Below are 115,343 nucleotides of genomic sequence, written 5' to 3' on the forward strand. Positions count from 1 at the left end.
TGACCGGAATGGCCGGGCTGACCGGACAGGCCGGGCTTCATGCGCAGCTGCATCCGCCTGATCGTCAACGGCATTGCGCAGGGGCCCGCGCAAGGCGATTGATCGTCTTCTGCGGATCGTCAGGTCATCCTGCGAACCACCCAGAGAGACCGGCCCGCATGGGCTATACCCGAGACGAGCCGCAGGCGAGGGTCGTCCTTGAGCCGCTCGGCCTCGGCCGCATCGAGAAGCAGCGCCTGCCGATCGGTCTCGTTAGCGTTCGGCGTAATCCAGCAGCGCCGTTCCTCGCAGCAGAGGCCTGCTTCCGGATGCTCCTGCAGGTATTCGATCGCGTATCCGGCCTCGACTTTTTGCAGTTCCGCGTCGATCGACATCGTCCTTCCTCCCGACCTGAAATCGCTCGGGATTATACCTGATTGTGGCGGCCCAGGGAGCGGCGGCCTCGGCATCGGGGTCCGCACTGTGTGGAGGCATCGCCGAAATGTTGGTAGGCAGCACTGGCCTTGACCAGTCATGATCAACGAATTAAGGAAGCCAGCGACGGTTCCCCCACGATGAAGCGAAGGGGATTAATAGGGAACACGGTGCGGACGACCCAACAGGGACCAAGACCGTGGCTGCCCCCGCAACTGTAAGCGGATTGCCGCCCATCCTCGTGACGCGAGAAGCGTCATGCCACTGCGAAATTGTCGCGGGAAGGCAGGTGGACGGCAGATATCCGCAAGCCAGGAGACCTGCCGTCATGCGTTCACTCCAATCACGGGCGGGGATGCCCGGAACAGGACACAGCATGACCTCTCCTTGCGCCGACCCGCGCCTTGCCTCTGGTCTTTCCCGTTCCGCGACGCCGCCGAACTGTCGGCAGGCGGGCTGACTCCGTCCGTTCGCGCCGCGACCGGCCGCATCCTTTCGGCCGTTTCATCGAATCCGGGAAATAGACTTATGAAAATCCTGTTTGCGAAATCGAAACACGGCATCCTGTGCGCAGCCGCCGGTCTTATGGCTATCGGCATGGAGGCGAAAGCCGCCGAAACCAGCTATCCGCTGATGCTCACCAATTGCGGCCGTCAGGTCACCTTTCAGAAGGCTCCCGAACGGGCCGTCTCGATCGGCCAGAGCAGCACCGAAATCCTTTACCTGCTCGGCCTCCAGGATCGGATGGTCGGCACCGCCGTTTGGATCGGGCCGGTCATCAAGGGCTACGAGGAGGTGAATGCCAAGGTCGAACGGCTCGCCGACAACGATCCGAGCTTCGAAAGCGTCGTCGCCAAGAAGCCGGATCTCGTGACCGCTCAGTTCCAGTGGCATGTCGGCCCGGAGGGCATCGTCGCCAAGCCGGAGCAGTTCGAGGAGCTCGGAATACCGGTCTATACGTCGCCGGCCGATTGCGTTGGCAAGGACAATACCGGCGGCGGCGACGGCGTTCGCCATTCGGTGTTCACGATGGACCTGATCTATCAGGAAATCACCGAACTCGCGCAGATCTTCAACGTCCAGGAGCGCGGCGAGACGCTGGTTGCCGAACTGAAGACGCGTGAGGAAGCGGCGAAGAAGAAGATCGCTTCGGCGGACGGCAAGCTTTCCGCAGTGTTCTGGTTCTCGAGCGCCGAGCTCGACATCGATCCCTATGTCGCCGGCAAGAACGGCGCGCCGGGTTACATCATGCGCTCGCTCGGCATCAGGAATGTCATCGACAGCGAAGAGGAATGGCCGACGGTGGGGTGGGAAACCATCGCCAAGTCCGGCCCGACGCTGATCGTCGCGGGCAGGATGGAGCGCCGTCGTTTCCCCGCCGACGACGTCGCCGTCAAGCACAAGTTCCTCGAGTCCGATCCGGTCACGAGCCTGATGCCTGCGGTGAAGGACGGCCATGTGGTCGAGATGGACGCCCAGGCGATGAACCCGACGATCCGGACCATCGAGGGCATCGAGGTGCTTGCCGATGCCGTCGAGAAATCCGGCCTGAACAAGTGATCGGCAGCGCACCATCCCTGTCCCGGACGAGCGCCAGCCTGCTGGCGCTCGTCGTGCTGTTCGTCGCGCTCTGGCTGGGTGCGGCGATCGGCGAGACGGCCATACCCATGAGCGTGGTGGCCAAGACGGTCGCCAACCGCCTGTGGGATGCCGGCTACGGCGTCGATGCGCTCGACGAGGGCATCATCTGGAATTACCGGGTGAGCCGCGCCATCGCTGCTGCCAGCTGCGGTGCGGCGCTGGCGCTTTCCGGCGTCGTGCTGCAATCGCTGCTGCGCAATCCGCTGGCCGACCCCTATATCCTCGGCATCTCCGCGGGCGCATCGACGGGCGCGGTCGGCGTCGCCGTTCTCGGCATCGGCGCCGGGCTTTTGACGCTGCCGGCCGGCGCCTTCGCCGGGGCGCTGCTGGCCTTCGGGCTCGTCAGCCTGCTGGCGATGCGGGCGGGCAGGGGCCATGGCGCGATCATTCTGGCCGGCGTCGCCGGCTCGCAGCTCTTCAACGCGCTCACTTCCTTGATCGTCACCAAGGCGGCGAATGCGGAACAGGCGCGGGCAATCATGTTCTGGCTGCTCGGCAATCTCTCCGGCGTCCGCTGGCCGGATGTCTGGCTCGCAGTGCCTGTTGCCCTGGTCGGCCTCATTGTCTGTCTCTGGCATGCCCGCGCCCTCGACGCATTCACCTTCGGCTCCGAATCCGCCGCCTCGCTCGGCATCCCGGTGCGCCGGGTCTATGCCGTGCTGATCGGCGTATCGGCGATGATGACGGCGACCATGGTCAGCATGGTCGGGTCGATCGGCTTCGTCGGCCTCGTCATCCCGCATGTCGCCCGTATGCTCGTCGGCGTCCGGCACGGATTGCTGCTGCCGGTCTCTGCCTTGGTGGGAGCGGTGTTCATGATCGCCGCCGACATCGTGTCGCGCATCATCATTCCGGGGCAGGTGCTGCCGATCGGCGTCGTCACCGCGCTGGTCGGCGCGCCCGCCTTCGCCGCCATTCTCAGCCAGCGCAGGACGGTTCGATGACGCTTTCGGCTTGCAGTGTCTCATGGTCGGCCGGCGGGGTCTCGATCCTCGAGGGCGTCTCGCTCGACGTCGCCGCCGGTGAGTTTCTCGGCATCGTCGGTCCGAACGGTTCCGGCAAGACCAGCCTGATGTCGCTGCTTGCCGGCCTGCGGCGGCCGCGGTCCGGTCACGTTCTGCTCGACGGAGAGAGCGTCGACAGGCTGAGCCGGAAGCAGATCGCCAAGCGCATCGCGCTGGTCGAGCAGCAGGCCGAAACCGGCGAGCGCATCTCGGCGCGCCAGGCGGTGGAACTCGGCCGCACGCCGCATCTCGGGCCGCTCACGCCGTGGTCGGCCCTGGATGAGGCCATCGTCGACGAGGCAATCCACCATGTCGGCATGGCGCAGCTCGCCGCGCGGATGTGGCACACGCTGTCGGGCGGCGAGCGGCAGCGCCTGCACATCGCCCGGGCGCTGGCACAGCAGCCGCAAATCCTCCTCCTCGACGAGCCGACCAACCATCTCGACGTCGGCCATCAGATCGGTCTCCTGCACCTGGTGCGCCAGCAGCAGCTGACGGCGGTCGCGGCACTGCACGATCTCAACCATGCCGCCACGTTCTGCGACCGGATCGCGCTGATGAGCGGCGGCCGCATCGCCGCCTTGGGACGCCCGTACGAGGTCCTCACCGAAGAGCGGATCCGCACCGTCTTCGGTGTCGACGTCGACGTCGAGCACCAAAGCGAGGGCCGCTGTCATATTCGTTACCGCGCGCCCGGGTTACCGGCTACCGGAAAGCCGATGCTGAAGAGGATTTCATGATCAATCTTACCAGGCGCCTGCTCTTCGCCCTGATCGTGATCTCGATGCCGGCCATGGCCAGCGCCGAGACCGGCGAGGTCAAGATGCTGAACCGCGGCGAAAAGGTTTCGATGGTCTTCGAACCGGATTTCCTGGCGCTGCAGCCCGCCGACAGCGTCAAGTACATCGCCGCCAACAAAAGCCACAATGCCGCGACGATCGACGGCATGCTCCCGGACGGCCATCCGGGCTTCAAGGGCAAGATCAACGAGGAGATCGTCGTCACCTTCGATCGGCCGGGATTCTACGGCATCAAATGCTCGCCGCACTACGGCATGGGCATGGTGATGCTGATCAAGGTCGGAGACGTCGAGCTTCCGCAGAATTATCGTGCGATCGAGGTTCCTGCCCGGGCGATGCCGCGCTTCGAGGCGCTCTTCGCCCAGGCCGAGGCAGAGCTGGCGGGGAAATAGCGGTCGGGGCAACCCGTCGCTGGAACAGGATCGAATTGACTGACGACGGCACCCCCTCTGCCCTGCCGGGCATCTCCCCCACAAGGAGGGAGATTGGACAGAAGCGAAGCCCCGCCCCAATCAAAGCTTGCGAATTCCGAAAACACCGAGTGTCGAGAAAGGCGCCGCCGCTTCCCGATCTCCCCCTTGCGGGGAGATGCTCGGCAGGGCAGAGGGGGCGGCACTCCGATCGGCTTTTAGTTCAACCTGAAGCCATTGCCTTGCGGAATGCCATTGCGCTCACACCGGGCGGGGCCAGATCGCACAATGGCGAGACGCGAAGGCGGCGCGGTACTCCTGGAAAAACCGGCCGAGATGCACGAAGCCCAGCGTTGTGCGATTTCGGCGACCGTCGCCGATGGCTCCGCTCGATGATTTTGCGGCGGGTGCCCTCGTGCCTACCTGGCGCAGATAGCTAATCGGCGTCGTGTTGAGGAAACGGCGGAAATTCACGTATCGCCCGGGCACTGACGCCTGCGGCGGCTGTCGCGATTCAACTTTATACTCGCCATTGAAATCGATTACATTTTCTGGCTTCATAACGCTCGCACGATTTGGGAGGATCTCATGAGGAAGTTCATTGCTTTTGCGCTCGGCACGGTTGCATCCCTCGTTGTCTCCGCATCGGCGGTCAATGCGGAAACCTTCAAGATCGGTCTTTCGAACGGCTGGGTCGGCAGCGAGTGGCGCACCCAGATGATCGACGAGGCCAAGGAAGCCGCGGCGAAATGGAAGGACAAGGGGGTCGACGTCGAGGTTTCGGTGCAGAGCGCCAATGTCGACGTGCCCGGGCAGATCGCCCATATTCGCAACTTCATCGCCGAAGGCGTCAATGCCATCATCGTCAATCCGAACAGCCCGACGGCCTTCGATCCGATCTTCGCGCAGGCGAAGGAGGCCGGCATCCTGGTGATCGCGACGGACGCGGAAGTCTCCTCGCCCGATGCGATCTATGTCGGCATCGACCAAACCGCCTGGGGTGCCGCCGGCGCCAAGTGGCTCGCCGAGACGCTCGACGGCAAGGGCAAGGTGGTGGCAATCAACGGCGTTGCCGGGCATCCCGCCAACGAGATGCGCGTCGCCGGCTATAAGTCGGTCTTCAAGGAGTTTCCGGATATCCAGATCGTCAACGAAGTGAACGCCAACTGGGACCAGGCCCAGGGTCAGCAGGCGATGCAGAACATTCTCGCCACCTATCCGGACATCAACGGCGTGGTGGTGCAGGACGGCATGGCGGCCGGCGCTTGGAAGTCGATCATGGATGCCGGCAAAAAGGACCAGATTGCCGCGACCGGCGAGATCCGCAAGGACTTCATAGACCTCTGGATCAAGGAGAAGCTAAACTCCGGCGCCACCGTCAACCCGCCCGGCGTCATGGCGAGCGCGCTGAATGTGGCGGTCCTGATGCTGCAGGGCAAGGAGCTGAAGGAACCGGCCAAGGCCGGCCAATACGGCAACGCCCTCTATCTGCCGATCCCGTTCATCGACTCGAAGAATGTCGAGGAGGCGGCAAAGCAGCTCGAAGGCAAGCCCGGCTACTATTCCTATACGAGCTCGCTGACGATCGAAGGGGCGGAAGCGCTCTTCAAGTAAGCCTTTCGACGTCAGGCGCGGGCTCTGTTGGCCCGTGCTCGACCACCGGATCGGAACGGACGCAGTCCATGTCGAAATTGAAACTGAACGGCGTGAGCAAGGCTTACGGCGCGACCTTGGCGCTCCGCCGCGGCGACCTCGAAGTCCTGGCCGGCGAGGTCCATGTGCTGATGGGTTCGAACGGCTCGGGCAAGAGCACGCTCTGCAAGATCATCGCCGGCAGTGTGCGGCCGGACGAGGGCCGGATCCTGATCGACGACACGCCGGTGACGATCACCGGCCCGCGTTCGGCCCGGGCGCAGGGGATCGGCATCTTCTATCAGGAGCTCAGCCTCGCCGCCCACCGCAGCGTTGAGGAGAATATCTGCCTTGCCGCGCTGCCGGCCATGGCCGGGCTCTTCGTCGATCGGTCGGCGCTGAAAGAGCGGGCGGCGCGCTACATAGCGCTCTTCGACGGCGTCTCCGGCGATGGCTTTTCCGCCGATGCGCTGGTCGGCAACCTTCGCCCCGACCAGCGCCAGCTCGTCGAGATCATGAAGGCGCTCGCCAGCGAGGCGCCGCTCGTCATCTTCGACGAGCCGACCTCGGCGCTCGACCGCGCCCAGGTCGAGCGCTTCTTCGAAATCCTGCGCGACCTGAAGCGGCGCGGCCGCGGCATCATCTTCATCTCGCACCGCATGGACGAAATCAAGGCGATCGGCGACCGGGTGACGATCATCCGCGACGGCGAGACGATCACCACGCTCAACCTCAATGAAACCGATGCGGGTACGGTTATCCGCCTCATGGTCGGCGGCGCCGGCGACATGCCGGCCTCGCAGTCCTCGGCCCCGGCCGCCGTCGACGCCAAGGACGGGGCGGCCCTCACGGTCCGCAATCTTTCCGGCGCCGGCTTCCGAAATATCAGCTTCGAAGTGGCGCGCGGCGAAATCCTCGGCTTTGGCGGCCTGCACGGCCAGGGCCAGTCGGCGCTGCTCCGGGCGATCTTCGGCGCTGGCTCGATTTCGTCGGGCGAAATCCTGATCGGCGGCGACCGCTTCGATGCGGCAAGTCCTCGCGACGCCATCCGGCGCGGCTGCGCCTATGTTTCCGGCGATCGCGGCCGCGACGGCGTCATCAGCGGCCGGCCGATCATTGAAAACGTCACGCCCATCCATTATCTGCGCGACCGGCTGATGATCGCCAGGCCATCGAAGCTCAGCGAGCGGGTCGCGCCGGCGCTCGAAAGCATGCATACGAAATTTGCCAGCCTCTTCCATCCGATCAACTCGCTCTCCGGCGGCAATCAGCAGAAGGTGATCATCGCCCGCTGGCTGATCGACCGGCCGGTCGTGCTCCTGCTCGACGATCCGACCAAGGGCATCGACCTCTCGGCCAAGGCCGATCTCTTCGCGCTGATCCGCCAACTGGCGGCCGAGGGGCTCGGCATCCTCCTCTATTCCTCGGAGGATGCCGAGCTGCTCGGCAATGCCAACCGCATCCTGGTCTTCAACGGCGGCTCGGTCAGCCGGGAACTCACCGGTCCGGAGCGCACCCGCTACAACCTCTATCAAGCCGCTTACGAGGCCGCCTGATGGCAGAGGTCGCAACCAGCTCGACATATCGGCGCGCCGGCGGCCTGCGCAGACTGCTCGAGCGCTATCCTTTCCTGCCGGCGCTCGCCATCGTCCTGGTGCTGCTTGCCTTGAACGGCGTCTTTTCGCCGAACAGCCTCAGCTACCGCTCACTGACCGGGCTTTTGAGCACCTATATGGCGCTGATCCTGCTGGCGATCGCCCAGACCTATGTGGTCTATGCCGGCGACATCGATCTTTCCGCCGGCTCGATCCTGTCGCTCGTCAATGTCGCGATCGTCGTTTTAATGGAGCGCTGGGGGGGAGGCGCCGGCGCGGTGCTGCTGGCGCTTGCCATCGGTCTCTTGCTGGGGCTTGCCTGCGGCCTTGTCAACGGGCTCGTCGTCGCGGCGCTGCGGCTCCAGGCGATCGTCGCCACCTTCGCGACCAGCATCTTCTTTACCGGCCTGGCGCTCTACATCCTGCCGGTCGCCGGCACGCCGGCGCCGACGATCTTCTGGCGCACCTATGGCGGCCTGCTGCTCGGGCTGCCCTTCGTCTTCTATATCCTCGTGGGCCTGGTCGTGCTGCTTGCGGTGTTGAGCCGCACGCGCCTTGCGACGCAATTGCTCGCCGTCGGCGACGACCAGCAGGCGGCCTACCAGACCGGACTGCCGGTGGTGGCTATCCGGATCCGCGGCTATCTGCTCTGCGGCCTGTTCTCCGCCCTTGCCGCCTTCTGCATCACCGGCGACACGGCAAGCGGCGATCCGTTGGTCGGCGGCAAGATGACGCTTTTCAGCGTCGCCGCGGTGGTGCTCGGTGGCAGCGCCCTTTCTGGCGGATGGGGGACCGTGGTCGGCTCGCTCCTCGGCGCGCTGACGATCGGCCTCATCAGTTCGGTGGTCTTCTTCATGGGCACGCCTTCGGAGTGGCAGAATTTCGTCCAGGGCCTGGCGATCCTCATCGTCCTGATGGCCGGCGTGCTTGCCGGACGGAGGTCGCGGCCATGAGCAGGGTGATGTCTTTCCTCCGCCGGCCGATCGTCGTCGCGCTCGCGCTGATCGTCCTGCTCCTCTATCTCGGCGAACTTTTGTCTCCGGGCTTTGCCAGCGGGGCGCAGATCCTGCGGCTCCTGATCGTCGCCTCGCTGCTCGGCATCGTCGCGGCCGGCCAGAATGTCGTCATCCTCGGCGGGCGCGAGGGCATCGATCTCTCGGTCGGCGGCGTCGTATCGCTGTCGGCGATCATCGCCGGCAACGTAATGGACGGTGCCGATATCGGCATCCTGCCGGCGATCGCCGCCTGCCTGGTGGCCGGCGCCTTCTTCGGGCTGCTGAACGGCCTCGGCATCACGCTGCTGCGCATCCCGCCGCTGGTGATGACCCTCGGAATGCTCGGCGTTTTACAGGGTCTCCTCGTCGTCATCCGCATGGGCATTCCCTCCGGTCAGGCCGCACCCGCTCTGTCGCGCTTCGTCACCCAGCCGCTTTTTCTCAGTGTGCCTGGGATCATCTGGTTGTGGGTGGCGATCGGCATCCTAATGGCCTTCATGCTCAACCGCACCGTCTTCGGCCATCGCATCTATGCGATCGGCTCCAACGAGCACGCGGCCTATATGGCCGGCGTCCCAGTGAGGCTGATGCGCGTTGCGCTCTTCATGATTTCCGGCATGTTCGCGGCCGTCGCCGGGCTATCCCTGCTCGGCTATTCCGGCTCGTCCTTCGCCAATGTGGGCGAGCAATACACGCTGACCTCGATCATCGCCGTCGTCTTCGGCGGCACTTCGCTTGCCGGCGGCAAGGGCGGCTATACCGGCACCATGGCCGGCGCCTTCCTGCTCGTCATCCTGCAGGGAATTCTCACCACCGTGAACATCGACGAATCCGGCCGGCAGATGGTGTTCGGGGCGACGCTTCTTCTCCTCATGATGTTCTATGGCCGGGGCCGGGCGATGCGCGTATGAGGGACCGGCCGAAGATCAAGGACATTGCCGAGAAGGCCGGAGTGTCGGTCGCCACCGTCTCGCGCGCGCTTTCCGACTCGGCGCTGGTGACGGCGAAGACCCGTCAGCGCATCCATGATCTGGCACGCGAGCTCAACTATCGCCCCAATGTCACCGCCCGCAATTTGAGGACCCGCAAATCGATGGCGGTGCTGCTTGTCGTGCGCGACGTCGGCAACCCTTTCTATCTCGACATCCTGAAAGGCGTCGAGGCAACGGCGCGCGAAGCCGGCTATGCAGTGCTGATGGGCAATACCGAGAACGATCCGGTGCGCGAGATCGAATATTTCGACATGCTGCGCGACGGCCATGCCGATGGCATGATCCTGATGACCGGCAAGCTGCCGCCGCCGGGCGGAAATCGCACGGGCAGCTGGAGCCACCTGCCGGTGGTGGTAGCGCTGGAAATGATCGAGGGTTCGGGACTGCCGCATGTGCAGGTCGACAATGTCGGGGCCGCGCGCGAGGCGGTCGAGCATCTGATTTCCCTCGGGCACCGGCGGATCGCCCATATCAGCGGGCCGGTTCCCGAGCCGATGAGCCTCTACCGCCGCGACGGCTACCGGCTTGCCATGCGCGAAGCCGGCCTCGCGATCCCGGACGGCTACGAGGTGCGCGGCAACTTTCTGCTCGAAAGCGGCCAGGACTGCTGCCGCTCACTTTTTGCCCTGCCGGAGCCGCCCACGGCGCTCTTCGTCGCCAATGACGAAATGGCCTATGGCGCCGCCCACGAACTGAGGCGGATGGGGCGCGACGTGCCCGGCGAGGTCTCGGTCGTCGGTTTCGACGATCTCTATCTGAGCAAGGCCTTCTATCCGCCGCTGACGACCGTCGGACAGCCGCGTGCCGAGATCGGCCGCACGGCGATGGGCCTTTTGCTCAGCATCCTTTCGGGCGGTAGCCTCGACGGCGGCGAACCGATCGTGCTGCCGACGGCGCTCAATATCAGAGGCAGCACGGCACCGCCGCACGCATAGCGATTTGGGGAGGGAAGAATGACCACACTACCGAAAGAGACCCTGCGCGTCGGCTTTGTCGGAACCGGCTTCATTGCCCGCTTCCATCTGCAATCGCTCCTCGGCGTGCGCCATGTGGAGGTGACCGGCGTCTACAGCCGCAAGGCCGAAAACCGCGAGCGCTTCGCCGAGGAGGTCAGGGCGCTGGAGCTCGGCAGCTGCCGCACCCATGGGAGCCTCGACCATCTCCTCTCGGCCGAGGATGTCGATGCAATTTGGATCCTCTCGCCCAACTATACGCGGCTCGAGGTGATGCGGGCGCTTCACGCGGAGATTAAGGCGGGCCGCAGCCGCGTCTTCGCGGTCGCCTGCGAGAAGCCGCTGGCGCGCACCGTCGCCGAGGCCCGCGAGATGCTGCGTCTCGCCGAGGACGCCGGCCTTAACCACGGCTATCTCGAAAACCAGGTGTTCTGCACCCCGGTGCTGCGCGGCAAGGAGATCATCTGGCGCCGCGCCGCTTCGACAACGGGCCGACCCTATTTGGCGCGCGCCGCCGAAGAGCATTCGGGCCCGCACGAGCCATGGTTCTGGCAGGGCGACAAGCAGGGCGGCGGCGTGCTGTCCGACATGATGTGCCACAGTGTCGAGGTGGCGCGCCATCTGCTGACGGCGCCGGGCGCGCCGCGCAATTCCCTCACAGTGAAGTCGGTCAACGGAACCGTCGCGAACCTGAAATGGACCCGACCGAACTATGCCGATCAGCTGCGGCAGCGATACGGGAGCGAGGTCGATTACCGCAACCGCCCCTCGGAGGACTTCGCCCGGGCGACCGTGACGCTCGAGGACGAGGCGGGCAATGAGCTGATGATCGAGGCGACAACCTCCTGGGCCTACGTCGGCGCCGGATTACGCATCCAGCTTGAGCTGCTTGGCCCCGAATATGCGCTGGAATACAATTCGCTCGGCACGGGGCTGAAGATCTTCCTGTCGCGGGCGGTCCAAGGCTCCGAGGGCGAGGACCTTGTCGAGAAGCAGAACGCCGAACAGGGGCTGATGCCGGTGCTCGAGGATGAAGCCGGCGTCTATGGCTATACGGACGAGAACCGGCACATGGTCGAGTGTTTCCGCAAGGGCTTCCAGCCGCTTGAAACCTTCGAGGACGGCCTTGCAGTCGTCGAGATCCTGATGGGGCTCTACCGCTCGGCCGAAATCGGCGCGACCCTGCATTTCCCGGCGCCGGAGCTTGAGAATTACGTGCCGCTGGTGGCGCGCACGGGGGCATAAAAGCATCCTCCCATTCGGGGTCGCCTGCGCTGGTGCGTCTGGCTATAGTCCCTGCAGAGGATTCGGCCGGCGGAGAATGACCAGCCAAAGCGACGGGAGGATAAGAGGATGCAGACAAACTCGGCTAACCGAGGGGGCGGAGCGCGGCCATGCTGATCCTCGACAAGGTTTTCCTGGTCACCGGCGGCGGCTCCGGACTTGGGGCGGCGGTGGCGCGGATGTTCGTTGCCGAAGGCGCTCAGGTGGTTATTGCCGACGTCAATGAGGAGGCAGGCGCCGCGATCGCCGCGGAACTTGGTGACCGCGCCTGCTTCGTGCGCACCGACGTGACGAGCGAGACGGACGGCGCCGCCGCGGTGCAGGCGGCGCTCGACGGCTTCGGGCATGTGCACGGGCTCATCAACTGCGCCGGCATCGCGCCCGGTGAAAAGGTGCTCGGCCGCGACGGGCCGCACCGGCTCGACAGTTTCGCCCGCGCGATAAGCATCAATCTCATCGGCACGTTCAACATGATCCGGCTTGCCGCCGCGGCGATCGCGAGGGAAGAGCCGGATCTCGAAGGCGGCCGCGGCGTGATCGTCAATACCGCTTCGGTTGCCGCTTTCGACGGGCAGATCGGCCAGGCGGCTTACGCGGCATCGAAGGGCGGCGTCGTGGCGATGACGCTGCCGATCGCCCGGGAACTCGCCCGTTCCGGCATCCGCGTCGTCTCGATCGCGCCCGGGATCTTCGAAACGCCAATGATGGCCGGCATGCCGCAGGAGGTGCAGGACTCGCTCGGCAAGAGCGTGCCCTTCCCGCCGCGCCTCGGCCGGCCGGGCGAATATGCGTCACTGGTGCGGCATATCTGCGAGAACGACATGCTGAACGGCGAGGTCATCCGCCTCGACGGGGCGCTGAGGATGGGGGCGCGGTAGGTCACGGTGAAGTCGCCGAGGTTACGGGTCGCCAGATCGGCTCCGCGGACGCTCTTCAACGGTCGACAGCGTAGCGCGCAGGATGTCGCAAGCCTCATCCTCCATGGACCGCCCATGTGCCGCCGCGCGAAGCTTAAACCTTGCATCAACGCGTCATCGAGATTGCGTATCGTCATGCTGGCCACGGATCGCTCCTATCATCAATGACTGCAGTTTAGTCGGAAGATGCTGCAGAAGGAACGGAGGTGCAGCCTCCTCGTTTCGCCCCGACTTGGCATAGTCCGATAGCTAGACTTCGCCGCCCGACGACAACCATTCTTCGGTGTTCACGACCTTCACTTGAACCGAGAAGCGGTTGCCCAGAAGTTCGAGCGATGCATCGTGCGTTTCATCGGTGGTACTGCACACCGCGTCCTTCAGCAGAACGACCTTGTAGCCGAGATCGACGGCTCCGAGGGTCGCGGCGAGGACGCAGATGTCCGTCTCTCCTCCCGTCACGACCAGCGTCCCGATGTCCTGATCAGTGAGGGCGCGATGCAGCCGGCCGCTTGTCCAGGGGGAATAGGTGGCCTTGTCGAAGATGCGTCCGGGCGGGACCAATCTCTTCAGGTCCGGAACCAGATCCACGAGTTCTGGGTCCAGTTGGGTGGTCGTCATCATCGGCCATTTTTCGTAATAGGCCCGCCACATGCCGGGCATCTGCTCCGGGGCGGGTGGCGGCACGAACCGCGTGAAAATCGTGCGCTCCGGAAAACGAGCGGCAACCTCGACGACCTGGTCGAACACCTTGGGCATCCACGCCACGTGCCAAGGGGTGTTCTCGGCGAACATCCGCTGCACGTCTATGCACAGGTGGATCCATTTCTCCTGGTTCATGTCGTTCTCCGCGCTCCTTCTGACGGCAGGCACCGAGCGATGTGCTTAAGAACTCGAAGAGTGAAGTGCAGTTCCACAAGAGTTTGGAGATCCGTTGCTTGGCGGTCGGCTGATGGCGCCGATAGAGCAGCTTCGTCATCGAAGCTTGACTGCGCTATTTGCCGTCGTCGTTTTCGGTCTCCGCGAAAGCGCCGGCCGTGAGGGCTGACCATTCTCGCTGTTCTCGCCCTCATCGGCGGTCACGCCCTGGGCGAGCCCCATCAACACATACTCGCGGCGCTGGTGAGCTCGCTTTCCGGTGCGGCGCGATCTGCCGCCGTCACCGACACATTCGCCTGCATTGGTCGCGGGGGTGCTGTCCGTGCCGCCTCTGCCGTCGTCTTTGGCTTCGGCCTTCGCGAGCGCAGCTTTCAGCTTGGCAAGCTCGGAATTGATCTTCGACTTCTCATCGTCGGTTTTCGCGCGCGAACTCGTCCTGCTTGGCCGCCAGTTGGGCCTTGAGCTCCAAGACGGTGCTGCTTGTGCTGGACGTCGAGATCGCGCTTGTCGTCCCCGCCGAAACTGCCTCTACCATTCTGATCCCCGTTGGTGACTCGCATGGAGGAGCAGTAGCGCAAGGTAATTAAGGTAACCGACCCCCCGGCCGGGTACCCATTTGCGGATGTCGGGCAAGGCGCCGGGCCGGCGCCGGCGAGCGGAGAGGAGTAGCGCTCCCCCAAAACCGCTATCTCAACCGCTTGCCATTTTCGTCGAACACCAGGGCGCAGGCCGGATCGAAGCGGGCGGCGATGCGGTCTCCGGATTTGAGGCCGCGGCCGTTCTTTGTTTCGATCACCACGAGCTCGCCATTGCCGTGGCGGGCATAGGCAAAGGTCTCGCCGCCGAGATGCTCCAGCATGTCGATCGCCAGGTCGAGGCTTGCCGAGCCCTGCTCCTTGAAGTGTTCGGGACGGATGCCGACCGTCACGGGCGTTCCGGGCGCCACGCGCGTGAGAGCGACCGGAACTTTCGTGTCGGCATAATCCGGCAGCCGCGCATAGATTTCGCCATCGTCAGTCTCGATCACCCCCTTCAGGAAATTCATCTTCGGCGAGCCGATGAAGCCGGCGACGAAGAGGTTGGCGGGATCGTCGTAGAGGTCGAGCGGCGAGCCGACCTGCTCGACGACGCCGGCGCGCATGACGACGATCTTGTCGGCGAGCGTCATCGCCTCGACCTGGTCATGCGTCACATAGATGATCGTGGCGGCGAGCTGCTTGTGCAGCCGCGCGATCTCGATGCGCATGTGGACGCGCAGCTCCGCGTCGAGATTCGACAGCGGTTCGTCGAACAGGAAGATCTTCGGGTGGCGGACGATCGCCCGGCCGATCGCCACGCGCTGGCGCTGGCCGCCGGAAAGCTGCTTCGGCTTGCGCTCGAGCAGCGGCCCGAGCTCGAGGATGTTTGCCGCCTCCATCACCCGCTTTTCGATCTCGACCTTGGAGACGTCGGCGAAGCGCAGGGCAAAGCCCATGTTCTCGCGGACGGTCATATGCGGATAGAGCGCATAGGACTGGAACACCATGGCAATGCCGCGCTTAGACGGATCGACATCGTTCATCAGCATGTCGTCGATCGCCAGGTCGCCGGAGGTGATTTCCTCGAGACCGGCGATCATCCGGAGCAGGGTCGACTTGCCGCAGCCGGACGGGCCGACGAAGACGACGAACTCGCCGGACTTGATGTCGAGATCGACGCCCTTGATGACTTCCAGGCCGCCATAGGACTTGCGGACCTTGCTGAGTTGAAGTTCACTCATGCGCGCTGCGCTCCTTCGGGCGTGGCGGCGAGCTCCAGCTTGGCGGTACCGAGGCGCGAAGAGCTCACGCTTACCGATATGTCTCCGGCAGCTCCCGTCGATTCCAGCCAGAAGCCGGTCGAGCCGCCCTGGAAGATCACTTTGCCCGGCCCGAGAAGCCGCGCCGGCCCCTTGACCTCGATGTCGATCGCGTCATTGAGGAAGGGGAGGATGTTGCCGACCTGGTCGAGGGCGCGGACGATGACGCGCACGCTGTCGCGCCCCTCGGCGCGGATCGTTTTGCTGTCGGCCTCGATTGCCAGCGTCGTCGGCAGCGGATCGGCGACCATTTGCAGATGGGCAACAGCCTTGCCGCCGATAAAGCCGGTGAACTCGGCGCTTTCCCACTTCATGCCCCAGACGCCGAGCTCGTCCTTGGTGAAGTGGCGATGGTCGATGACCACGGGCGCATGCGGCAAATGCGGGAAGGTCTCGCGGTCTGGGCCGACGCGCTTGGTAAGCGAGCCATACTTCAGTTCGATCTCGTCGCAGTTGGTGAGCACGATCAAGGGCAGCACGCCTCCGATATTGCGCTCGCCGCGGGCCCAAAAGGTGACCGGCTTCATCACCACTTCTTCCGAAGGGTCGCACTGGCTCGCGTAAACGTAAGCGGCGAATTTCGGCTCGCGGAACATGTCCATGACGCCGTGATAGCAGATCCGGTCGCCGGAGCCGAAATCCTTGTGGGTGTTGTAGTCGAACATGCACCAGCCGATCGCGCCGGAAATGCTCGGATCGCCGTGCGCCGCGTTCAGCACCTCGAGATGTCGGCGGACATGCTCGGCCTGCCGCTGCTCCTGGTCGTAGATCTTCGTCGGGTACATGTGGCCGCCGAACTCGGTGATGAGATAAGGCACCTTGCGCGAAAGCCCGGTGCATTCCTGCTGCGGGCGCAGCGGTGTGCGCGGCCGGTTCGAGCCGGGCAGTTCCTCGTTGCCGAGGATGAAGTCGTTCATCGTGTATACGTCTTCCAAAAACTCGCTGTCGGTGATGTAGCGCACGCCGCCGGTTTGCCGGGTCGGGTCGAGCTCGCGGGCGAGCTTGTTCGTCTCGACGTAAAAATCATGCGAATCCTGCGACTCGTTGATCCTGACACCCCAGATGACGATCGACGGGTGGTTCCAGTCGCGCTCGATCATACGGCGAACGTTCCGGATCGACTTCTGTTTCCATTCCTCGCCGCCGATATGCTGCCAGCCGGGAATTTCCTCGAAGACGAGCAGGCCGATGCGGTCGCAATGGTCGAGGAACCATTTCGACTGCGGATAATGCGAGGTGCGGACGAGATTGCAGTGAAGCTTGTGCTTAAGGAGTTCCGCGTCGCGTTCCTGCGCCGTGCGCCCCATGGCATAGCCGACATAGGGGAAGGCCTGGTGGCGGTTGAGGCCGCGGATCTTCAGCGGCCGGCCGTTCAGCCGGAAGCCCTCGACCGTGAACTCGGCGGTGCGGAAGCCGAAATGCGAGGCGACGAGGTCGCGGCCGTGATCGGTCCTGAGCTGCACTTCAGCCTGGTAGAGCACCGGATGGTCGATGTCCCAGAGCGACAGGCCCTTGAGTCCGGTCATTTCCAGCGTGACGCTCTCGCCCCGGGTCTCGCCGATGGCTTCGGCCAGAAGCTCGCCATTGGCATCCCTCAGAAGCGCCGTCACGGTACCGGCGAAGGCGAGGCCTTGCGGATTGGCGAGATCGCAGCGGATGGTGACGGACTTCGCGTCGGAGAGCACGTCGCCGGTTTCGATCTTGATATTGCCGATCGCGACCGGGTCGGTGAGCTTCAGCCATGTGTCGCGATAGATGCCGGCATAGGTGAGATAATCGATCCGCCCGCCGAAGGGCGGGATTTCCGGGTTCTCGCTGCCGTCGATCTTGACGGTGATCAGGTTGTCGCCCTTGCGGAGCCTGCCGGTCAGCCGCGCTTCGAAGGGCGTATAGCCGTCCTTGTGGGCGATGATCTCCTCGCCGTTCAGATAGACGACCGCATCGGCCATCGCCGCGTCGAAGACGATCGAAACCTCGCGGCCTTCGAATTCCGGGCTCCAGGCAAGCATCTTCTGGTAGGTGAAGGCGCGCTGATAGCAGGTCTCGTCGAAATAGTTGAACGGCAGCTCGACGGAGTTGTGCGGCAGGCTGACGGGCTCGCCCGCCTTGAGCTTGCCGGCATCGGCGGCATTGAAGCCTTCGAAAAAGACCCATGAATCGTTGAATGAGGTGACGGAGCGCATCATGATTCCTATTTGATTGAGCCCAGCATGCCCTGGACGAACTGGCGTTGCATGAAGAAGAAGACGGCGAGGGTGGGTAGCGTCGCAAGAATCGTGCCGACCATGACTACGCCGTAGTCGGGGTAATAGGCGGAGGCGAGCGACGAGATCACCAGCGTGATTGTCTTCGTCTCGTTCGACTGCAGGACGATCAGCGGCCAGAGATAGTTGTTCCAGGCGGTCATGAAGACGATGATGAAGGCGGCCGCATAGGTCGAGCGCATCACCGGCACATAGATATAGAAGAAGATCTGCCATTCCTTCAGGCCGTCGACTTTCGCCGCGTCGCGCAGCTCCGAGGGGAAGGCCTTGGTGCTCTGACGGAAATAGAAGACGATGAAGGCCGAGCCGATCGTCGGCAGCACGACGGCGATGTGGGTGTTGATGAGGCCCATCTTGCCCATCATGATGAAGAGCGGGATCATCAGCGCCGCAAAGGGGATCATCAGTGTCAGCAGCATGGCCCGGTAAAGGCGTTCGCGGTGACGCGAGCGGAAGATCTCGAAGCCGTAGCCGGCAAGCGATGAGACGGCCAGCGTGAGCACGGTCGCGAAGATGGTCACCTTCGCCGAATTCCAGAAGACCAGCGGCACGTTCACCAGGGTGAAGAAGTTGGCGATGTTGGTCGCCAGCGCCTCACCCGGCGCGAGCTTGCCCTTGATGATGTCGATCGAGGAATTGGTGGCGCCGAGCGCCATCCAGATGAAGGGAAAGACGGAAAGGAAGGCCATCAGCCCGACGAAGCCATAGGTCAGGACGGCCGAGGCGATGTTGGCGGGACTCGCTCTCATTTGTCGCGCTCCCTTGCCAGGAAGAACTGCAGGAAGGCGAGGATGGCGACGAAAACGACGATGACGTAGGAAACCGTCGCCGCATAGCCGAAATTCGGCATGAAGCGGAAGGTCAGGTTGTAGATGTAGAGCGACAGGGTAAGCGTCGCATTCGACGGGCCGCCCTTGCCTTCGGTGAGGTTATAGACCTCGTCGAAGAGCTGCAGCGTGCCGATCGTCGAGATCACCGTGGTGAACAGGATGACCGGCTTCAAGAGCGGGATGGTGATGTGGGTGAAACGCGCCCAGGCCGGAACGCCGTCGATGCGGGCGACCTCGTAGATCGACCTGTCGATGTTCTGCAGCGCCGCGAGATAGAAGATCATGTTGTAGCCGGTCCAGCGCCAGGTGATGGCAATGATGACGAGCGCCTTCGCCCAGAAGGGATGCGTCTGCCACGGAATGGGCGAGGCGATGATTCCAAGCGCCTGAAGCGTCGAATTGACGATGCCGTCGAGCGCGAACATGCCCTTGAAGAGCACCGCATAAGCGACCAGCGAGGTGACGCAGGGCAGGAAAATGGCGGTGCGGAAGAACGCCCGGCCGACGAGCCGCGGATTGTTGAGGATCGACGCCAGGATCAGAGCGAGCATGATCATGATCGGCACCTGCACGATGAAATAGGTCATCGTGTTGGTCAGCGCCTTGATGAAGACCGGATCGTTCCACAGACGGATGATGTTGGCGAAGCCTGCGAACTTCATCATCATGCCGCGGCCGGCCTGGAAGGACATCCAGAGCGACCAGAAGATCGGATAGACCATGAACAGGCCGATCAGCCCGAGCGCCGGCGCGACGAAGAGCCAGCCGTTGACGTCGTAATATCGGCCGATGCCGCCGCGGCGGGCGAGAGCCATCGTCAACCTCATGATTAACAGGGAATCACTGGCCGTGGCTTAAGCCGCCACGGCCTACTGTAGAGCGGCAGGCCCTGCATGTTTCCTTCAATCGTGCCGATGTAAGGATAAAACATGAAGCAATTCAAAGAGCTACAGCGTCCTTTGTGCGTCTGATAAGACGCACGGCGCTGTATGCCCCCTGCTCGCTTTCCCGGCTACTGGATGTGCCCGGCGACTTCGGCGTCGATCGCCTTCAGTGCTTCGTCTACCGGCATGCCCTGGGTCAGCGCCGGCAGCTGCGCCGTGACGGCGAGATCCGCCTCGTTGGTGAAGACGCCGTAGTTCACCGACGGCACCTTGGCGAGCCAATCGGAAAAGTTCTGCCAGACCTTCTCGCCGCCGAAGAAGGGATCGGCCGCCTCGTAGGCCGGGCCGCTACGGGCTGCGAGCAGCGAGCCGACGGCGCCGCGGTCCTGGAGGATCTTCTGGTAGAAATCGATGTCCTTGCCGTAGATTTCGTTGAGGAAATCGATCGCCTCGGCCTTTTCCGCGGAGCTTTCGAGCACGTACCAGCTCGATCCGCCGAGGTTCGAGGCATGCGTCGCGCCCTCGATCGACAGGGCCGGGATCGGAGCGACGCCCCATTTGCCAGCCTGGTCCGGCTGCGCCTTGACAGTGCCGGTGATCCACACCCCGGTGACGACGGTGGCGACGTCGCCCGAGGTGAAGGTGCCGACCCAGTCGGACCAGCCGTTCGCCGGCTTGTAGATATTGGCCGACATGATCTTGCCGACCGTCTCGAGCGCCGCCTTAAGCGCCGCGTTGCCGGTGATGTTCGGCTTGCCTTCCTTGTCGAAATACCATTGGCCGGCCGATTGCGTGATGATCCGGACGAGACCGGCATCGTTCGGGTCGAGACCCATCATCTTCTTGCCGGTCTTCGCCTCGATTTCCTTGCCGATCTCGATGAACCGATCCCAGGTGATGTTCTGCATATCTTCCGGCTTGAAACCGGCCTGCTCGAGATAGTCCTTGCGGTAATAGAGGCCGGTGACGCCCGAATCGAAGGGCATGCCGTAGACCCGGCCGTCGACGGTCATCGCCTCCACCTTGTAGGGAGCGAAACCGGAATAGTCGACGGTGCCGGAGAGGGCCGCAAAGGCGCCGGGGAAGGATTGCAGGTATTTCTGCGCGCCGTAGTCCTCGATCAGCACAATGTCTGGCAAGGCGTCGGCGGTGCCGGAGGCAAGGCCGGTCTGTAGCTTCTGCTCGACGTCGGTCTTGGCGAAATCGACGACGTTGAAGGTGACGTCCGGATGCGTCTTGGTATAGCGAGCGCCGGCTTCCTTCATGATCGCGACGTTGAAGTTCGGATCCCAGCACCAGATGGTGATTTCCTTGGCCTCGGCGGCGGTGACCGCGAGCAAGCTGGCGCTTGCGAGCGCAAGAGCGGCGATCCGCGACAGATGGCCGCGCGCGAAAATATCCATGAATTTCCTCCCTCAAGGTTCGTTCCCCGAGACAGTTCCTCCCTGTCTCCGGAGGCGGAGTATTTCCTAAAATCGAGAGTGATGCAAGATTTTCAGTAAATATTTACTTGGAAGATTTGAAGTGCCTAAGAGGTGCTTGTCTAAGACACCAAGGCAGCACCAACCATGGCCGCTCCGCAGCTTTCGGTACGCAGTGCAAAGGCGCGTGATCTGGCGCACCGCCTCGCACGCCGAGAAAACCGCTCGATCGCCGACATTGTCGAGCGTGCTCTCGAATTATATGAAATCAGAGAGGCGGGCCGAGAGCCTGCAGGTGCCTTCTATGCGCGCTTGTCCAAGAACTACGGTACAGACCTCGACCTCGAGGCCGTGATCAAGGACGGGCGCAAGCCTCACACGGGTCTCGAGCTTTGATCCTCGTAGACACAAACGTCATCTCGGAAACGCTGCGCAAAACCCCCTCCGAGGCGGTGATCGCCTGGCTCGTCCGCTACGATGCGGAGTTGGCTCTCCCGACCGTGACGATCGCCGAAATCGCCTGCGGCATTCAAAAGATAATGCCGGATCAACGCGCTGAGCGCCTGCAGCAAGGCCTCGCCGACTGGCGGCAGCGCTTCGCCGACCGGATATTCGGCCTGACGGAAGAGGCGGCAATGGCTACGGCGAGATCATGGGTACGGCGTCGAGGCAAGGTCGCGTTATGTCCGCGTCTGACGGGTTGATCGCCGCTATCGCCAGGGTGAATGGCGGCCGCTTGGCGACGCGCAATCTCGCGAATTTTGCGACGACCGGACTGGATCTGATTTCCCCCTGGGACTTTTAGAGCGCGCCGACCGCCATCCGGGCCTCGACCGGCGCCGGCGTGCTGCCGCGCCAGACGATCTCGGTGCCGAGGACCACCTTCTTGGCGACCTCACGTCCGGACAGCCGCTCGAGGAGCAGGTCGACGGCGGTTTCGCCGATCAGTTCGGCCGGAATCTTGACGGTGGTCAGCGGCGGCCCGAGGAACTGCGCCACCGGAATATCGTTGAAACTCGCGACCGCCACATCCTCGGGGATTCTCAGGCCCATCTCGTGAATCGCCCGATAGGCGCCGAGTGCCATGTTGTCGTTGCAGGTGATCAGCACCTTCGGCGGGTTGGGATTCGACAGCATCGCCCTGGCGAGCGCGTAGCCGCTATCGGGTGTCATCCGTTCGACGAGGCACAGATCCGGATCGAAGAGCCCGGCCTTCGTCATCCACTCGATATAGGTGCGGCAGCGACGCTCCGAATAAATGTTTTCGGGCTCGTGAAACGCGTCGATCCAACCGATGAAGCCGATCCGGCGATAGCCCATGGCGTGCACCGCGCCGAGCAGCCGGGTCATGGACATCGCGACGTCGCTCAGGACGCTGTCGTCGGTGTCGCCCGCCGGCGCGTAGTCGGCAAAGACGAGATGGCGGCTGTGGCGGCGCAGCCATTCGAGCGCCTCGCCATAGTAGTGGCCGACGGCAACAACGCCGGAGGCCGCCTCAAGGATCGCCGCTTCCGGAGGGCTTCCCGTGTGGACGATCTTGACGATCTCGCTTTTAAGGGCCTGGCAGCGGCTCTCGATGCCGAGCCGCACGCCGACATAATAGGGGTCGGCCAGTTCCTGGGCCGGTTCGAGGAAATGCACGAGCGCAATCTTCAACCCGACGCCGAGGCCTTGAGCGGCTGCCCGGCTGCGGTTGCGCGGCGTCGCATAGTTCAGCGCTTCGGCGGTTTCGATGATCGCCTGTCGTTTCCGGGTGGAGATCGACAAGGTCGGATCGTAGTTCAGGACCCGCGACACGGTCGCCGACGACACGCCAACGGCCGCCGCGATTTCCTTGATTGTCACCATTCTCTTACGTCCCGCCAGTCAGCCGCGTCTTTGCGCATCTTGTTTAGTAAAATTTTATCGCGCAGATTTCAATCGCAAGCAGCAACGAGCGTGGTCACCTGCTCACTTGTCTTCCGGGTTTTGGCCGGCACGCTCGCATACATGCCGGTGGTGCGGAACTCGGTCGGGCTCGCGCCGAAGACGCGGCGGAAGACCTTGGCGAAATAATTAGGGTCGTCAAAGCCGGAGAGAATGGCCACCTCCTTGACCGGCAGGTCGGCCGTCTTGGTCAGCAGCTTCACCGCTCGCTGCAGCCGCTTCTGGAGCACGAACTCCGCGGGCGGCATGCCTTCGCTTGCGGCGAAGACGCGCGAGAAATGGGCGCGGCTCAAGCCGGAGACGCGGGCGAGTTCCTCGACCGGCAGCGGCTTTTCGAGGTTCGCCATGATGTGATCGATGACGTGATGCATCGTCCGGTATTCCTCGCTGAAGACCGGGTGCGAGCCGAACACGTCGTCATAGAGCGCCATTGCCGCCTCATAGGCGATCGCCGAGGCGCGGCCGGGCGTCTCGCCGCCGGTGATCAGCCGCTGGCTGCAGTCGGCGAGGTGCTCGACTGTCTCCGGCTGCAGCTTCAGAACAGGCCCGGTGACGCCGAGGATGGCGCGGTGGATGCGAAGCGCCTCCTCGCCGTTCATCGAGATCCAGAAAAACTCCCACCGCCCGCCATCCTCCAGCCAGTAGCGGTGATTGTGCGGGACCAGCAGCAGCAGAGTGTCGCCCTCACGCACGCGATAGGTGCGGTTCTCGTAGCGCAGGTTTCCAGCGCCGCCGAGTGTGTGCTGCAGTACCGTGAACGGCGTCTGGCCGCGCTTTCGCCCGTCCCAGTCGTAGCCGGCGTCGGTCCTGATCTCGTAGCCGGTGCTCGTCGGCATCGTGTGCAGGCTCTGCCTTCCCCGTGGCAGTGAAACGGTCCGCATCACCGGGCCTTGGTCGATCAATTGTTGCAGCACAGAATTACCCATGAAAGCACAATCCCTCTCTAGTCGCGCTCCGGATTATACACATAATGGCCACAGATCGCGCAAGACGCACGGCTAACCGGCGTTTGAAACAGGGTTTTTCAGTGAGGACGGCCCGCCGGTCGCGGCCGGATCAATTCGATGAATTGATTTTACCCTTATTGCGCGAAGATCGCCATTGCGAGGAGGCATAAACGAAAATGGGCAGCTTCAAGATCGCCATTATCGGCGCCGGCAGCGTCGGTTTTACCAAGAAGCTTTTCACCGATATCCTGTCCGTATCGGAGCTCCGCGACGTCGAGTTCGCCTTGACGGATCTGAGCGAGCATAATCTCGGCATGATCAAGACGATCCTCGACCGGATCGTCGAGGCGAACGGACTGCCGACACGGGTCACCGCAACCACCGATCGGCGCAAGGCGCTGGAAGGCGCCCGCTACATCATCAGCTGCGTTCGGGTCGGCGGGCTCGAGGCCTATGCGGACGACATCCGCATTCCGCTGAAATACGGAGTCGACCAGTGCGTCGGCGACACGATCTGTGCCGGCGGCATCCTCTACGGCCAGCGCAACGTTCCGGTGATCCTCGACTTCTGCAAGGACATCCGCGAGGTGGCAGAGCCGGGCGCCAAGTTTCTGAACTATGCCAACCCGATGGCGATGAACACCTGGGCGGCGATCGAATACGGCAAGGTCGACACCGTCGGCCTCTGCCACGGCGTCCAGCATGGCGCCGAGCAGATTGCCGAAATCCTCGGCGCCAAGGAGGGCGAGCTCGACTATGTCTGCTCCGGCATAAACCACCAGACCTGGTTCATCGACGTTCGTTTGAACGGCCGCAAGATCCGCAAGGACGAACTCGTCGCCGCCTTCGAGGCGCATCCGGTCTTCTCCAGGCAGGAAAAGCTCAGGATCGATGTGTTGAAGCGCTTCGGCGTCTATTCGACGGAAAGCAACGGCCATCTTTCCGAATATCTGCCCTGGTACCGCAAGCGGCCGGACGAGATCACGAAGTGGATCGACATGTCGGACTGGATCCATGGCGAGACCGGCGGCTATCTGCGCTATTCGACCGAGACCCGCAACTGGTTCGAGACGGAATATCCGCGCTTCCTCGAGGAGGCAGGCAAGCCGCTCGATACGATCAAGCGCTCGAACGAACACGCAAGCCATATCCTGGAGGCGCTGGAGACGGGCCGTGTCTATCGCGGTCATTTCAACCTCAAGAACAACGGCGTGATCACCAACCTGCCGGCCGATGCGATCATCGAATCTCCTGGCTTCGTCGATCGTTTCGGCATTAACATGGTGTCCGGCATCACGCTTCCCGAGGCCTGTGCCGCCACCTGCATCTCGTCGATCAATGTCCAGCGCATGTCCGTCCATGCGGCGATCACCGGCGACATCGATCTTCTGAAGCTGGCGGTGCTGCACGATCCGCTGGTCGGCGCGATCTGCACGCCGGAGGAGGTCTGGCAGATGGTCGACGAAATGGTCGTTGCCCAGGCTGAGTGGCTGCCTCAATACGCCCATGCCGTCGAGGCGGCAAAGGATCGGCTTGCCCGGTCGACGGTGAAGACCCGCGAGTGGACGGGTGCCGCCCGGCGCGAGGTGCGCTCCATCGAGGAAATCCGCGCCGAGAAGGAAGCCGCGAAGCTGCGCGCCGCCGGGTAGGCGTCGGAGACTTGAATGATGGTGACAGCGGCCATCTCTGGCTTGTGGACGCCCCTCACCCTAACCCTCTCCTAGGCGAGGAGAGGGGGACCTGATCCGGCGCCGCGACTCTCCTTCGCCCCGCCTGCGGGGAGAAGGTGGCCGGCAGGCCGGATGAGGGGCGATCCCGGACCGAAACCGGTAACCAGCGGCCCTATTGAAATAACGCCCCGAGCACATCCGCGTGAGGAGACGCGGTGCACGTGGCCAAGGAGGAGCGCCACCCGTCCCGGCGTGGCGAACACAGGAGGGAGAACCTGAGGCAATGAAAACGCATCGACTGACAACAACGGCAAGCCTGTTGATCGGCATATCCGCCTTCGCCGTGCAGGCCTTCGCATCCGAACCGACCGTGGTGCCCGAGCAGCCGCCGGTGCCGGCGCAGGGCGAGATTACCTATGTGGCGCGCGACTCCATTCTCGAGTTCAAGGCTTTGCCCGAATACAAAGAGCCGGAATGGGTAACCGAGAAATTCGTCAAGACCGGCAAGCTGCCGCCCGTCGCCGAGCGCCTGCCGAAGGAGCCGATGGTCTTCAAGGCCGGCAACATGCCGGACGGCACGGGGGTCTATGGCGACGTCATGCGCCACGTCATCGGCGGCCGTCCCGAGGGCTGGAACTACAGCGCCGGCCAGACCCAGGGCTGGGGCGGCATCGACATCGGCATGTCGGAATGCCTGACGCGCACCGCGCCGCTTTACCAGGTGGAAGCCAGCGACGTCGAGCCGCTGCCGAACCTCGCCAGAAGCTGGGAGTGGTCTGAGGATGGCCACAAGCTTATCATGCACCTGATCGAAGGTGCGAAATGGTCGGACGGCGATCCCTTTGACGCCGACGACGTGATGTTCTACTGGGATGACAATGTCGTCGATCCGAATGTATCGCCGCTGAACGGCGCGACGCCCGAGACCTTCGGCGAAGGAACGACGCTCAAGAAAATCGACCAGTACACGGTCGAATGGACCTTCAAGGATGCCTTCCCGCGCCAGCATCTCTACGCCATGGCCTATGGCACCTTCTGCCCCGGCCCGTCGCATATCCTGAAGACGAAGCATCCGAAATATGCCGGCACGACCTACGACCAGTACAAGAACGGCTTCCCGCCGGAATATATGAACATTCCGGTGATGGGCGCCTGGGTCCCGGTCGCCTACCGGCCGGACGACATCATCGTGCTGCGCCGAAATCCCTACTATTGGAAGGTCGACGAGGCCGGCAACCAGCTACCCTATCTCAACGAAGTGCACTACAAGCTGTCGACCTGGGCCGACCGCGACGTGCAGGCGATCGCTGGATCCGGCGATTTCTCCAACCTAGAGCAGCCGGAAAACTTCGTCGAATCGCTGAAGCGCGCCGCAGATGAAAAGGCACCGGCTCGGCTCGCCTTCGGCCCCCGTGTCATCGGCTACAATCTGCGCATGAACTACTCGGCCAATGGCTGGGGAGAACCGGACGAACGTGCCCAGGCGGTCCGCGAACTCAACCGTAACCTGGATTTCCGCAAGGCCGTCACCATGGCGGTTGATCGCAAGAAGCTCGGCGAAGCGCTGGTGAAGGGCCCCTTCACGGCGATCTATCCGGGCGGGCTTTCCTCCGGCACGAGCTTCTATGACCGGAACTCGACCATTTACTATCCTTTCGACCTCGAAGGCGCCAAGGCGCTCCTCGAAAAGGTCGGTCTCAAGGACACGGACGGTAACGGCTTCGTCAACTTCCCTGAAGGCACCGCCGGCGGCGCCGACGTGCAGATCGTGATGCTCGTCAACTCCGACTACGGCACCGACCGCAACCTTGCGGAAGGCCTGATCGGCCAGATGGAGCAGCTCGGGCTCAAGGTGGTCCTGAACTCGGTCGACGGCACCAAGCGTGACGCGACACAGTATGCGGGCAAATTCGACTGGCTGATCCGCCGCAACGACCAGGAGCTGACCTCCGTTGTGCAGAACACGACGCAGCTCGCTCCGACCGGCCCGCGCACCAGCTGGCACCACCGCGCGCCGGAAAGCGGCAAGGTCGACCTCATGCCCTACGAGCAGGAACTCGTCGACATCGTCAACAAGTTCATCGCGAGCAACGACAACGAGGCGCGCGCCGATCTGATGAAGCAGTTCCAGAAGGTCTCGACGGAGAATGTCGATACCGTCGGGCTCACCGAATATCCGGGGGCGCTGGTCATCAACAAGCGGTTCTCGAACATTCCTCCTGGAGCGCCGATCTTCATGTTCAACTGGGCCGAGGACACGATCATCCGCGAGCGGGTCTTCGTACCGGCCGACAAGCAGGGCGACTACGAGCTCTATGCCGAGCAGCTTCCCGGCAAGCCCGGCGAAAGCGGCCCGAGCAACTGAACATGATCGTCTCTCCCGGCCCTGACCTTATGGGCCGGGAGGATAGCCCTTCACTCCCTGGCGTGGCCGGCCGTGCCGGCACCGCCAATGGAAAACCGACAGAAGGAAACGGCCATGTTCAGATTTCTGCTGGTCCGCGTCGCCTCTGCCATTCCGGTGCTGTTCGTCCTGAGCGTGGTGACCTTCGCCATCATCCAGGCGCCACCCGGCGACTATAGCGACTATATCCGCTCGCAGCTGATCAACCAGGGCGGCGCCTCCTTCGAAGAAGCCGACGCCCAGGCGCAGGCCTATCGCAAGGAGCACGGCCTCGATAAGCCGCTGCCGCTCCAATACGTCAACTGGGTGACCGGTATCGTGACGCGCGGCGATTTCGGCCACAGCCTCTACTACAACAAGCCGGTTGCCGACGTCGTCGGCGAGCGCCTGCCGCGCACGCTAGCGCTGGCGCTCGTCTGCCACATTCTTGCGTCGGTGATCGGCATCGGCTTCGGCATTCTCGCCGCGACGAGGCAATATTCATGGGTCGACAGCCTGCTTTCGACCGTCTCCTTCCTCGGCATGACGGTGCCGCGCTTCCTAATGGCGCTGATCATCGTCTATATCCTCGTCTTCCATTTCAATGTGAGCGAGATCAACAGCTTCCATTCGGCCCGCTATGGCGGCGCGCCCTGGTCCTGGGACAAGTTCGTCGACCTGGTGAAGCATGTCTGGCCGGTCGTGGCGATCGCCACCTTCGGCGGGCTCGCCTACAATATGCGCGTCATGCGCGGCAACCTGCTCGACACGCTGAACGCGCAATATGTCGAGACGGCCCGCGCGAAAGGCCTGAGCGAAGGCGCCGTCGTCATGCGGCACGCCGTTCCGAACGCGCTGCATCCGCTCATCATGTATCAGGGCGTCGTGCTTCCCTACATGCTGACCGGCGAGATCGAGACGGCGATCATCTTCGCGCTGCCGACCGTCGGGCCGGCGATCGTCGGCTCCATGTGGGTGGGCGACGTCTATGTTACCGCGACCTTCATGCTGGTGCTCTCGGCAACGCTGATCGTCGGCAACATCATCGCCGACATGCTGCTCGCCGCGCTCGATCCGCGCGTGCGCATGGGAGGAGGGGCCTACGCATGACCATCGAAGCCCACAGCACCGTACCGGTCGCCATGCACCCGGAGGAGAAGCATCACCACGAGAGCTATACCGCCCTCGTCTGGCGGCGGCTGAAGCGCTCCTGGACCGGCCTGCTCGGCCTGATCCTCGTCAGCCTGCTGGTCCTCATGGCGATCTTTGCCGATTTCCTGTCGCCGGTCGATCCGAAGGCGACCGGGGTCGCCTTCGCGCCGCCGCAGGCGATCAGCTTCCGCGACAAGGACGGCAACTTCGTTTTCCCACCGAGGAGCTATCCACTTCGGGAGGGGGAAGAGCTCGACCCGATCACCTTCCAGCCGATGATCGGTCCCGACTTCGACAATCCGCAGCTCCTCGGCTTCTTTGTGAAGGGCGCCCCCTACAGGCTCTTCGGGCTGATTCCGGCCGAGCGCCATCTCTTCGGCGCCGTCGACGGCACGCCGGTGCATCTGCTTGGCACCGACAAGTTCGGCCGCGACGTGCTGTCGCGCATCTTCTACGGCTCGCGCATCTCGCTGATCATCGCGCTGACGGTGGTCTCGATCGTCACCGTGGTCGGCACCACGGTCGGCATGGTGTCGGGCTATTTCGGCGGGCGTTTCGATGCCTGGGTGCAGCGCTTCGTCGAGCTGGTGCTAGCCTTCCCGCAACTGCCGCTCTATCTGGCGCTCGCCTCGCTGATCCCGGTGACGGCACCGACCAATGTCTTCCTCGCCTTCGTCATTATCGTCATGTCGGCGCTCGGCTGGGCGCAGATGTCGCGCGAGGTGCGCGGCAAGACGCTGGCTCTGGCACGGATCGACTATGTGCGGGCGGCGATCGCCATCGGCGCAACCGACCGGCGGATCATCTTCCAGCACATTTTCCCGAACGTGATGAGCCATGTGATCGTCGCCGTGACGCTCGCCATTCCGCAGGTGGTGCTGCTCGAGTCCTTTCTCGGCTTCCTCGGCTTTGCGGTCAAGCCGCCGCTCATTTCCTGGGGGCTGATGCTGCAGGATACGGCGAACTATTCGGCGATCGGCTCCTATCCGTGGATCCTCTCGCCCGTCGCCTTCGTGCTCGTCACCGTCTTCGCCTTCAATGCGCTCGGCGACGGCCTGCGCGACGCAATCGACCCCTATTGAGGAGCACGCCGATGGCAACAGTCGAATCCATTGTGCCGGCACCGGAAGAACGGCGCGACCGCCATACCAAGGACGCGCGGCCGGTCATCGATGCCCGCAAGGTGGCCGTCACCTTCAAGGTCGAGAACGGCACGGTCGAGGCGGTGAAGGACGTCTCCTTCCAGCTCTATCGAGGCGAGACGGTGGCAATCGTCGGGGAATCCGGTTCGGGCAAGTCGGTGACGGCGCGCACCATCATGGGGCTTCTTTCCAAGCGCGCCACGATCGCCTCGCATTCGCGCATCGACTATGACGGCAAGGACGTGCTGAAATTCTCGAAGCGGCAGCGCCGGGCGCTGCGCGGCGACCGCATCTCGATGATCTTCCAGGAGCCGATGAGCTCGCTAAACCCGGTCTATACGATCGGCAGCCAGATCATCGAAGCGATCCGGGCGCATCGCCGCATGAGCCGCCGCGCCGCCGCCGAGCGGGCGCTCGAACTGCTGCGCCACGTGCAGATCCCCGACCCGGAGGCGCGGCTCAACCAGTATCCGCACCAGCTTTCCGGCGGCCAGCGCCAGCGCGTGATGATCGCCATGGCGCTTGCTAACGATCCGGATGTCTTGATCGCCGACGAGCCGACGACGGCGCTCGACGTTACCGTGCAGGCGCAGATCCTCAACCTGATCCGCAAGCTGCAGCAGGAACTCGGCATGGCGGTGATCCTCATCACCCACGATCTGACGGTGGTCAGGCAATTCTCCGACTATGTCTATGTGATGCAGCTCGGCGAGGTGAAGGAGCACAACACCACGGAGGCGCTCTTCGCCAACCCGCAGCATGCCTATACGCGGCGGCTGCTTGCCTCGGAGCCGACGGGATCGGCCAAGCCGCTGCCGGACAATGCGCCGATCATGCTCGACGGGCGGAACGTTCGGGTCTCCTTCATGCTGAAGAAGGGCGGCTTCTTCAAGCCGGAGCTGAAGGAGCTGGTCGCGGTCGACAGCCTCAGCCTCAATTTGCGACGGCACGAGACGCTCGGCCTCGTCGGGGAGTCGGGCTCCGGCAAGACGACCTTTGGCCAGGCACTGATCCGGCTGATCAACACCGACGGCGGCGAGATCTATTTCGACGGTCAGCCGATCCACGGCAAGAACCGCAAGGGCATGCGGCCGCTGCGTTCGCGCATCCAGGTCGTCTTCCAGGACCCCTTCGCCTCGCTCAATCCGCGCATGTCGATCGGCCAGATCATCGAGGAAGGACTGATCGTCAACGGCCTCGGCGAGAATCGCAGGGATAGGCTTGCGCGTGTCCAGGACGCGCTCGTCAGCGCCGGCATGCCCCCCAACATCCTGTCGCGCTTCCCGCACGAATTTTCCGGCGGCCAGCGCCAGCGCATCGCGATTGCCCGGGCGATCGCGCTCGAGCCGGAATTCATCCTGCTTGACGAACCGACTTCTGCTCTCGACCTCTCGGTGCAGGCCCAGATCATCGAGCTCCTGCGCAAGCTGCAGGACGAGCGGGGCTTGAGCTATCTCTTCATCTCCCACGACCTGAAGGTCGTGCGCGCGCTCTGCCACCGGGTGGTGGTCATGCAGCACGGCAAGATCGTCGAGGAGGGGCCGGTGAACGAAATTCTTTCCAATCCCAAGACTGCCTATACGGAGCGGCTCGTCAGAGCCGCCTTCGAAGTGGCCGCGTGACTTTCAAGAACAGAGGCTTTCCATGACCAGACAACCCAAGATCACCTTCATCGGCGCCGGCTCGACCGTCTTCATGAAGAACATCATCGGCGACGTATTGCAGCGGCCGGCGCTTTCTGCCGCGACCATCGGGCTGATGGATTTGAATCCGGAACGCCTTGCCGAAAGCGAGATCGTGGCCGGCAAGCTGGTGCGCACCCTCGGCGTCAAGGCGAAGATCGAAACCTTTTCCAACCAGCTGAAGGCGCTCGAAGGGGCCGATTTCGTCGTCGTCGCCTTCCAGATCGGCGGCTACGAGCCCTGCACGGTCACCGATTTCGAGGTGCCGAAGAAATACGGGCTGCGCCAGACGATCGCCGACACGCTCGGCGTCGGCGGCATCATGCGCGGGCTTCGAACCGTGCCGCATCTGTGGAAGATCTGCGAGGACATGCTTGCCGTCTGCCCGGAGGCGATCCTCTTGCAATATGTCAACCCGATGGCGATCAACACCTGGGCGATCGCCGAAAAATACCCGACGATCAAGCAGGTCGGCCTCTGCCATTCAGTGCAGGGAACGGCGTTCGAGCTTGCCCGCGACCTGGACATTCCGCTGGACGAAATCCGCTATCGTGCCGCCGGCATCAACCACATGGCGTTTTATCTCAAGTTCGAGCATCGCCAGAAGGACGGCAGCTATCGCGACCTCTATCCGGAGCTGATCCGCGGCTATCGCGAAGGCCGTTTCCCGAAACCCAGCCATTGGAACCCGCGCTGCCCCAACAAGGTGCGCTACGAGATGCTGACCCGGCTCGGCTATTTCGTCACCGAGAGCTCGGAGCACTTCGCCGAATACACGCCCTATTTCATCAAGGACGGCCGCCCCGACCTCATTGAGAAATTCGGCATCCCGCTCGATGAATATCCGAAGCGCTGCATCGAGCAGATCGAGCGCTGGAAAGGCCAGGCTGCCGCCTTCAAGGAGGCCGAGACGATCGAGGTGGCCGAAAGCCACGAATACGCCTCGTCGATCATGAACTCGGTCTGGACCGGCGAGCCTTCGGTGATCTACGGCAACCTCAGGAACAACGGCTGCATCACCTCGCTGCCGGAGAACTGCGCCGCGGAGGTGCCGTGCCTGGTGGACGCCTCCGGCATCCAGCCGACCTATATCGGCGCGCTGCCGCCGCAGCTCACCGCGTTGATCCGCACCAACATCAACGTCCAGGAGCTGACGGTCCAGGCGCTCGTCACCGAGAACCGCGAGCATCTCTACCACGCGGCGATGATGGATCCGCATACCGCTGCCGAGCTCGACCTCGACCAGATCTGGTCACTCGTAGACGATCTGCTCGTCGCCCATCGCGACTGGATCCCGGAATGGGCGCGCATTTCGAAAAAAGTAGCGGCCGCCTGATTTCTTTCTCCCGGTCAGGCGACCAGATGGCCCCGGAACGCCCCGCGTTCCGGGGCTTTTCTTCGCGTGTGGCAAGTCCGGCAACGCCGGAACCGATCGGCCGCTCGACGGTTCGGGGCGAATACCAGAGACAATGGATGGAGCCTCGAATGGAAAAGAAACCGGATCGCCCGAAGAACAAGGAAGAAAGCGGCACCGCCAAGAAAAGCCAGCCTGGCAAGACGGGCGGGGATCAGGCCCGCAAGACGCAGGAGTGGGGTGGCGGCTCCAAGGCCTCGAAAGGTCCCGTCACCGAAAAGGACAAGCACAATCCGAATTCGAGCGCCAAGACCTGACCTCGGTAGAGAGCAATCCGCTCAGATTGGAGCGTCGAAACTCGGGAGAACGGGTGTGATACCCCCTCTGCCCTGCCGGGCATCTCCCAACAAGGGTGGAGGTCGGCTGGAAACGCCGCTCTGCCCCACGCTCAACCTGTGCATGCCGAAATCGAGGCACCCGTTAGTCCATGCGTTGGATATGCGAGGGGGCGGGACATTGCCACCTGCCGAACTCCACCCTTGTGGGGGAGATGCCCGGCAGGGCAGAGGGGGGTGCTCCTGATCGCAGCAAAACGATTCACCAGATAGGCCTCGCTTAAAACCGCTGCTTGGTTTCTTCGCCCGGCAAGCCGCGGCCGCTGTCGTCCCAGGCAAGCCGGCTCTCAATGCCGTAGTGCCCGCTCGGGGCAAGCTCCTCCGGGCGATCGAAGGAACCGAGGGTGAAATGGACGCTCGCACGGCCGTCGTATTTCAGGAACAGGGGACTGCCGCAATCCGGGCAGAAGCCTCTCACTGCGATCGGCGATGAACGGTAGACTGCCGGCGGGGTGCTCCATTCGATTTCAGCATCGTGGGCTCGTACCAGCACGGCGGATGGACCGCCGGTCGCCCGGCGGCACATGGAGCAATGGCAATATCCGATATGCGAGGGCGGGCCCTTGAAGGCATAGCGCCGCTTGCCGCAGAGGCAGCCGCCAGTCAGCATTTCTTCCTTCGGCATGGTTCGAGCCCTCAGCTTCCGCTCTTCTGGCTTTGCGACCAGCCGGAGCCGAGCTGCTGGCTTTGGCTCTGCCCGTCCTGGTCCTGGCGAGGGCTGCCGGGAGTGTCGCGTTCGGGCTGAGACCAGGAGCCGGCATCGGCCGAGCGCGGCCCTGGTTCGTGCATGGCGGCCGCCGGGCTGTCGTGATCGCTCACCGTCGATGTGGAAGCGCTCTCCGTCCGATAGGTTCGAATGGTCCCGGAGCTTCGGGCGTGGTCTCTTTTCGCCGTCGCCGGCCGGGGTGCGTCGAAAGTGTCTTCCGTGTAGCCGGTCGCCGGCGTGCTCGGCACATCGCGCTGCCAGCCGCTCCAGCCCTCGCTTCTCCAGAGGTCGGCGCGCTCGTCGAGATCGATCGTGCCTTCGTCGTCGAGAATGTCGCGGATGGCTTCGTAGCTCCGGTCGTCGATGCCGCTCACCGTCACCAGATAGCCGCCGCGGCTGAGACCCTCGGCATAGATCTCGCGGTCCTCCTGGGGGAAGAGATAGTTCTCGAGCGCCGACCAGATGCCGGCCGGTTCCACATCGGCGCTTCCTTCGCCTCTGCCGAGGACGAGCTGGATCGAGACGGCGCCGAGCTCCGCGAGCTGCAGCCGTTCCACGGCCGCTTCCGCGTCGCGCCGATTGTCGAAGAAGGCCGTCATCGTGCTGGTTTGCTGCGGTCCGTCGTGAGGGACCAATCGATCGTCGCTGCCAAAGTCGGTCATGGGATCTCCTCCTGTCGCGGGGAGGCAAACCAGCGCCAACGGCGAATGTTCCGCATGACGCGGGAAGGCGGAGGAGAGCTCCGCCTTCCCAGGGAAGGAGATGTCGGCGCCGGCGCGCTCAGACTAGGCCGGGCACGACGAAGACCAGCCAGGCGACGACCGGCCCGATGATGGCGATCAGCGCGCTGTAGATGAGCAATTGCCGCAGCACGCGCTCGCGCTTCTCGTCCGGCGCATTGGCGACGACGAGGGCGCCGTTGGTCGAAAACGGGCTAGTATCGACGATCGTCGTCGAGATGGCGATCGCCGCGACGACGCCGACGGCGCTGATCTGCCCCTGCAGCAGAAACGGCACGGCGAGCGGAATGATGGCGCCGAGCAATGCGGTCGAGGAGGCGAAGGCCGAAACGATCGCGCCGGTGAAGCACAGGAGCAGCGCCACCAGGAGCGGCATTCCCAAGCTCGAAATGCCGCTCGCCACATAGTCGATCGTCCCGGCCTTCTCCATGACGCCGACATAGGTGATGATGCCGGTGATCAGCAGCACGGTCGACCAGCTGACCTTGTCGATCGCCGCCTTCTGGGTCTTCGGCGAGATGAGCGCCAGCACGACGGCGACGGTGATCGCCACCAGGCCGACATTGAATTTGAAGACCAGGGCGCCGACGCCGAGCGCCGTCAGGCCCATCAGGGTGGCGATCATTTCCGGGGTCAGGCGCAACGTCGCAGCGGTGTCGGCCGCGGTGCCGTAAGTGTGCTGCCGTATCGGCTTAGCGGGCGTGCCGCCATGGCCGCGGATCGACGCGGATACGCCTTCGCGGTGGAGTTCGGGCAACGGACCGGACATTGCCGCTTTCTGCTTCATCACCCGCGCACCGCCGAAGACGAAGAAGACCAGCACGGCGATCGCCAGGTTGAAGAAGAAGCTGGAGAGGAACAGGGATGTCGGCGCGAAGGGTAGGCCGGCCTTGACGACGATTTGGTTGCTGATGCCGCCATAGACGCTGATCGGCGAGAAGCCGCCGGCCTGCGCGCCATGGATGACCATAAGCCCCATCATCGCCGGGTGGATGCGGTATTGCACGGCGAAGCTCAGCGCGACCGGCGCCAGGATGGCAACGGCTGCCGGTCCGAGCGCACCGAAACCGGTGATCACCGCGGCGACCAGGAACATTACCCAGGGAATCCAGGCCACATGCCCGCGCACCAGCCGCACGGCGCATTCGACGAGCCAGTCGATGGTGCCGTTGATCTGGGCGATGGCGAAGAGATAGGTGACGGCGACCAGGGTCAGGAACAGGTCGCTCGGGAAGCCGGCGAAGATGTCATTGGCCTTCATGCCGATGATCAGCGATCCGAGCAAGAAGGTGCAGCCGAAGGCCAGCGCGCCCATGTTGATCGGCTGGATGGTCGCGATGACGAACATGCCGACCAATAGCAGAATGGATAAGATTTCGATGCCCATGGTTCCCCTCCCTCCGGCGCCTTGAGCGCCGTAGCTGTCGTTTTCGAGATTGAGATGATGTCCGTGCGCCTTCCTCCCAGAGAGCGCGGTCACGTCCTAGCGTATAAGTCGGCGTATTGCTGCCGCAGAAGGTTCTTCTGGACCTTGCCCATCGTGTTGCGCGGCAGGTCGTCGGCGAAGATGATGCGTTTCGGCTGCTTATAGCGCGCCAGCCGGTCCTTGAGCGCGCCGAGGATGGCGCTTTCGTCGAGCGCCGCCTCGGGCTTGCGCACGACGATGGCGGTGACGCCCTCGCCGAAATCGGGATGCGGGACGCCGATCACGGCGCTTTCGGCGACGCCTTCGAGCTGGTCGATCTCGCCTTCCACCTCCTTCGGGTAGATGTTGTAGCCGCCCGAAATCACCAGATCCTTGTTGCGGCCGACGATGTGGACATAGCCGCGCCTGTCGATCTTGCCGAGGTCGCCGCTGATGAAGAACCCGTCGGCGGTGAATTCCGCAGCGGTCTTTTCCGGCATCCGCCAATAGCCCTTGAAGACGTTCGGACCCTTGATCTCGATCATGCCGGTTTCCTCCGCCGGCAGGGCGGCGCCGGTGGTGGTATCGGTGACGCGCACCGTCACGCCCGGCAGCGGGAAGCCGACGGTTCCGGCGATCCGTTCGCCGTCATAGGGGTTCGAGGTGTTCATGTTGGTCTCGGTCATTCCGTAGCGCTCGAGGATCGCGTGGCCGGTGCGTTTCCTGAACTCGACATGAGTCTCGGCGAGGAGCGGCGCGGAGCCGGAAATGAAGAGCCGCATGTCGGCAACCGCCTGCCGGTCGAGCCGCGGGCTCTGTAGGAGGCGCACGTAGAAGGTCGGCACGCCCATCAGCAGCGTCGCCTGAGGCATCAGCGAGAGCACCTCGTCCGGATCGAACTTCGGCAGCAGGAACATCGAGGCGCCGGCGAGCAGTGTGACGTTCGTGGCGACGAACAGCCCGTGCGTATGGAAGAGCGGCAGCGCATGGATCAGCCGATCGCCGCCGGTGACGCGCCAGCAGTCGCGCAAGCTCATGGCATTCGAGAGCAGGTTTCTGTGGGTGAGCATCGCACCCTTGGACCGGCCCGTCGTTCCCGAGGTGTAGAGGATCGCAGCCAGGTCATCGGCCGCGCAGGATGCATCGACGAAGTCGGACGGCTCGTCGTGGGCGAGGTCGAGAAGCGAGCCCGTGCCGTCGGTGCCGAGCGTTTCGACGATGGCACCATGCGGCTCGGCGATTTTTCGGACGCTTTCCCGCGCCGCCGGGGAAACGACCACCAGCCGCGGTTCGGCGTCGCCGATGAAATAGTCGAGCTCGGCGAGCGTATAGGCGGTGTTGAGCGGCAGGTAGACCGCGCCGCTGCGCAGGCAGGCGAGATAGAGGATCAGCGCTTCGGCGCTCTTTTCCACCTGGACGGCGACCCGGTCGCCCGGTCGGATGCCAAGCGTGTCAATCGCGCTGGCGATGCGGCCCGAAAACGCGAGCGCGTCGCCATAGGTCCAGGACCGGCCGCCGTTGATCCGGATGAACGGCGCATCGCCGGAAGCGGCTGCCCGAATGGCGTCAAACAGATGGTTGCTCACGTGCGCCCTCCTCCAGTCTTGCCGTTCATGACTTGCGCGAACGGTCGTGAAATTTCGCCCTTGCCGCCGCGGCGGCTTTCGCCGGTTCGGCTGAGCAGGCTCTTGACGGCCGGCGAGGCGGTGACCTCGCCTCGCTGTGCCAGGGCCTCGTGGTTCGCCTCGATATCCTCGAGCTTGTAGAGGTAGTTGACCATCATCCCGTGCGCCTGGCGCATGGCCTTGGCCGAGCGGTCGCCGAGGAAGTTCAGCCGCTCCAGCCGGGCGCCGTTGCCGAGATGGAAGCGGGCGACCGGATCGACCGGCCGGCCCTCCGGCGTGCGCTCGATCAGGAAATAACGGGCGGCGAGCGGCAAAAGCAGGCGCTCCACTTCGCTTGCTGCGCTCTCGTCGCCGGCCCAGGCCGGGTCGTCGAGGAGCGCCAGAACCTTGCGGTCTTCGTCGGAAAACAGCGGCTCGGCTTTCGATGTGCGCGCCTTGGCAAGCCAGCGGGCAAAGCCCGGAACCGGCGAAAGCGTGACGAAATTCTTCAGGCCGGGCAGGTCCCTGCGCAGGTCCTCGACGACCTGCTTGATGAGGAAGTTGCCGAAGGAGATGCCGCGGAGCCCCTCCTGGCAGTTGGAGATCGAATAGAAGACCGCGGTCGTCGCCTGGTCGGGATCGATCTGCTCCCGGCTCTCGTCGAGCACGTCCCTGATGGCGCTCGGCACGGATCGGGTCAGCGCCACCTCGACGAAGACGAGCGGCTCGTCGGTGAGCCGCGGGTGGAAGAAGGCGAAGCAGCGCCGGTCGGCAGGCGCCAGGCGCCGGCGCAGTTCCTCCCAGCCGGCGATCTCGTGCACCGCCTCGTATTTTATGATTTTTTCCAGGATGTGCGCCGGCGTCGACCAGTCGATCGGACGCAGCGTCAGGAAGCCACGATTGAACCAGGAGCCGAACAGATGGGTGAAATCGGCATCGAGGGCGCGATATTCGTCCGACCGATCGGTGGAGGCGAGCAGCTGATGGCGCATCCGGACGAGCTTGGCCGTGCCGCTCGGCGCATGATTCAACCTGCGCAGCAGTTCCTGGCGGCGGGGTTCCGCCGCCTTGTGGAGCGCTATGATCGCGGCGGGGCTCTTCTCGCTGCGGTACCTCTCGACAGCCTTGTCGAGCTTCTCCATATCGGCGCCGAATTTTTCAGACAGCATCTGCAGGAACTGCTCGACGCCGGCCTCGTCGAGCTTGCTCCAGCGACCGAGGATTTCGGCGGCAATGGCCATGCCAGAGGCTTCGCCGCGGCTCGACAGCAGCATTTCGCAAAGCGTCTCGAGATCTGCTTCGACGGCGTCCGTGCTGCGTGAGGCGGCAAACAGCAGCTTGCGGCCGCGCTCCGTGATGCCCTGCAGCATATCGCTGAAAAAAGAGGTTCCGGGCATGCCACTCTCCTCCTGCTGAATGGGCGGCCAATCGCCTCGGCTATTCTACCGTCGTTCTCATTTTTTTAGCCGGCTGTATAGTATATAATGTGCCACGTTAGGTGTGCGTCGTCAACCATCGTGTATACAAGAAGAACGATTTTGCATTATTGAGGCAGAGCAAATGTCCGAGAATGTTGGCCGGTGGCTCCGGGACGAAATTGAAAATGCCATCCTTTCCAACGAGTTCGGCCCGGGGGAACGGCTGGATGAAACGGTTCTTGCCAGCCGCTTCGGCGTATCGAGGACGCCGGTTCGCGAGGCGCTGATGCAGCTGAATGCGATCGGCCTCATCGAAATTCGTCCGCGCAGGGGTGCCGTCGTCATCGATCCGGGGCCGCACCGCATCTACGAAATGTTCGAGGTCATGGCCGAGCTCGAGGGCCTGGCCGGATCGCTCGCCGCCCGCCGCCTCGACGAAGCCGCGCGTCAGGCGATCACCGCCGCCCACGGGCGCTGCGAGCTCTCCGCCAAGGCCGGCGACAGCGACGCCTACTATTACGACAACGAGGAATTCCATAAGGCGATCTATGCGGCGAGCCGCAGCGAGTTCCTCGAGGAGCAATGTGCGCGATTGCATCGGCGGCTACGCCCCTATCGCCGCCTGCAGTTGCGGGTGCGCAATCGCCTCACAACATCCTTCTCGGAACATTGCGGCATCGTCGACGCGATCTTCGCCGGCGACGGTGAGGAGGCCCGCCGGCTGCTGCGATCCCATGTCGGCATCCAAGGCGAGAGGTTCAGCGATCTGGTGGCCAGCATGGCGACCAGATAAGCGGAATGGTGTCCGGCTGATCGTCATGGGGTCGCAACGAAGTGGAGGTCGGCGAAGCCATTGCGCGCACCGCCGGCCGCCTACAGCGCCGCGCGTCTTATCAGACGCGCAAAGGTCGCTGGAGCACTTTGACTTGCTGCACGTCTTTGTCCTTAAATCGAGGTCGATTTAGGGAGACATGCAGTGGCAGGGCCGCAGCCCGGAAAGGAACTGGCGTCGATTGCTCCTGACGGCGCCGCCGCCGCAATCTGGAAAATCTGTGAGAGACGTGCTACATATCTGACTATCTGACTAGGTGATCGACGATGCGCAAGAATGCGGAACTGACCAAGTTGAAAAAAGCGCGCGGACAAAACGCTGCCGGATGGTGGAAGCTCGAGGACGCGAAGGCGCGCTTCAGCGAAGTGGTACGGCACGCGCGCGAGGACGGGCCGCAGCGCGTGACAGTGCGGGGCAGGGATGCGGTTGTAATTATGTCCGCCGAGGAGTTCGATCGGCTCATCCCCGAGAAACCGCGAGCACCGTTCGTCGAGTTCATGGAAAGTCTCCATCTCGGCGGGCTCGATCTTGAACGCGAGATGGATCGCGGCCGGGATATCGAGCTTTGAAGGGTTGGTTGCTCGACACAAATGTCGTGGCCGCACTGATCAATCCGAAGGGTGCGCGTGCGGTAAAGACGTGGGCAGCCGATCAGCATGAGGAAGCCTTCTATATCAGCGTCCTGACACTGGCCGAGTACGACAAGGGCATTCACAACCTTCCGGAGGACCATGCCGACCGGCCGCGCTACATGGCGGCGCGCGACGCGCTCGCCGAGCGTTTTGGCTGGCGGGTCCTCTCGCTTGACGACGTCATCGTGCGGCAATGGGGACGTATTTCTGGGGAAGTGAAACGCGACAGCGGTCACGCCCCGCCAGTGATCGACACGATGCTGGCAGCGACGGCGATCGAACACGACCTCTATTTTGTAACGCGCAATGTGAAGGACGCTCGGCCATCCGGCGCAATGATCTTCGATCCGTGGAACGACGATGCGGAGAAATTCCCGCTGAGCCCGCGCGGCGCTGAGCGTCCGCGACAGAAATAGGAGCCGGGCTCATTGGAGACCCGCCCCTTGAGGGTCGGGTAGCTAACGCCATGCTGCCGTTCTGCGGATCCATTCCTTCGTCCTCGTTTCCGGGTCGGCGTTGAGCGTGATGTCGGTAACGACGGCGGCGCTGTCGGCGCCATGGGCAAAGACGCCGTCGATCCGATCCGGATTGAGCCCGCCGATGGCGACGAGCGGCAGGGAGCGGACGCGCTCACGCCAGGCGGAAAGCCGCGTCAGCCCCTGCGGCGTCCACTTCATCTTCTTGAGGATCGTCGGGTAGATCGGCCCGAGCGCCACATAGTCCGGTTCGGCGGCAAGCGCCGTTTCGAGCTCCGCCTCGTCATGGGTGCTCACCCCGAGCTTCAGCCCTGCGGCGCGGATCGCGCCGAGATCGGCATCGGCGAGATCCTCCTGGCCGAGATGGACGAAGTCGCAGCCTTCCTCGATTGCCAACTGCCAGTAATCGTTGACGATCAACTGGCACCGATGCACCGCGCAGATTGCCTTGGCCCTGCGGATCTCGCCGCGAAGGTTTTCGTCGCTCCGCTCCTTGATCCTGAGCTGCACCAGCCTGACGCCGAGCGGGACCAACCGTTCGATCCATTGGGCGCTGTCGACGATGAGATAGAACGGGTCGAGCTTCACGAGAAAACCGCCTTTCCGATGACGGGGGTGGAGGGAACGGCCATGTCGCGCGGCTCCAGCAGTCCGGCGTGAAAGGCCATATGCCCGGCCTCGATCGCCTTGGCGAAAGCCTCGGCCATGGCAGCCGGGTCGGCGGCGCCGGCGACCGCGGTGTTGAGGAGCACCGCGTCGTAGCCGAGTTCCATCACGGTTGCCGCATGCGAGGGTCGGCCGATGCCGGCGTCGACGATCAGCGGCACGTCGGGAAATTCGGCGCGCATGGCGCGTAAGCCCTGCAGGTTCTGCGGACCCATGGCGCTGCCGATCGGCGCGCACCAGGGCATCAGCACCTTGCAGCCGGCCTCGAGCAGCCGTTCGGCAACGACCAGATCGTCGGTCGTGTAGGGGAACACCTCGAACCCCTCGCCGGTGAGGATACGCGCCGCCTCGACGAGACCGAAGACGTCCGGCTGCAGCGTATCGTGGTGGCCGATGACTTCGAGCTTGATCCAGTCGGTCGAAAACACCTCGCGCGCCATCTTCGCGGTCAGCACCGCCTCCGAGACGGAATGGCAGCCCGCGGTGTTCGGCAGGACGCGGACGCCGAGCTCGCGGACCAGTTCGAAAAAGGCGCCGCCGGAGCGCCCGCCGGCGGTCTCGCGGCGAAGCGAGACCGTGACGATATCGGTGCCCGACCGCCGCACCGCCTCGGCAAGACTGGCCGGCGAAGGATAACGCGCCGTGCCGAGCAGCAGCCGCGAGCGCAGTTCGGTTCCATAGAATTGCGGCATGATCAGCCTCCCTGCATCGGCGACAGGACCTCGATCCGGTCGCGGTCCCTGAGATGGTGATTTGCTCGGTCGGCCCTGTGGACGAGCTCGCCATTGACCGCGGTCGCGAGCCAGTCGTCCTCGTATTCGAGGAGCGCCAGCGCTTCGGCCAAAGTGGCGGCCGGGAGCTCGTGCTCCTCGCCGTTGATGGTCAGCTTCATCGGGCATTTCCTCTCTTCAATTCTGCGCCAAGCGCCAGCGCAGCCACCTCCTCAGCGAGCGCCGGCGACAGCAGGAAGCCGTGGCGGTAGAGGCCGTTGACGGTGATGGCGTTGTTCTGCCGGGTGACGCGCGGCAGGTTGTCGGCAAAGGCGGGTCGCACGCCGGTGCCGGTCTCGACCAGGCGGGCCTCGGCAAGGGCCGGGTGCAGCGTATAGGCGGCGTTCAGGAGCTCCATCAGCGAGCGGGCGGTGATCGGGCCGTCGTCGTCGCTTTCGATCATCGTCGCCCCGCACATGAAGAGCCCGCCACCGCGCGGCACGATATAGAGCGGAATGCGCGGATGCAGCAGGCGCACCGGACGGGAAAGGCTGACCTCGTCGGTCTGGAGGTAGAGCATTTCGCCGCGAACGCCGCGCAGTCCCTTGAACTCGCCGATTCTTGCGGCGCCGGTGCAGTCGATGGTCAGGTCGAAGCGGCTTTCCTCGATCCCGCCGCCGCTGAAAACCACGCCTTGCGCTTCGAGCCCCTGTCTGAGAGCTGAAAGTGCGCGGCGCGGATCGAGATGCGCTTCCTCAGGAAAGAACAGCGCCTCGCGAAACCGCCCGGCGAGCGCCGGCTCCAGCGCTACGATTTCTTCCGCGCCGATCCAGCGGTAGCCGGAGGTGCGCGAGGCGAAGCGCCTGAGTTCGGCCGCGTCGCGCAGTGGGGCGACGACCAGCGTGCCGTTGCGATGGACCGAACCGGCGGGTAGCGCGGCCTCCCACCAGCCGGCGGCAGCGCCGCCGCGGATAAGAACGGCCTCCTCGGCGCTTTCCCGCTCGCACCAGGGGGCGAGCATGCCGCCGGCGTACCACGAGGCGGCAGTCGCAAAGCCATGTGTTCGTTCCGCGACCATGACCGCCGCGCCGCGCGCAACGAGTTCATGGGCGGCCGTGAGGCCGGCGACGCCAGCCCCCTTGATCAACACGTGCATCTCATTCTCCGGCGGTCGTGGCTGCGCCTTCGCCGACCGGCATGTAGAGGTCGCCGCCCTCGCGATACTTCGCCGCCATGGCCTCGAGCCCCTCCTTCTGCGCCTCGGCGCGGATGTCGTGGGAAATCCGCATCGAGCAGAATTTCGGGCCGCACATGGAGCAGAAATGCGCGACCTTGTGTGCCTCCTTCGGCAAGGTTTCGTCGTGGAAATTGCGGGCGGTTTCCGGATCGAGCGACAGGTTGAACTGATCTTCCCAGCGGAATTCGAAACGGGCTCGCGACAGCGCGTCGTCGCGGATGCGGGCGGCCGGATGGCCCTTGGCAAGGTCGGCGGCGTGCGCGGCGATCTTGTAGGTGATGACGCCGACCTTGACGTCGTTGCGGTCCGGCAGGCCCAAATGCTCCTTCGGCGTGACGTAGCAGAGCATGGCGGTGCCGAACCAGCCAATCATCGCCGCGCCGATGCCTGAGGTGATGTGGTCGTAGCCGGGCGCGATGTCGGTCGTCAGCGGCCCGAGCGTATAGAAGGGGGCCTCGCCGCAGGTTTTGAGCTGCTTGTCCATGTTCTCCTTGATCTTGTGCATCGGCACGTGGCCGGGGCCCTCGATCATCACTTGGCAATCCTTCGCCCAGGCGATCTTCGTCAGCTCACCGAGCGTTTCGAGTTCCGCGAACTGCGCCGCGTCATTGGCGTCGGCGATCGAGCCGGGACGCAGGCCGTCGCCGAGCGAGAAGGAGACGTCATAGGCGCGGCAGATGTCGCAGATCTCGTCGAAATGCTCGTAGAGGAAGCTTTCGCGGTGGTGGTGCAGGCACCACTTGGCCATGATCGAGCCGCCGCGCGAGACGATGCCGGTGACGCGATCGACGGTGAGCGGGATATAGTGCAGCCGCACGCCGGCATGGATGGTGAAATAGTCGACACCCTGCTCGGCCTGCTCGATCAGCGTGTCGCGGAAGACCTCCCAACTGAGATCCTCGGCGATGCCGCCGACCTTCTCCAGCGCCTGATAGAGCGGCACCGTGCCGATCGGTACCGGCGAATTGCGGATGATCCATTCGCGGATGTTGTGGATGTTGCGGCCGGTCGAAAGGTCCATGACCGTATCGGCGCCCCAGCGGGTTGCCCAGACCATCTTCTCGACCTCTTCTGCCATAGACGAGGTGACGGCGGAGTTGCCGATATTGGCGTTGATCTTTACCAGGAAATTGCGGCCGATGATCATCGGTTCCGATTCTGGATGGTTGATGTTGGCGGGGATGATCGCCCGGCCGCTGGCGACCTCCTGGCGGACGAAATCCGGGGTGACAAAATCGGGAACCGCGGCGCCGAAACTCTCGCCGTCGCGGGCGAGCGCCTCCTTGGCGGCCTTGCGGCCGAGGTTTTCGCGTATGGCGATGAACTCCATTTCCGGCGTGATGATGCCGCCCCGCGCATAGGCAAGCTGGGTGATCGCCTGACCGGGCTTGGCCCTCAGCGGCCGGTGGCGGACGGGGAATTCCGGCGTCAGCCGCTCGCCAGATGCAAAGCCGTTGTCCTCCGCCTTGACGGTACGGCCCTCATAGCTTTCGACATCGCCGCGCGCCAGAATCCAGTCGCGGCGCAGCCGCGGCAGGCCCTCGTCGATATGGATATCGGCGCCCTCGAGGGTATAGGGGCCGGAGGCATCATAGACGGTGACCGGCGGCTCGCCGGAGGTCGGATGCAGCGCGATCTCCCGCATCGGCACGCGGATGCCGGCATGGATCTCGCCCGGCTTGTAGACCTTGCGGGAGGCCGGAAGCGGCCCCTGCGTGACCGAGGGTGCTGCGAGAGGCTTGAAAACATTCATCTTGAGGCTCCAAAGTTTTCGCGTTGGAGACCCAGTTCTGAAGCCGGAAGGATGAAAAGACGCATCGCCGATGGATCGCGGGAATACGGAATCCTGGCATCAAGCGTCTGCACCGTCCCTACGCCAGTATGAACTGGATCAGGTTCAACGGGTCACTGCGCGCTCTAGCAGTATCTCAGCCCCTTGCCGGGACCCCCCTGGTGAATGGACGCCAATAGTCACTGTTATCGCCGCGGCGTCAAGACTGTTTAGAGGAGGTTAGGAACCGAGTGCGACGTGCGGGCATTCCGTCGCACTATCGATACTTGATACCTATCGATAGTGAAGGGGCACGGAAATTATGGTCCGGATGACGGAAGTTTGAGACCAATTGACTTCCGGTTGCGAGATTTTACGCGTTAATACAGATGGTTAATGATCGCCTAAGACGCAAAGAGACTCATTTAAAAAACTGCGCCCCATTGTGGGTGTGCTTTTGCTTTGTGATTTCAAATTGAAGCGCTCAACGGTAGATGCGACGCCTTAACGACTTCAGGCTGGAGCGAAGTGAGGGAGCTGCTAAAGCCAACGGACATATGACAATTTTCGGTTTGGAGCGGTAGAGTAAAACCCACACGCGGCGTAGCTTTTGCTTCCCGCTTTACATGGTAGCGCTCAGCAGTAAACACGGCTCCGAACTTGGACCGAACGATTTCACGCCGACCAGGCGAATGGACAGTTTAAAGCCCGGGTGCCTTGGGGAAAGCGCGCCGGAAGCGGCGGCCGACGCTGTGGTTTGGGTCGCGCTGGCACGCCGCAGTCTCTGGAACGAACGCTCATCGACGATCGCTGGTCGCAAGCGGCCGAAGTTGCTGCTGCAATGGCATGGCAACAAGCGGCGAGCGTGCGCCGCGGTTCAGTCCTCCAATGGCCAATTTTGGATATCCGGTGAACCCTTCCGTTGGTCATCGCAAGAGCCGGGCGATCTGGCATCATAACAGTGATGTCCATGATTAGCTGAGATCAGCGAGATCGTCCGGTCAGGACGATGGCGCGGTCAAGACCGATCCCAGGAATGCGATACTGTCTGATACAGGCAACCGCGAACACCACATTGGTCGACCGAGCCTATCCAACGCCATGATGAGGCGGCCAAAGTGCCGACCTCGAAGAGAACCATGAGCCTGACCTGTGACGCCCTCGGCGATCAACTTGACAACCGCGATTAGAGAACTCCCGTGGACACGATCGCATTTACGCGAAAGTTCGGAGGAGGTCGCAACCGCTACTTGACAGGTCGAAATGACGACCGGGGCGGCAGCACAATATTGCGTGTTGATTTGCACTGAGAAGTGACCCGGCATTGGAGTGCGCCCCTTGGGGTGGACAGATCGGGATGAGGAATTGACCGGCCTACCGGGTTTTCGGAAAGAAGACCCATGGCAAAGCACCGCAGTCACAGCGTCGAATTCAAACGTCAGGTCGCGCAGGAATTTCTCGCCGGCGAAACGCTGCATGGTCTGGCAAAACGCCACGACGTGTCGCGCAATCTTATCCGCATCTGGGTTCAGAAGTACGAGGAAGGTGCATTTGACGAGGATGCGCAGGCCGTTGACCTCCTCCAGGAATATGAGGCGCGGATCGCGGCGCTGGAGCGGCTAGTCGGCAAGCAGGCTCTGGAGTTGGAGTTCCTAAAGGGGGCTCTGAAAAACGCACCGCCGCCGAAAAGCGGGACTACGTCCGTCATCACCGGCCCCGCGACCGATTTCATCACGCCGAAGTCGGAGACGAGCCGTCTGTTCCGTGGCTCAATCCTTCAACTTGATGGAAACCGTCGTTTTCAGCCTCTGAGGATTTGGCTCCTCAGCGGGGCTGTTGTGATATATCTCACTTCGTGCAGCGAACCACTCTCCTGCGCCCACCTGATGTGAGTCAAAGACGATTCCGGCGTGTAACGCCCAGCCAATCAGAACGCCATTGACGGTGAGCAGGTCATCATAAGGCCCGAAGTAGGTTACTTCAGCGTAGCGTCCGGCAGGAAGGGTTCCGCTAACAATCGAGCCTTGTCCTCGCACGAGGCGATCCACAGGAACGGCGAACTCCATCTCGATCTCTGGCATCACGATGACATTGTGCTTGAAAAACACCGCACCGGCTTCCAACTGATGCATGGCTACGAACGCAAAAAGCTCGCTGAGGATGGCGGGCACCTCATTGTCGAATGGCAAGGCGACCTGCTTCTTCACGGCGACATAGGAAACGGCCGCTCGTTCGACAATCGTCGGTAATGTAAGCATATCGATCTCTCCGCTGCGTGATGTTGCAACGAGAAGACGGACGACCAGGGCCGATGCCGACAGTGGGTGATACAAATAATTCTGCCGCGCCTGCACGGCTATCGGGTCGCTCTCGCCGATGGGAACGGCGGAGCGGCCCGGGGTGGCATCATGCTGCCAGGCAACTGAGGACGCAGAGTTGAGGCAACTCGACCGTTGGCTCATCGAGCAGAAGTATACTCCCCCAAGATGCTTTGATGCTTCTCGTACAATTCGGCGAGCCCAAGCGGCCGAGGACGGTTTTAAGCGGAATGTCGGCGGAGATAAAGAAGGACCGCGAGCCCGAGGTCGCCGCTGGCGCGCTCGATCCGCTCATGCGCCCGCGGGGGAACACCTGCGCGGCAATGCGATCGCGAGTTGCGAATGACAGGATAGGGCTCAATCGTGTCGTTCACTGCCTTTGTTGCGGATGACAGCAAAGGGTCGTTTCTCCGCATTCACCGCGGTCGCAGAAGAGTGTAAGACCGTTGTTCGTCCTGTAACGAGCAGGTTGCGTCAAGACGTTGCGACTGTCGCGAAAGTCCCTACTCTACGGCGTCGTTCGGTTGGGGCAAAGCATCACGACTGGCAGCGGGGGTGGACGCCCGAGTCTCGGGCGCAGGCAAGAACATCAAACTACAAATCTGTCGCATCGAAAACCGCCGCCACCCAATCGAGGAAAACCCGCACACGTGGCGATAGCTGACGGTTCTGCGGATAATAGGCAGCGAGCGGCAGTGGCGGCGGCGGCTGGGCCGGCAGGACCTCTACAAGGTCGCCTCGCGCCAGATCCTCCCGGAAGCGATAGCGGGGCGCCTGAATCAGCCCGTAGCCCATCCGTGCGAGATGATGCGCTGTCTCCGCCTCGTTGGCGGTCACGCGGCAGGGAAGTGTCACCTCCCTGATTCCCTCGGCGGTCTGGAACTCCATCGGCATCACACGGCCCGTGCGTGACGACACGAAGCCGATCATCTGGTGTCGGTCGAGATCATCGACCGAAGCGGGTATCCCGTGATGCTCGAGATATTGCGGGCTGGCGCAGGTCTGCTCCGGAATATCGGGGAGCCTGCGCATGATCAGGCCGCTGTCATCCGGTTCGCCCGCCCGGATGACGCAATCCACCCCCTCGCGCACCAGATCGACCAGCCTGTCGCCCTGGCCGATCTGCAACCTGATCTGTGGGTACGCTTCCAGGAAGTCCGGCAGACGCGGCAGTAGGAAAGCCCGCGTCAGTGCGCCGTGCGCATCGATGCGGAGCACCCCCGAGGGTTCACCGCCCCGCAAGGCGCCCTCCGCTTCGTCGATATCCGCGAGGATCGACAGGCACCGCCGGTAATAGGCTTCGCCATCCGGCGTGGGCGCCACATGCCGGGTGGTGCGTTCCAGCAGCCGGCTGCCGAGATGGCGCTCGAGCCGCCTGATCGCTTCGGTGGCCGTCGAACGCGGAATGCCAAGATCGGCCGCCGCGGCCGTGAAGCTGCGACGGTCGATGACCCGCACGAAAAGACGCATTCCATCGAGGCGATCCATGTTTGTTCGGGATAGCCGAATTTTATTGCCCGCGAAAGGTGGATTATCCCGCCTCCAAGTTTCGCTACTTCCTTGCCTAGCAACGGAGGTCAAGAAATGAGGCTGAAAGACAAAACCGCAATCGTGACCGGCGCCGGCAAGGGCATCGGCGCGGCAATCGCACGACGGCTTGCCCAGGAGGGTTGTGCTGTCGCGGTGAACTATGCACGCGATGAAGCTGCTGCCCGTCAGGTCGTGCAGGACATCGAGCAGGCGGGCGGCAAGGCGGTTGCGGTGCAGGCTGACGTCGGCAATCCGGCCGGCATGCCGGCGCTGTTCGATGCGGCTGAAGCCGCGTTCGGCCCGGTCGATCTACTGGTCAACAATGCAGGCATGATGCGGCTCTCACCCGTAGCCGACGCGACGGACGCGGACATTGAAGACCACTGCACCATCAATCTCGGCGGCACGTTCCGCGGCATGCGCGAAGGCGCCAAGCGGCTGCGCGATGGCGGGCGGATCATCAGCGTGTCCTCAAGCGTGGTGGGCTTCTACCAGCCCGGTTACGGATTGTATGCCGCGATGAAAGCGGGGATCGAGGCGCTGACGCACGTGCTTGCCAAGGAGTTGGGCCCACGCGGGATCACCGTGAACGCAATCGCGCCCGGCCCGGTCGAAACTGATTTCTTCATGCGCGGCAAGTCTGAGGAACTGGTCGCCAGCATCACGCGGATGATCCCGCTCGGCCGCCTCGGCCGTCCCGACGACATCGCCAACGCCATCGCTTTCCTGGCCGGGCCCGAAAGCGGCTGGATCAACGGTCAAACCATCCGCGCCAATGGCGGCGCGGTCTAATCGCAACCCTCAAATCAAGGAACACACCATGCCTTTCGCGAACTACAAACTGCCCCAGGCCTCGCTTTCGACGGCGCAGAAGGAAGACCTGATCCACAAGACGACCGAACTCATGGTCGGCTATTTCGGGGAGGTCGTGCGTCCGACCACGATGGTCCTGATCGAGGAAGTGTCCGATGGCGGATACGGACGTGCAGACGAAGTCTTCGTCATGCCGGACGAGTACCGGGCAAAGGACTGACGCCGTATCGATAGAGAGCTGCTGAACACAGGGAGACATGTGATGGAGACTGAAAGGCAGCATACACAGACAGACGCGATTTGCTGAAGCTGACAGTCTTGGCTGGACTGGCGGGAATGGTTCCGATCCGCGCGAGCGCTCAAGGGCAGGACATCTTGCAGCCGCCCGCGCGGCTCCTGCCAACCGTGGATACACGTTTTCCGGCGGAGATGGCGCCAGGTGTCTTTCTTGTGCCCGACAAGCGCATCCCGCTCGTTCCGAATATCGGGATCATCATCGGCACGGAAAGCGTGCTGGTGATTGATTGCGGTCTTGGTATCGAGAGCGCCGAGAACGTCCTGCGTCTGGCGCGAGAACTCGCACCGGGACGCCGGATCATCCTGACGGTAACCCACGCCCATCCGGAACACGGCTTCGGTGCCCAAGTGTTCGGGAGCGACGCACGCATCTACTACAACAGCGCGCAACGGGATTATTTGCAGCGCGCGGGTCAGATCTTGTTGGACGGCTTCAGAGCCGGCATTCTGCCGGAAGGGCAGAAGCATCTGCTGGACGGGATCAAACTGACGCCACCGCATGAGACATACGACACCGCGGAGACCGTGATTGATCTCGGTGGTCGTGAAGTCCGGTTTCGGACCTAGGGCACCGCCCATTCTCCGGGGGATCAGATCCTCTTCCTGCCTCAGGAGCGCATCCTGTTCGCGGGAGACCTCCTCGAAGAGCGGATGTTTCCGATCGTCCCGTTCTTCCCGCCTATGATCGGTGCCGGCGACATTGACGTTACAAAGTGGGAAACCGCTCTCAACGATATGATGCGGTTGCAGCCACGCCTCATTGTGCCGGGGCACGGAAATCTCGGCGGCGCCGAGCTTCCTGAGGCCGTGCTTGGCTATTTCCAAACGGTGCGTGGAATGCTCGCCGAGGCCGGTCCCCAAGCCGCCAATCTTCCGTCGCTCCTTCGCGCGCGTTATGCAACGTGGGAGAATCCGGAGTTCATTTCGCCAGCACTCCGATACTTTCAGCAGAGAGCCTAATCAGCAACTGCTGCAACAGGGGAATGGCGTCTCGCCGATGCAGATGGCGCTGGCATGGCTCCTCCCCCCGCTCGTCCAGCACCTTGTCGATACCGGGCACCTCGAGCACCGTACAGCTGCGCGAGAGCCTAGCCGCGCCCGGCCTTTCACTGCCGCGGGATAGGCTATCGCGGATCGGTGAAGCGATTGAGCAGGAGGTGGGTTAGGCGAAGGACCTATACGGGCTCACCTGCGGAATGGATGACCGCTATCAGGCGGCGATACCCAGCATTCGAACTTCCGAAATGAAGGCGCATTGCGGACACGCCTAAAAGTGTATCCCGCCTGCTAGTATGCTTAGGTTTGCTTCGGCGCCCGCGCCTCAATCGCCCCAGTACAACGCATGTCGAAGCGTTGGGCGAGTTCCGCCAGGCTGACCTCCCCGAGACGGCTGATCAACAATGCCTCAGCCTCACGCATGGCGCCTTCGACCGCCTCGTTGACGATCTTCTCGACGGCGCAATCGGGGTTGGGATGCTCGCTACCGATGGCGAAGATGCGCGGACCTCCCACTGCCCGATGAACATCGAGCAGCGACACTTTCGTCAGGTCCATGGCGATCGACCAACCGCCGCCATGCCCTTTCTCCGATCGCACATAACCCGCATTACGCAGGCCGGCCATCGTACGGCGTACGACCACCGGGTTGGTCCCAAGCATGCGCGCGACCACCTCGGACGTCATAGGTCCATCGTGGCGTGCCATGTGGAGCAACACATGGAGCATGCGGGAAAGGCGGCTGTCGTTGCGCACGGTTTCATCCTTGCACGGTGGAGTGGATTGGCAGCCTCGGCAAGTCACGTTACATTAAATGTTACATGATTCGTAGAGGCGTGACATGCGTGAATTTGAGAACCCCGATCATTGGGATACTGCCGCTCTGCACTACGAGAAGACCGCGCACCCCTTCACTGCGCGCTATGCCGAAGCGGCGTTGGCACGCGTGCCGCTGACCTCGGAGGGTCGAGTCCTGGATGTCGCGGCCGGCACCGGCGCATTGGCACTGGCTGCGGCGCGCACGGGCGCTCAGGTGCTCGCGATCGACTTTTCGCCCGGCATGGTCACCCGCATCGCAGCTGCCCGACTGCCCAATGTGGAGGCGCGCCTCATGGATGGGCAGAACTTCGACCTTCCTGACGCGGGTTTCGACGCAGTCTTCTCGATATTCGGCGTGATTATGTTCCCCGACTGGCGCAAGGGCCTCGCCGAGATGGCGCGAGTGACTCGTCCGGGTGGATATGGTGTGGTCGCAACCTGGCAGAGTCGTGGCGCGGCGACGTTTCTGCTGCTAGGTCAGATCCGCCAGACGCTGTTTCCTGACCTTCAGAGCATGGCGATGCCGGAAGCCGTCCAGGCGCTAAACGATCCAAAGGATTTCGCGCGGGAACTGATCGATGCAGGCTATCGGGATCCGCAGATCGATCAAGTCATGTATGAATATGAACTTGAGGTCGCGACACTCAATGAGCCCGACACATTGTTTGGCATGTCTCCGGATTGGACTAGCCTTTCCGATCAGGAGAAAGCGGCAGTCGTCGCCGAGGTCCGCAGAATTGCTGCCGATCGAGCGGTTCTGCCGATACCATCTACCGCACTGATCGGTGTCGCGCGCCGCTGAACATCGTGCGGCGGCGGCTGAACGGATGACTGCTTTCAAGATCGTGGCAAGTCGTCCTGAATAACGTATTTGAGGGCGCGTTCCGGGCGTGGCTGCACTAACGTAGCGGACGGACAGCTGACCTGATCGCTCAGCTTGTGACCTGAGCACTCTGAGGTAGGGTGTCTTCTCACCCGATTGGAAGCCATGATAAACAATGCCTATGGGCATCAAGAACTATCTGATCGAAGGCGGTTCCGGCACTGGAAAAACGTCTGTCGCTACAGAACTGGAGCGGCGGGGCTACCATGTCATCCATGGTGATCGGGTCTTAGCTTATGTCGGTGACCCCGAGACAGGCCAGGCACTCGCAGGCCCTCCCAAAGGCGCAGACCGCATCGCTTGGGGATACGCGCACTGGATCTGGCCCGCCGACAAGGTCCGGACCATTGCTGCCGACACCACCCATCCTGCCACATTCTTCTGTGGCGGCTCGCGCAATTTCCAAAAATTCCTGCACCTATTCGACAAGGTATTCGTGCTCGACATCGACGCTGAGACGTTGAACCGAAGATTAGATGGACGGCCGAATGAGCCTGGCTTCGAACCGGCTGAGCGGGCACTGGTACTCCACTACCATCATACTCGGGAACATCTTCCTGCCGGCATCACCATCGACACGACGAATACCGTCGCACGTGTTGTCGACGATATCCTCGCTAACCTCACTTGAACCCTTGCAGCAATTGTGATCGGAAAGGGACACCCCGATTATTGCGGGAAAACCGAAGCCGCTTGAACCGGCCACTGGGCGTTGTCACTATCGTAGCCGACCTTGGGCGCGCAAACCTGCCGTCCCCGCGCAACGAATTGACAGTCCGCTTCGGGTCGATCGTTCCGGTCAGGGCCACGTAGCGGTCGGGTGGATAGTCGAAATTCATCTGGATGGCGCTGAGTGACCACTTCGTGACAACTCAGATGCGATTCGGATCTGGACGCCGGTCTTGACCTTCCACCGGGCCATGGCTCCGTGAGAAGCGCGGCCTGTCCGCACACATTGGCGCACAACACATGCGCCCCGCCAAAAGAGTTGGACCAGCGAGACCAAATAGCATTAGCGACATCTAATGCTATCATGGCACACATCCGGCGTACGCGACTTGCTACTCTATATTGTTGTGCTGGGCTGTCGTGTGGCGGTCGAACCGAGCATCTGTACCATCATACGAACTGCTGGCATGGTCCTGTCGATTGCCTCGGGCAGGACTGGAATCCGGCGCCCGTGCAGCGCACACTGGCGCTGAAGCACGACCTTCTGCTACTGCCGGAGCTTTCCCGCCAAGAATGAGACGAAGCGCCGGACCTTCACCGCGATATGGCGATTGGCCGGATAGACCACCTGCAACTGTATCGTGCTGATATCCCAGTCGGGGAGAAGACGTACGAGCCGGCCCTGCCGGATGTCCTCTCCGACGATGAAGTCGGGCAGGAGGACGATGCCGATCCCGAGCAAGGCGGCATCGCGCAAACCAAGACTGTGATTGAGTTCCAGCCGGGGCACGATCGGAACGCGGAACTCCTCACCGTTCCTGCTGAACGGCCAGATCCGTCCCCATCTTAGTTCCGCAAAGTGGAGACAGGAGTGGTGGGCGAGGTCGTGCGGCATTTCCGGCGCACCATGTTCGTCAATATAGGCGGGCGAAGCGCATATTACGATTTGCGATGTCGCCAGTTGCCGGGTGATGAGATTGATATCGACCGACAGGCGGCCGCGAATTGCAAGGTCGAAACCATCCTCGACTAGGTTCACGGCCCGATGCGACAGGTCCAGCTCGATGGACACGGCCGGGTTGAGCTTGAGGAACTCGGAAACTGCCGGCACGATCACCAGATGCCCGAGATCGGGAGGCGCGGACACCCGCAATCGCCCGACGGCTTCCTTCTGGAACGACATTGCCGCCCGCTCCGCCTCCCTTATCTGCGGCAGGATTCCCGAAAGCGCCTCCCGGTAGGCGGCGCCCGCCTCGGTCAGGACGACCTTGCGCGTCGATCTCTGGAAGAGGCGGATGCCGAGGCGATCCTCGAGCTGCCTCACCTGGGCTCCCACCGTCGCGCGCGACATGCCGAGTTCGTCTGCCGCCTTCGAGAAGCTGAGATGTGTGGAAACCGTTAGAAAGGCGGCAATCCCGTCAAGCGGATCGAGCGTTTTCATGAGAGCGATTATCCGTTCAATGATGACAATTCATCGATCTTATCATCAGGAGCGGCAGAAGGTAATCGATGGGTGCCCTCAAGCAGATGGAGACCGACATGAAGACATTCACCCATGCGGCGGTATCACCGCCCGACCATGGAACGCCGGCAATGGCGTTCGGCAAACACGTCATACGCATGATGGCGGCCAATACAGGCGGCTCGTTCGGCATGCTTGAGACCTTCGTGCCGCCCGGAGGAGGTCCGCCGCTTCACGTGCATGAGCGCGAGGACGAGTTCTTCCGAGTACTGTCCGGCTGCTTCGGCTTCTGGTGTGCCGGCGACTATGTCGAACTGGCGGAGGGTGGCTGCATCGCGCTGCCACGTGGTGTGCCGCATCGATTCCAGAACATTGGAGAGACGGAAGGCCACCTCATGGTCGTCGTGACGCCGGGCGGGTTCGAAGCCTTCTTTCCGATCATCGAGCTCTGCAAGCCCGAAACGCCCGAGCAGATCGCCTCCGTCGCAATGGACTTCGGCCTCACCTTCCTGCCCGACGAAGATCGCAAGGTCGCCTGATCTGGCGACGCGCCGACCTGAAACACAGCGCCGAGAACCTCAACAACGGTCGATCGAAAGGAGACCGAAGGATGACACACGCACCTTCAAACGAAAACGGAATGACCCTGACAGCCCGCCAGTTGGATACCTATCTCGCAAGGATCGGAATCGACCGGCCGGTTGCTCTCGACCTTCACAGCCTGTCGAGACTGCACCGTGCTCACCTCATGACATTCACCTGGGAAGCGCTGGATGCCTTCATGGGGTGGCCTTCCTCGATCGCCCCGGCATCCGCCTTCGTCAAGATGGTGGAGGGCAGGCGCGGCGGCTGGTGCTACGAGATGAACGGTCTCTTCGGCGCCGCTCTCGATGCGCTCGGTTTCCGGGTGACCCGCCTTTGCGGCGGCGTTGATCGTGAAAAACTGGGCGACATTGCCATCGGCAATCATCTGACTCTCCGTGTTGATCTCGACCGCCCCTATCTCGCCGAGGTCGGCGTGGCCGACGCCATCATCGAACCCGTGCCGCTTGCTGTCGGACCGATCAGCCAGCGCGGTTTCGATTTTTCGATCATGCCGACGGAGGACGGCTGGCTGCGCTTCAACAATCATGCGCATGGCATCGCACACAGCTTCGATTTCCGGGCCGATCACAGCGACGAGCCCGCCATGGCCGCCACCTATGCCTGGTTGACGCGGGATCCAGGGTCGCCGTTCACAAACGCATTGGCAGTCCTGCGTCATACCGCGGACGGCTATGTCGCGCTGCAGAACGATCGCTTGCGCACCGTGACGCCCAACAGCGTCAGCGAACACCGCATCACAAGCGCGGCCCATCTCGCGGATACGTTTGAAACTGTTTTCGACCTCGACATTCCCCGGCCCGGACACGTCTGGGACAAGATCGAGGCGATTGGCCGCGATAAGGCGGCCTGAACAGGCGACACCCTTTCGACACTATGGACTCAAGGAAACATCCATGCTTCGCATAGCCGCATTCTGGATCGGCTTCGCACTGAGCACGGCTCTCGCCGGTGCCGCAGGTCTCGATGAGCAGGCCCCCGCCGGAGCCTACAAGACCGACCCGTCGCATTCGAGCCTACTCTGGTCGTTCAACCATTCCGGCCTGTCGAACTACACCGCCCGCTTCACCGGCGTGGATGCGCGACTGGATTGGAACCCGATCAAGCCGGAAGCCTCCAAGCTGACGGTCGAGATCGACCCGATGTCGGTGCGGACCGACTATCCCTGGCCGGACCTGGTCGACTTCGACGCGAAGATCGGCGGTAACCCGGACTTCCTGGCCGGTAAGCAGATCCGGTTCGTCTCCAGTACGATACGGATCACCGGCGGAAGGACCGGGATAGTGGAAGGCATGCTGACCTTCCGGGACCAGACGCATCCCGCTTCCCTCAACGTGACCTTCAACGGATCCATGGCGCAGCATCCTATCATGAAGACTGCCAAACTCGGCTTCTCGGCCACCGGCACGATCCGCCGCAGCGAATGGGGCCTCGGCTTCGCCATTCCGGAACTGGGGGACGAGGTGAAGCTCGTCATCGAAACGCAAATGGTCCCGGCCGACTATGCCTTCCGCTGACGGTCCGGCGGGCGGTTCGACCTCGAACGGTGTGTCTCATAACCATAGTGAGAGGGGCCAAGTTCATCCCACAACCAAGGTGACAAGGCCATTATCGAGACCCGCTGGAGAGACGGATCTCAAAGAAAGCTGCCGCCATCTGTCATCCGCGGCAGCAATTTAAAGAATCTAATCCGCTTCGACGCCGCGCCTCCGCGTGCCGGCGAACGAAGCCTCTATGCCAACACATACTCAGGAGGCACGAATGGCAATGATACCGGGTAGCGATGGTGCCGATACGCTGAATGGCGATTTCGGCGCCGACAACATCTTCGGCATGGGCGGAAACGACACGCTCAGCGGATCATTTCAGGGCGACGTCCTCTTCGGCGATACCGGTGAAGACACGCTGAACGGCGACAGCGGCAACGACTTCCTTGATGGCGGCGAAGGCAGCGACGACATCAATGGCGGCTCCGGCCAGGATACGATCATGTCGGAAGTGCCGTTCTCCGGAATCGGCGACATCGTCGACGGCGGCTCTGGCACCGATCGTCTGATTGTCGATTATTCCGATCTCGCGGCGGGCGTGACGATCACGATCCGCGACTGGATCACGCCGCAGGCGCTCACCGGCAACATCCAGGCGACCAATGTCGAAGCCTTCAGCATCACCGGCACCGAGCTTGCCGACACGATCACCGGCGGCAACTACATGGACATGCTGACGGGCGGCGCCGGCGACGACAAGCTGACGGGCGGCCGCGGGGTCGACGTCCTGGCGGGCGGTCTCGGCCTCGACACGCTCAGGGGTGGTTACGGCTCGGATAGCATCAGCGGCGATGACGGCAACGATCTCCTTTATGGCGATCAAGGAAGCGACTACCTTGACGGCGGCATCGGTGATGACGAGGCGCGCGGCGGCAATGGATCGGACTTCGTTAAAGGCGGCGCCGGCAATGACACGCTTCTCGGCGAGGACGGCGATGACTGGCTCAACGGCGATGCTGGCGTCGATACCCTGAACGGGGGCAATGGCAACGACTATCTCGACGGCGGTGCCGGCGACGATATGATCGAGGGCGGCGCCGGCAACGAAACGATCAGGCATCGTCTCGGCGAAGGCAAGGACACGATCACCGATGCAGGCGGCAACGATCGCCTCGAACTCGTCGACCTCATTGGCAATTTCACCGCCAAGGCCGTGACCCTCACCAACACGCTCGCCGACGGCACGACCTTCATCGGCATCGAGAACTACACCATCACCTCGACCGGCACGGGCGCCAACAGCATCACGACCCTTTCCGGCAACGATATCATCGACAGCGGCGCCGGTGACGACAGCGTCAATGCGGGCGCCGGCGACGATCACGTGAAGGCCGGCGCGGGTAAGGACAGCGTCCTTGCCGGCGACGGCAACGACCGGGTGGAACTCGGCGAAGGCGGAGCCGACAAGGCCGATGGTGGCCTTGGAAGCGACCGCGTCAGCGTCGACCGGAGGTCGGCGACGGCGGGCTTGACCTTCTCGGCGACGGGGGCGGACGCAACGCTTTCCGACGGCACCACGCTCAAGAACTTCGAGCGCTACACGGTGCATTTCGGCTCCGGCAGCGACGTCGTCAAGACGGTCGGAAGTGCTCAGGGCGTCGCCGTCTACGGCTATGCCGGCAACGACACGCTGATCGGAACGGCTGGCGGAGACACGCTTGACGGCGGCCGCGGCAACGACGATCTGTCCTCCGGGGCGGGCAACGACAGCATCGTCGACTTCGGCGGCAGCAATAGCATCAATGCCGGGGACGGCGATGACGGCGTCTCCGTCGGCGACGGCAAGGACGGCCTGGCTGCGAACAATACGGTCAATCTCGGGGTCGGCAACGACAGCTTCAAGCGGAGCGCCTCGACCGGCAAGCTCAACCTCGACGGCGGCACCGGCACCGACTTCGCCTCGATCGACTTCGGCAAGTACACCGCCGGGACCAGCTTCACCCTGTCACCCTCCGTCACCGTCGCCAACGCGCCGGTCACGGTCAAGAACATCGAGCGGGTGGCGCTTTTCGGCGGCAGCGGCAATGACGTCTTCGTCGGCGGCGGCTTGAACGACGAGCTTTACGGCAGAGGCGGCCACGACAGCCTGACCGGTGGCGCCGGCAAGGACGTGCTCGTCGGCAACCTCGGCAACGACACGCTGAAGGGCGGCCTAGGCGACGACACGCTCCATGGCGACAGTGCGAACGAGTATGGCGGCCTCGACAAGATCTACGGCGAGGACGGCAACGACCGCGTCCATGCCGGCATCGGCGACCTTGCCGATGGCGGCACCGGCACCGACACGCTGAGCCTCGATGCGCGCAACCAGACGAAGGACATTTCCTTCAGCTTCGCGACCGGCAGCGCCACCGTCGATGCGGCGACCTCGTTCAAGGCCTTCGAGGTGCTGAACTACTTCGGCAGCGCCGGCAAGGACACCGTTACCGGCGGCGCCCTCGGCGACCGGCTGGAGGGCAATGGCGGCAACGACACGCTGAAGGGCGGCGACGGCAGCGACGTCATCGTCGACGGCGCCGGCAGCGACAATCTGTTCGGCGATGCCGGCAACGACACGCTGACCCGGACCGTGTTCAGCGGCACCGACGTCTTCGATGGCGGCACCGGCACCGACACGCTCTCCTTCGGGCCCGCCAGCGACATCTCGATCGTGCTCGATCTTGCGAACCAGGCGCTGAACCGCGGCATGGCGCAGGGGCTGACGGTCAAGAACTTCGAGATCGTCAACGGCAGCGCCAATGACGACGTCATCCGCGGCGACGCGGCCGGAAACACGCTCAACGGCGGCGGCGCCGACGACGTCCTCGACGGCCGCGGCGGCGTCGACCGGCTGAACGGCGGCGCCGGCGACGACTGGCTGACCGGCGGCGCCGGCAACGACGTCTTCGTCTTCGACCGCTCCGGCCGCGACGGCGAGGGCGACGTCATCACCGACTTCACCCGCGGCCAGGACAAGCTCTCGATCGACCGCAGCGACTACGGCATTGCCGCGGCCGACGCGACGGTGACGCTCGTCGTCGGCGCCAATCCGGTGGCGACCGGCACGAAGGGAACCTTCCTGTTCGAAAGCGACAACGGCCGGCTGTGGTTCGATGCCGATGGCAAGGGAACCGAGGCGGACCTCGAACTGGTCGCGATCCTCAAGGGCGTCACGACGCTCTCGACCGGCGACTTCCTCCTCGCCTGACGCGGTTTCGCTAAGAGTTCGCGATGAGCCCGTCCCGCGATCGCCGGGGCGGGTCCTCGCGGGAGGGAGGCGGCAGGATTGAACCGGATCCAAGGTTTCCTGTTCCGCCACGAGCAGGAAACGCTCCCGGAGAGGGACAATAAATGCGAGCGGAAGGATAGCACGCTCCTTCCGTTATCCAGGAGAGACGCATGGGAACGATTTTGGGTACGCTCGGCGACGATACGCTGATCGGCAGCGACCGAGAGGCCGACGTCATCGTCGGCTATACGGGTGCCGACGTCATCAATGGCGGCATGGGCGGCGATACGGCCTGGGGCCAGGAGGACAATGACCACGTCAGTGGTTCATTTCAGCGGGACGAACTCTACGGCGGCGACGGTGACGATACGCTGAATGGCGACAGCGGCAACGATGTGCTGACGGGCGAGGCGGGCAAGGACAAGCTCAACGGCGGTAGCGGTCGGGATTCGATCGTCGCGAGCGGTGTCGACGAGATTTTCGGTGACATAGTCGACGGCGGCTCCGGCACGGACACGATCGGCCTCAATTATTCGGCGTATGGTGCCGGGCTCGACATCGTTATCCAGGATTGGGCTTCCGTCCAGACCCTCGTCGGCGGCATGCAGATAAGCAATGTCGAGTCCTTTGTAATCACGGGGACCGGTTACGACGATCTGATAACCGGCGGCGCCTATGGAGATGTTTTCTGGGGAGGCGTCGGCAATGACGAGCTTTCGGGCGGCGGTGGCGACGATTCGCTGACGGGCGGCACCGGCGCCGACATGCTCGCTGGCGGTTCTGGTGCCGACCGCCTCTTCGGGGAGACCGGTACTGACGTCCTCTTCGGTGATACCGGAAATGACTGGCTTTACGGCGGTGACGACGACGACAAACTTTATGGAGGCGATGAGCAAGATCAGCTCATGGGCGACGCCGGTAACGACCTTCTCTCGGGCGGCCGCGGCAGGGACCTGCTCTTCGGCGGCGACGGTGCGGATATTCTCCAAGGGGGGGCGGGCAATGATGTCCTCTTGGGCAACCTTGGCGACGACACCATGGATGGCGGCGACGGCGACGACTGGTTGATCTTCACCTATGGCCAGGGCATGGACCAGATCATGGGGTCGGCTGGCAGCGATCGCCTGGAAGTCAGTAACTTCACCGGCGACTTCACAGCCAAGGCGGCGTCCGAAGTCAATACGCTCGGCGGGGGAACGACGATCTCCGGCATCGAGCATTATTCGATCTTCGCCGCCGGTTCCGACGCGAACAACATCGTCACCGGCGACGGTAATGACATCGTCTTTTCCTGGGACGGAGACGATACGCTCGTTGTCGGCGCCGGGGATGACATCGTCAGAGCGGGGAATGGAACGGACAAGGTCACCGGCGGCAGCGGTAATGATGAGATAGATCTTGGCGCAGGCGGCGCCGAGCAGGCCGACGGCGGCACGGGAACGGATTGGATATCAATCGACCGCAGCTCCTCCACAACAGCTCAAAGCTTTTCGGTGAGCGGCAGTACCGCCACGCTTTCCGATGGAACGAGTGTCACGAATTTCGAACGCTACAGGGTCGAGTTCGGCAGGGGCGGCGACCTGGTCACCTCCGTGGGCTCGGCTGGAACCGTGTGGTTTAACGGCAATGGCGGCAACGACACGCTCATTGGCGGCAATGCGGCGGACAGGCTGAATGGTGGCGACGGCGACGACACGCTGATGTCCGGCGCCGGCGACGATGTGATCACTGACCTGGACGGCTCGAACACGATCAGCGCCGGGGACGGCGATGACAAGGTCTCCGTCGCGGATGGCACGAGCGGCGCCAGCAACAACAGCGTCGATCTTGGGGCTGGAAACGACAGTTTCGCGAGCACCTCCTCAAACGGAGTCCTCGATCTTGACGGTGGGGCCGGAATAGATGTCGCAAGCATCGACTTCAGCGGGACTTTGTCGAATGTCGATTTTGCTCTCTCGGCCGACGTGACCGCCACCAACGCCCCGGTCTTTGTCCGGAATGTCGAGCGCGTCCAACTCTTCGGCGGCGCAGGAAGCGACAACTTCGTCGGCGGCAGCCTCAATGACGAATTGATCGGCGGCGGCAACAACGACGCCCTCAATGGCGGCGCCGGCGACGATACGATATCGGGTGGTGCCGGCAACGACAGATTGAGGGGCGGCGCGGGCAATGACATCATCCGCGGCGCGGGCCTCGCCGGTACCGAGGGCAAGGACGTGATCTATGCCGAGGACGGCAATGACACGGTCTATATCGGCATCGGCGACAAGGCCGACGGCGGTGCCGGAACTGACGTGCTGAACCTCGATCTCACGGGTCAGACGCGGGACACCCACTTCACGTTTTCCGGCGCAGCGGTCATTGTCGACACGGGGACATGGTTCAACGGCTTCGAAGCGCTCGAGTTTTCGGGCGGCAGCGGCCGCGACAGGGTGAGCGGCGGTAATCTCGGCGACACGTTCAAGGGTAACAACGGCGACGACATTCTGCACGGCGGAGGCGGGAACGACACGCTCCGCGACGGCGCTGGCGACGATCAGCTCTTCGGGGATGCCGGCGACGACCTTCTCATCCGCGATGATCAATCGGGCAAGGATGTGTTCGACGGCGGCACCGGTCTCGACACGCTCACCTTCGGCGACGGTTCGTCGTCGGTCGTTCTCGATCTCCAGGACCAGGCGGCGAACAGGGGCGTGGCGCTCGGCCTCATGGTCAGGAATTTCGAGATCATCAAAGGCAGTGGACTCGACGACGAGATCCGCGGCGACGCGAGTGGCAACATCCTTCATGGCGGGAAGGGCGACGACTTGCTCGATGGCCGCGCCGGCAACGACACGCTGGTTGGCGGCAAGGGCGACGACTGGCTGACCGGCGGTGCCGGCAACGATCGCTTCGTATTTGATCAGGATGGCTTCGATGGCGAGGGCGATGTCATTACCGACTTCACCCGCGGCTTGGATAAGCTCGTGATCGAACGCGTCGGCTTCGGCATCGCAGCGGGCGACACGGGCGTGACGCTCGTGACCGGGACGGATCCGGCCGCCACGAGCGGGAAGGCCACACTCCTTTTCGAGACGGACAATGGCCGCCTCTGGTTCGATGCGGATGGATCCGGCACCGACGCCGACCCTCAGCTCGTCGCCATCCTGCAGAACGTCACGACACTTTCGACGAGCGACTTTATGTTATTCTGACGGCTCTTCGCTATTCCTGGTCCGAAGCCTGGGGCGGCGGGCCATCCCTCGGTTCTTTTGTTCAGCGGGACGAAAGGAAGACAATCTCGGTGATCGTTCGCCGCTTTCAAGTGGTTTGATATGGTTCAGTGCCAAGCACAACGGCCATGACTCGGAAGGCCGGTCTCCAAAACTGCACGATGGCCACGGCGGGGACTTCAAAGACGCCCTTTTGACGCTTCTCCACCCATCGCAGAGAGGCAGAGGGGAGGATTTCGTCGCCTCGCCGCGCTCTGGGGATGTCGTCGCCGCAACAATCAGATGCACCTCTTTATTGGCATGTGGGTGACCGCCGACGGCTTTATCCGTCACGAACTGTTGCCGAACGGCCGTTACGACGAGGCGCGGGGAAACCGTAAGAGCGCCTATCAAGGCCGGTATGAGGTAACCGGCGAGCACATTGAATATCGGGACGACACCGGCTTCACTGCCGATGGTAACTTCATCGATGGCGTGCTGCATCACGCAGGGATGGTCCTCTATCGCGAGCCGTAGATCAGCGGGTGCCCTGGCAGGGTAAATATTTCTGCATTTCGGCATCGCGCCGTTGCTGCCATTGCTGCCATTGCTGCCTCAGCTTGCTCCTGGACATGCCTATGGGCTCATCGAGGATCTCGACTTTGAGGATACGTTCGGTGCGGAAATGACGGAAGGCTTGTTTCGATTGGCACCACGCGATCAAGAGGCTGTGCGTATCGGCATAGCCGAGAAGCACAGGCCAGACGATGCGGCTGGTGACCGCCCCATTCGCCGCGCGATAGTCGATCTCAAGCTTGCGGCCTTCCCGGATCGCCAGCCTGAGCGGCCGCGTGTCGAGTGTCACATCACCGCTAACGGCATCCGTTTTGATGCCGACGGCGGGTTGGGCAATATAGGGAAGAAGGTCCTGCGGCATAACCGATGTGATCTTGGCCATCCCGGCCCTGCTGTGCGCATGGCCACAACCCCGCGATACTAACCGGCATCGGTTGCGCTCGAGACGGTAGCTAACGACAGAAGCGTTCCTTGGGTCATCCCTGCTCGGTCGTGAACATCCCGGCGCGGGCGGAATGAGCGAGCTCCAGTGCCTGCGGACCGGGCAGGGGGCGTGCGATCAGGTAACCCTGCGCCTCATCAAAGCCTTCTGCCTTGATCAGGTCGAACTGGTTCTTGCGCTCCACGCCTTCTACCGTCGTTACGATGCCGAGTGAGCGGCCGATCGCGGCAACCGCTCGAACAATTGCCAGGGACTCCCGACCTTCCGGGAGATCGGTGATGAAACTGCGGTCGACCTTGATTTTATCGAACGGAAAGGTTCTGAGATAACCAAGCGAGGAGAAGCCGGTCCCGAAATCGTCAATTGCAATCTTTACGCCGAGTCGTCGGATCGCCTTCAGTGTCTGAAGATTGCCGTCGCAGTCGTCGAGCAACACCGTCTCGGTGATCTCCAGCTGCAGGCGCGAGGCATCCAGGCCCGTCTCATCCAAAATGCTGCACACGCTCGCGGCGAGGCGCCGGTTTCTGAATTGCAGCGGTGAAAGGTTGACAGCCACACCGATATGGGAGGGCCACTTGACCGCTTCGGTACAAGCCTGACGAAGGATCCACTCGCCAAGCGGACCAATCAGGCCGGTTTCCTCGGCAACAGGAATGAACTCGGCCGGCGACACCTGGTCTCTTTGCGGATGTGGCCAGCGCGCCAGCGCCTCAAATGTCGTAATCTCGCCTGTATGAAGGTTGACGAGCGGCTGGTAGTGGACTTCCAGATCGCCGTTTTCGAGCGCCTGTCGCAGTGAAACTCGCATTTGCTGCACCGCCTGCAGATGCGCATCGATTCCAGGCTCATACTGGACATATGTGCCACGCCCGTCGGACTTGGCCCGGTCGAGCGCCACGTCTGCAGCCTTGATCAGTTCGTCGACCGGCTGGCCACTCTTCGGAGCAGCCGCAAGTCCGACAATAACCCCAAGATCGACATGCGTGCCGGCGAGTTCATACGGTACTTCGATGACATCGATCAGCTGCTGGGCCAGCAAACGGGCCTCAGCATCGCTATTGATCCCAACGCGCAAGACGACAAATTCGCCGCCACCCAAGCGACAGAGGATGTCGGATTGCCTAAGACAGTTTTGTAGCCGTTCAGCCACACGGCGCAACAGCAGGTCGCCGGTAGCGCGACCATAGGCGTCGTTGACCGCCTTAAAGCCATCGAGGTCAAGGCAGAGAACTGCGATTCTCGTCCCCGGGGCGATCTTGTCCGACAGGCGCTCGAACTCCTCGCGCAGGAACTGACGGTTCGGCAAGCCGGTCAGCGCATCGTGGCGCGCCATGTGATGAATTTGCTTCTGCGCCAGCAATCGCTCCTGTTCCGCGTTACGGCGTTCGGTGATGTCGAGCGCAATGCCGACGAAGCCGAGAAACTTGCCGTCCGTTGCAAAGCGCGGTTGTCCTATGTCGATGATCCAGGCCGAGCCTCCGCCGGCGCGTTTCAGACGATATTCCATCTGGACGGGCTTGCGGCGGTGGAAGGCCTCGTAAAAGGCTCGATCGACAGCGTTCCGGTCATCGGGATGGACGGCATTCAACCAGCCTTTTCCGGCCGCCTGTTCGGCGGTCTGGCCGGTCGTCTCGAGCCAGAGCCGGCTGTGGTAGTCGTCTTCGCCGTCTTCGCCAGTCGCCCAGATCATCACCGGCGCGTCGTCGGCGATTGCCCTGAAACGGGCCTCGCTCTCCTTCAGGGCTTCGAACATTTTGCGACGATCATCGATGTTCTCGACTGTGCCGTACCATCGACGGATGCTTCCGTCTTCGGTCCTGCGGGCGGCGGCACGACCGCGGAACCAACTGTAGCCGCCCTCCGCGGCCGCCAGGCGGAACTCGATATCGAGCGGCTCTCCGGTCTTGAGCGATTTCGACCACTCTCGCTGAACGTCGTTCAGGTCGTCGGGGTGCATCGCCTTTGCCCATCCCCCTGCGAGAGCTTCCTTTGCGGCAAAGCCGGTATTTTCCCATCGCGGACCCATCTCCAGAACCTGTCCCGATGGATCTGCCGTCCAAGGCACCTGCGGATGCAGTTCCACAAGCGAGCGATAATGCTCCTGGCTAGCCTGAAGCTCTGCCTCCACTCTTCGCTGTTCGGTGACATCCAGGATCGCCGCGACTATGATCTTTTCGCTCGAGTCCGTTCGCGTCAGCTCGGCTCGGCATGTCCGGATCAAAAGAGACCTCAGCTCTCCTCCCGCTTGGGCGATATCTTCCTCGACCGATCCTCCGGTACAAAGCACGCGCTTATCGATCGCGCGGATCCGATCCGCTTCCGCCGCCGGCCGAATGTCGTAATCCGTGCAGCCGATCAGGTCGCCCGATCTTCGACCAACCAGCGCGCAAGCCGCCTCGTTGAGGAAGCGGAAGCGAAACTGCTCGTCCTTGACAATAATGGGTAGCGGGATTGCGTTGAGGAGGACCTCGAGATCGGCGCCGAAAGTCAAATGCTACTCCGATGATCTCAGTTGCGGTTTCTGATAGCGCCTCACATGACGGTGGCAGAAAGCGCGTTGCCGATATCGGCTCCGCAGCAGCGAGCCGGGATATGATCCGTGTTTCAGAGGCGAAATGGCGCGCACTGGCACCTTTTCAACACCCTAGAGTGGCAGCAGTTAACAAGAAAGTGAGGGCTCGGTCCTGAACGAAGGTGCAAACTTTGCAAATCACATGAGGTTTGCCATGGATTCCGCGCTCGTCGTGATAAGGTGTTGAAGGGCGCCTCTGCCGATAGGCGGCTTTGTTAACCCGTCTTTCGCTCGGGCGAAAACAGGCTTCGAACCTATCCCGGTCACAAAGATGACCGGCCGGAAACAATAGCTGCTCGGCTTGCTCAAGGTGGGATTATGAAAACACCGCGGAAATTCCTGGCCCAACTGACGTCGCGGCGACCGTCGGCGAACGCGCAACAGAGTTCGATCGGGAATAGCGCCGATTCCAAGGCTTTGGAGAGCGAAGCGGAGCATACGCCCGCACTGCGGCTGAGTTTGAGGGTCGCTGCCGGCCCACCTGCTCCTGATGAGGAGGTCTCGATTGATCACGCGTCGATGGCATCGGAGGATAAGGCGAAAGGCGATGACGATGTCGCGCAGGCGCCAAAACAGGCGATTGTTGCTGAAGCGGCTCACACAACTGCGCGTCATCAGGTCGACCATTCAGGTGCCGAAGTGAATTCATTGGTTCCCAGAAGCGCGGCAAGCACAAAGTCGCATGGCAAACCGCGGGTCAAGCGTCGAGAACGTGGTAAGAGCGCCAACGGAGAGTCGACTGCGCAGAGCGCTGTCGCCCCAAAGCCCCATCAAAGCTTGCTGGCCTCGTCTTCACGTGACTTGTTCTTCCATGGGATTGTGAATGACCTCACTGAGAAGTCGATCCGAAACGCTTCGATCCGCAGCCTTTGGAACGAGGTGCCTCAGCGATCAAGAGTGAGATACTTGAGCGCCTCTCTCGCACAGACGGCCTTCGCCTCGGGATGGAACCCTTGCTTGATGACAAGCAGATCGGAGAGATGACTGTCGATCTGAGGCTCGGATACGATTTTCTCGTCTCGATTGTCACCCGGCGGCTCTATATTGTGTGGCCCGCGACGATGAGCGCTTCAGACCGATATCCACCTATTTTCAGCCCACGCGGCGAGAACTCGGTGAACGCTTCATTCTGTATCCGGACCAAGTCGTGCTGACGACGACGTTGGAATACATCGCGTTGCCTAGCGATTTCTATGCGGATGTCCTGACCCGGAGCAGCTACACCCGTCTCGGTATCTCGGTGAGCACAATGGTCCAGCCCGGATTCCGGGGGTGCTTTTCGATCAAGCTATTCAATCACGGCAACAATCCGATCGAGCTCGTCGTCGGTGCGAAGATGTTTCAAATGCGCCTCACGAAGCTATCGGATGGCCTGAGCTACGGCGGATTAGACAAAAAATACTTCGGAAATGTGAGGCCGACTCCGTCGCGCGCGGCAGACGATGACGACGTCCAAAAGCTCAAAGCGATCTCCGAGAGGCAACGACATGTCCCGAGCGAACCGGAAACGCTGATGTCAGCTGAAAAAAAGATGCAACTTCAGACTCGATAGTATGTGGTCGCCGACGGCAACCTCGGCTAGCTTGGCCGCATTTCGCTTGCATGCCCGTGCAAACTGGGTTGAAGGCAGGCCCGGGGCAGCAGATTTGGAAGAGTAGATGAGCGCGCCTAATGACCTTCAAACCGGCGGCGTTGATTCAGGCTATGCTTGGCTACGGCTGGTGCTCACGCTTGTTCTCGGTACTGTTGCCTGCGTCGGCAACTGGTCTGTCGTGGTGGTGCTGCCGACCCTCCAACTCGAATTCGACACACTGCGCGGCGGCGCATCCTTACCCTATACCTCCACGATGCTGGGCTTCGCCTTGGGCGGCGTGGCAATGGGGCGGCTGGCCGACCGGGCAGGCATCGTGGCGCCTGTGCTGATCGGCGCGGCTCTGCTGGGTGTCGGCTATGTGGCTGCGGCCTTCGCCAGCAACATCTTGCAGTTCGCCGCGATTTCCGCCGTGATCGGCCTCGGCTCCGCCGCCGGCTTCTCGCCGTTGATCTCCGATCTTTCCCACTGGTTCCGCAAGCGGCGAGCGCTCGCCGTCACCTTTGCCGCCTCGGGCAGCTATCTTTCCGGTGCGGTGTGGCCACTTGTCATCGAGCATTTCCAGACGACGCAGGGCTGGCGCGCCACCCATATCGGCATCGGGCTGTTCGTCCCCCTGGTGATGGTGCCGATCGGCCTTTTGCTAAGGCGGCGCCTGGAGACCGCCGCCTTCGCGGAGGCGGAGGCTGCGACCGAAGCGGCGCGCAACGAACTCGGCCTCAAACCGAACGTGCTGCAGAGCATTCTTGTCGTCGCGGGTTTTGCCTGCTGCATGGCGATGTCGATGCCGCAGGTCCATCTCGTCGCCTATTGCGGCGATCTCGGTTATGGTGTCGCCGTCGGCACGCAGATCGTTTCGCTGATGCTTGGCCTCGGTGTCGTCAGCCGTCTCGCCTCCGGCGTGGTCGCGGACCGGATCGGGGCTGGCCCAATGCTCATCCTCGGCTCCTCCATGCAAGCCGTGGCGCTGCTTCTCTATATGTTCTTCGACAGCCAATCCTCGTTGTATGTGATTTCCGGTCTGTTCGGGCTGTTCCAAGGTGGCATCGTGCCGATGTATGCGGTGATCATTCGCCAATTCCTCCCGCCACGCGAGGCAGGAATCCGCATCAGCCTGGTGCTGATGGCGACGGTGCTCGGCATGGCCTGCGGAGGTCTTGCCGCTGGCTACATCTTCGACGCGACCGGATCCTACCGCTTGGCCTTCCTGCATGGCTTCCTGTGGAATGTCGTGAACCTCGCACTAGTGAGCGGGCTGATCCTTTGGCCGAAGTTGCGGCAGCGAAGGCGGTTAGCGACAGCGTCGTAAACGTTAGCAACGTCGAAAGGGGTCCAAATCGCCCTTGCGTCTCATGACGGAGATTTTCAATCACTTAGGTGATCCGCTTGACATGCCGTTGGTTCGAATCCCTTCAAGGCGACGGATGCACAGTCGGCTCCCGAAAGGGGCATCGCATCGATCGTCTCGGAAGGGTCGTGAGCGGAAGTCCGACCCTAAGGCCCCAAATGGCCGCTTTACTGAAAAGGCTGACTTCGGCGAAATCTGAACTGAACTATTGTACATCTGAAAGCCAAGCCACAAGTCGGTAAACCGATCGTCTCGATATCGAGAGCACCCCGACATAGGCCCGAAAGCCGCGCTTACACGTAATTTCCTCCCTGTACTCATCGTCCGTCCCATTTCCGCTCGATCTTGCCTCGGCCGCGACCGCACCCATCTTTGTGGGTTTTCGCTCGTGCGCCGTTCCCCACGCTCCGTGACCGTCCCTTGATGATGTCTGGAGAGAGGGTGCCGTGATCGGAACCCAATCCGTTCTCGCGAGTTGAGAGGCAGCCTGCAATACACCTTTTGGGAGGATGCACAATGATATCTATCCGCAAGAATTATCTCCTCAGCGCCCTCGCGGTAATCGCCATCATGGCCGGGAGCCCCGTTTTTGCTGAGACATTGAAATTCACGGCTAATCTGCAAGGATCGAGTGAGGTGCCGTCTAACGACAGCGCCGCCAAGGGTACGGGCGACATTACCCTGGACACAGCCACCAAAAAGCTCACCTGGACTGTGACCTCCAGCGGCCTGACCGGGCAACCCACGGCCGCGCATTTTCATGGTCCGGCCGGTGTGGGCGAGAATGCCGGCCCGGTGGTCGACATCTCCAAAGCCATTGCCTCCGGATCTGCCGAAATCACGGACGCGCACGTAGCGGATCTGCAGGCCGGAAAGTGGTATCTCAACATCCATACCGAAAAATTCCCGGATGGAGAGATCCGCGGGCAAGTGGAAAAAGCACAATAGCAGCGACCTCTGCATTACTCGATGGTTGTCCGCCTCCAAATCGGCGTGCACGGTCCTGGAGTCCGCGTCAGCCAGTTCGCCATCAACGGTGATTCTTTGAGTCGTAGGAGCCAAAGAGTTCGCATGTTGATGCTTCCACCCGGTTAGAACAGGCTCTACCGCAGACGCGGTGTCGCGCAGCGCAAAAGACGGCGAGCAGAAACGCCTGCGCCAGCACCAGGGCATAGGGTGTCGAAGGGGCTGCATCGGACAAATGGCTCCTGTGAACGTGAAGCGGCTGGCATGTCGACGGCACTGGAAGGCCGGCAGAAGCAAACACCTTCGCACGCGCGGACTGTGTCAGCACAAAAGTATGGCGGAGTGTCGCTGATCGCGCACGGATGTGCCCAGGGATAGGTAGATGACATCGCGCGGACGGGCGGCGGCAGGTAGCGCGACTACGGTTCTACGTATTGCCCGCAACGAACGACCCCTCTCCGCGCCTTTCGCGTCGTTGCCGACGTGCAGCGGTGACCGATTCGGGTCGCTTGTTCGTGTTCACTAACGTCGCGGTAGGATGTGGGAAGCGGAATTTAACACTTCCAGCTATTGAATGGCCCAAAATTGTCTGGAACCGCAGGATCAGGGCATGACGCTCAAGATGGAAGGTCAACCATTCCTCTTGCAATTAATAGTGTGGGCTTGTGTCTTTGCATTTCTCGTAAGCTTCGCCGTCGCTCGTTATGCAAACATCATGGCGATCAGGCGACCGGCGGCCTGATCAATCGAGCAGCAGATCAGGACCTTAGTTGGGAGGAACGGCAGGGACGCAAGTCCAGTCGCTTCGGCAGCTTCTTCGTTGCAGAGGAGTTTCGGTCGCTGCGCAGGTTGAGTTACGGCGCTTGGACAGGTGCAGCTTTGTCTTCGGTTCTCTTCTGTTGCTGATCTTTCTGTTTGGTGATCGACGTTCCTCTAGGGTCGAAGGAGCCCTTCTTCACGCGCCCTGTGCGTGCGCGGCTTGTTGCGAGGATGCTCACGTTCTGGGCTAAAAAGATCGCATAATGTATCGAGTGGAACGGCATCGTGAGCGAGTCGCATGCGGTAATACCAAGCCTCACAATAGTCGCGGCAACCGCCAGCCCCTCGGTCCTTTGGCCACCACGCGGAACGAAGTCCTGATCCTCTTCAATCCGATGATGGGCCGGTTGGATTTAGGCTTCCCGAACCCGCAGGCGCAAGTTGGATCGTGGAGCTGACCCCTTCGGATTCCAGGTGAAGGGCGTGGATATCGGTAAAACCCAAGCTTACGGCTGGAGGAGCCTGGTGCTGATGCGTGCCGCCTGATCCAGATCAAATGGGAACAAAGCGCCGAGCCGCTCGTTCGAGCGCCTGTGGGGGCGCAAGTCGCGTCCTCCAAATCGGGAGACCCCGCATGGGCAGTGCAAAGGACAAAGTGGCCGGCAAGGCCAATGAGCTCGCTGGTAAGGCCAAGAAGGCCGCGGGCAAAGCAACCGACAACGGCTCGCTCCGCGCCAAGGGGGCGGCGCAAGAGGCAAAGGGCGGTGCCCAGCAAGCCAAGGGAAAGCTAAAGGACGCAGTTAAAAACGCTGTCGACAAGACCTAAAGCATCCAAGCGCTGTTGATGCGAACCTGTTCCGGTGCCTGACGGAACAGGTTTCTAATATCGTCGTCCCCGCATCAGCGGCGGCTTTGCGTCACCGGAAGAGGCGGAAACCTGCAACTGACGCTCGGAACGCCGGTGTTTCGAATAAACGCGCTCAACAGCGACGGCGCCAACAATACGGCCGCGAGCGCAGACCGTAAAACCACAAACTGAGAGAATCAGCTATAGCACTCGGACGTTCTCAGCTCGCGATTTGCCGCTTGAAGTACAGGTGGTGGAACCGCTGTCGTCGGGTTCTAAAGGGTTCCTTCCGACGGCATGTTGAGAGCAACTACTATGCATCTTTGAGCCCCATTTCTGCTCCGGATCGACTTCCAGCACAACGATTTAGCGTGAACCTCCGTCCAAATTCGCGCGCCGCTCAGCGATGAACGTTTCTGTGTCCTCCTCGGCCAGCAGACGCTCGTCTGCAGCCATATCGCTTTCCCGAAGGGCTGAGATGAGCTTCTCATGGAAGCTCAATCTCCGCCATCCACCGCGTGGTTGAGGCCGGGCCCTCCGCCGTCAGCGACATTCCGATCTTCCGCTTCTTGCCGTCGTTCTGCCATTCTTGCTAAATTAGCCGTTTCTCCAGCTTAGTGGAGGGATTGCTATGTTTACCAAGTTCACACTAGTCGCCGTGATCCTAAGCTATCCTGGCTCCGCTATTGCAGCGTGCGATTCCGACGAGAATTGCTCTAGATGCCTCATTTCCGCGTTTGGAAGCTGCCAACTGACCTATGAGGCTGTGCGGCCCATCGTTGATGCCTATCGCTCTTCTCTCGCGCACCAGGCAACTGGTCGGTGGCAATCTCTTCCTTCCGAGTTTTCTGATCAGATCCGTGGCAAATTTCCCAGCATAGACCTCGATCATGTACGCTACGCTACAAATATCTTTACGGTTCATGGCCAAGCTATAACTATTGGATACCAGATCTATTTCCCCCACGAAATTGATCTGAGAGAACCGGATGGAAAGAGGCTTATGTATCATGAGTTGCAACACGTGGTACAGTACGAGGATCGAGGCGGTGTAGAGCCATTTCTCGTAGAGTACATCGCGAAGGCGATAGGCAAGATAGTGCAGAAACGCAGTTTTAATGTTCACGACGACATCGATCTGGAAGCGGAGGCAAACAAAAAGGCGGACAGTGTGCACTCTGGTGGCTCAGCCTCAAACCTCTGAGGGTATCGATGGTGACAACGACCATGCCGACGCCAATTTGGTTTCAAGCCGAAAGGTCCTTGCCCGAAGATAGCGACGGTATCTTCGCCAGGAAGTGAGACAGGGTTCAATGCGGCCTATGAGGCCCCCGACGCCGCAGGAAATTGCTGCTTACTTCTGAAAGGAAAACTCACGCCGCTTGATCTCACTGTGACGGATTTGTAACCGTCGAGTGCAGCTTGGCGCGATGTAGAGCCAGCATCTCGGGCTCGGCGTCATCCATGATGGGGCACCTTCAGCCGTATCTGATCGGCGACGGCGCGTCATTGTGGCTGGCGTTATTGCGATCGAGCGCTGGTCGTCTTCGCAAATTGATGCTTGCCAACTAACGCGATTCGGGGAAATCTCCGCCGGCCCGGGAGACGACCATGGCCGAGACTATTCACACGCCCGAACAGGCAAGCCGCCGCGAGTGGGTTGGCCTGGGCGTTTTGTCGATCGCATGCCTGATTTACTCGATGGACCTGTCGGTTCTGTTCCTCGCCGTGCCGGCGATCGTCGCGGACCTCGATCCGTCCGCATCGCAACTGCTCTGGATAAACGACATCTATGGCTTCATGGTCGCTGGCTTTCTCGTGACAATGGGAACCCTGGGAGATCGGATCGGCCGTCGGCGGGTCTTGCTGATGGGCGCCTTTGGGTTCGGCGTCGCATCTGCCTTCGCCGCGTTCGCAAACACCGCGGGGCAACTCATTCTGGCAAGGGCTCTGCTTGGTATCGCCGGTGCGACGATCGCGCCGTCCACGCTGTCGCTCATCGTCAATCTCTTCAAAAACGAGGCGGAGCGAAACAGGGCGATCAGCATCTGGGGCACGGCCTTTGCTCTGGGTGGCCTTGTCGGCCCCCTCATCGGCGGAATTCTGCTACAGTACTTCCACTGGGGATCCGTGTTTCTGATCAACGTACCGGTCATGCTCTTGCTTCTGGCCGTCGCCCCGTTTCTGTTGCCGGAATACAGGAATAACGATGCTGGCCGATTGGACCTGCTGAGTGTGGTGCTTTCGCTCGCGACAGTTCTGCCGATCATCTACGGCGTCAAGCATATGGCTGCCGACGGCTTTCAGTTTGCCCAACTCGTACATGTCGGACTGGGGCTTCTGGTGGGCCTTCTGTTTGTTCGGCGCCAGCGGCGCCTCAGCGACCCGTTGGTCGACCTCGCCCTCTTCCGGGTGCCAGCCTTCACGGCATCGCTGATGGTAAACCTCGCCGGTGTTTTCTTCGTCTTTGGCGTCTTTCTGTTTCAGAACCTCTTCCTCCAGCTTGTGCTCAGTCTGTCACCATTAGAGGCTGCACTTTGGTCTGCGCCATCGGCCTTCGTCTTCGCAGTCATGTCCTTTCAAGCCTACCGTTTCACCAACCGCTTCGGACCCGTCAGAACCGTGCTCGGCGGGCTGTTGATCAATGCAGCGGGAGCCGCCGCTATGGCTGTCGCCGCTTACGCCGAGAGCTTGATAGGCATCCTTGGCTCCAGCATGATCATCGGCTTCGGCTTCGTCCCCGTCATTCTCACCACGACCGGCTTGATCGTGGGGACTGCACCGCCCGAACGGGCAGGCTCGGCTTCGGCTATATCGGAGACGAGCGCAGAATTTGGAGGCGCATTGGGAATCGCGGTGCTGGGCAGTTTGGCAACCTTGATCTATCGTATGGCGATGAACGGCGCCGACCTGAGCAGCCTCAATCCCGTGCAAGCCGAGGTCGTTTCTGCGACGCTTGCCGGCGCGGTCGAAACAGCTCAGTCAATGCCAAGTTCAGCTTCAGCTGTCTGGCTGGAGACAGCGAAGAGCGGCTTCTCACTTGGTTTTGCCACATGCTGCGTTGTTGCAACGGTGACGCTCCTTCTTCTCGCAATCATCGCACGGCGGGTATATGCCACAGCCCACATCGATGAGAGCACTTTGTCCCCTCATTGAGGCTCGCGCGTCCCCAACCGATCTATGCGAATGCTCTGACACGGCTGCTCTGATCACTTGCGGCACTCATTCATGTCACGCAGGTTCGGGTCGCCGAAGTTCGTCGTTGACGAACGATGTTCTCGTTCGGTGCTTAAAAGATCGCATAATGCATCGTCTGGAACGCTCTAGGCTGCAGGGCACATGCCGCTGGCCCGCAACCTGAATACGGCCCCTTTGCGATGGAGATAGCCGCTACGCTGAAAGGGCGAGCAGCATCTTGGACATTCTCATTTCCGCACTATCTGCATAGCAGGTGCGCACGTGATCCTGTGCTTTGCGTCATCAGCAAGGAAGTCTCATGTCCATCTGGAAGCGGAACAACGTGATCGTTCGTGGCGGCGGTGAGCGGGCTATGGTGTTTGCTCACGGCTTTGGCTGTGACCAGAACATGTGGCGTTTCGTCACGCCTGCCTTCGAGCAGGATTTTAAAGTGGTCCTATTCGACCATGTTGGCTGCGGTCAGTCCGATCTTAAGGCCTACGATCCAGCGAAGTACTCGGATCTTTCGGGCTATGCCGACGATGTTGTCGAAATTGGCCGCGAGCTGAACGTCGTCCGGGGCATTTTCGTTGGTCACTCAGTTAGCGCGATGATCGGCGCTCTCGCATGGCTGAAGGCTCCGGAACTCTTCGAATCTTTGGTCATGATTGGGCCATCACCGCGCTATATCGATGATGGTGATTACGTCGGAGGCTTTTCCAAGGAACAGATTGAAGAACTGCTTGAGTTCCTGGATGACAATCACATGGGCTGGTCGGCGGCGATGGGTCCGCTGATCATGGGCAATCCCGACCGTCCGGAACTATCAGATGAATTAGTCAATAGCTTTTGCAGCACCGATCCCGAGATAGCAAAGGCATTTGCTCGCGTTACGTTCACCTCTGACAACAGGGCCGACCTTCCCAATGTCATGGCGAGAACGTTAGTAATCCAATGTAAGGAGGACGTCATTGCTCAACAGCGCGTTGGCGAGTACGTTAGGGATATTCTGCCAAAGGCGGAGATTGTCGTCATAGACGCGACAGGTCATTGCCCCAATCTCAGTGCACCGGACAAGGTCATCAGGGCAATTACGGATTTTGTGTGATCGGGAAGACAGAGGCGAGAAAGACGCGCTCATGGAGGACTTAGAAGACCTCTATGAGAATGCTCCGTGCGGCTATCTTTCCTTAGGGGCTGACGGCATCATCATCAAGGTAAACCAGACTCTGTGCCGCTGGTTGGACGCCAACAGCCACGATCTACTCGGCGAGCGCTTTTATGACCTGCTCAGCGTCCCCGGCAAGATCTTTTACGAGACCCATTTCGCTCCACTTTTGCGTATGCAGGGTTTTTTCAACGAAGTGGCTCTTGATCTGGTCAGCCCTGGCGGGAAGCAAATCCCGGTCCTCGTGAATGCCCTCGAACGCCAGGCACCGGACGGAAGCCTTCTGTTTACCCGCGTGACACTGTTCCAAGCTTCGGAGCGGCGTCGGTACGAGCGAGAGCTGCTGGACGCTCGCAATGCGGCTGATAGAGCGAAGCGAGAGTTAGAGCGTCTTAACAGCGGTTTGGAAACGCAACTCGCTGAAGGCGTTACGCAGCTCTTGCAGTTGCAGCGGGGTCTCATTGCCGAGCAGGAGATTGCTCGGCTCCGGGAGCAGTTCGTAGCGATACTCGGCCACGACCTCAGAAATCCCCTGTCATCAATTGTCGCCGGTCTTAACATCCTTTCTAAGGAGCCGCAGAGCGAAAGGGCGCGCCGGGTGCTTGCGCTGATGAGCAACAGCACTGCCCGTATGTTCAGGTTGATCCACGACATGCTGGACTTTGCTCGGTTGAAGAGTGGTGCAGGTATCGCTGTGCAAATCCAGCGTTGCGATCTTTGTCCAGCCCTGGAGCAGGTCATTGAGGAACTTCGGAATGCCTACCCGGGCCGAATGATTGAGAGCTGCCTCTCGTTGCCGGAGCATGTCTATTGCGATAGCGAAAGAATTGCTCAAGTCGTTTCTAACCTTCTTGCAAATGCCCTGAGCCACGGTGCCAAGGACGCGCCCATTCGAGTCGATGCAGTGGTATCGGGAGAAGATCTTACGATTTCTGTCGTCAATAAGGGCCAACCGGTCCGTCAGGACATAAAGGAGCGGCTTTTCCAACCGTTTTTCCGAGGGCAGACCGGAACTCAAGGACTTGGGTTGGGGCTTTATATCTCCCGCGAGATTATCAGTAGCCATAGAGGCAGCTTGGATGTCACGTCCAATCCGAATGAGACGCGATTCTTTTTCAATATTCCCATAAAGCCTGGGGCCTTGTGATCGGCCTCCAGGCGTCCTCATCAGCAATGCTTGCGGTTTGAGGGCAAGAGCGAGCTAATCGCCTCAGCCGCAGTCCCCCGCTCTTCCGCGCGGTCGAGGCTCATGGCTCTCTCTTTTGGGATGGGCTCTTCAGCTGCAATCCGCCTGTGCGCGAATTCACCGAGTTGCCGGAGCGGCCGGACGAAATCTGGGTTGTGCAGATCAACCCGCAGCAGCGTGAATTCGAGCCGCGGTCAAGGCCGGAGATTTCGACCGCCGGAACGACTGTCTGGCAATCCGGCGCTCGGTCAGGAATTGTACTTTATTACGAAAATTAATGAGCTTCTCGCTTCTCGTCGAATCCCTCGGCGAACTTTACAAACCTATCAAGATCCGAGTCGTCGAACTCGAGGGTGACCTGGACTATGCCTCAAAGCTGGACCGCTTCAGCGCGACGATCCAGCGCCTGCTTCGAGACGGCCAGGAACGCGCAGAATGGTCTTTCGACAGTCGATCTTTGTGGCCACGCTAGGAAGCAACGAGGGGCGGAATAGCACCGTCGAGAGACACGGCTCATCACCGGCAGACATGTGAGGTGGCGTCGTCTTCATGAGTGGGCTTGGCGTCGTCTGGAACAGGGACGGTCGCTGCTCGGGGTCATGGCCGGCACCTGTTTCCTGGCCCGCGGCGGTTATACTAGGTCTGCTGAAATGTTATAACTGCCGGTGATTTGCGATATTTCAATGAGATGGAGGCTGCCCCGCTTGGGCCTTGAACGGGTTCCGGATCGCGCAGCCCCGGCCGTCGAGCGGCAGCATCTCTGCCGCACGGGGCCACGTTAGTCCGGGCAATCCGGTTCGCCGGGTTCGCAGACACGTCGCTGCGGTCTGCGGCGGTCATTGTCACCACCCCTGCGGTCACGATTGTCGTCGCCGCGGCGGATGACGCGATCGCCATCATTGCCCCCACGCTCGAAGTTCCGACGGTTGCGATCGCCGCCGCGCAGATCACGGTCAAAGTCCGGCTGCCTGTCGACATCAGGCCTGCGGTTGGGGGCGCGATCGAAATCCGGAAGGCGCTCCGGGCGATCGTCGAGGTCCCGGCGTCTTTCGGGGGGACGACTCAAATCGGGCCTCCGCTGCAATCTCTCGTCGAATTCCGCGGGCGGAGCTGGCCTTGGCTCGAATTCAGGTCTGCGGCTGGGCGATGGTTGCGCACGGCGATCCGGGCCGCGATAGAAGTCCGGTCCGCGGCGCCAGCGATCGCGGTCGCGGTAAAAGTCGCGGTCGCGGTAGTGACGATCCCAATAGCTGCCGAAGCTGAAGACAACGACGGGAATACCGAGCCGGCGATAATATTGAGGCCCGACATAAACGCGGCGCTGTTCATAAAGCGCCTGAATATATCGGCCGTGCACCCAGCCACGGCCGTCGTAGAACTCCACGTCGCACCATGGCACGTCGGCAAGACAACCGTAGATTTCGATGGATTCGCCGGCCGGAATCACAGTGATCGCCGGGTATGCGGTGCTTGGGCCGGCGCGCATGTTGACGTTGGTCGTCGCGAAGCCTTCTGCCGCCTGAGCGATCGCCGGAGTCAACAAGAGCATACCGGTCGCAGCAATCTTCAAAAGGGCGCGTTTCACTTTTTCAACTCCCAGGGAGGCAGGCATCATCCTCGCAACCGGTATCTGGTTTTTTGTCCGGCTGGCATAGTTGGAGTGCCTGCAAGCTTTTGTTAGAACCTCCATCGTCTTGTCTTTCAATGGTTTATAGCGCGTTTTGCATGAACGCAGCTTGAACGGAAGAGGCTGCGCTATAGACCCTGAGAAGTGCCGGAGCGGTTTATCCGGCTGGCGTTGGGGGCGGCCCCGGGCAGACTGTACGCACAGGCTCTCCGAAATATTTCAGCAGTAGCGAAAAGGACCTCTCGCCAGATGCGATGATAGGCGCCCACGAACCGGTCGCCTGCCCTGAAGAGCGCCTCACGTGGAAAGTGACGGTCTCCGCCGCCCATAAGGGCGACGGAACTGCCGGCATCGGCGGCCCCATTTCCTTTGAAGCTGGTGCTCATACGGTCTGGTACACGCATCTGCTTGGCCACAGTTCCTGGGGCTTTTTTGCCTTCTGTTTGTCGCGCCGCTCCATGGGTTGGCCCCGATGTGAAATCCATGCCCAGCCAGTGCCTCCTCGTTCCTCGACGGCGGCATTCCGGCAATGCCTCGCAATGTCGCAAGGTTGAATGACAGTCCAGGAAGCCCGTCGTCGTTTCCTAGGCTATGCTTGATCAAATACGTCCACACGGAGAACAAAAGCCTTGCCTCCGTCAATCTCGATTAACGGGCCACATTCCGTCCCGGCGGTGACTGAAAATCGTTTACATTCTCGCGCGTTGGGGTCAGTCAAACTGCAGAGCCCTATCCGTGGCATAAACCAACGAAGCCCTTCTAGGGAGGCTATTGTCCGAGGTCCTGACCCAGCATTCAGGCGACGCGCGGGGTCGTCGAGCACGCGGACGAAAATTTTTTTCATATCCACTTGCGAAGCGCAGAAATGGGCATACTATCTTTGTCATCCATTATAACGATACAGCGTCCAATATAATGGACATCGGTCGTGCACGACTGCAATCTCAACAAGGGGAACGACGCCATGAAATTCCAAGCTTTGCGCATTCTGTCCTGCCGTCGTACGCTGCTCGTAGGCGCAGCGACTGTCGCTCTCGTCCTTGCCGCCGGTGCCAGCCCGGCCGCCGCGGCGGCAAACTGCATCAAGGGTGACCGCAAGGCGCCATACACGGTCGGGTGGGCAAACATCTATTCCGTGCCGACCTGGATGAAGCAGACCGAGGGCACCATCACAGCCGAGGTCGAAGAGCTGAAGAAATCCGGTCTCGTGAAAGACCTGATGATCACCGACGCGCAGGGCAATGCCCAGACGCAGATCCAGCAGATCCAGTCGATGATCGACGCCAATGTCGATGCCATCATCGTTATCGCCGGTTCGTCGACCGCCCTTGACCGCGTCATTTCCGACGCCTGCGACAAGGGCATCGCCGTCGTGAACTTCGACAGTCTTGTCGATACCGATAAGGTCACCGCCAAGATCAACACCGACTCGAACGAATGGGGTGCCACCGCTGCGAAGTGGATGGTCGATCAGCTGGGCGGCAAGGGCAAGATAATCATCATGAACGGCCCGGCCGGGATTTCCGTCAGCGACGACCGCCGCAAGGGAGCACAGCCGGTGCTCGATGCCAATCCCGGTCTCGAAATCATCACCGAAACCAACACCGAATATAACGCCGCTCCGGCGCAGGAGGCGATGACCAGCCTGCTCTTCGCAAATGCCGAGATCGATGGCGTCCTCTCGCTCGGCGGCGCTCTTTCGGCAGGCGCCGTGATGGCCTTCGATCGCCAGGGGCGCGGACAGGTGCCAACGACCGGTGAGAACGCGCGGCAGTTCCTGGAACTCTGGAAGGAAAAAGGCCTGAAGGGCTGGGCGACGATGCAGCCGAACTGGCTGGGGGCGCTTGCGGTCTATACGGCTGTTCAGGCCTTGGAAGGCAAGGACGTTCCAGCCTTCGTGAAGGTGCCGCTGCCGGTTATTGACGACAGCACTATCGACACCTACCTCGCCCGCGCGGGACAGTTCCCGGCCGATGGCTATATCTATTCCGATTACGACAAAGCCCTCTTCGACAAGCTGCTGGCGCAGTAATCTCACGAAGCTTGGCTGACCGTCATGATGAAGACGCTGCCCCTGCTGGAAGCCCGGCACGTGTTCAAGGGGTTTTTCGGCAATCCGGTTCTCAAGGGGGTCGATATCGCCCTTGAGCCCGGCCGGGTGCATGCGCTGCTCGGCGAGAACGGTGCTGGAAAATCGACGCTGATCAACTTGCTGTCCGGCGCCTTGCAGCCGGACAGCGGGGAGATCCGCGTCAATGGCGTGCCCGTGTCGCGTTTCCATCCAGCTGCGGCGCGCGCCGTGGGGATCGCTGTCGTGCAACAGGAGCTGAGCCTTACGTCGGAGCTCTCGATCGCCGAGAACATCGGGCTCGGAGCCTTTCCCCGGAGGCTTGGCCTCATCGATTATGTGGCGCTTTCCGCTCGCGCCAGCGAGGTGTGTGAACTCGTGGGGCTGACGGAATCGCTCGATACACCCGTCGGCGATCTGTCGCTGGGGCGGCGCCAGATGGTGGAGATCGCCAAGGCGCTCTTCCGCAAGCCGCGCGTGCTGATCCTCGATGAGCCCACTTCATCTCTGTCCGCCCACGAGGCCGGCATCCTGTCGCGGCTGATCGAAAGGCTTCGCGATGCTGGCATCGCGCTGCTCTACATTTCGCATCGCCTGAACGAGGTGCAGGCGCTGTGCTCCCACGTCACTATTCTGAAGGATGGCGTGGTGACGGCGGATCAGCCCCTGGCCGGGATCGACGCCCAAGGCTTGGTTCGGCTGATGGTCGGCCGCGATGCGGGCGATCTTTTCCCGCAGTGGGAGCTGCCTCGACAGGGCGAGGAACTGATCCGTCTGCGCGGCTTCTCGTCCGGCCTGGCGCGTGACGTCGACTTCTCCGCCTCGGCCGGCGAAATCGTCGGCATCGGCGGCCTTGTCGGCCAGGGGCAGGAGGACTTTCTCCTCGGCCTCTACGGCGCCATGGGCAGTTCCGCACGGGAAGCGGTTATCGTCGGGCGAAGCGGCCCATTGAAAAGCGTCGAGGAAGCGAATGCGGCAGGACTGGCCTATGTCCCGGCGGACCGGAAAAGGGAAGGGCTCGTCCCGCCGCATTCGATCGCCTCGAACCTGCTGCTGCCATCCCTCGGGCGAATTGCGAAACACGGGCTCCGCGATCGCCGCGCAGAACGCAATCTCGTGGCTGGTCTCGTCAAACGCCTGAGGATCAAGGGGGAAACATCTCGACCGGTGCAGGCGCTTTCGGGCGGAAACCAGCAGAAGGTGGCACTCGCCAAATGGCTGCCGCTCGCCCCGTCCGTCCTGCTGCTGAACGATCCGACGCGCGGCGTCGATATCGAAACCAAGCGTGAGATCTACCACATGCTGAAATCCTTCGCGCGCGAAGGAAGGCTCATCATCCTTCTAAGTTCAGATACGCCCGAACTCGTTCACCTCTGCGATCGTGTCACCGTCTTTCGCGAGGGGCGTGCCGTCGCGACCTTGCCGCGCGGGCTGATTGCCGAAGAGGCGATCGTCGGCGCCGCCATGGGCGTCAACCCGAAGGGATCGGCGGCATGAACATTGCCTTCTCATCGCGGCAAAACCTCTTTTTCTCCGTGCAACGCCGGCGCAATCGCGGCTTGAACGGCCTCTACATTGTTGTAGGGCTCTTCCTTCTAGCCTATGCCATGCTCTTCCCCGGGCTTCTCGGGATCAGCGGTTTCTCCAAATTTACCCAGAATTGGTTTCCGCTAGCGCTCGTGACGATGGCGCAGGTCCTGCTCTTGCTGAATGGCGGCATCTCGCTCGCCATCGGGCCGCTCGTCAGTCTCGGCGCGGTGATCGCGGCTACGACCATGGGAGGTCCGCTCGGAACGATCGGAGGACTGCTCGCAGTCGCCGCGAGCGGCCTCCTCTCCGGTGCGCTGATCGGCGTAATTGTCACCCGTCTCCGGCTTCCGGCAATCATCGTCACGCTTGCGGGTTCGTTCATCATCGCCGGCGTCGCCTTGATCATCCTGCCACGCCCCGGCGGCTTCATCCCGGATTGGCTTTCAAATCTGCTCGCAGGCAACGTTCCCGTCGCGTTCGGTCTATTGGTGCTTCTGCTCGTCTGTTGGAAACTGTTCCTGGCGACGCCGCTCGGTCTCGGCATCTATGCCGTCGGCGACAATCCGGTCGGCGCCTTTCGCTCCGGTGTGCCGGTCGACAGGGTCAAGATCACGGCCTTTGCTCTCTCCGGCCTGCTGACGGCATTGGCCGGGCTCTTCGTGGCGGCGCAAACCGGCTCCGGCGATCCTGTCATCGGCACCCCTTTCACATTGAATTCGATAGCCGGAGCCGTGCTCGGCGGCGTCGGGTTTCTCGGAGGGAAGGGGACGATGCGCGGCGCGATCTGCGGCAGCCTGCTCCTGTCGGTGATGATCAACGTCATGTTCTTCCTCGGGTTTTCACCGGTCACGCAATATGTCGCCCAGGGGCTCATCATCCTTGCGGCCGTTGCCATTCCGGAACTGACCAGCCAATGGAGCAGAAAGCCGTGAGCATCCTCAAAACCGCGCTGCGCAACCCGCCGCTCCTGACCTTGTTGCTCGTCGCGCTTGTCTGGCTTGCGGCAAGTCTGACGCTGCGCGGTTTTGGCGCCTACGGCCACCTTCGCTACCTGCTGGAGCTTTCGGCGGTGATCGGAATCGTTGCGGCCGGTCAGACCCTAGTCATCCTCATGGGAGGCATAGATCTGTCGGTCGGCGCCATCATCACGGTTACTGCCATCCTTCTGCCGCTGCTCTCGCCGGCTGCCGACCCGACCGGCCTCTCGGGCCTGGCGATCGCGCTGGCGATCGCCACCGGCATCGGCTTCCTCAATGGCGCCGGCGCCGTCTACCTCCGGGTGCCGCCCATCATCATGACGATGGCCATGGCCACATTTCTGCAAGGCCTGCTGGTCATCGTCGCCGGGGGAAGCGCCGTTTCGGTGACGAACGCCGCCGTCCTGTGGCTTGGCCAGGCGCGTCCGCTCGGCGTGCCCTCGGGCATGATGCTCTGGATCGCTGTTTCCGCGGTGGTGCTGATGATCATTCACCGAATGCCGCTCGGCGCGCGCCTGCTGGCGCTCGGCGCCAATCCGCTGGCAAGCCGTCTTTCCGGCATCAACGTTACCCGAAGCATGCTGGTTCTCTACGCCATGTCGGGATTCTTCGCTGGGCTCGCAGGCATTCTGATCCTCGGCATGAACAGACAGGGCTATGTCGGTATCGGCGAACCCTATCTGCTGACCTCGATCGCCGCCGTCGTCCTCGGCGGCACGTCGATCCTCGGGGGGCGCGGCACCTACGCGGGGACGATTCCCGGTGCGATACTGCTCGTAACCACCACGGCACTGATCACCGTTGTCAACGCTTCGCCGGCCTGGCGGTCAATCATGTTCGGGTCGCTGATCCTCGCCCTTCTGCTCATCTCCGGTCGCGAGGGGCGGCGATGAAGGGTGCCTATCGAGGGCCGGTCATCGACCCGCACCATCACCTGTGGGATCTGACGCTGCGGCGTCATTCCTGGCTGATGCGAGAGCTGCCAAGCGGAGAAGAACCCGGCAACCTTGCTTCGCTTCAGCACAACTACGGCGTGGCGGAATACCTTGCCGACACCGCGCGGCAAAACATCGTCGCGACGGTGCACGTGGAGGCCGGATGGTCGGACGACTTCCCGCTGGAGGAAACGCGCTGGCTAGACGGGATCGACAAGCGCTCGGGGGTGGCTCGGCGCTATGTCGCCCGAGTAGCACTCGACCGGCCGGATGCCGAGCAGCTACTCGAAATCGAAGCCGCCAATTCGAACGTCGTTGGCGTTCGCGACATTGTGAGCTGGCATCCGGATCCTGCGAAGAGCTTTGCCGCGCGGGACCGCCGCATGAGCGATCGCCGTTGGCGGGCGGGACTTGCCGAGGCGAGCCGCCTAGGTCTCAGCTTCGATCTGATGTTGTTTCCGTGGCAGATGGCCGAGGCGGTGCGTCTTGTCGCCGACTTTCCGCAAACCCGCTTCGTGCTCAACCATTGCGGCAGCCCCATCGATCGCAGCGAGGAGGGGATGGCGCTTTGGCGAAACGGTCTCCATGAGCTCGCGAGGGCGGAGAACGTCTCCATCAAGATCTCCAATCTCGTGGCCTATGACCACGATTGGACGCTCGAGAGCCTACGACCGGTGGTCGAGTTCTGCATCGAGTGCTTCGGACCGTCGCGGTCGATGTTTGCGAGCGACTTCCCCGTGGCGGGAGCGCACGCGACGTTTGACGAGGTCTACGGCGTATTCCGCATGGTTGCCGCCTCGCACTCCCCAGAGGAGCAGCGCGCCCTTTTCTTCAGCACGGCGAACGACGCCTATCGCCTCGCCATTGACGACACCACGATGGCGGAGGACCGCGGAAATGTCTGAGGACAGCCTCTCGAGACGCGGCCCCATGATCGATGACCGGATTCGCGGGTTTCCGGCTGGACATCCGGCCATGCCGCTGAACGACATCTGCATGACGGGTTGGAAACCTTACGACGGCAGAATGTCCCTTCCGCTGATCTCGCTGGATCGTGACGCCTTCCGCGACAATGTTGAACTGATGATGAGCTATGTGCGGGGCCATGGCATCGAAATCGCGCCCCATGCCAAGACGCCGATGTCGACGGCACTCGCCGCCGAACTGCTGGCTGCCGGTGCGTGGGGAACGACGGTCGCCGACATTCGCCAGGCATCGGTGATGCTGAAGGCCGGTTTTCGGCGGCTTATCCTGGCAAACGAGATCGGCGGCAGCGCCGCGGCGCGAAGGCTTGCGGCACTGCTTGCCGGATACCCGGAGGCGGAACTGCATGTCTTCGTCGATTCGGTGGAGTTGGTGACTGCACTTCACTCGACCTGGTCGGCACGACAGGATCTGCCCGCCTTGGGGCTTCTCGTGGAATTGGGCAGCGGCCGCGCCGGCGCACGGACGCTGGCGGCAGCCCTACAAATCGCCGAAGCCGTGATCGCTGCGGAAACACCTCGTTTTCGCCTTTCGGGTCTCGCCTGCTACGAAGGTGCTGCCGCGAGCGGCGACAGCATCGAAACTGCGAAGAAAATCGATGACCTGGTCGGGTCAATGGGCGCTCTCCTGGGCAAAGTCCGCGGACGCATCGGGCCGCAGCGTCCGCTGATCGTCACCGCCGGCGGCTCTCTCTACTTCGACATGGTAGTGAAACGGCTGAAGCCCGCCACCGTCGCGGACGGCAATTCGCTGCTCGTATTGCGCAGCGGGGCAATCTTCTTTCACGATCACGGGATCTACGAACGCGGGCTGAAGGCGCTCGACGACCGATCGGGGCTGGTGATCAACGGGCAGGTCAACTCCGCATCCTCTGGCTTTCGACCGGCGCTTCGCGTATGGGCCGAGGTCCTGTCCTGCCCCGAAGCGGCGATCGCCATCTGCGGCATGGGACTGCGCGATGTTGCTATGGACCAGGGTTTGCCGCGGCCGCTTTCGGTCTATCGGGGCGGGCGGAAGCTGCGCGACGCTGACGGCGCCGAAGTCGTCAAGCTCAACGATCAGCATGCCTTCCTCCGCCTGCCCGGCACTTGGCAGGCGGCGATCGGCGACGTCATAGAGTTCGGCATCTCCCACCCCTGCACGTGCCTGGACAGGCACATCATCGTCTACGGTCTCGATAGGGACCGCTCGGTGACGGCCGCCTATCTCACCAGCTTCGGCTGATCCCTTCGGACAAACAAAGAGGAAACACGAACCATGATCATGCGCTATCACAAAGGGGCCCGAATGAGCCAGGCGGTCAGCTATGCCGGTCTCGTCTACATCGCAGGACAGGTCGCCGATAATCGCAAGGCAGGAATCGAGGAACAGACGCGTGACGTTCTTCGCAAGATCGACGGACTGTTGAAGGAGGCCGGTACCAACCGGTCAAAGCTGCTGACCGTGAACGTGTTTCTGCCAGCTATCGTCGATTTCGATGCGATGAACGCCGTCTACGATGACTGGGTCGACCTCGAAAACCCGCCGGCGCGGGCCTGCGTCGAGGCGCGCCTCGCCGACGCGGATCTGCGCGTCGAAATGACGGCCCTCGCCGCGCTTTGAGGCCGAGATGCACACGGGCCTTGTCCACGCAATCGACTTTGAGGCGGAAGGCCGGCAGGAGGGGTTTCTCAGCATTCCTCATTCTGTCGATCGCTCGCCTTACTATCAGATCAAGATTCCCTATGTCCGCGTCAGAAACGGCGATGGCGCAAAATTGCTGCTGGTCGCCGGAAATCACGGCGACGAATATGAGGGCGAACTGCAACTCGGCAGGCTGATGCGACGCATCCAGCCGGGGAAGATTCGAGGCACGGTGACGATCCTGCCAACCCTCAACGTTCCGGCCGTGATGGCCGCCAGGCGATGCTCGCCTCTCGACGGCGGGAACCTCAATCGTGCATTTCCGGGAAGCCCGTCGGGAACGCCCACGGCGCGTCTTTCCCATTTCCTCGAGCATGATTTGTTTCCGCGCCACGACGTCGTGCTCGACCTCCATTCCGGCGGGACCTCGATGGCGCACCTGCCTTCCACGCTCATCGAGCGTCGGGATGATCAGGAGTGCTTGGAGCGCTCCATCCAACTGCTGAGCGCTATGGGGTCGAGCCATGCCTTCATCGCGGACAACGGCATGCAGGCCCCGACTTCCATGGGGGCGGCCGGCCGGGCAGGGGTCATCGGCCTTTCCGGTGAGTTCGGTGGGGGCGGCGCGGTGACGCCGCGGACGATGGCCTTCACCGCCAATGCGATCGACCGGCTGATGCTAAAGCTCGGCATCATCGATGAACCGATGCTGTCCCGCCATCTCGAGGCGACGCTGCCATCTTTGCAATTGCTCTTCCTCTCCCGGCACAGCCAGGCCATCTACGCGACGCGACGCGGCTGGTTCGAGCCTGCGGTCTCCCTGGGCGAGAGCGTCGATGCAGGTGACCTGGCCGGTTGGTATCACGATCTCGAAAGAATCGATCTGCCGGAGGAGGAGCTGCGCTTCACCGAAGGCGGAGTCGTGATCTCGCATCGCCTGCACTGCGACAGCCAGTCCGGCGATTGCCTGATCCAGGTGGCCGATCCAATCGACCGGAGTCAAATTTGCTGATCAAGCCGAGGGCGGAGCCGTGCACCTTTCCATGTGGACCTATCCCTGGGACGTTCAGGATCAGGGGCTTGCGGGAACAATATCGGACCTGAGGGAGAGGGCGGGTCTCAACACCGTCAGCCTGGCGACCTCCTACCATGCCGGGCGCTTTCTCCAGCCGCGCAGCCCGTCGCAAAAGGCTTACTTCCCGGAAGACGGCACGGTCTATTTTCGACCGGACCGAACCCTGTGGAACGACAAGGAAATCCGGCCTCTGATGGCGCGCAACGTCGAGGAGCGCGGTGACATGCTGGCTGAGTTGATCGCCGACCGGGACCGAGGCGGGATGAAGGTCTCCTGCTGGACCGTCTGTCTGCACAACACCCGCCTCGGCATGCTTCATCGCGGGCATGTGACGCGCAACGCCTATGGCAACCCGAATTACTACAATCTCTGTCCCTCGAGCCCGGCGGCGCGCGACTATGTCGTAACCCTGGTCCGGGATATCAGCGTCAACTATCAACCGGACATGCTGGAAATCGAGAGCCCGAACTTCATGGGCTTCGCGCATGAATTTCATCACGAGAAAGACGGTGTGGGGTTGAACGAGGAGGACGATTTTCTCCTGTCGGTCTGCTTCTGCGAGCACTGCATCGCGCGAGCGGCACATGCGGGTGTCGATGCAGACGGCGCCCGGCAAACAGTCAGACGTTTCATCGCCGAGATGTGCGAGCGCGAGATTCCGGAGAAGCAGTTCATCGATTTCCCCGCCGCGGGCATCGACGCCTTCAGGCATCACAGGGCCCTTCACGACTTTCTGATGTGTCGCACCGAGCCGGTCACGTCTCTCATTCGCGAGATCAAAAATGCCGCACATCCCGGGACTAAGATCGTCCTGATCGATCTCAAGGACGGCTGGTTGGGCGGTGTGGATCTCGGCGCAGTCGGAAAAGTGTGTGATGGTGCGATCTTGTGTTGTTATTCCATGACGTCCGCCGCCATCGCGAGCGTGATCAGCAGCGGTCGCGCGTCACTGGGCGCAGAGAAATTCCTCGGCGTCGGACTTCGTGTGTTTTATCCGGAGGTGGCGTGGGCCGATGATCTTGCCGACCGGGCGAAAGCGGCGGTCGGTGCCGGCGCGGACGGGGTGAACTTCTACAACTACGGTCTGATTCCGGCCCGGCGGCTTGATTGGGTGCGCATTGCGAGCGCTGGTTTGTCGAAAGCTCCACATCGCTGAGTCCTCGGAAAATAATCGAACGATCACGTCCGGGCTGCTCGGCGATGACGGTGGCGCTCATGCCGCCGCTCGCCACCGAGTCTGGATGCGGAGCACTACGCCGTCGCTACCGCAAAACTGCCGTTGGACAGACGCCGGGGTGCGTCCGACCGGGATGCTCACGTTCTGTGCTCCGAAAGTCGCATAATGTATCAACGGGAACGTGCTACCCCTTCCCGTCTTCCCTGCGGCGGCGATGTAGGAGTTAAAGGGAACACCATCCATTCTTGCCAATTTTTGCCATTGCTGTTATGGTCTCTGGTATGGGCACGATGAACATTTCTCTACCGGACTATTTGAAGAGCTTCGTCGATGAGCAGGTTGCGGGGCGGGGCTACGGGACGAGCAGCGAGTATATCCGCGAACTGATCCGTCGAGATCAGGACCGTCTTTTTCTCCGCAGGCTTTTGCTTGACGGAGCGTCGTCCGCACAGACCGAACCGGTCGATAGGCATTATTTCAGCCGCCTTCGCGATCGAGCGCGTGGTCGGCACAGCAAGTGAATAGCAAAGCGATTGTTCCCCGAGAGCTTGCTCGCAGTGATGTCGAGACAGTCGTCGATTACTATGCTAGCGAAGCTGGATCCGAGGTCGCTCTCGGCTTCATCGACGCACTTCAAGCTGCTTATGAACTGATCGCAAGCCATCCGGAGGCCGGATCATTGCGGTATGCATACGAGTTGGGATTGCCTGATCTGCGGAGCGTTTCGCTGGAGCGATATCCCTATCTAATCTTTTATCGTGACCAGCCAGATTATGTCGACGTCTGGCGTGTGCTTCATGCCAAACGAGACATTCCGCAGTGGATGCAGGAGCCGGATAATTATTGAATGCAACTTTTCCGCAGACGTGGGGCTTTGAAAGATTGTCGGCCTGCGGCTCGAATCCACTCAAGGCGGGAGTACTTTCGCGTTTTCATTGCTTTTCGGCGTCGTCGCGCCGTTTGGAGGGCGATTTGCCTATGGATGTGGATATTGCGCCGCAAAATCATCGAAAGTATGCTTAGCTAAGTAAACCAAAAGGTTGAGAAGCGGCTCGAGATAAAGGGGATTTAATGTTTGCTTGTCACAGCAAGCTGAAAGTCTTTTGTGCCGTAGTGGAAACCGGGAGTTTCGCCAAAGCTGCCGACCGCCTGGGCTATGTGTCGATCATGGCCCTTGAGCTGATTGGCCAAGGCTTGCAGGCGATCAGCGTTTCTTGCGGCGAGAATTAGCGAGTGTCCGGCTTCCGCAAGTCTTATGCACAACGGGACGCCAACGCCGGTTGTTCCCGCCACGTAAATTGGCGTATCGAAATCGCTGAGGCTCTAATCGCCGCTGGATGAAAGTTCAGTGGCACGTCACGCAGTCTCCCGCGACCGCATTGCTTTAGCAACTGCTGATTAGCTAATTTGATCTCAGCTCGGGCTTTTAGGCCCTCCGACCGCGCTGAGATCCGCCGTGCGACTCTAGGGAGGAGAGCCCCTTGGTGGCGTGATTTCTCACGCATTCCCCTCCGTCTCGCTACCGTCGTCCAGCTCGTGGAAGGGCAGAAAACCGTACTGCTCCATCCACTCGCGAATGATGAGGCGGATCAGCTCGTCCCGCGTCATCGCAAGTTCTTCGCAGGCGATAGCGATCGCCTCCTCGACGTCGTCATCGAAGATCATCAGAGTAAACTTTCAGCGTGCTAATGCCGTGGGCCACCACTCGAGATGACGCCCTTGCTTACGAGCCAGGCCTCGAACGTGCCCGGGCACCCCTCCTGAGCCCACATCCCGCGATACGAGAAGCCAAGGCCATGGGAGCCGCGCCCAGTGGCGCTGAAACCTTCCTCGGTGAGGCGTTCGGTTCCACCTGCTTTGATTTCGGGATGGTTCTTCTTCGCCCTTCTGATTTTCACTGCCTGTCCTCCTACGCAGTACAACCGAGAGGACTCAGGGTGTCACAACACAGGTCGCAGTCAAGGATTAGCGGCGCCGCCCAATTGGGGTAAGGGGCGCTCTGGATGGACCCGTTTGCCGGCTGCCGGTATAGTAAGAACGAAGGCTGGAGGTGAGCCGGATTAGGTGAATTCCCCGCATGAGCCGTGTGTCGTGGTATGATGGAGTGCTTTTCCTGACTGGCACGGGCGCGGAGGTTGTTATGACCAAGAACAGTGCCGGCCGCCCCCTGCAGCCGGGCGACCTAGCTCCAAATGTTGTGCTCGATGCGATCTCGCGCGAAGGCAAGATCGCGCTCGATGACTTTCGTGGGCGTAGCCCCGTGTTGATCGGCTTGTTTCGCGGTCTGCATTGTCCGTTCTGCCGTCGCCATGTTGCCGTGATGGCGCAACTTAAACCGGCGTTGCGTGAGAAAGGCGTCAAATGCCTCGCGGTCGTCAATACGCCCGTGGAGCGCGCACGAGTGTATTTTCATTACCACCCTGTGCCCGATCTTCTTGCTGCGTCCGACCCGGTAAGGGCCTCGCACCGAGCTTTCGGCTTGCAGGAAGTCGGGGTGGACGAGCTCACGGCAATAAGGTTCCATTTGCCCGGCGAGTTGCCGGAGCAGATGGACGTCATGGCCATGAATGCGTTTCTGAACAAGAAGGAAGGATATGAGATCACCGAGGCTGATCAGCAAATGATGGCCGGTCGGGCCCAGCTCGTGGGTCAGTTCCTGATCGATCGTGAGGGCATCGTACGCTGGAACTACATTGAAGTTCTGGAGCCCGGGCTCCACACCTTTGAGCCACCAAATCGCGAGGAATTGGTGTTGGCAGCCTCCGAAGTCGCACATCAATAAGCCCTGCCGATGCTATCCGCTGGTGCGGTCGGCACTGATCGTCTGAATGGAACCGTTTGCCGGCTCGGCGCATAAGTACAGGCGCAGGCCTTAGGTCGAAATGGCTGAGTCAAGATCGAGGTCGGCGACGAGGTCCGCTCGTGGCAAGGTGATCTGGATCGACCAAGACGGGGTGCCGCGCGTCCGCAGGGCAGCAAGGGGTCGAGAATTCGCCTCCATCATCGTCGTGGATGGAGAGCGGGCTGAATGACAGTAATGCGCGCGAGAAGCCGTATTCGCCATAGCTCCTAGATTTCGACGCTGTTCTGACCGACCACAGCTCTCGTCATCTTCGCAGCATTGCGAAGCAGGTTAGTCCCCGACCCTTCGAGCTCTTGCCTTCCCAGGATGAGGGCATCGAGGTGCGATTAAGATTAGCCGAGGGCATCGGCATCCAGCACTTCAATTCCGGCTCCGCGTATCCGATGATGCGGCCGGGCGAGAAATCAGAGGCGCGCCAGCCTTCTGCACCGAACTGGTCGCCATTTGACCAAGAGGTAAGGTCAACTCCTGCCGTGGCCGGGGTATTTGATCGCCAAATGGCTCCTACCACTGCCATAATAAGACTGCTCGGAACTAAGATCGATATCGGATGTTTCTGCTTTATCTAACGGGAGCAGCGCCATGCCAAAGGTGCAGTATGAGATAGTAGAGCATGACGGGGCTTGGGCGTACAAAGTTGACGATGTCTTCTCTGAGACCTTTCCCACCCACGCCGATGCACTTGCCGCCGCCGAAATTGCTGCGCGACACCATGAGCTTCCCGGTTCGACGGAGAACATTGAATTCCAAGACTCCGCCGGTCGCTGGCATGAACAAGTCGCGTCCGGTTTCGATCGCCCGCTTACCGAAGCCGTCGATACACCGGACGTTCGGCACGCGGCAGAACGCCGGATTCGAGAGCATCGGAGCATATTTGGCACTGCTTTGCTGCTCGCTGGTACTGCCTTCGCGATAGGCTATCTCCTTCGCCTTACCCAACGCGGTCGACTCTAGAGCCGCTCGCCTCGCCGCCTATCCCCGTCGCTGCTGTGGGCGGAATGACGGAAGTTGAACCGAGCAAGCTCTTCGCGGGCACGATCGAGAGGAAAGGCAGGCCGAAGGCGAAGGTCCGTGCGGCCGAAATCTTCTGCCTGTTCCGCGACTGGCTCGCCGGACAGATCCGCGAGCTTGGTGCCGTTGAGCGGGCGGAGATGCTGGCGCTGCATCTTCTGGCCTGGTCGCAGGGGGTTGGCGGTGATGACGACAGCCTTCAAGGACGAGGCATTCATCCGCAACGAGGTGGCCGGGATCGAACGCTGGCTGGCCTCCCTGCCGGACCTCGCGCAACCTAAATGATCAAGGAGCACCGATGTTCGTCACTTTCCTGAGATTTGCAGATAACCGCAGCGCCGCACCGGAATTCATGGCGGTGCATAACGACTGGATCGCGCGAGGCTTCACCGATGGCGTGTTCCTCTGCGTCGGCTCGTTCCAGCCCGCCGTCGGCGGCGCGATTATCGCTCATGCGGAAAGTCGCGACGATGCGCGCTTATCACGTTCTCGACGCTCTGGATTCGTGATCGGCGAGGCGTTGATGAGCTTTGCGGCGAGCGCTTCAGCTTCGTCAGACTTGCGTGACAAAGCGCGCCTTTGCAGCTCGTCCTTGAAGGCCCTTCCGATCTTCTCGAATTCGTCAGGCCCAATTGGATCGAAGCTCAAGGTTTGCGCTGAATTCATCGTTTCCCCCTTTCCTCCGCCGTGCGACGGAAGAGCCTTGTGCGTTTCCTGTTTCGACAGGCTGTGCTGAAAATTTATCGAATGAGAGCCGTCGTTACGGCCGGGCCATTCGTATCGGTCCACTCCAGTGCCGCAATGGCGGAGCCGAATAGCACGGCCGGGATAGCTAGAGCTCCCATGAGCCTGAGCATTTGGAGCCGACGTGTGCGCTTTCCATCCCAGTCGTAAGCCATTGCTACGCCCCTGCTACTCGGAAACAGTACCGCCAAGATAGAACCAGAGAACCACTTTCTGATCGAGTCAATTTTCAAGTATTACTTTTGAACAAATTTGATGCTCAGTGTTTATACTACGTGTCCAAAGTGCGTCGGTGGGAAAAGCCGAAAGTAGAGGAGCCAGCAACTGACGCTGACGATCGCGCTTGCTTGGCGTGATCCCTAAGGACGAGGTGGCCTGGCGCATTATAAGGCGATACCGCTCGCTCTCGCGCCAAACCTGCGCCAAACAAGGATGGGTCGCCACGATCGTCAAAGTGGGGATGGTGGTAAGCAGGGCGTCGTATATTCAGGTGAGAGCCGGGAGCCATTCACCGTCGATCGCTCACATGCCCGCTCGGCCTGGCGCTGGTGACGGCCGAGGCGATCCGCAGCGCCTCTTGGATGCCGGCACAGGTGCCGCTCTTGGTTGCGATCCGCTTTCTGGAGGATGGCACGGCCAACTCGATCCTGAAGGCGCAACTCACGGAGCTTCGCGCTTGCAATGCGCTCGCGGCGGCCCTGCTTAGCGGCCACAGTTTCGCCTCCGATCCGCGCTGCATGTTCATCTGGCTGCGGCTGCCGGCACCCTGGGGGCTCGGATGATTTCACCGCGACCTTGAACGCCCAAGGCGCCGCCGTCATGCCGGCGAGCGCCTTCGCCTGCGACCGGCAGCCGGTCGAGCACGCGGTCCGCATCAACTTCGCCTGCGCCTCGTCGCGTGACGAACTGGCGAGGGCGCCTCGCATCGTCGTCTCGACGCTCGCCGACCGGCCGCGGGCGCTGATCGGGCACGCGGGAGGTGGAGGAAGCGTCACCCGCGTGGACCGGGTGACGGCAGATGGGGTCCGGGAACTCGAGCCGAAGCTGCCGCCGAACTATCAGGGCGGCCTCTGGTTCCTGACGCCTATGTAATTTCGAGCCCGAGCGGTTTGTCCGGCTGCTGGCGCGCGCTATTCTTGCCCGCGACGGCCGCTTCGTGCAAGGCGACGCGCGGGATCTGCAGGTCTCTCCGATCAACCTCACGATCGTTCAGGGCGGGCTCGGGACGCCTTCGCTGTGAACATCGTCGGTCACCTACTCTCGAGAACCGAGCGTCGCTCGAGGCGCATACGCTGGGCGCCGACCAATGCGCTCGCCTTCGGAGGACGTGCTTAATACAGCCTGAGCAACAGGCTCGTCGTTGAAGGTCGCATAGTGGATCAACGGGAACGTCATACCAAGCGGCGTCTGAGCAAGAAATTCAGCTTTGGACGGTTTTTCATCCCGCTTCTGGCATATATCTTGACAACTATAGTCATGTTAATTAGCACCCCCTCGAACCAACGGCATCCAGCTCCTTCCGGGGCGACCCAAATGTTTTTGGTCAATGTGTTACAGGGGGCTTTGAATGGAATTGCGTGTTGGACTGCTGACCGTTTTGCTGGCGACAGTGAGTCGCGCCGCCTTGGCGCAAGATGCGACGGCGCTGGAGCGCCTCGAAGTGAAGGCGGGGGCCACGACCTCAACGATCGGCACTTTGCCAGAAGACTATGCTGGGGAGCAGGTCGCACGCGGCGGCCGCGTCGGATTGCTTGGCAACCGGGATTTCATGGATACGCCGTTCAACATCACCAGCTACACGGCGGGGACGATTGAAAACCAGGGCGCGAAGACCGTGGCCGATGTCCTGGCCAACGACTCCTCGGTAAGAAGCACGCACGCATCGGGCGGCATGTTGGATTCCTTCTATATCAGGGGCTTCCCACTAAACGAGGGGAACTTCGGCGAAGTCGCCTTCGATGGCGTGTACGGCGTTGCCCCGACCTACCGCCTGTTTACGGATTATATCGAACGGGTCGAGGTCCTGAAGGGACCGACGGCACTCCTCTATGGAGTCTCGCCGAACAGCAGCGTCGGCGGCACCATCAACATCGTGCCAAAGCGCGCGTCCGATGTCGACCTGACCCGAGTGACGACCGACTATGCTTCCGATGTGTACGGCGGCCGCCATTTGGACGTCAGCCGCCGGTTCGGCGACCAGCGGGAGTTCGGCGTTCGCTTCAACGGCAGCTATCATGGCGGCGACACAGCGATCGACAACCAGTCTCTTGACGTCGCGGTCGGCGCCCTCGCAGTCGATTACGAAGGCGAAAACCTCAGGGCGACGCTGGACATCATGGGGCAGCGGCAGGATGTCGACGCTCCGCTGCGCCCGTTCTTTCCCGTTGGTACCTTTGAAATTCCCGACGCGCCAGATGGCCGCTCCAATGTCCAGGAAACATGGGAATGGGCGAAGACGGACGATCTGTCCTGGCTTGGCCGCGTCGAATATGACCTGAGCGACGCGGCCACCGTTTTCGCAGCCGTCGGCGGTGGCAATTCGCGCGTCGAGCGGCTCTTTGGCACGCCACTGCTTCTTAACTCCGCGGGCGACGCCAGCATCACACCACAGAATTTCATTTTCGATGTCGACCGACTGACAGCCGAGACGGGTGTTCGCGCCGAGTTCGAAACGGCCGCTGTTGATCACTCCGTCACATTCCAGGTCAGCGGCCTTCAGCAGCGCCTCGCCCGCGGCTCGAATTCGGGGACTCCGCAGCTAACCAATATCTTTGATCCGCTTCCCCGCCCCGAGCAGGATGTGCCGCAGCCGACACATGTGCCGAGGGTCTCGGAAAACATCTTCTACGGCTTCGCGCTCTCGGATACGATGTCGATGTTTGACGAGCGCGTACAGCTGACGCTGGGTGGGCGCTGGCAGCACATCGATACCGAAAATTACGACCCGACCACCGGTGGCGTCAGCAGCTTTTCGGATGAGAGCGCGGTCACGCCACTGGCAGGGATCGTCGTCAAGCCTTGGGATAATGTTGCGCTTTATGCAAACTATGTCGAAGGCCTGAGCGTCGGCGACACCGCGCCGACGACGGCCGTCAATGCCGGGGAAACGCTCGCCCCCTACAGGTCCAAGCAGTACGAAATCGGTACCAAGGTCGACCTTGGACGCGTAGCCGTAACCGTTAGCGCCTTCCAGATCGAAAGGCCTTTTGGTCAGCTAGAGAACCGCGGCACCGACCTCGTCTTTGTCGAAGGCGGCGAACAGCGCAATCGAGGCGTGGAGCTCAACATCTTCGGCGAAGTGACCCCGGAGGTCAGGGTCCTCGGAGGCGTGACCTTCATCCGCGGCGAACTGACGAAGACGAACAACGCCGCCACCCGCGGCAACACGCCGATCGGTGTGCCGTCGCTGCAAGTGAATTTGGGGGCCGAGTGGGACACGCCCTTTATGCCGGGGCTGACGCTCACCGGCAATGTCATTCACACGGACGAGCAATTTGTTAATACGGCAAACACGCAAGAAATCCCCTCCTGGACGCGGCTTGACTTCGGGGCTAGGTATTTGACCGAGATCAACGAAAAGCCGGTCACCTTCCGGGCGGAAGTCGAGAACGTCTTCGACCTCGACTACTGGTCCGGCGTTGCAAGCTTCGGGACGATATCGCAAGGTACGCCGCTGACCGTGAAGGTGTCGATGACGACCGATTTCTGCGGCGACGAGCCTCCGTAGATGGAGTGTCGAGCCTGCACACATTTTGGATGCGTAAAGCAAATGCTCCGGTGGGAACACCGGAGCATTTTGATCTTGGAGGAAACTCGGTCTGGTGGGCGGCCGTGGGTATCGCGTATCCGCGCGGTGCTCGCGGCCCCCTGTCCGCCCTGCCTGGCATCTCCCCACAAGCGAGTAGACCGCCAAACCGGAATGCACCGCTACCGGCTTCCGGCTGGACTAAACCGATAGTGATTTCAGCACTTAAGTCCTTACAGTTGCAGTCGGGCAATGCCCTGTCTCTAGATTAAGACTAGCCGATCTCCCCTCCTGGGCCCACAAGGGGGAGATGCCCGGCAGCGCCGAGAGGGTATCACGCCCTTTCCGGAAGAGCGTCGCCCTCCGATCAAATCCGCAATTGTAACAACCGAACGGAAATGGCCCCGAGTTGGTCGGGGCGTCGCCATCAGGACAACCGCTCCACCGGATCGTTCAATCCGCGCTGCCCACCAGGCTTACGGTATAGCCCGGCTTGTAAGAGATGGGCAGGAAGCGGCGGTGATATTCCGCAAATGTCGCGTCCGGATCGAGATCGGTAAAGAGGTCGGGATGGAACCACTTCGCGAACTGCTGGACAGCAATGAACTCATAGGGGCTGTTATAGAACTGGTGCCAGATGCCGTGGAAGTTGCGCGTTTTCTGCGCGGCGATCCCGGTATAGGCATCGCGGGTCGTGAACCACTCAAGCTTCCTGTGCGTCTCCTGTGGATCGGCGCCGGGGCCAAGTGGGATCCAGTGGCCGCCGGGCACATAGGCCTGCCAGTCGGCGCTGGTGACGACTACATGCTCGGGGTTGGCGACGATCACCTGCTCCGGGTTGAGCTGACCAAAGGTGGTGGGGAGAATGTCGCTGCCGATATTGTGGCCGCCGGCAAGCTCGACATACTTGCCGAAGTTTTCCGCGCCGAAGGAAAGGCAGCAATCGTCGGCATAACCGCCGATCCGCTCGATAAAGACCTTCGGACGTCGCGGTTTCACCCGGTCGATGACGTCGGTGACGCGCGCCATGGCCTGGTGGCGAAATTCGATAATCTCCTCCGCACGAGCCTCGCGCCCCATGATTTTTCCGAGGAGCCGGATGGTCGGTTCCGTGTTCTTGAGCGGAAAGTGGCGGAAGTCGATATAAAGGACCGGGATATTCAGCTCTGCCAGCTTCTCGATATATTTCGCGTCCTCGTTGGCGCGCATGGCTTCGAGATTGAGAAGGACGACGTCAGGCTTTTGGACAATGGTCGACTCGATGTCGAGCAGCCCATTCTCCTGCCCGCGGAAGGCCGGCAGCTTGGCGAGCTTGGGAAAGGCCTCTAGATATTGTGCGTAGGTCGCCGGATCGGCCTCGATCAGGTCGTTGCGCCAGGCGACGATGCGGGCGAGCGGATCTTGTGGCTCGAGCGAGGCGATCAGATAGAGCTGTCGCCCCTCGCCAAGGAGGATGCGCTTGACCGGTTCATTTACCGTCACCTCGCGGCCGGTAATGTCGGTGACGGTGATCGGCGTTTGCCTGTCCGCCGCGGCCGGCTTCTGGGCAAGGGCCGCGGCCGGAACCCACAGGGCCAGAACGGCGATCACGGCTTGGAGCGCCGAATAAATTCTCCTCACGATATTTCTCCTTTACTGAAGAGCCGGCGCGATTTGAGCCACAGGGCGAGCGCCATCAAGAAAGACAGGCCGTAAAGGCTTGCAACGAGCGGGAATGCCACTTCAAGCCCAAAGCGCTGGGTTGCGACGACGCCGGTGATGATCCCAACAACTGAAGCACCCTGCTGGCAGGTTTGCGCGAGTCCGAGGACCGATCCCTGCCGCTCACTGCGCGTCGCAGTCGAAACGAGTGACAGAAGAACTGGCGTCGTTCCCCCCAGAAGCGCGCCCCAGGCAAGATAGAGCGCAGCGAAAAGGCCCATATCGCGGGTCGATCCGGCAAGGCCGGTGACCACGAGGCAGCCGGCGGCGATCAGCACGCTCCACCCGAGTACTAAGGTCGGCGCTCGTCCTTCGAACATCCGCGCCCACACCGGGGCGCCGACCACAAAGCCAAATGCAAGTAGCCCGTAGCTCAACCCCGTGATCCAATGCTGGGCGCCATAGACCTCCGACATGTAGAGAGCGAACGGCACCTGCAGGACCATCCGGCTCGCGAGCAGCAGTCCCATGAGCACGAGAAGCCCGGTGACCGGTATGCCGGTCGCTGGTGCGGGAAAAACCTTCGTCGCCCTGGCCGGGCCCGTGCCGCCTGCTCCTTGTGGCGGAACCGGCAGGCTTGCCCAGGCGACAGCGGCGCAGAGCGCGCAGATCACGCCGGCGGTGAGATTGACGGCGGCGAAAGGCAAGGCATCGAGGATGAGGCCGCCGAGGAAGGCGCCGCCGAGGGAGCCGACATTTGTTGCCACCTGGAGCCAGGCGAAGAGGCCAGCGCGATCGCGTCCGCCGGTCACCTGCACGCCATAGGCCTGAGCCGGGGCGATATACCCGGCGCAGACCCCTTGCAGAAAGCGCAGCGCCAGAATGGTCCAGACGTCCTGGGCAAAGGCGACAAGCAGTTGCGTGATCGCCAGGCCCGCAAGGGCCCGCACCATCATCAACCGATTGCCGTAGCGATCGCCCATACGTCCCCAAAAGGCGCTCGTCAGCGAGACGTCTATGTCTGCCCCATGCTCGGCGCCGATTCCGGCAAGCGCGAACGCGCTCTCGGACGGGCTCAACGCCCTGATCTGGATCGGCCAGAAGGGACCGCTCATTTCCATGGCGCCCATGGAAATGAACTGCAGGCCAAAGAGAAGCGCGAAGACCGGTCCGAAGCCGCGCAGGACGGCGACTGTCCCGGTCATTTCGCGCTCACCAGCGGATTGGGCAAGTGATGTTCGACCCGGTAATCGCGATAGCGCTCCAGATGCATCCGCAGCACCGAGCGCGTCGGCCAGGGCCGTTCGAGGAAAGCGTCGCGCTCCTCGATACAGAACACATCCGACAGCATGCGGGGCTTCAGCGCCTCGAACGCCGCTTCCGTCTCTTCCCGTAGGATGCGCCACAGGGTGTCGCCGACAAGCGAATACTGCTCAGTGAGGCAAAGGGCGATCTCGTGAAGATGGCAGACGAAGCACGCGTCGATGACGAGGGATCTGACGAGACTGATGTCGTCGTCGAACGTGGTCGGCAAAATGCCCTTGCGGCTGAACGGCTTCAGATCGTAACCGCGCTCCCTGAAGAGCGGCGCGAAACTGCGGCCGTCGCCGAAGTCGCGGATCAACAGCTTCCGCGGCATGCCGCGATCGTCGAAAATGATCGTGCTGTTCTGCTGATGTGCCTCGAAGGCAATGCCGTAGAGAAGATACATCGCGAGTGTCGGGCGGACGACCGTGCGCGCATAGGCGCGGAAGAACGCCGCGACGGCCGCCTCGCTCGCGCTGCCGTTCCTGGCAATGAGCTCGCAAATGAGCGGCCGGCCGTCGAGCGGACTTGCCGTCAGCAGGGCTGTGTCGCCGGTCTCGGGATGGTGCAGGATCGCGCCCAGCTCCTCGGTGAAGATCTCCAACTCGCGCCTCAGATCATCCTCTTTCGACAGGATGTCGGAAATCAACGTGCTGAGGCGCGGCCCCATATGGATCGATTTCCCCTGCAGCGTGCGCTGTTCGCTCGTCATCCAAATCGCCACCGGCAGTTTGACAAAGGGTCTCGGCGCCGCGGTCTCCGGCAGCATCGTGCGGAACGACATCGACGGCAGCGTGACGACCTCGGGGCCCTCCGGGTCGAGCACGCCGTGCTCGATCTCGGCCGCGAATTCGCGGCGCACGAAATTCTCGAGATGCCAGCCATGGACGGGGAGGGGAATCCAGTCCTCGGGCGATTTGCCGCGCGCCCTCAGGTCCTCCGCCCAATCGCGCCAGAGGTCCGGGAAGTTCCCTGCAAACCATTCCGAATAGCTGCCGACATGCGGCATCTTCTCGACATAGGCCCAGTCGTTTCGGAGCGCCGCGATTACGAGGGGCACCCGCGCGCCGAATTCGGGCGATAACGCCGCAACGTCCTCCGGCGCCAGGCCCGGCTTTGCCTTCCAGGTCGGGTAGAAGGGATGGCCCTCAAGCGCGCCCCATTGGTCAAGGGTCATCGCCGCCAGATGCGTCGGCAGGCTTTCCTGGAGATAGGCGAGGAAGCCGGGCGCGCCGGCTTCGGCGATCTGCCGGCGTAACGTCGCACTCCAGCTTTCGCGGGTGCGGCGGGCGAGAATGTCGTTCTGCATGCTGTTGTCGACGTCGCACATCAGATGCTCGAGTCCATCGGGAGCAGGCGTAATTGCGAGGGAGGGTTCGACCTCCCTCATCAGGGCCGATGGATCGTCAATTTTCCGGCGACCACCGATACCGTCCAGCACCTCGACCTTTCCGCGGTTCTGCAGCGTTCCGGCCGGTGCCAGGTGCAGGTCGGTGAAATGCAGCACGCGCCGTGAGGCCCAGAGGGGAAACCAGGCCTGGCGGCCGTCGCGCGCCCACATCAGCGCGTCGGGATCGAGCAGGCGTTCGGCGAAGAGGCAGCGCACCAGCCGATTGATCGCGTTTCGCGATGCCTTCGACAAAAGCGCGCGTCCGTCACTCGCAACGCCATCTGCCGCGAAAAAAGTTCTCTCGTCCATCATTGAGCCTCCGGCCAATCTGTCGGAACATAGTCCGGCGCGCCCGCGGCCAATTGGCCGTGGTAATCGCGCGCCCAGTTGTAGGTCTTGGCGATCGTCGGCGCGGCAACGCCGAGCCGTGCCGCCATCGACACGAGCAGCGCCTGCCCGAAGGCAATGTCCTCGTGAAAGGCGCGGCTTTCGCGATCGATGACGAGACCAGGGCCATCAGGATTGGGGACGAGCGGTGCGTGGATTCCCGCATAGGCGCGGTTGGTGCGCAGGAGCGAGTACATGGTGCTGTCGTCCTCGATCTGCTCGCCATAGGCCTCGATCAGCTCCTGTCGAAGCGGCTTCACCGAGCTGAGGTCGATGCCGAGGCGTGCCTCGCTCGCCCGCCGGATCGCCTGGTTTTCCGCGTCCAGTGCCTCGAGCAGCTCGGCACCCGCGAGGGGGCAGTCGCTCCACCAGCAGATCGGCTCGTCGAAGGGCCTGTCCTCGAACGGAGCCCCGGGCCCGATAAGGGCGTAGAGCACCGCCGGATGCATCAAGGGGTTGCCGGGGGTCAGGGTGATCTCGAGATAATCCTCGAGCATGGTGACGGGCGCGTCATAGAGGCGATTGAGCATCGCCCCGAGCGCCGCGGCGCTTTCCGCGCTTTCGCGGCGATGCAGTGCGGCAAAGAGCTCGGCCTTGCCGCCGCCCATGCGTATCCGTTGCCCGGGGAGGAGATCGAAGGCCGTGTGCGGCACGTCCTTCATGCCCCAGATGACGACATTGTCGCGTCCCTCAAATGCCCGTGCCGCAAGCCAGTCGAAGCCGCAGAAACCGGGGATCGCCCCGGCATAGACGTTTCTGTCGCGCGGCAGGTGCGGCGCAATCTGCGATAGGAGTGCCGGCCGCGCCTGCGCCGGCTGGGTTATCATCACCATGTCGGCACCTTCGAGCGCCGTGCGGGGATCGGTGCCGACATGGTCCGGCCGGCCGGTCAGGATCTGATCGTCCGGCGTTTGCGCATGCCACGGCCCGTCACCGCCTGCCCAGGTTTCCGCGACTTCCGACGAATTCGTCAGCACGGAAACCTCGATGCCCGGGCGCTGCTTGAAGAGGACGGCATTCAAATGTCCAGTGCGGCCCGCACCGCAAATCGTCACCTTCATGCGGCACGCGCCCTTCCAGCGAGCCAGCCGTCCAACTGGTCTGCGATGGCAGGGTCGAGCAGGCGGCGCTTGGCCATCCACTCGTCGTCGAAAATCGTGCCGAGATATTTCTCGCCGCCATCCGCCACCGTGGTCACGACCGTGCCGGTCAGCTTGCCTGCCACAATGAATTCAAGCGCCTTGTAGATGGCGCCGCCGGTCGAGCCGCCGACGAGCAGCCCCTTGCGCCGGGCGATGTAACGCGCCGTCTCGAAGGCTTGCGTGTCGGTCACCTGGACGCCCTCGTCGATGCACGAATAGTCGAGCACCTTGCCGACCTCGTCGCCTGCGGGGGTGCCGGTGCCCGATTGGAAGTAGGGATGTCCCGGCTTGCCGAAGACGATCGACCCGGCCGGCTCGACCGCGACCGTGCGCACGGCCGGATTGTGGCGCTTGAGGCGCTGCGAAATGCCGGTCATAGAGCCGCCGGTTCCGACGCAGCCGACAAAGGCGTCGATCCCGTCCGGGAGCTGCTCCAGCAACTCATCGACGAGGCCGGCATAGCCATCAGGATTTGCCGGGTTGTCGGACTGGTTCATGAACAACGCGCCGGGAAGCTGCGCGCCGAGTTGCGCGGCCAGCCGCTGGCGCTCGACGACGGCGACCTCGTCCTCGCGGAAGTCGCCTTCGACATAGCGGATCTCGGCCCCGAGCGCCCGCATCATGCGGATCTTGTCGGGCGCCGCATGGTGGTCCACCACGGCGATGAAACGCAGCCCGAATTCCAGCGCCGCCAGTGCCAGACCGGTACCAGTGTTTCCGGAAGAGGATTCGACGATCGTGCCCCCGGGGGCGAGGCGTCCGTCCTGAAGCGCCGCAACCACCATGCTGCGCGCCATGCGGTCCTTCATTGAACCGCCTGGATTGTTCTTCTCGATCTTCAGCACCAAAGTGGCGTTGCGCTCCGGTACGTCGATCGACATCAGCGGCGTCTGGCCGATCAATTGCGTTACGGTCGTGTGCAGCATCTAAACCTCTCCAATTGTGTCGGGTACGAGATTGGGCCGCCCTTCCGCGTCTTCGGTGACGCAGAAGCGGGCGGGCATGGGATGGCGATGGAACTCGTTTTCGAGGAGATCCATCTGATAGCCGGCGGTGTTGGCGTAGACGAGCAGGTCGCCTGCCTTTGGCGCGGTCGGGAAGGTCAGCCACCTGTTGCTGATGACGTCCTCGTCAAGGCAGCTATGGCCGGCCAGATAGGCGCGGACCGGCGCCGATTGAACGGCCGCCCTGGTGGCAGTCACGAGAATGGGGTCGATCAGGAACTCGGAGGCGAACCAGGTTTCGCAGGCGCTGAAGCTGCTGCCCTCGAGGAAGATGACATGCGTATCCGGACCCAGCGCCTTCACCCGCAAGATCCGGAAGACGCTGATGGCCGCCTGATCCGCCAGGGCGCGCCCGGGCTCCATCGCCAAGGTCAGCCCCTCGTGCTTGAGATAGCCGGCGACGCTCGGACTCTTGCTCATTTTTGCCTGCAACAGCTCGCGCAACCAGTCGGCCGCCGAAAGAGCGCCGCCATAGGGATAGAAGGAGCTAGGCACGGTCCCGGTGCGGTAGTCCTCGGGAGTCTGGGCCGCGAGATGCGCCTGGTATTTGGCCTCATCGACATATTGGATGGGCAGGCCGCCGCCGATATCGATCATGCGCGGGGAGAATCCGATTTGCCTCGCTTTGGCGATGAGCCCGGTCGCTTCTTCCAACGCCGTGAGACGGGTCTCCCAGCGATAGCCGCTGAGATGGAAATGCAGCCCGTCGAAGCGCAACCTGCTCTCGCCCGTAAGTCGAGTGAGGCAATGAATGACGGCCTCGGCCGGCATGCCGAAGCGGCTCTTTTTCTGATCCCGCGGCTGCAGGCGCAACAGGATCGGCTGCGGTCCGGCATCTGCCGGCAGCAATGCGATCAGGTCCTCCAGTTCTTCCGGAGAATCGACCGAGATCAATGCCCTGCAATCGAGCAGGTCCTGATGAAACGCTTGCGTCTTCGCCGGCCCGGTCGCGACCACCCTTGCACCATCGGCCCCCAGCCGGCGCGCATCGCGCAGTTCGTAAAGGCTGGAGACGTCGAGCCCCGCGCGGGCTCTAAGCGCTGCCCGCATGAGCCCGGGCGATTTGTTGACCTTCGCACCGTAATAGATCGCATGCTCAACACGGCGCGCCGTCAGCACGCCATCGAGGGCGGCAAGATTCTCCTGCAACGCGTCCGGCCAGATCAGGTTCAGCGGCGAGCCGTAACGGTGAACCCACTCGAGAAGAAGAGCGCCGTGACGAGTGAGAAGGTCCGCAGCTGCCGATCGCAAAATCGGTGGAAGGCCAAATGCGGTTTCGTGGCATTGCAGCGTCATGACAGTGCCCCCGCGGCACGGGCCGGCACCATTTCGGACGAAGTGGGCCTGAACAAAAGCTGCAGCGGCACATCGCACCTGGGCAATCCCTCGGCGAAAATGTGCCGGGTCGTTTTATAGGGAAACTTGCGGCCGCTGCGGGCCATCGCGAAGATTTCCGCGGGAGTGATCGTTTCACCGGCGCGCCAACTCTCCACCCGAACTGAATCGTAGTCGAGAAGGACCACAGGAACAGTGGTGAGCCTGAGGCGATGCGCAACCGTCAACCGATGATGGCCGTCCATCACGAACAAGGCATTTTTCTCGGCTGTTATCGGCGCGGTCCATGAGCCCGCCTGCAGGATTTTGGCCTGCAGTATATCGACCCTGTCGAGACTCACCTCCTCTATTGGAATCAATCGTGCTGGGGAGAGAAGGCAATATTTCATTCGTCCGGCCTCGCGCTCGCTCTTTTGCATCGCATAATCTTGACTCAATTACTCAAGATATAGGTCGTCGCTATAGCCAGCCACGATTGTGTCGTCAATAGCGCCTTCAATGACCGATTGCTTGAAGTGGCCTGTAGGGACGCAACAACGTTACTGTTTCTTCGAGTCGCGACTGCATTTCTGCCAAATTGGAAACAAGCCTTGGGAAGGGTGTGATGCGAAAAGTTTTGCCGGTGTCGCAAAACATTTGTTGAACTCAGGTGGCGTCTGTGAGGCAGCACGTGATAGGACGAGCGCGATTTCACCGGCCGACTGTTCCGATCGAGTGAGTTTACGGCTCTGCGGTTCGATTCCCCTCAAGGCGAGGGATAGAAATTCCCACCGAAGCGGCGGCCGCATCTGCCAGCAGCCGATCGCTCGTGATGGGTGGACTGCCGCTGTTCGTCGCATCCGTGGGAACGAGCAAGGAGTGGGCAGCACGGGTCATAGCCCAGCGTTGAACGAATGGCTGCAGAAGGTGCAGGACCGGAAATTCGCCTGGCATGCAATTACACCTAATCACACCAGGCCGGCCTTGCGAAGCCCGTCCACGACTAACTCGAAGTCGGCGGGATTTTTGTAGGGCAATACTTTGCGGCGATGTTCCAGAGAATAGTCAGGGTTAACGCGGAACACTTCCTGCCACTCGTGGCGGGCTTCTTCGAAGCGGCCGAGATGGCCGCAGCTCGCCGCCAGGAGCACGCGCGAGACGTCGGTGCCAGGGTTACGGACAAGTCGCCGCTTCAGGATGTCAATTGCCTCTTTGTACCTGTGCAACTGGAACATCGCTTGTGCCTGGAAATGGAGGTATACGTCGGGATAGTATGGGTTCAAGGCTATTGCCTGCTCGAAACACCCGAGTGCCTCCGCAGATCTGCCGGAATAATGCAGTGCGTAGCCGAGATTTTCGTACCCCTCGGCAAGATTTGGAGCGAGGGCGATCAAGCGTTTGGCCGCGCCGATGGCGACGTCGTGCCGTCGCGAATACAATTCGACGATGCCCAGCGCCCAATGCGCGTAAGGATATCGATCGTCGAGCGCCACTGCCCGTGTTGCAAACACTTCCGCTTGTTGCATTGATGTCGATGACGACGGGCCCCACTGGTTTCCGTAATCCAGCATGTTTGCGAAGGCGAGGAATGCGTAGGCGGGAGCGAATTTCGGGTCCAGTTCGATGGCGCGCTGCAACAGTTCCCGACTCTGGGTGTTTTGCTCTCTCGTGAACCGCCACAGCTGCTCTCGGCCACGCAGGAAACAGTCGTACGCTTCCAGGTTGTCGGTGTGCTCGGTCACGAGCCGCTGCTGGTCGCCCTCCGTCAGGTTGAGCGCGAGCGCGCCGACAATTTGCTGCGTCACGTCGTCCTGAACGGCGAAGATGTCTGTCAGGTCGCGATCAAAACGATCCGCCCACAGATGTCCGCCCGTGGTTGCGTCGATAAGCTGTGCGGTGATCCGTACCTTATTGCCGGATTTCCGGACGCTGCCTTCCAGCACGTAGCGCACGTTGAGATTCCGGCCCACCTCCTGAACGTTCACGTTTCTTCCCTTGAAGGTGAAGGACGAATTGCGAGCGATCACGAACAGTTGCGACAGCTTTGAGAGAGCCGTGATGATATCTTCGGAGATACCGTCGGCGAAATACTCCTGCTCGGCATCACCACTCATGTTGGCGAAGGGCAACACGGCGATCGAGAACTTCGGCGGGGGCGCTGTCGGAGGTAAAGCCGCCATGAGTTCGGGAGCCACTGTCTTCGCGTGAGCCGCGGTTCCGACTCGGAGCGAATAGACCCGGATCGGCTCTACGATGTTCTTGAGCTGGGTGTTGCCGAGATCGCTGACCGAAAGGTCGAGTCTGGTCTTGACCTGGCGATAGGCATCCTCGGACAGGCAGATGCCCCCTGGAGCAGCGACGCCCTCAAGGCGCGAAGCGATGTTGACGCCGTCGCCCATCAGGTCGCCGTCGCTTTCCTCCACTACGTCGCCCAGATGAATACCGATCCGAAACTCGATGCGGCGGTCCTGTGGCACGCCGGCATTACGCTCGAACATGCCGTTCTGCACCTCGATGGCGCAGCGCACGGCGTCCACTACACTGCGGAACTCGACCAGCGCCCCATCTCCTGTGCGCTTGATCACGCGCCCGTTGTGAACGGCGACGGTCGGATCAATTAAATCGCTGCGCAGCGCCCGCAACCTAGCCAAAGTACGGTCTTCATCCGCGCCAGCGAGGCGGCTGTAGCCGACCACGTCCGCGGCCAGGATCGCGGCTAGCTTGCGGTTCTCGCTCACAGGGGACCATCTCCTCGTCTCCATAATAACAGGAAGGCACCGGGAAGAGGAGATTTTCGGCGTTCGGTTCAGAGCGACTTTGGGTGAGATCAATGCTCGGCATATGTACGCAGAAATCGTGAATGCTCACAATGTCGAGAACCGATCGGGAGGAGCGGTTGTCCCGTGCCCGTGGCATTGAACACGGCCGAAGTCGTTCCTGGGCAATGGCTGCCCTGGCAACCTTCGGACATTCCTCCCTGTGACGCCGAAAGGCAGCTCGTGGCCATGGGCGTGATTTCGGCCGAGAGCGAACGAAGTTCCGCAAGGGGTCGATTCTGCTCGTTCGTGTAGGTTTCACTAGGGTGGAAGACTTGTCGGTCGTCTTGCTCGTCGGAACGAGCACGTTGCAGGATTCGATAAGCCGTTCTGCATCGGCTTTTCCCGGCACGATGTAGTGCCACTCTATCTTGTGGTCCTTCGACCAGGCGAGGATCGCGTCCGAGGTGAACTCCGTGCCATGGTCAGAGACGATCATGCCAGGCTTGCCGCGCGCCGTGCACCATCAGTTCCCGCGCGACGCTACGCCCCGAGATCGAAGTGTCGGGGATTGCTGCCAGACATTCGCGCGTCATGTCATCGAGGATGTTGAGCACGCGAAAGCGTCTGCCGCAGGCGAACGAGGACGAAATCCAGGACCAGCGAGCATTGGCCTTCGCCTCGACGAGGATCGGTGCACGCCTGCCCACGGCCCGCCATCTAGTTTTCCGCTTGCGAACAGAAGGCCCTTCCTCACGATACAGCCGATAGATGCGGTTGATCCCGGACGGCTCTCCCTCCCGCTTGAGCAGGAAAAACAGCCGCCGATAACCGAAGCGCCGGTCCGCAGATCGGATCCCAAACAGGTCAACGCGCTTCTAAGCGACACCCACTGAGCGGGTTTGTCCGATCCCGGCTCGACCGTTCGTCACCATCAGCATCTCACCGACTTCTGTATCCATCGCGGATGCTCATTTGGGCCACGCTGGCCTCAAATCGCCTGCCCGTCGTCATCAACTCCCAGCCGATCCGGCTTATCTTGTTCGCCAAGGCAACAGCGACAACGTTCACACCGCGCTCACTGCGTTTACGCCATGCACCTGAAAGACATGCTTGGCGATATCCAAACCGATTGTGCTAACCTGCTCCATAGGACGGCCCTTCCTCATGTGACTTTCGACAGCCACACTTTGGCACATTGCGATGCCGGGAGCGGAGGCCGTCCACCACATCAGGTCAAATGCGGGCTGCGAGCTACATAAGGGACGGTCATTTCCCTGCGTTCTCCACATAATGCAACCGCTTGAGGAGAACTCTTATATTCTTTGGAAGTTCGGGTCTGACTCTGAACACGGGAAGTCATCGGAGAAAAGCGACGTTGTAATCGGTTGCTAACACCTGCCGGATATGCGTCGCCACGTCCCTATGGGGCTTCTTCATGTCGCCGTTCCTAAAGAGGAAAAACACCACGACTGAGAGAATGTTCCTTAAATAAGTTCGTGTCGGACAGGAGACGCAAGAACGCCGGCGAACCGACCTTCCTGCAGTCATTGACAATACATCCGTGGTGCGCGTTAGGCGCCGATCGTGACGAGAACGTGACGCGCAGAACCCTCATGGACGTCCTTGTGGTCTTCCGCCGTTTTTCACCCGACCCTGATCATCTCATGAAGAACATCAGCCCGTCTGACTCCCGATTGGAAGAGCACTATGAGCCTTCTGGCAAGGTCATTCGCCTCTTCGCTGTCATTGTCGATGTGTCTGGCATCAAGTTCCTCAATTAGGATGCCTTGAAGCAAGTTAAGGTCAGCGGAGGAAAGCGGAGGAGAGTGAAAGTCACTAAGGGGATACACGACGCAGCCTCCATTCAAATTAGGCTAACGCCAGCGGCGTCGTCTCACCAGCCGCTGATTAGGCAAGGATACATGAAAAATTGTAGCAGTCCCAGAGGCGTCCCGCATCGAAAAAAGCTTTCGCTGATCCGAGATCCGGTTATAAAGCAAAGCCCGCCAAAACGCGGGCTTTGTCACCAATGTAATTGGACGAAGATTGAATTCTCGATCTCGTAATCAGGGGCACCTGAAACAAGCATTTTCCACCACTTATCGGATCCGGTCCAGAAAAATTTCAGGGGTATGGGAAACATCCGGTAACGGCCAGCGTTGGTCTGGAGAATAGCCATCCGACTTTAACGACTTTCAACGCGGAAACCGAGTCTTCCTCGTGCAATCCTCTTCTTCGCCTTCGACTCCGCTACCTTGACGGGCACGACCTGTGTCGTAGCCGGCCTGAGAGGGTCGTACACTGTTGAAATCATTTTGCCGCCGCGAAGGTGCGATTAGGCTGTTGCAACTCGACTTGCAGGGCACGCTAAATCGGGCAGGTTGTTGAGGCAAGTACGCGGGGACCAGATCGCCCTGGCCCAATCGCTATTGCTTTGCGTCCATGCTGACGAAGTCAATCCGGTTCATGCCCTAAGGCGCGGGCCATGCTACCACTCAGACCGCTGTCGCCGGCACTACGGGTGCCGGCAGGCCCGCCCGTTTCGCAATTAAGGACCGACTAGCTACCGCTTAACGCCGTGTTCCGATCACATTAGCCCGCCGCTTTCCGGTTTGCCTTTCGCCCGTCTGCGTTCGTCCAGCAGATTCAGGAAGTCCGTTAGATCGTCCGCATCGAAATAGTCCAGACCGGTCTGCGGTACGCCTTGCCATCGAGCAGGCCCGCCGGTGAAGCGATCGATAACGCTCCACAAGCCGTTGCTGTGATCATGCAATTCGTATCACTGGGTCATGCTGGCATTTTAGCGCGCCCTTAGACGCCGCGCTATCGCGCCACTAGACTATCTCTGTGGCGGTTCGTTTACGCGAATGCGACAACGCGAGGATATCGGCACCGTGATATACGGGCATGCCTCGGCCCGCCTCGCGGACCGGCTTGATCGTCTGATAACAGGTGAGCTGTGGCAACACTTGTTCCGACGTACCGCCATGTCGACGCTAAGTATGTCGGTGCGGCGAAAAGACGTGTCATACTTCACCCGCGCGGTGTGCCCTGGGAGGGCAGCCGTGCTGGTGTTGTTCCACAGGTGTATGATCACGGCTAGGTTGAGTTATTGAGAATATGCAGCTGCAGCTCTCCTCCCCGCAGACGCCTGCGCGACAGCTGGAGGCTGATCAGTTATTGGACGTCAGCCGTCAAGCGGCTCCAAGTTATCTTCGTTGCGCAACTGAGGCGAATTGTCACTCACAGGGAATTTGGCGGTGATCTGATAGGTTCCGGCCGCGAGGGGAAATATTTACGCGATCTTCAAGTCGCGCCGACAGCCCGATCCGGAATAGATGATGGCGCATCGGGTGTTGCCTTATGGTGAAAGTGACGGGAAGGTCGCGGCTTCCTTGCGATCGACTGCCGTCAGGCGTTCAAGCTCCTCAGGATCGATCGCTATCAGCCGCATTCGGTATTTGTTCTCGGCCGGGATGCGTCGTCCGGGCAAACATGCTGCCCTCCTGTTCTGTCGCTTCGTCGCGTGAGATTAAACCGGCCCGTTTGGCGCCACTTGCTACAACCGCCGCATTGCAGCAAAACGCAATCGGCGGCCTGCGCTTTGAATATGCGGAGCGGTGAGCTTGGTTTATGCCTCTGATGAAGCAAAAGCATGAAAGCAGGTTTTATGGAAAATAGAATTCGCGTCCTTTAAATATAGATGTGCCAGAATTACCATTGGCTCCTGGTCCGAGCACGGGCCTGCAACGATCCCGATAATCAACCTCAACGCGACGACCTCGTAGCAACCATTATGAGCGATGTCCAAGTTCCAGCGGACCTCTTTGGCAGGGTCAGCACGAGTTGCAGTCGCTCATTGTCTTGAAGTGCAGCGGACGCGGCGCTTTGGTATTCCGACAAACGAAACTTAGGAAATGGCAATGAAAAATCTCATTCCCGCCCGCTTCTATACCTACGATTTCACGCGCCTGTTCGTATCGCTTGCCTTTACTCTGGCGATTGCAGTGATTGTTTATTCCGCCCTGTTCGGACGCATCCTGTAATCGTCTGATCATACGCGCATCCGCACTACGAAGCTCCAAAAGTCTGGACGGACTTTGGGGTGCCGCGCCGTTGAGTGAACCTGGTAAGTTATCCCGACATTACTTCTTCTGGCGAGTAAAATGGGAGACCTGGCATTGGTGCTGGGTCCGGGCGGTTATCGCTTCGGCGACTGTTTGAGGTTGGGGCTGCCGCTCTCGTTCATTGTGCTCGTGCTGGGCGTGCCTTTGATCCTATGGTTTTGGCCGCCAGTTTAGGGCCAAGCACTGCTGCACCGCGTCTGTTGCGCGATGGAGCTTCGAGTTGGCGGTGCCGCCGTCATCGGGCAACAGTCCGGCGGCTTGCAAGGCTTCAGCGATCCGCTGGACAGTCACGGGTTCCTGGCCGGTCGAAGCAGTGTCTGATACATTCTGCCTTTACTGGAAAAATCGGGAATGTTGCCATGGCCTATGTTGATTGGGCGATTAAGGGTCCCAAGATCGCATCGTGCAGTTGCGATTACGGCTGCCCGTGCGAATTCAACGGCAAGCCGACTGAGGGCCTGTGCGAAGGCCTGGAATGCATGCTTATCGAAGAGGGATGGTTCGGCGATCTGCGGCTGGATGGGCTGAAGGTTGCTGCCGTCTATCGCTGGCCTGGTCCCGTGCATGAGGGCGGCGGCGTCGTACGCGGGTTTTTCGATGCTAATGCGAACCAGGCGCAGATCGATGCCCTGTTCACCATACTCGGCGGCAAGGAACAGGAGCCGACAACCGTCTTCAATATTTATGGCTCCACCATCTCCCAAGAGCTCGAGCCGATTTTCGCCCCGATCGAGTTTCACAGCGACATAGAGAAACGCACCGGCGGTTTTCGCATAGACGGCCATCTCGAACTCGAACTCGAGCCGATCAGGAATCCTGTGACCGGCGCCCCCCATCGCGCGCGCATTATCCTGCCGGAAGGCTTCGAGTTCCGCGAGGCGGAGATCGCAAGCGGTACGTTTAATGCCAACGGCGAAATCGCAATGGGGCGGCAGAAGCGCTACGGCGCACTTTGGCGCGCCGCCTACGGGCCATACGGCATCATTGAAGAGTGAGCAAGCGCACGCTGCAACACACCGAAATCGGATCGCCCTTCTCGCCGAGCTTGAATGCGCCATGGCTAGAACGACCTTGAAAAAAGCGCCGGCTCGGCCCCCGGCGCGAATCGAGCCGGCGTGGCAATGCTCGTCGACCACCCCATCCAAAGCACCGCAATGTGGCCTTCGAGGTGGAATGATACGGATACCGACTAGCTGTTCACGTCGGCCGGGGAGGGACGGATCATCACGGGGAGCGGTGATGACTGGATTATCCGCCTCGCCGCGATCTCGGCCGAGGGGCGCCAGCTCGGCCATGAGGCCGTGATCTCCGAAGCGCAAACGTCCCGAACTCTCGATACTGTAGACCGGT

General features: G+C 61.8%; 100 protein-coding genes, 10 pseudogenes and 2 riboswitches (1 of these 112 running past the window's edge). Of the genes and pseudogenes, 69 read left to right on the top strand and 41 right to left on the bottom strand.

Going from position 1 to position 115,343, the window contains the following annotated elements; all coding sequences use genetic code 11:
• Positions 1-3, top strand: partial view of a hypothetical protein gene (locus SS05631_RS31115; RefSeq protein WP_157213175.1) — the 3' end only. 135 nt of this gene lie to the left of the window's left edge; only the last 3 of its 138 coding nucleotides appear in the window; its start codon lies off the left edge, out of view; its stop codon occupies positions 1-3.
• Between the two features lie 116 nt (positions 4-119).
• On the opposite strand, the gene SS05631_RS19715 is transcribed toward SS05631_RS31115, so the two are convergent.
• Positions 120-374 (bottom strand): hypothetical protein, encoded by a 255-nt coding sequence (locus SS05631_RS19715; RefSeq protein ID WP_037421504.1) that lies wholly within the window; start codon positions 372-374, stop codon positions 120-122.
• 150 nt (positions 375-524) lie between these two features.
• Positions 525-757, top strand: a riboswitch (cobalamin riboswitch).
• 266 nt (positions 758-1,023) lie between these two features.
• Between SS05631_RS19715 and SS05631_RS31435 the strand changes: the two are divergent.
• The 11 genes and pseudogenes from SS05631_RS31435 to SS05631_RS19780 all read left to right on the top strand — a co-directional run.
• Positions 1,024-1,974: pseudogene (locus tag SS05631_RS31435) on the top strand (ABC transporter substrate-binding protein); the annotation flags it as partial.
• Complete coding sequence (locus SS05631_RS19725) at positions 1,971-2,999, top strand: iron ABC transporter permease (protein ID WP_050988285.1); 1,029 nt, start codon at positions 1,971-1,973, stop codon at positions 2,997-2,999. The pseudogene SS05631_RS31435 and the gene SS05631_RS19725, both read left to right, overlap by 4 nt.
• Entirely contained in the window at positions 2,996-3,799 is an 804-nt protein-coding gene (locus SS05631_RS19730) for an ABC transporter ATP-binding protein (RefSeq protein ID WP_037421510.1), read from the top strand. Before SS05631_RS19725 ends, SS05631_RS19730 begins: the two co-directional genes overlap by 4 nt.
• Positions 3,796-4,251 carry a pseudoazurin gene (locus SS05631_RS19735; protein ID WP_037421513.1) on the top strand — a complete coding sequence of 152 codons (456 nt, stop codon included), beginning with the start codon at positions 3,796-3,798 and terminating at the stop codon, positions 4,249-4,251. The genes SS05631_RS19730 and SS05631_RS19735 overlap by 4 nt, the downstream gene beginning before the upstream one ends.
• Before the next feature lie 606 nt (positions 4,252-4,857).
• A complete protein-coding gene (locus tag SS05631_RS19750; protein WP_037421519.1) occupies positions 4,858-5,883 on the top strand; it encodes an ABC transporter substrate-binding protein in 1,026 nt (341 codons plus the stop codon).
• 68 nt (positions 5,884-5,951) lie between these two features.
• Complete coding sequence (locus SS05631_RS19755) at positions 5,952-7,457, top strand: sugar ABC transporter ATP-binding protein (protein WP_037421522.1); 1,506 nt, start codon at positions 5,952-5,954, stop codon at positions 7,455-7,457.
• Positions 7,457-8,449, top strand: coding sequence for an ABC transporter permease (locus tag SS05631_RS19760; RefSeq protein ID WP_037421525.1), 993 nt, complete (start codon positions 7,457-7,459; stop codon positions 8,447-8,449). Before SS05631_RS19755 ends, SS05631_RS19760 begins: the two co-directional genes overlap by 1 nt.
• Positions 8,446-9,402, top strand: a complete 957-nt coding sequence (locus SS05631_RS19765) for an ABC transporter permease (protein ID WP_037421528.1) — start codon at positions 8,446-8,448, stop codon at positions 9,400-9,402. The genes SS05631_RS19760 and SS05631_RS19765 overlap by 4 nt, the downstream gene beginning before the upstream one ends.
• A complete protein-coding gene (locus SS05631_RS19770) occupies positions 9,399-10,418 on the top strand; it encodes a LacI family DNA-binding transcriptional regulator (protein WP_037421531.1) in 1,020 nt (339 codons plus the stop codon). The genes SS05631_RS19765 and SS05631_RS19770 overlap by 4 nt, the downstream gene beginning before the upstream one ends.
• Before the next feature lie 18 nt (positions 10,419-10,436).
• Positions 10,437-11,681 carry a Gfo/Idh/MocA family oxidoreductase gene (locus tag SS05631_RS19775; protein ID WP_037421534.1) on the top strand — a complete coding sequence of 415 codons (1,245 nt, stop codon included), beginning with the start codon at positions 10,437-10,439 and terminating at the stop codon, positions 11,679-11,681.
• A 149-nt stretch (positions 11,682-11,830) separates the two neighbouring features.
• Positions 11,831-12,598, top strand: a complete 768-nt coding sequence (locus tag SS05631_RS19780; protein WP_037421537.1) for a 3-hydroxyacyl-CoA dehydrogenase — start codon at positions 11,831-11,833, stop codon at positions 12,596-12,598.
• 54 nt (positions 12,599-12,652) lie between these two features.
• On the opposite strand, the pseudogene SS05631_RS31960 reads toward SS05631_RS19780, so the two are convergent.
• The 7 genes and pseudogenes from SS05631_RS31960 to SS05631_RS19815 form a co-directional block, all read right to left on the bottom strand.
• Positions 12,653-12,783, bottom strand: a pseudogene (locus SS05631_RS31960) (plasmid stabilization protein); the annotation flags it as partial.
• 103 nt (positions 12,784-12,886) lie between these two features.
• Positions 12,887-13,474 carry an isochorismatase family cysteine hydrolase gene (locus SS05631_RS19790; RefSeq protein WP_037421540.1) on the bottom strand — a complete coding sequence of 196 codons (588 nt, stop codon included), beginning with the start codon at positions 13,472-13,474 and terminating at the stop codon, positions 12,887-12,889.
• A gap of 724 nt (positions 13,475-14,198) precedes the next feature.
• A complete protein-coding gene (gene ugpC, locus SS05631_RS19795) occupies positions 14,199-15,272 on the bottom strand; it encodes a sn-glycerol-3-phosphate ABC transporter ATP-binding protein UgpC (protein ID WP_037421543.1) in 1,074 nt (357 codons plus the stop codon).
• A complete protein-coding gene (locus SS05631_RS19800) occupies positions 15,269-17,533 on the bottom strand; it encodes a glycoside hydrolase family 2 TIM barrel-domain containing protein (protein ID WP_037421603.1) in 2,265 nt (754 codons plus the stop codon). The genes ugpC and SS05631_RS19800 overlap by 4 nt, the downstream gene beginning before the upstream one ends.
• An 8-nt stretch (positions 17,534-17,541) precedes the next feature.
• Entirely contained in the window at positions 17,542-18,363 is an 822-nt protein-coding gene (locus SS05631_RS19805; RefSeq protein ID WP_037421546.1) for a carbohydrate ABC transporter permease, read from the bottom strand.
• Positions 18,360-19,259: a sugar ABC transporter permease gene (locus SS05631_RS19810; RefSeq protein WP_037421549.1), complete on the bottom strand. Its 900-nt coding sequence runs from the start codon at positions 19,257-19,259 to the stop codon at positions 18,360-18,362. Before SS05631_RS19810 ends, SS05631_RS19805 begins: the two co-directional genes overlap by 4 nt.
• A 197-nt stretch (positions 19,260-19,456) precedes the next feature.
• Positions 19,457-20,731, bottom strand: a complete 1,275-nt coding sequence (locus SS05631_RS19815) for a sugar ABC transporter substrate-binding protein (protein ID WP_037421551.1) — start codon at positions 20,729-20,731, stop codon at positions 19,457-19,459.
• 165 nt (positions 20,732-20,896) lie between these two features.
• On the opposite strand from SS05631_RS19815, the gene SS05631_RS19820 reads away from it, so the two are divergent.
• Positions 20,897-21,145, top strand: coding sequence for a hypothetical protein (locus SS05631_RS19820; RefSeq protein WP_037421554.1), 249 nt, complete (start codon positions 20,897-20,899; stop codon positions 21,143-21,145).
• Positions 21,142-21,554, top strand: a pseudogene (locus SS05631_RS19825) (type II toxin-antitoxin system VapC family toxin). The gene SS05631_RS19820 and the pseudogene SS05631_RS19825 overlap by 4 nt, the downstream one beginning before the upstream one ends.
• Here SS05631_RS19825 and SS05631_RS19830 read toward each other — a convergent pair.
• Positions 21,551-22,597 (bottom strand): LacI family DNA-binding transcriptional regulator, encoded by a 1,047-nt coding sequence (locus SS05631_RS19830; RefSeq protein ID WP_037421557.1) that lies wholly within the window; start codon positions 22,595-22,597, stop codon positions 21,551-21,553. The pseudogene SS05631_RS19825 and the gene SS05631_RS19830 overlap by 4 nt on opposite strands.
• A 68-nt stretch (positions 22,598-22,665) precedes the next feature.
• On the bottom strand, positions 22,666-23,601 hold the full coding sequence (locus tag SS05631_RS19835) for an AraC family transcriptional regulator (RefSeq protein WP_037421560.1): 936 nt from the start codon (positions 23,599-23,601) through the stop codon (positions 22,666-22,668).
• A gap of 197 nt (positions 23,602-23,798) precedes the next feature.
• On the opposite strand from SS05631_RS19835, the gene SS05631_RS19840 reads away from it, so the two are divergent.
• From SS05631_RS19840 to SS05631_RS19870, 7 genes are all read left to right on the top strand, one after another.
• Positions 23,799-25,271 (top strand): alpha-glucosidase/alpha-galactosidase, encoded by a 1,473-nt coding sequence (locus SS05631_RS19840; RefSeq protein ID WP_037421561.1) that lies wholly within the window; start codon positions 23,799-23,801, stop codon positions 25,269-25,271.
• A 304-nt stretch (positions 25,272-25,575) separates the two neighbouring features.
• Positions 25,576-27,657 carry an ABC transporter substrate-binding protein gene (locus tag SS05631_RS19845; protein ID WP_037421564.1) on the top strand — a complete coding sequence of 694 codons (2,082 nt, stop codon included), beginning with the start codon at positions 25,576-25,578 and terminating at the stop codon, positions 27,655-27,657.
• 114 nt (positions 27,658-27,771) lie between these two features.
• Complete coding sequence (locus tag SS05631_RS19850) at positions 27,772-28,785, top strand: ABC transporter permease (protein ID WP_037421567.1); 1,014 nt, start codon at positions 27,772-27,774, stop codon at positions 28,783-28,785.
• Positions 28,782-29,909 (top strand): ABC transporter permease, encoded by a 1,128-nt coding sequence (locus SS05631_RS19855; RefSeq protein ID WP_037421570.1) that lies wholly within the window; start codon positions 28,782-28,784, stop codon positions 29,907-29,909. The genes SS05631_RS19850 and SS05631_RS19855 overlap by 4 nt, the downstream gene beginning before the upstream one ends.
• An 11-nt stretch (positions 29,910-29,920) precedes the next feature.
• Positions 29,921-31,591, top strand: coding sequence for an ABC transporter ATP-binding protein (locus SS05631_RS19860; RefSeq protein WP_037421574.1), 1,671 nt, complete (start codon positions 29,921-29,923; stop codon positions 31,589-31,591).
• Positions 31,592-31,613: 22 nt separating this feature from the next.
• Positions 31,614-32,987 (top strand): alpha-glucosidase/alpha-galactosidase, encoded by a 1,374-nt coding sequence (locus tag SS05631_RS19865; protein WP_037421577.1) that lies wholly within the window; start codon positions 31,614-31,616, stop codon positions 32,985-32,987.
• Between the two features lie 149 nt (positions 32,988-33,136).
• Complete coding sequence (locus tag SS05631_RS19870; RefSeq protein WP_037421580.1) at positions 33,137-33,322, top strand: hypothetical protein; 186 nt, start codon at positions 33,137-33,139, stop codon at positions 33,320-33,322.
• Positions 33,323-33,620: 298 nt separating this feature from the next.
• On the opposite strand, the gene SS05631_RS19875 is transcribed toward SS05631_RS19870, so the two are convergent.
• From SS05631_RS19875 to SS05631_RS19895, 5 genes are all read right to left on the bottom strand, one after another.
• Positions 33,621-34,025: a GFA family protein gene (locus SS05631_RS19875; RefSeq protein WP_037421583.1), complete on the bottom strand. Its 405-nt coding sequence runs from the start codon at positions 34,023-34,025 to the stop codon at positions 33,621-33,623.
• Between the two features lie 11 nt (positions 34,026-34,036).
• Positions 34,037-34,768, bottom strand: a complete 732-nt coding sequence (locus SS05631_RS19880; RefSeq protein WP_050988286.1) for a hypothetical protein — start codon at positions 34,766-34,768, stop codon at positions 34,037-34,039.
• Between the two features lie 118 nt (positions 34,769-34,886).
• On the bottom strand, positions 34,887-36,233 hold the full coding sequence (locus SS05631_RS19885; RefSeq protein WP_037421586.1) for an SLC13 family permease: 1,347 nt from the start codon (positions 36,231-36,233) through the stop codon (positions 34,887-34,889).
• 89 nt (positions 36,234-36,322) lie between these two features.
• Positions 36,323-37,837 carry a malonyl-CoA synthase gene (locus SS05631_RS19890; protein WP_037421588.1) on the bottom strand — a complete coding sequence of 505 codons (1,515 nt, stop codon included), beginning with the start codon at positions 37,835-37,837 and terminating at the stop codon, positions 36,323-36,325.
• Positions 37,834-39,252, bottom strand: coding sequence for a malonyl-CoA decarboxylase (locus SS05631_RS19895; RefSeq protein ID WP_037421590.1), 1,419 nt, complete (start codon positions 39,250-39,252; stop codon positions 37,834-37,836). Before SS05631_RS19895 ends, SS05631_RS19890 begins: the two co-directional genes overlap by 4 nt.
• Before the next feature lie 163 nt (positions 39,253-39,415).
• Between SS05631_RS19895 and SS05631_RS19900 the strand changes: the two genes are divergently transcribed.
• From SS05631_RS19900 to SS05631_RS19915, 3 genes are all read left to right on the top strand, one after another.
• Positions 39,416-40,066 carry a GntR family transcriptional regulator gene (locus SS05631_RS19900; protein ID WP_037421591.1) on the top strand — a complete coding sequence of 217 codons (651 nt, stop codon included), beginning with the start codon at positions 39,416-39,418 and terminating at the stop codon, positions 40,064-40,066.
• Positions 40,067-40,371: 305 nt separating this feature from the next.
• Positions 40,372-40,674 carry a type II toxin-antitoxin system Phd/YefM family antitoxin gene (locus tag SS05631_RS19910; protein WP_037421593.1) on the top strand — a complete coding sequence of 101 codons (303 nt, stop codon included), beginning with the start codon at positions 40,372-40,374 and terminating at the stop codon, positions 40,672-40,674.
• Positions 40,671-41,153, top strand: a complete 483-nt coding sequence (locus tag SS05631_RS19915) for a type II toxin-antitoxin system VapC family toxin (RefSeq protein ID WP_037421595.1) — start codon at positions 40,671-40,673, stop codon at positions 41,151-41,153. The genes SS05631_RS19910 and SS05631_RS19915 overlap by 4 nt, the downstream gene beginning before the upstream one ends.
• A 42-nt stretch (positions 41,154-41,195) precedes the next feature.
• Here the strand turns inward: SS05631_RS19915 and SS05631_RS19920 are convergent, their stop codons facing one another.
• Genes SS05631_RS19920 through thiC form a run of 5 tightly spaced genes read right to left on the bottom strand, consistent with a single transcriptional unit; the run spans position 41,196 to position 45,579 of the window.
• The gene (locus SS05631_RS19920; RefSeq protein ID WP_037421596.1) at positions 41,196-41,801 is read right to left on the bottom strand and encodes a thiamine phosphate synthase; all 606 of its coding nucleotides are present in this window, start codon (positions 41,799-41,801) and stop codon (positions 41,196-41,198) included.
• On the bottom strand, positions 41,798-42,571 hold the full coding sequence (locus SS05631_RS19925) for a thiazole synthase (RefSeq protein ID WP_095678053.1): 774 nt from the start codon (positions 42,569-42,571) through the stop codon (positions 41,798-41,800). The genes SS05631_RS19920 and SS05631_RS19925 overlap by 4 nt, the downstream gene beginning before the upstream one ends.
• A gap of 2 nt (positions 42,572-42,573) precedes the next feature.
• Positions 42,574-42,771, bottom strand: a complete 198-nt coding sequence (thiS, locus tag SS05631_RS19930; protein ID WP_037421613.1) for a sulfur carrier protein ThiS — start codon at positions 42,769-42,771, stop codon at positions 42,574-42,576.
• Positions 42,768-43,745 (bottom strand): glycine oxidase ThiO, encoded by a 978-nt coding sequence (gene thiO / locus SS05631_RS19935; RefSeq protein ID WP_037421616.1) that lies wholly within the window; start codon positions 43,743-43,745, stop codon positions 42,768-42,770. The genes thiS and thiO overlap by 4 nt, the downstream gene beginning before the upstream one ends.
• Before the next feature lies 1 nt (position 43,746).
• A complete protein-coding gene (gene thiC / locus SS05631_RS19940; protein ID WP_037421619.1) occupies positions 43,747-45,579 on the bottom strand; it encodes a phosphomethylpyrimidine synthase ThiC in 1,833 nt (610 codons plus the stop codon).
• A gap of 97 nt (positions 45,580-45,676) precedes the next feature.
• A riboswitch (TPP riboswitch) is annotated at positions 45,677-45,788 on the bottom strand.
• Between the two features lie 1,209 nt (positions 45,789-46,997).
• Here thiC and SS05631_RS19945 point away from each other — a divergent pair.
• A pseudogene (locus SS05631_RS19945) lies at positions 46,998-47,318 on the top strand (transposase); the annotation flags it as partial.
• 48 nt (positions 47,319-47,366) lie between these two features.
• Here SS05631_RS19945 and SS05631_RS31120 read toward each other — a convergent pair.
• Both SS05631_RS31120 and SS05631_RS19955 read right to left on the bottom strand, forming a co-directional pair.
• A complete protein-coding gene (locus tag SS05631_RS31120; protein WP_157213176.1) occupies positions 47,367-48,059 on the bottom strand; it encodes a GyrI-like domain-containing protein in 693 nt (230 codons plus the stop codon).
• A 450-nt stretch (positions 48,060-48,509) separates the two neighbouring features.
• The gene (locus SS05631_RS19955) at positions 48,510-49,403 is read right to left on the bottom strand and encodes a LysR family transcriptional regulator (protein WP_037421625.1); all 894 of its coding nucleotides are present in this window, start codon (positions 49,401-49,403) and stop codon (positions 48,510-48,512) included.
• A gap of 96 nt (positions 49,404-49,499) precedes the next feature.
• Here SS05631_RS19955 and SS05631_RS19960 point away from each other — a divergent pair, with 96 nt between their 5' ends.
• The 4 genes and pseudogenes from SS05631_RS19960 to SS05631_RS31970 form a co-directional block, all read left to right on the top strand.
• Positions 49,500-50,237: an SDR family oxidoreductase gene (locus tag SS05631_RS19960; protein WP_037421628.1), complete on the top strand. Its 738-nt coding sequence runs from the start codon at positions 49,500-49,502 to the stop codon at positions 50,235-50,237.
• 28 nt (positions 50,238-50,265) lie between these two features.
• Positions 50,266-50,478 carry a 4-oxalocrotonate tautomerase family protein gene (locus SS05631_RS19965; protein ID WP_014762783.1) on the top strand — a complete coding sequence of 71 codons (213 nt, stop codon included), beginning with the start codon at positions 50,266-50,268 and terminating at the stop codon, positions 50,476-50,478.
• A gap of 116 nt (positions 50,479-50,594) precedes the next feature.
• A complete protein-coding gene (locus tag SS05631_RS31965) occupies positions 50,595-51,122 on the top strand; it encodes an MBL fold metallo-hydrolase (protein WP_244412211.1) in 528 nt (175 codons plus the stop codon).
• Between the two features lie 15 nt (positions 51,123-51,137).
• A pseudogene (locus SS05631_RS31970) lies at positions 51,138-51,515 on the top strand (MBL fold metallo-hydrolase); the annotation flags it as partial.
• 336 nt (positions 51,516-51,851) lie between these two features.
• Here the strand turns inward: SS05631_RS31970 and SS05631_RS19975 are convergent.
• Positions 51,852-52,307, bottom strand: coding sequence for an Rrf2 family transcriptional regulator (locus tag SS05631_RS19975; protein WP_037421632.1), 456 nt, complete (start codon positions 52,305-52,307; stop codon positions 51,852-51,854).
• A gap of 85 nt (positions 52,308-52,392) precedes the next feature.
• Here SS05631_RS19975 and SS05631_RS19980 point away from each other — a divergent pair, with 85 nt between their 5' ends.
• Positions 52,393-53,172 carry a class I SAM-dependent methyltransferase gene (locus SS05631_RS19980; RefSeq protein ID WP_037421634.1) on the top strand — a complete coding sequence of 260 codons (780 nt, stop codon included), beginning with the start codon at positions 52,393-52,395 and terminating at the stop codon, positions 53,170-53,172.
• A 202-nt stretch (positions 53,173-53,374) separates the two neighbouring features.
• Positions 53,375-53,884, top strand: a complete 510-nt coding sequence (locus SS05631_RS19985; RefSeq protein WP_037421637.1) for a nucleoside kinase — start codon at positions 53,375-53,377, stop codon at positions 53,882-53,884.
• Between the two features lie 585 nt (positions 53,885-54,469).
• Here the strand turns inward: SS05631_RS19985 and SS05631_RS19990 are convergent.
• Entirely contained in the window at positions 54,470-55,363 is an 894-nt protein-coding gene (locus tag SS05631_RS19990; RefSeq protein WP_037421639.1) for a LysR family transcriptional regulator, read from the bottom strand.
• Positions 55,364-55,461: 98 nt separating this feature from the next.
• Here SS05631_RS19990 and SS05631_RS19995 point away from each other — a divergent pair, with 98 nt between their 5' ends.
• From SS05631_RS19995 to SS05631_RS20020, 6 genes are all read left to right on the top strand, one after another.
• The gene (locus tag SS05631_RS19995; RefSeq protein WP_037421678.1) at positions 55,462-55,923 is read left to right on the top strand and encodes a cupin domain-containing protein; all 462 of its coding nucleotides are present in this window, start codon (positions 55,462-55,464) and stop codon (positions 55,921-55,923) included.
• Positions 55,924-55,994: 71 nt separating this feature from the next.
• Positions 55,995-56,840: an arylamine N-acetyltransferase gene (locus SS05631_RS20000; RefSeq protein WP_037421641.1), complete on the top strand. Its 846-nt coding sequence runs from the start codon at positions 55,995-55,997 to the stop codon at positions 56,838-56,840.
• 43 nt (positions 56,841-56,883) lie between these two features.
• Positions 56,884-57,504, top strand: coding sequence for a YceI family protein (locus SS05631_RS20005; protein ID WP_037421643.1), 621 nt, complete (start codon positions 56,884-56,886; stop codon positions 57,502-57,504).
• A 244-nt stretch (positions 57,505-57,748) separates the two neighbouring features.
• Positions 57,749-60,721 (top strand): calcium-binding protein, encoded by a 2,973-nt coding sequence (locus tag SS05631_RS20010; protein WP_037421646.1) that lies wholly within the window; start codon positions 57,749-57,751, stop codon positions 60,719-60,721.
• A gap of 191 nt (positions 60,722-60,912) precedes the next feature.
• The gene (locus tag SS05631_RS20015; RefSeq protein WP_050988288.1) at positions 60,913-63,936 is read left to right on the top strand and encodes a calcium-binding protein; all 3,024 of its coding nucleotides are present in this window, start codon (positions 60,913-60,915) and stop codon (positions 63,934-63,936) included.
• 300 nt (positions 63,937-64,236) lie between these two features.
• A complete protein-coding gene (locus SS05631_RS20020; RefSeq protein WP_037421648.1) occupies positions 64,237-64,470 on the top strand; it encodes an Atu4866 domain-containing protein in 234 nt (77 codons plus the stop codon).
• Between the two features lies 1 nt (position 64,471).
• Here the strand turns inward: SS05631_RS20020 and SS05631_RS20025 are convergent.
• Positions 64,472-64,891, bottom strand: a pseudogene (locus SS05631_RS20025) (WYL domain-containing protein); the annotation flags it as partial.
• 94 nt (positions 64,892-64,985) lie between these two features.
• Positions 64,986-67,442, bottom strand: coding sequence for an EAL domain-containing protein (locus tag SS05631_RS20030; protein ID WP_037421650.1), 2,457 nt, complete (start codon positions 67,440-67,442; stop codon positions 64,986-64,988).
• Between the two features lie 1,129 nt (positions 67,443-68,571).
• On the opposite strand from SS05631_RS20030, the gene SS05631_RS20040 reads away from it, so the two are divergent.
• The 9 genes from SS05631_RS20040 (at position 68,572) to SS05631_RS31975 (ending at position 79,037) form a co-directional block, all read left to right on the top strand.
• Positions 68,572-69,075 carry a dCTP deaminase gene (locus SS05631_RS20040; RefSeq protein WP_202947948.1) on the top strand — a complete coding sequence of 168 codons (504 nt, stop codon included), beginning with the start codon at positions 68,572-68,574 and terminating at the stop codon, positions 69,073-69,075.
• A 106-nt stretch (positions 69,076-69,181) separates the two neighbouring features.
• Positions 69,182-70,423: an MFS transporter gene (locus SS05631_RS20045; RefSeq protein WP_037421653.1), complete on the top strand. Its 1,242-nt coding sequence runs from the start codon at positions 69,182-69,184 to the stop codon at positions 70,421-70,423.
• 555 nt (positions 70,424-70,978) lie between these two features.
• Positions 70,979-71,410, top strand: coding sequence for a CHRD domain-containing protein (locus tag SS05631_RS20050; RefSeq protein WP_037421656.1), 432 nt, complete (start codon positions 70,979-70,981; stop codon positions 71,408-71,410).
• Between the two features lie 1,411 nt (positions 71,411-72,821).
• Positions 72,822-73,013 carry a CsbD family protein gene (locus SS05631_RS20055; RefSeq protein WP_037421659.1) on the top strand — a complete coding sequence of 64 codons (192 nt, stop codon included), beginning with the start codon at positions 72,822-72,824 and terminating at the stop codon, positions 73,011-73,013.
• Between the two features lie 652 nt (positions 73,014-73,665).
• Positions 73,666-74,238, top strand: a complete 573-nt coding sequence (locus tag SS05631_RS20060) for a DUF4157 domain-containing protein (protein ID WP_037421662.1) — start codon at positions 73,666-73,668, stop codon at positions 74,236-74,238.
• Between the two features lie 407 nt (positions 74,239-74,645).
• A complete protein-coding gene (locus tag SS05631_RS20065) occupies positions 74,646-76,190 on the top strand; it encodes an MFS transporter (RefSeq protein ID WP_037421665.1) in 1,545 nt (514 codons plus the stop codon).
• A gap of 340 nt (positions 76,191-76,530) precedes the next feature.
• Positions 76,531-77,319 (top strand): alpha/beta hydrolase, encoded by a 789-nt coding sequence (locus SS05631_RS20070; protein ID WP_037421668.1) that lies wholly within the window; start codon positions 76,531-76,533, stop codon positions 77,317-77,319.
• Positions 77,320-77,350: 31 nt separating this feature from the next.
• On the top strand, positions 77,351-78,526 hold the full coding sequence (locus tag SS05631_RS20075) for a PAS domain-containing sensor histidine kinase (protein WP_037421670.1): 1,176 nt from the start codon (positions 77,351-77,353) through the stop codon (positions 78,524-78,526).
• 316 nt (positions 78,527-78,842) lie between these two features.
• Positions 78,843-79,037 (top strand): hypothetical protein, encoded by a 195-nt coding sequence (locus SS05631_RS31975; RefSeq protein WP_050988289.1) that lies wholly within the window; start codon positions 78,843-78,845, stop codon positions 79,035-79,037.
• Between the two features lie 306 nt (positions 79,038-79,343).
• On the opposite strand, the gene SS05631_RS20085 is transcribed toward SS05631_RS31975, so the two are convergent.
• Positions 79,344-80,150: an SH3 domain-containing protein gene (locus SS05631_RS20085; RefSeq protein WP_095678054.1), complete on the bottom strand. Its 807-nt coding sequence runs from the start codon at positions 80,148-80,150 to the stop codon at positions 79,344-79,346.
• A 1,006-nt stretch (positions 80,151-81,156) separates the two neighbouring features.
• On the opposite strand from SS05631_RS20085, the gene SS05631_RS20090 reads away from it, so the two are divergent.
• The 12 genes from SS05631_RS20090 to SS05631_RS31125 all read left to right on the top strand — a co-directional run bounded on the left by SS05631_RS20090 (position 81,157) and on the right by SS05631_RS31125 (position 91,791).
• The gene (locus tag SS05631_RS20090) at positions 81,157-82,224 is read left to right on the top strand and encodes an ABC transporter substrate-binding protein (protein WP_037424483.1); all 1,068 of its coding nucleotides are present in this window, start codon (positions 81,157-81,159) and stop codon (positions 82,222-82,224) included.
• 24 nt (positions 82,225-82,248) lie between these two features.
• Complete coding sequence (locus SS05631_RS20095) at positions 82,249-83,757, top strand: sugar ABC transporter ATP-binding protein (protein WP_037424485.1); 1,509 nt, start codon at positions 82,249-82,251, stop codon at positions 83,755-83,757.
• On the top strand, positions 83,754-84,722 hold the full coding sequence (locus SS05631_RS20100) for an ABC transporter permease (RefSeq protein ID WP_037424487.1): 969 nt from the start codon (positions 83,754-83,756) through the stop codon (positions 84,720-84,722). The genes SS05631_RS20095 and SS05631_RS20100 overlap by 4 nt, the downstream gene beginning before the upstream one ends.
• A complete protein-coding gene (locus tag SS05631_RS20105; RefSeq protein ID WP_172900193.1) occupies positions 84,704-85,660 on the top strand; it encodes an ABC transporter permease in 957 nt (318 codons plus the stop codon). The genes SS05631_RS20100 and SS05631_RS20105 overlap by 19 nt, the downstream gene beginning before the upstream one ends.
• Entirely contained in the window at positions 85,657-86,607 is a 951-nt protein-coding gene (locus SS05631_RS20110) for an amidohydrolase family protein (protein WP_037424489.1), read from the top strand. The genes SS05631_RS20105 and SS05631_RS20110 overlap by 4 nt, the downstream gene beginning before the upstream one ends.
• Positions 86,600-87,910 (top strand): alanine racemase, encoded by a 1,311-nt coding sequence (locus SS05631_RS20115; RefSeq protein WP_037424491.1) that lies wholly within the window; start codon positions 86,600-86,602, stop codon positions 87,908-87,910. Before SS05631_RS20110 ends, SS05631_RS20115 begins: the two co-directional genes overlap by 8 nt.
• A 33-nt stretch (positions 87,911-87,943) precedes the next feature.
• Positions 87,944-88,288, top strand: a complete 345-nt coding sequence (locus SS05631_RS20120; protein ID WP_037424493.1) for a RidA family protein — start codon at positions 87,944-87,946, stop codon at positions 88,286-88,288.
• A 7-nt stretch (positions 88,289-88,295) separates the two neighbouring features.
• On the top strand, positions 88,296-89,321 hold the full coding sequence (locus tag SS05631_RS20125) for a succinylglutamate desuccinylase/aspartoacylase family protein (RefSeq protein ID WP_037424495.1): 1,026 nt from the start codon (positions 88,296-88,298) through the stop codon (positions 89,319-89,321).
• A 19-nt stretch (positions 89,322-89,340) separates the two neighbouring features.
• Positions 89,341-90,540, top strand: coding sequence for a hypothetical protein (locus SS05631_RS20130; protein WP_037424496.1), 1,200 nt, complete (start codon positions 89,341-89,343; stop codon positions 90,538-90,540).
• Positions 90,541-90,806: 266 nt separating this feature from the next.
• Positions 90,807-91,082, top strand: a complete 276-nt coding sequence (locus SS05631_RS20135) for a type II toxin-antitoxin system ParD family antitoxin (protein WP_037424500.1) — start codon at positions 90,807-90,809, stop codon at positions 91,080-91,082.
• Entirely contained in the window at positions 91,079-91,408 is a 330-nt protein-coding gene (locus SS05631_RS20140) for a type II toxin-antitoxin system RelE/ParE family toxin (protein WP_037424502.1), read from the top strand. The genes SS05631_RS20135 and SS05631_RS20140 overlap by 4 nt, the downstream gene beginning before the upstream one ends.
• Before the next feature lie 224 nt (positions 91,409-91,632).
• On the top strand, positions 91,633-91,791 hold the full coding sequence (locus tag SS05631_RS31125; RefSeq protein ID WP_157213203.1) for a LysR family transcriptional regulator: 159 nt from the start codon (positions 91,633-91,635) through the stop codon (positions 91,789-91,791).
• Between the two features lie 267 nt (positions 91,792-92,058).
• Here the strand turns inward: SS05631_RS31125 and SS05631_RS20145 are convergent, their stop codons facing one another.
• Complete coding sequence (locus SS05631_RS20145; RefSeq protein ID WP_083854263.1) at positions 92,059-92,226, bottom strand: hypothetical protein; 168 nt, start codon at positions 92,224-92,226, stop codon at positions 92,059-92,061.
• Positions 92,227-92,701: 475 nt separating this feature from the next.
• Between SS05631_RS20145 and SS05631_RS20155 the strand changes: the two genes are divergently transcribed.
• Entirely contained in the window at positions 92,702-93,343 is a 642-nt protein-coding gene (locus tag SS05631_RS20155; protein WP_037424518.1) for a peroxiredoxin-like family protein, read from the top strand.
• Positions 93,344-93,668: 325 nt separating this feature from the next.
• Here the strand turns inward: SS05631_RS20155 and SS05631_RS20160 are convergent.
• Positions 93,669-93,890 (bottom strand): annotated as a pseudogene (locus SS05631_RS20160) (hypothetical protein); the annotation flags it as partial.
• Positions 93,891-94,006: 116 nt separating this feature from the next.
• Here SS05631_RS20160 and SS05631_RS20165 point away from each other — a divergent pair.
• From SS05631_RS20165 to SS05631_RS20175, 3 genes and pseudogenes are all read left to right on the top strand, one after another.
• Positions 94,007-94,378: a DUF2188 domain-containing protein gene (locus tag SS05631_RS20165; protein ID WP_083854265.1), complete on the top strand. Its 372-nt coding sequence runs from the start codon at positions 94,007-94,009 to the stop codon at positions 94,376-94,378.
• Between the two features lie 44 nt (positions 94,379-94,422).
• Positions 94,423-94,716 carry a hypothetical protein gene (locus SS05631_RS20170; RefSeq protein ID WP_244412297.1) on the top strand — a complete coding sequence of 98 codons (294 nt, stop codon included), beginning with the start codon at positions 94,423-94,425 and terminating at the stop codon, positions 94,714-94,716.
• A gap of 17 nt (positions 94,717-94,733) precedes the next feature.
• Positions 94,734-94,919, top strand: a pseudogene (locus tag SS05631_RS20175) (hypothetical protein); the annotation flags it as partial.
• On the opposite strand, the gene SS05631_RS31980 reads toward SS05631_RS20175, so the two are convergent.
• A complete protein-coding gene (locus SS05631_RS31980; RefSeq protein WP_037424507.1) occupies positions 94,886-95,101 on the bottom strand; it encodes a hypothetical protein in 216 nt (71 codons plus the stop codon). The pseudogene SS05631_RS20175 and the gene SS05631_RS31980 overlap by 34 nt on opposite strands.
• A 671-nt stretch (positions 95,102-95,772) precedes the next feature.
• Here SS05631_RS31980 and SS05631_RS20190 point away from each other — a divergent pair.
• The 3 genes from SS05631_RS20190 to SS05631_RS20200 all read left to right on the top strand — a co-directional run bounded on the left by SS05631_RS20190 (position 95,773) and on the right by SS05631_RS20200 (position 98,906).
• Positions 95,773-95,961: a hypothetical protein gene (locus SS05631_RS20190; RefSeq protein WP_157213204.1), complete on the top strand. Its 189-nt coding sequence runs from the start codon at positions 95,773-95,775 to the stop codon at positions 95,959-95,961.
• A gap of 13 nt (positions 95,962-95,974) precedes the next feature.
• Entirely contained in the window at positions 95,975-96,271 is a 297-nt protein-coding gene (locus SS05631_RS20195) for a hypothetical protein (RefSeq protein WP_037424511.1), read from the top strand.
• A gap of 475 nt (positions 96,272-96,746) precedes the next feature.
• The gene (locus SS05631_RS20200; RefSeq protein ID WP_095678055.1) at positions 96,747-98,906 is read left to right on the top strand and encodes a TonB-dependent siderophore receptor; all 2,160 of its coding nucleotides are present in this window, start codon (positions 96,747-96,749) and stop codon (positions 98,904-98,906) included.
• A gap of 471 nt (positions 98,907-99,377) precedes the next feature.
• Here the strand turns inward: SS05631_RS20200 and SS05631_RS20205 are convergent, their stop codons facing one another.
• The 9 genes and pseudogenes from SS05631_RS20205 to SS05631_RS31985 all read right to left on the bottom strand — a co-directional run.
• A complete protein-coding gene (locus SS05631_RS20205) occupies positions 99,378-100,544 on the bottom strand; it encodes an ABC transporter substrate-binding protein (protein WP_037424525.1) in 1,167 nt (388 codons plus the stop codon).
• Positions 100,541-101,770, bottom strand: a complete 1,230-nt coding sequence (locus SS05631_RS20210) for an MFS transporter (RefSeq protein ID WP_037424527.1) — start codon at positions 101,768-101,770, stop codon at positions 100,541-100,543. The genes SS05631_RS20205 and SS05631_RS20210 overlap by 4 nt, the downstream gene beginning before the upstream one ends.
• The gene (locus SS05631_RS20215) at positions 101,767-103,569 is read right to left on the bottom strand and encodes an IucA/IucC family protein (protein WP_037424528.1); all 1,803 of its coding nucleotides are present in this window, start codon (positions 103,567-103,569) and stop codon (positions 101,767-101,769) included. Before SS05631_RS20215 ends, SS05631_RS20210 begins: the two co-directional genes overlap by 4 nt.
• Entirely contained in the window at positions 103,569-104,708 is a 1,140-nt protein-coding gene (locus SS05631_RS20220) for an NAD/NADP octopine/nopaline dehydrogenase family protein (protein ID WP_037424529.1), read from the bottom strand. Before SS05631_RS20220 ends, SS05631_RS20215 begins: the two co-directional genes overlap by 1 nt.
• Positions 104,705-105,715 (bottom strand): cysteine synthase family protein, encoded by a 1,011-nt coding sequence (locus SS05631_RS20225; protein WP_037424530.1) that lies wholly within the window; start codon positions 105,713-105,715, stop codon positions 104,705-104,707. The genes SS05631_RS20220 and SS05631_RS20225 overlap by 4 nt, the downstream gene beginning before the upstream one ends.
• Entirely contained in the window at positions 105,716-107,089 is a 1,374-nt protein-coding gene (locus SS05631_RS20230; protein ID WP_037424531.1) for a Y4yA family PLP-dependent enzyme, read from the bottom strand. It lies immediately after the preceding gene.
• Entirely contained in the window at positions 107,086-107,517 is a 432-nt protein-coding gene (locus SS05631_RS20235; RefSeq protein WP_037424605.1) for a ParB N-terminal domain-containing protein, read from the bottom strand. Before SS05631_RS20235 ends, SS05631_RS20230 begins: the two co-directional genes overlap by 4 nt.
• 558 nt (positions 107,518-108,075) lie before the next feature.
• Positions 108,076-109,845 carry an adenylate/guanylate cyclase domain-containing protein gene (locus tag SS05631_RS20240; protein ID WP_037424532.1) on the bottom strand — a complete coding sequence of 590 codons (1,770 nt, stop codon included), beginning with the start codon at positions 109,843-109,845 and terminating at the stop codon, positions 108,076-108,078.
• Between the two features lie 418 nt (positions 109,846-110,263).
• Positions 110,264-110,705 (bottom strand): annotated as a pseudogene (locus SS05631_RS31985) (DDE-type integrase/transposase/recombinase); the annotation flags it as partial.
• A gap of 657 nt (positions 110,706-111,362) precedes the next feature.
• On the opposite strand from SS05631_RS31985, the gene SS05631_RS32675 reads away from it, so the two are divergent.
• Complete coding sequence (locus SS05631_RS32675) at positions 111,363-111,647, top strand: hypothetical protein (RefSeq protein WP_210207827.1); 285 nt, start codon at positions 111,363-111,365, stop codon at positions 111,645-111,647.
• A gap of 806 nt (positions 111,648-112,453) precedes the next feature.
• Here SS05631_RS32675 and SS05631_RS20255 read toward each other — a convergent pair.
• Entirely contained in the window at positions 112,454-112,639 is a 186-nt protein-coding gene (locus SS05631_RS20255; RefSeq protein ID WP_244412299.1) for a hypothetical protein, read from the bottom strand.
• A 588-nt stretch (positions 112,640-113,227) separates the two neighbouring features.
• The gene (locus SS05631_RS32540) at positions 113,228-113,359 is read right to left on the bottom strand and encodes a hypothetical protein (protein ID WP_280106974.1); all 132 of its coding nucleotides are present in this window, start codon (positions 113,357-113,359) and stop codon (positions 113,228-113,230) included.
• A gap of 430 nt (positions 113,360-113,789) precedes the next feature.
• Here SS05631_RS32540 and SS05631_RS32545 point away from each other — a divergent pair, with 430 nt between their 5' ends.
• From SS05631_RS32545 to SS05631_RS20270, 3 genes and pseudogenes are all read left to right on the top strand, one after another.
• The gene (locus SS05631_RS32545; RefSeq protein ID WP_037424534.1) at positions 113,790-113,912 is read left to right on the top strand and encodes a hypothetical protein; all 123 of its coding nucleotides are present in this window, start codon (positions 113,790-113,792) and stop codon (positions 113,910-113,912) included.
• Between the two features lie 135 nt (positions 113,913-114,047).
• A pseudogene (locus SS05631_RS31995) lies at positions 114,048-114,167 on the top strand (hypothetical protein); the annotation flags it as partial.
• A 185-nt stretch (positions 114,168-114,352) separates the two neighbouring features.
• Positions 114,353-114,988, top strand: a complete 636-nt coding sequence (locus SS05631_RS20270) for a DUF1326 domain-containing protein (RefSeq protein ID WP_037424536.1) — start codon at positions 114,353-114,355, stop codon at positions 114,986-114,988.
• Positions 114,989-115,343 lie beyond the last annotated feature (355 nt).

The sequence above is a fragment of the Sinorhizobium sp. CCBAU 05631 genome (assembly GCF_002288505.1).
Taxonomy (GTDB): Bacteria; Pseudomonadota; Alphaproteobacteria; order Rhizobiales; family Rhizobiaceae; genus Sinorhizobium; species Sinorhizobium fredii_C.

Bases quoted from the DNA above. Each gene is read 5' to 3' on its own strand.
- SS05631_RS19715 (WP_037421504.1), bottom strand. From the start codon at position 374: ATGTCGATCGACGCGGAACTGCAAAAAGTCGAGGCCGGATACGCGATC.
- SS05631_RS19730 (WP_037421510.1), top strand. From the start codon at position 2,996: ATGACGCTTTCGGCTTGCAGTGTCTCATGGTCGGCCGGCGGGGTCTCG.
- SS05631_RS19735 (WP_037421513.1), top strand. From the start codon at position 3,796: ATGATCAATCTTACCAGGCGCCTGCTCTTCGCCCTGATCGTGATCTCG.
- SS05631_RS19750 (WP_037421519.1), top strand. From the start codon at position 4,858: ATGAGGAAGTTCATTGCTTTTGCGCTCGGCACGGTTGCATCCCTCGTT.
- SS05631_RS19755 (WP_037421522.1), top strand. From the start codon at position 5,952: ATGTCGAAATTGAAACTGAACGGCGTGAGCAAGGCTTACGGCGCGACC.
- SS05631_RS19760 (WP_037421525.1), top strand. From the start codon at position 7,457: ATGGCAGAGGTCGCAACCAGCTCGACATATCGGCGCGCCGGCGGCCTG.
- SS05631_RS19765 (WP_037421528.1), top strand. From the start codon at position 8,446: ATGAGCAGGGTGATGTCTTTCCTCCGCCGGCCGATCGTCGTCGCGCTC.
- SS05631_RS19770 (WP_037421531.1), top strand. From the start codon at position 9,399: ATGAGGGACCGGCCGAAGATCAAGGACATTGCCGAGAAGGCCGGAGTG.
- SS05631_RS19775 (WP_037421534.1), top strand. From the start codon at position 10,437: ATGACCACACTACCGAAAGAGACCCTGCGCGTCGGCTTTGTCGGAACC.
- SS05631_RS19780 (WP_037421537.1), top strand. From the start codon at position 11,831: ATGCTGATCCTCGACAAGGTTTTCCTGGTCACCGGCGGCGGCTCCGGA.
- SS05631_RS19790 (WP_037421540.1), bottom strand. From the start codon at position 13,474: ATGAACCAGGAGAAATGGATCCACCTGTGCATAGACGTGCAGCGGATG.
- ugpC (WP_037421543.1), bottom strand. From the start codon at position 15,272: ATGAGTGAACTTCAACTCAGCAAGGTCCGCAAGTCCTATGGCGGCCTG.
- SS05631_RS19800 (WP_037421603.1), bottom strand. From the start codon at position 17,533: ATGCGCTCCGTCACCTCATTCAACGATTCATGGGTCTTTTTCGAAGGC.
- SS05631_RS19805 (WP_037421546.1), bottom strand. From the start codon at position 18,363: ATGAGAGCGAGTCCCGCCAACATCGCCTCGGCCGTCCTGACCTATGGC.
- SS05631_RS19810 (WP_037421549.1), bottom strand. From the start codon at position 19,259: ATGGCTCTCGCCCGCCGCGGCGGCATCGGCCGATATTACGACGTCAAC.
- SS05631_RS19815 (WP_037421551.1), bottom strand. From the start codon at position 20,731: ATGGATATTTTCGCGCGCGGCCATCTGTCGCGGATCGCCGCTCTTGCG.
- SS05631_RS19820 (WP_037421554.1), top strand. From the start codon at position 20,897: ATGGCCGCTCCGCAGCTTTCGGTACGCAGTGCAAAGGCGCGTGATCTG.
- SS05631_RS19830 (WP_037421557.1), bottom strand. From the start codon at position 22,597: ATGGTGACAATCAAGGAAATCGCGGCGGCCGTTGGCGTGTCGTCGGCG.
- SS05631_RS19835 (WP_037421560.1), bottom strand. From the start codon at position 23,601: ATGGGTAATTCTGTGCTGCAACAATTGATCGACCAAGGCCCGGTGATG.
- SS05631_RS19840 (WP_037421561.1), top strand. From the start codon at position 23,799: ATGGGCAGCTTCAAGATCGCCATTATCGGCGCCGGCAGCGTCGGTTTT.
- SS05631_RS19845 (WP_037421564.1), top strand. From the start codon at position 25,576: ATGAAAACGCATCGACTGACAACAACGGCAAGCCTGTTGATCGGCATA.
- SS05631_RS19850 (WP_037421567.1), top strand. From the start codon at position 27,772: ATGTTCAGATTTCTGCTGGTCCGCGTCGCCTCTGCCATTCCGGTGCTG.
- SS05631_RS19855 (WP_037421570.1), top strand. From the start codon at position 28,782: ATGACCATCGAAGCCCACAGCACCGTACCGGTCGCCATGCACCCGGAG.
- SS05631_RS19860 (WP_037421574.1), top strand. From the start codon at position 29,921: ATGGCAACAGTCGAATCCATTGTGCCGGCACCGGAAGAACGGCGCGAC.
- SS05631_RS19865 (WP_037421577.1), top strand. From the start codon at position 31,614: ATGACCAGACAACCCAAGATCACCTTCATCGGCGCCGGCTCGACCGTC.
- SS05631_RS19870 (WP_037421580.1), top strand. From the start codon at position 33,137: ATGGAAAAGAAACCGGATCGCCCGAAGAACAAGGAAGAAAGCGGCACC.
- SS05631_RS19875 (WP_037421583.1), bottom strand. From the start codon at position 34,025: ATGCCGAAGGAAGAAATGCTGACTGGCGGCTGCCTCTGCGGCAAGCGG.
- SS05631_RS19880 (WP_050988286.1), bottom strand. From the start codon at position 34,768: ATGACCGACTTTGGCAGCGACGATCGATTGGTCCCTCACGACGGACCG.
- SS05631_RS19885 (WP_037421586.1), bottom strand. From the start codon at position 36,233: ATGGGCATCGAAATCTTATCCATTCTGCTATTGGTCGGCATGTTCGTC.
- SS05631_RS19895 (WP_037421590.1), bottom strand. From the start codon at position 39,252: ATGCCCGGAACCTCTTTTTTCAGCGATATGCTGCAGGGCATCACGGAG.
- SS05631_RS19900 (WP_037421591.1), top strand. From the start codon at position 39,416: ATGTCCGAGAATGTTGGCCGGTGGCTCCGGGACGAAATTGAAAATGCC.
- SS05631_RS19910 (WP_037421593.1), top strand. From the start codon at position 40,372: ATGCGCAAGAATGCGGAACTGACCAAGTTGAAAAAAGCGCGCGGACAA.
- SS05631_RS19925 (WP_095678053.1), bottom strand. From the start codon at position 42,571: ATGCCGCAATTCTATGGAACCGAACTGCGCTCGCGGCTGCTGCTCGGC.
- thiS (WP_037421613.1), bottom strand. From the start codon at position 42,771: ATGAAGCTGACCATCAACGGCGAGGAGCACGAGCTCCCGGCCGCCACT.
- thiO (WP_037421616.1), bottom strand. From the start codon at position 43,745: ATGCACGTGTTGATCAAGGGGGCTGGCGTCGCCGGCCTCACGGCCGCC.
- thiC (WP_037421619.1), bottom strand. From the start codon at position 45,579: ATGAATGTTTTCAAGCCTCTCGCAGCACCCTCGGTCACGCAGGGGCCG.
- SS05631_RS31120 (WP_157213176.1), bottom strand. From the start codon at position 48,059: ATGAGCCAACGGTCGAGTTGCCTCAACTCTGCGTCCTCAGTTGCCTGG.
- SS05631_RS19955 (WP_037421625.1), bottom strand. From the start codon at position 49,403: ATGGATCGCCTCGATGGAATGCGTCTTTTCGTGCGGGTCATCGACCGT.
- SS05631_RS19960 (WP_037421628.1), top strand. From the start codon at position 49,500: ATGAGGCTGAAAGACAAAACCGCAATCGTGACCGGCGCCGGCAAGGGC.
- SS05631_RS19965 (WP_014762783.1), top strand. From the start codon at position 50,266: ATGCCTTTCGCGAACTACAAACTGCCCCAGGCCTCGCTTTCGACGGCG.
- SS05631_RS31965 (WP_244412211.1), top strand. From the start codon at position 50,595: ATGGTTCCGATCCGCGCGAGCGCTCAAGGGCAGGACATCTTGCAGCCG.
- SS05631_RS19980 (WP_037421634.1), top strand. From the start codon at position 52,393: ATGCGTGAATTTGAGAACCCCGATCATTGGGATACTGCCGCTCTGCAC.
- SS05631_RS19985 (WP_037421637.1), top strand. From the start codon at position 53,375: ATGGGCATCAAGAACTATCTGATCGAAGGCGGTTCCGGCACTGGAAAA.
- SS05631_RS19990 (WP_037421639.1), bottom strand. From the start codon at position 55,363: ATGAAAACGCTCGATCCGCTTGACGGGATTGCCGCCTTTCTAACGGTT.
- SS05631_RS19995 (WP_037421678.1), top strand. From the start codon at position 55,462: ATGAAGACATTCACCCATGCGGCGGTATCACCGCCCGACCATGGAACG.
- SS05631_RS20000 (WP_037421641.1), top strand. From the start codon at position 55,995: ATGACACACGCACCTTCAAACGAAAACGGAATGACCCTGACAGCCCGC.
- SS05631_RS20005 (WP_037421643.1), top strand. From the start codon at position 56,884: ATGCTTCGCATAGCCGCATTCTGGATCGGCTTCGCACTGAGCACGGCT.
- SS05631_RS20010 (WP_037421646.1), top strand. From the start codon at position 57,749: ATGGCAATGATACCGGGTAGCGATGGTGCCGATACGCTGAATGGCGAT.
- SS05631_RS20015 (WP_050988288.1), top strand. From the start codon at position 60,913: ATGGGAACGATTTTGGGTACGCTCGGCGACGATACGCTGATCGGCAGC.
- SS05631_RS20020 (WP_037421648.1), top strand. From the start codon at position 64,237: ATGCACCTCTTTATTGGCATGTGGGTGACCGCCGACGGCTTTATCCGT.
- SS05631_RS20045 (WP_037421653.1), top strand. From the start codon at position 69,182: ATGAGCGCGCCTAATGACCTTCAAACCGGCGGCGTTGATTCAGGCTAT.
- SS05631_RS20050 (WP_037421656.1), top strand. From the start codon at position 70,979: ATGATATCTATCCGCAAGAATTATCTCCTCAGCGCCCTCGCGGTAATC.
- SS05631_RS20055 (WP_037421659.1), top strand. From the start codon at position 72,822: ATGGGCAGTGCAAAGGACAAAGTGGCCGGCAAGGCCAATGAGCTCGCT.
- SS05631_RS20060 (WP_037421662.1), top strand. From the start codon at position 73,666: ATGTTTACCAAGTTCACACTAGTCGCCGTGATCCTAAGCTATCCTGGC.
- SS05631_RS20065 (WP_037421665.1), top strand. From the start codon at position 74,646: ATGGCCGAGACTATTCACACGCCCGAACAGGCAAGCCGCCGCGAGTGG.
- SS05631_RS20070 (WP_037421668.1), top strand. From the start codon at position 76,531: ATGTCCATCTGGAAGCGGAACAACGTGATCGTTCGTGGCGGCGGTGAG.
- SS05631_RS20075 (WP_037421670.1), top strand. From the start codon at position 77,351: ATGGAGGACTTAGAAGACCTCTATGAGAATGCTCCGTGCGGCTATCTT.
- SS05631_RS31975 (WP_050988289.1), top strand. From the start codon at position 78,843: ATGAGCTTCTCGCTTCTCGTCGAATCCCTCGGCGAACTTTACAAACCT.
- SS05631_RS20090 (WP_037424483.1), top strand. From the start codon at position 81,157: ATGAAATTCCAAGCTTTGCGCATTCTGTCCTGCCGTCGTACGCTGCTC.
- SS05631_RS20095 (WP_037424485.1), top strand. From the start codon at position 82,249: ATGATGAAGACGCTGCCCCTGCTGGAAGCCCGGCACGTGTTCAAGGGG.
- SS05631_RS20100 (WP_037424487.1), top strand. From the start codon at position 83,754: ATGAACATTGCCTTCTCATCGCGGCAAAACCTCTTTTTCTCCGTGCAA.
- SS05631_RS20105 (WP_172900193.1), top strand. From the start codon at position 84,704: ATGGAGCAGAAAGCCGTGAGCATCCTCAAAACCGCGCTGCGCAACCCG.
- SS05631_RS20110 (WP_037424489.1), top strand. From the start codon at position 85,657: ATGAAGGGTGCCTATCGAGGGCCGGTCATCGACCCGCACCATCACCTG.
- SS05631_RS20115 (WP_037424491.1), top strand. From the start codon at position 86,600: ATGTCTGAGGACAGCCTCTCGAGACGCGGCCCCATGATCGATGACCGG.
- SS05631_RS20120 (WP_037424493.1), top strand. From the start codon at position 87,944: ATGATCATGCGCTATCACAAAGGGGCCCGAATGAGCCAGGCGGTCAGC.
- SS05631_RS20125 (WP_037424495.1), top strand. From the start codon at position 88,296: ATGCACACGGGCCTTGTCCACGCAATCGACTTTGAGGCGGAAGGCCGG.
- SS05631_RS31125 (WP_157213203.1), top strand. From the start codon at position 91,633: ATGTTTGCTTGTCACAGCAAGCTGAAAGTCTTTTGTGCCGTAGTGGAA.
- SS05631_RS20145 (WP_083854263.1), bottom strand. From the start codon at position 92,226: ATGATCTTCGATGACGACGTCGAGGAGGCGATCGCTATCGCCTGCGAA.
- SS05631_RS20155 (WP_037424518.1), top strand. From the start codon at position 92,702: ATGACCAAGAACAGTGCCGGCCGCCCCCTGCAGCCGGGCGACCTAGCT.
- SS05631_RS20165 (WP_083854265.1), top strand. From the start codon at position 94,007: ATGCCAAAGGTGCAGTATGAGATAGTAGAGCATGACGGGGCTTGGGCG.
- SS05631_RS20170 (WP_244412297.1), top strand. From the start codon at position 94,423: ATGACGGAAGTTGAACCGAGCAAGCTCTTCGCGGGCACGATCGAGAGG.
- SS05631_RS31980 (WP_037424507.1), bottom strand. From the start codon at position 95,101: ATGAATTCAGCGCAAACCTTGAGCTTCGATCCAATTGGGCCTGACGAA.
- SS05631_RS20200 (WP_095678055.1), top strand. From the start codon at position 96,747: ATGGAATTGCGTGTTGGACTGCTGACCGTTTTGCTGGCGACAGTGAGT.
- SS05631_RS20210 (WP_037424527.1), bottom strand. From the start codon at position 101,770: ATGACCGGGACAGTCGCCGTCCTGCGCGGCTTCGGACCGGTCTTCGCG.
- SS05631_RS20215 (WP_037424528.1), bottom strand. From the start codon at position 103,569: ATGGACGAGAGAACTTTTTTCGCGGCAGATGGCGTTGCGAGTGACGGA.
- SS05631_RS20220 (WP_037424529.1), bottom strand. From the start codon at position 104,708: ATGAAGGTGACGATTTGCGGTGCGGGCCGCACTGGACATTTGAATGCC.
- SS05631_RS20225 (WP_037424530.1), bottom strand. From the start codon at position 105,715: ATGCTGCACACGACCGTAACGCAATTGATCGGCCAGACGCCGCTGATG.
- SS05631_RS20230 (WP_037424531.1), bottom strand. From the start codon at position 107,089: ATGACGCTGCAATGCCACGAAACCGCATTTGGCCTTCCACCGATTTTG.
- SS05631_RS20235 (WP_037424605.1), bottom strand. From the start codon at position 107,517: ATGAAATATTGCCTTCTCTCCCCAGCACGATTGATTCCAATAGAGGAG.
- SS05631_RS32545 (WP_037424534.1), top strand. From the start codon at position 113,790: ATGAAAAATCTCATTCCCGCCCGCTTCTATACCTACGATTTCACGCGC.
- SS05631_RS20270 (WP_037424536.1), top strand. From the start codon at position 114,353: ATGGCCTATGTTGATTGGGCGATTAAGGGTCCCAAGATCGCATCGTGC.